Below are 112,713 nucleotides of genomic sequence, written 5' to 3'. Positions count from 1 at the left end.
CCGAGGAGGTGGGCGCCGGGGACTGGGACTGGCTGGCCGGGGTGCTGGACCACATGAGCCGGGTCAGCGGGGCCGCGCTCACCGCGGGCGCGGCGGCCGCCCGCCCCCGGGACGTCGGGGCCGCGGCCCGCCTCAGCGGCGAGGTGCGCGAGGTGGCGGCCGTCTTCGGCCGCGAGCCCGGGCTCTACCGGCTCCAGGACGTCCTGCTCGAATACCAGCTGACCCGCCCCGGCCCCGCCCGCGCCGAACTCGCCGCCCTGCTCGCCCCCTTGGCGGGACAGCACGGCCTCCTGGACACCCTGCGCACCCACTTCGCCTGCGCGCTGAACCGCCGGGCGACCGCGGCCCGGCTCCAGGTCCACCCGAACACCGTCGACTACCGGCTCCGCAAGATCGCCGCCCTGACCGGCCTGGACACCAGCACCGCCGCCGACCTGCCCCGGATCAGCGCGGCCCTCGCCGCCCTGGACGCGAGCGGAGGCGGGGTGGAGGGTACGGGACCGGGGACCGCTGCGGGCCCGGGGACCGCCGCGGGGGCGGGGACTCCGGGGGTCACGGGAGCCACGGGGGTCGCGGGAGCCACGGGGGTCAACGGCGCGGGTGGCGTCACCGGGGCGCCCGGCTCCGGGAGGACCGAGGGCTGAGCCGCCGGTCCTCAACTCCGGTGCCTGCCGGGGCCCTTGAGCGCGTACGCCCACCGCAGGCCGCCCTCGGCCGCGAGCACCAGACCGGCCGCGGCCCAACCACCGTTCCTGCGGGCGGCGCCCCAGACCAACAGGGGCAGTCCGAGGGCCAGTTGAGCCGGGCCGAGGAGACGTGCGGGCCGGCCGCCAAGGGGCGGTACGGGGCCGTCCTCACGCCCGGTCCCCCGCGCGGCGCCGAGTCCGGCGCGCGCCTCCGGGTACCCGGCGGGCCGCGGGGCCTCACCGTGTTCACCGCGCGGCGCCTCGCGCCTGTTCCGCCCGCCCCGCTGCTCGATCTGCTGGGCCTCCGGCTGCACCCGGGCCACCTCGCGCAGCCGGTCCGCGGTGTCGCCGGGCGCCAGTCCGGCGGGCAGGGCCAGACCGGCGTGCCCGAGCACCCGCACCAGTGCGGCGAGGCGGGCCCTGGCGTCGGCCGCCGGGTCGGGGCGGGTCAGCGCGCGGAGGGCGGCGCGGACGGGGTCGTCGCCGGAGGAGGTGGAGGGATCGGAGGACGTGGCGGCCGGGGCGGGTTCTTGGCGCACGGGTTCCTGGCGCACGGGTTCTTGGTGCGCGGGTTCTTGGTGCGCGGGTTCTTGGTGCACGGGTTCCTGGCGCACGGGTTCCTGGCGCGCGGGCTCCTGCCGCGCGGGTTCGGCGGCCGCGGGCTGGCCGGCCGGGGGGCTGCCGAGGCCGAGGCGGGCGGCGAAGGTCCGCATGGCCTCGTCCTCGCCGACGGGGGTGCCGCCCGCCAGCCATTCGTAGCCGACCGTGCGGCGGAAGCCGGAGGCCAGCGTGTAGCCGCCACGCTCGGTGTCCCACCACAGGGCGAGGACGGGCCAGTCGGCGCCCACGGCCAGCGCGGTGGCCCAGCCGGTGAGCACCCGGTCGACGGCCTCCCCGCCGTGGAGCCAGGGCTTCCCCTCGGGGACGAGCACGCTCCAGCCCTCCCCGGCGGGCACCAGGAGCATGCGTTCGCCGAGCAGCCGCGCGAGCGGTGCCACCTGCGCGGGCGCCGCCCGGCACAGGAGCAGCGCACCGGCGGCGCTCGCGGAGGTCTGCGGGGCCGCGGACGCGGCGGGTACCTGGGAGGACATGCCGTCACCGTAAGCCAGTTCGCACGGGTCGGTACCGGGCAATTGGGCCGTACCGGGCACGAGGCCCGCGCTCCCGCACCCTCGCGAACTCGGCCCTTGACTTTCCGTGACCGAGATATATCGTGTGACCCGAGACGCGATAGTGCGCGTCATGCCCCGGGTCGGTCGAGGAGGTCAGCACCCATGTCCGAGTGGTCAGTCGCGGAGCCGCAGAGGCTCTCCTTCGACGCTCCCGTGACGGCAGTGCAGGTACGCATCGTCAACGGAACGGTCAACGTCGTCGGCACCGAGGAGAGTTCCGCCCGCCTGGAGGTCTCCCGGATCGAGGGCCCGCCGCTGCGGGTGACCGAGCAGGACGGCACCCTGACCGTCGCCTACGAGGACCTGCCCTGGAAGGGATTCCTCAAGTGGCTGGACCCGCGGGGCTGGCGGCGGCACGCGGTCGTCTCCCTGACGGTCCCGGCCGACACCGGGGTCGAGGTCGGCGTGGTGGGCGCGACGGCGGTGATCTCGGGCATCCGCGGCGAGACCGCGGTCCGGGGGGTCAGCGGCGAGACCACCCTGGTCGGCCTCCGCGCGGCGGTCCGCGCCGAGACGGTCTCCGGGGACGTCGAGGCCCAGGGCGTCACCGGCGAGCTGACCTTCCACTCCGTCTCCGGCGACCTCACCCTCCTCGAAGGCGCGGGCGCCGTGCAGGCCGTCTCGGTGAGCGGCTCGCTGACCGTGGACCACGAGCGCGCGGACCCGCCCGCCCGTATGGAGCTGAGCACGGTCTCCGGCCGGATCGCGGTGCGGCTCCCCCACCAGGCGGACGCGGAGGTCGAGGCCGGCACCACCTCCGGCGCGGTCTCCAACGCCTTCGAGGATCTGCGGGTCGGTCCGGCCTGGGGGCCCCGGGGCATCAGCGGCAGACTCGGCCGGGGCAGAGGCAGGCTCCGGGCCACCAGCGTCTCCGGCCCGATCGCCCTACTGCGCCGGGCCCCGGAAGAAGAGCCCGAGGCCCCGGCCGCCGCCAGCGGGAAGAAGGTGCTCTGAGATGGCCCCCGTCTTCGCCCACGGCCGCCTGCGCCTGTATCTGCTCAAACTCCTCGACGAGGCCCCCCGCCATGGCTACGAGGTGATCCGCCTCCTGGAGGAGCGCTTCCAGGGCCTATACGCCCCCTCCGCCGGCACCGTCTACCCGCGGCTGGCCAAGCTGGAGGCCGAGGGCCTGGTCACCCACACCACCGAGGGCGGCCGCAAGGTCTACGCGATCACCGAGGCGGGCCGCGCCGAACTGGCCGAGCGCAGCGGCGAACTCGCCGAACTGGAGCTGGAGATCCGGGAGTCGGTCGCCGAACTCGCCGCCGAGATCCGCGACAACGTCCGCGGCGCCGCCGGTGACCTGCGCCGCGATATGCGCGCCGCGGCCAAGGAGGCCCGGGTCAAGAGCGGCGGCCAGGGCGGCGGGGCCAAGCCGGGCGGCTTCCCCGAGGCCTCGGACTTCCTGGACGGCAGCTGGGGCGACAAGGAGGCCTGGCGCGAGGCCAAGGAGGAGTTCAAGCGCGCCAAGCAGGAGTGGAAGGAGCAGGCCCGCCGCGCCAAGGACGAGAGCCGCCGCGCTCGCGAGGAGGCGGAGCAGGCCCGTCGCCAGGCCAAGGAGGCCCGGGAGGAGGCCCAGGCCCAGGCTCAGCGGGATGTCCAGCGGCTCGCCCGGCAGGTACAGGAGCAGGTGCAGGACCACTTCGCCCGCGGCGACTGGCCCACCGGCATACGCGAGGGGCTCTCCGAACTCGCCCGGGAATTCGGCGACTTCGGCAAGGGCCTCGGCAAGGAATTCGGCTTCGGCACCCCCGGCTCCGACCCCGCCGCCTCCGACCCCGCCGCCTCGGAGCCCGGCCCCGCCGCCGGAGCGAAGGACCGGCCGACCGCACCGCCGGTCCCCGAGCCCGTCATCACCCCGGGCAGCGACGCCGACTTCCGCCTCGGGTACGAACCGGCCTGGGCCCATGAACCCCTGGGCGAGGATCCGGCCCGCGCCCTGGACCGCCTGCTCGACCGCTTCCGGGACGACATCCGCGACGCGGCCCGCGACCACGGGGTGACGGAGGAACAGTTCCGGGAGACCAGAAGGCAGTTGTCGACCGCGGCGGGCCATATCGCGGCCATGCTCCGGGCGCCGTACAGCCGGAAGGAGTGAGGGGGCCGGGGGCTCGGGGGCAGTCGGCACCGAGGGAGCGCCTGTCCGGGGAGGCGGGCGAGGACCGAAGGCCATCGGCGCCGAGGCCGCTCGGCCGAGCAGGCGAATCGGCTGGGCAGACAGGTCGCACCCCGCCGCTCCCGACAGGCGGACCTCAGCCCGCCTCAGCCCGCGCGGACCTCACCTCAGCCGACCTCCGTCTCAACCGGCCTCCGCCTCAACGGGCTTCCGTCTCAATTGGCCCCCGTCTCAACCGGCCTTCACCTCAGCCCGCCTTCGCCTGCCCCCGGTCCTCCCCCTCGCCGTAGAGGATCCGCTCCACGGAGGCGTGGGTGACGCCGTGGTCGGCGAGGGCCTCGGCGACGGCGCCCGGGTGGGTGGTGAGGGCGAGGAGCAGGTGTTCGTCCCCGATCCGCCGCTCGCCGCGTGCGGTGACGATACGCAGCGAGCGCGTGAGGACGTCCTTGGCCTCCTTGCCGAAGGGGCGCCGGGGACCGAAGAGGGAACGCGGCCTGGGGCGGTCGGCCAGGGCCCCTTCCCCGTGGACGTCCTCGACGCGCGAGACCACGGCCTCCACATCGATGCCGAGTTCCGCGAGGGCACGGCTGTCGGCACCCGAGAGCCCGGCCCGCCGACGGGACAGGTCGAGGGCCCGTTCCAGCGAAGCCCGCCGCTCCGGAACCCCCAGCGCCACCAGGACGAAGGCACCGCGGCTGCCCTCCCCGTCGAGGAGCGCACGCAGCAGATGCGCGCTCTCCACCCGGCGGGAACCGGCCCGGTCGGCGTGGTCCAGGGCTCCCTTCACCACGTCCTCCGCGCTCCGGGTGAACCTCTCGAACATCACTGCCTCCCGTACTTCTTGTGCACGGCCTGCCTGCTGACGCCGAGTTCGGCGGCGATCTCCTGCCAGGACCAGCCCTGGTTGCGCGCGCTGCGCACCTGGACGGCCTCCAACTGCTCCAGGAGCCGCCGGAGCGCCGCCACGGCACGCAGGCCGATCCGCGGGTCCCGGTCGCCCGCCCGCTCGGCGAGATCCGTTGCTTCGGTCATGGCGTCAATGATGGTTGACAAGAGAACGCCTGTCAATCGAAGTTGACAAGCGGGGGAGGCGCACCGGCGACTCCGCCCACCCGTCCGTCCATCCCTCCGCCAACCTCCGACCTTCGACCGCCAATCGCGCATCACCCTTGACCTCAAGCAAAGTTCAGGTCCTAGCGTCGAGCGCACAGCGATCAGCCCAGCACGGCGATCAGCACAGCGGCGGCCCGGCAGCAGAGGGCGCGGAAGGCAGGGGAAGATGCGGTTCTCACACAGCGACACGGAGCTCGTCCAGCAGCCGATCGGCTACTGGAGCTGGGCCGCGCACAAGGCCGTCGTGACCCATATCCGCACCGGGCTCGCGGCGCACGGCCTCAGCCAGCCGCAGTGGTGGATCCTCGCCCAGGTAGCCAGGAGCGAGGCGCCCCTGACCGGCGCGGAGGTCGTCGCGGTCCTGGAGGGCTACCTCGACGTCGGGTCCTCGCCGCTCATCGCCGACCTGCGCACCCTGCGCACCCGGGGCCTGCTCACCACCACTCCGCCGGAGGCGGAACCGGACGAAGCCCTCCTAGCCGCCCCACTCGCCCTGACCGAGGCGGGCGCCGAGACCTTCGCGGCCTGCGCGGCCCTCCAGACCAGGATGCGGGCCGAGATCCACGAGGGCATCGGCGACGAGGAGTACCTCCGCACCCTGAAGGTCCTGCAGCGCATGATCCACAACACCGGCGGCCAGGCCTGGCACCACTGAGCACGAGGCCCGCGCCCCTCCGCCAGACCGCGCCGGCCGCTCCCCTCGAACAGCGCGGACCCCGCCGCCACCAGCCTCAGACCGTGAACACGATCTTCCCGAACAGGTCCCCGGCGGCGAGGCGTTCGAGGCCCTCGCGGGTGCGGTCCAGCGGCAGGGTGTCCTCGATGATCGGGCGCAGGCCGGTGTTGGCGCAGAAGGCGAGCAGGTCCTCCAGCTCCTCCTTGGTGCCCATGGTCGAACCGATGACCCTGAGTTCGTGGAAGAAGATCCGGGTGAGCTCGGCGTGCGAGGGGCGGTCGCCGCTGGTGGCGCCCGTGATGACGACGGTGCCGCCGGGCCGCAGGCTCTTGATGGAGTGCGACCAGGTCGCCGCGCCCACCGACTCGATGACCGCGTCCACCCGGTGCGGCAGCCGCGCGCCCGACTCCAGGGCCTCCACGGCGCCGAGTTCGAGGGCGCGCCGCCGCTTCGACTCGTCCCGGCTGGTGGCGAAGACCTTGAGCCCCGCCGCCTTGCCGAGGGCGATCGCCGCGGTGGCCACCCCGCCGCCCGCGCCCTGGACCAGGATCGAATCGCCCGGCCGCACACCGGCGTTGGTGAAGATCATGCGGTACGCGGTGAGCCAGGCGGTGGGCAGGCAGGTGGCCTCGGCGAAGCTGAAGCCCTTGGGCTTGGGGAGGACGTTCCAGGTCGGGACGGTGACCTGCTCGGCGAAGGTGCCCTGGTAGCGCTCGGTCAGCAGGGAGCGCGGCTCGTCGGGGCCGACGCCGTGCCCGGTCTGGCCGATGACGGAGTGCAGGACGACCTCGTTGCCGTCCGCGTCGACGCCCGCGGCGTCGCAGCCCAGGATCATCGGGAGCCGGTCCTCGGTGATCCCCACCCCGCGCAGCGTCCACAGGTCGTGGTGGTTGAGGGAGGCCGCTCTGACGTCGACGGTGGTCCACCCGGGACGGGACTCGGGGGCGGGCCGCTCCCCCAACTCAAGGCCGCTCAGCGGCTGGTCACGGTCGATGCGGGCGGCGTAGGCAGCGAACATGGACCTGACGATAGATCCGGCGCCGCCGTGAAGGAACGCCCACCCGGTGTGACACGCGCCGCGCCCCCGCACTCTCGGCCACGCACCCGGCACGGCACGGCCGGCCACCCCCGCCGGACGGCCGACCGTCCCCGCCGTGCCACGGCGGGCTCCCGGCCCAAAGCCCCCCGTACTCCGCCGAGTTGCCCCCGAACGCGCCGGGAGGGCCCCGCCACCGGCAGGACCCTCCCGTACAGCACACCCCCCGAAGTGCGGCTCCGGAGTCAGCGGCGCGCCACGCCCTCCGCCCGGGCCGCGGCCGCGACGGCGGCGGTGACGGCGGGGGCGACCCGCTCGTCGAAGGGCGAGGGGATGACGTAGTCGGCGGAGAGTTCGTCGCCGACGACGGAGGCGAGCGCCTCGGCGGCGGCGATCTTCATCGCCTCCGTGATGCGGCTGGCGCGCACCTGGAGGGCACCGGCGAAGATGCCCGGGAAGGCGAGCACGTTGTTGATCTGGTTCGGGAAGTCCGAACGGCCCGTGGCGACGACCGCCGCGTACTTGTGGGCGATGTCCGGGTGGACCTCCGGGTTCGGGTTGGCCATGGCGAAGATGAAGGAGTCCTTCGCCATGCTGGCCACCGCGGCCTCGGGGACCGTACCGCCGGAGACGCCGATGAAGACGTCGGCACCGGCGAGGGCGTCCGCGAGGGTGCCGCTCAGTCCGGCCTTGTTGGTGATCGCGGCGAGTTCCTGCTTGACCGGGGTGAGGTCGCCGCGGTCGGCGCTGACCACGCCCTTGCTGTCCGCGACGGTGACATCGCCGATGCCCGCCTCGAGCAGGAACTTGGCGATCGCGACACCGGCGGCGCCGGAACCGGAGATGACCGCGCGCAGGTCGCCGAGCGAGCGGCCGGTGAGCCGGACCGCGTTGCGCAGGGCGGCGAGGGTCACGATCGCGGTGCCGTGCTGGTCGTCGTGGAAGACCGGGATGTCGAGGCGCTCCTCGAGCTTGCGCTCGATCTCGAAGCAGCGGGGCGCCGAGATGTCCTCCAGGTTGATCCCGCCGAAGGAGGGCGCGAGCCGGGCCACCGTGTCGATGATCTCGTCGGTGTCCTTGGTGTCGAGCGCGATCGGCACCGCGTCCACACCGCCGAACTGCTTGAAGAGGATGGCCTTGCCCTCCATCACGGGGAGGGAGGCCTCCGGCCCGATGTCCCCGAGGCCGAGCACCGCGGTGCCGTCCGTGACCACGGCGACGACCTGCGACTTCCAGGTGTAGTCGTGGACCAGTTCCGGCTTCTCGGCGATCGCGGTGCACACCTTCGCGACGCCGGGCGTATAGGCGAGGGACAGGTCGTCCCGGTCGCGCACGGGAACGGTGGCCTGGACGGCCATCTTGCCGCCGCGGTGCAGGGCGAACGCCGGATCGAAGTCATCGAGAGGCTCGGCGGCACCTGCCTGGGCCGTACTGCTGTCGCTGCGAGGATTGACGATCTCCGCTGCCACTGGTGTTACCCCTTAAATCTGCATGGTTGAGGGTGACCACTCCTGGTTGAGGAGCGGGCGGGCACCGCGCTGGACCCTGATGCAGTGGTGTACAGGTCCGTGCGCGACGGGCGCGCCGCACACGCGCCCTGAGCCCCGGGTGAGGGGTGTAAGGAACCTTCTTACCGGACGGAGGGCTCCTTGTACGAGTCCATGGTGACTCGGTGACATGACTCATAGTCGAATATCCGCCTGCCCGGCGGGATACGCGCGGCGACGCCCCGCGGCGGCGCGGAAGGCCAGAGCGATTCGCCCGCATCGTGAGATAAGCCGGAGATCTTCCGGTGGAGTCGCACGCTTTCCGTAGATGGTCCGGCCTCTACGCGCGCAGCGGACGAGCTTACGAGCTCGCCCGTTATCCGATTTTGACATCGCTGGGCGGCTGAATGACTCCGTCCGAATGGCAGGATGCCGTCATCACACGCGGTCGCCGCGCGCAGAGGCGCGCGCGGGCCTGACCGCACGGCTACTGCCTCACCCCGCCGGAGGACCCACGATGACCGCAGGCATCACCCGTCGCACGACCGCGAAGTCCGCGCAGACCCGGATCACCGCGATCAGTGCGCTCGCGGTCGCAGGCGCGCTCCTGCTCGCCGGCTGCGGCGACCAGACGAACAGCGCCGACGAAGGCGACTCCAACGAGTCCTCCTCCGCGCCGCTCGCCGGGAAACTCCCCGCGAGCATCCGTTCCGAGGGCGTCATCAAGGTCGGTTCGGACATCGCGTACGCACCGGTGGAATTCAAGGACGAGTCCGGCAAGACCGTCGGCTTCGACCCGGATCTCGCGGCCGCGATGGGCGAGAAACTGGGCGTGGAGTTCAAATTCGAGAACGGCACCTTCGACAACCTCATCGGCGGTCTGCGCTCCAAGCGCTATGACATCGCGATGTCGGCGATGACCGACACCAAGGACCGCCAGGAGGGCGTCGACTCGGAGACCGGCAAGAAGGTCGGCACGGGCGTCGACTTCGTCGACTACTTCTCCGCCGGTGTCTCGATCTATACGAACAAGGGCAAGACCCAGGGGATCAAGACCTGGTCCGACCTGTGCGGCAAGAAGATCGTCGTCCAGCGCGGCACCGTCTCGCACGACCTGGCCAAGGCCGAGTCGAAGAAGTGCGGCGGCAAGAAGATCGCCATCGAGTCCTTCGACAACGACCAGCAGGCCCAGACCCGGCTGCGCTCCGGCGGCGCCGACGCGGGCTCCTCGGACTTCCCGGTCGCGGCCTACGCGGTGAAGACCTCCGGCGGCGGCAAGGACTTCGAGCTGGTCGGCGAGCAGGTGGAGGCGGCGCCGTACGGCATCGCGGTCGCCAAGGGGAACGAGGAGCTGCGGGACGCCCTGGTGGCCGCGCTGGACGCGGTGATCAAGGACAAGACGTACGAGAAGATCATCAAGAAGTGGGGCGTCCAGGCGGGCGCTGTCACGGCGGCCACCGTCAACGGCGGCAAGTGACCCTCGCAAGCAATCCGTCACCGAGCCGTTGAAAGGCCATTTCCGTGACTGACCTCGACAAGAAGGGGCCGCAGGACGCCCCGCCACCCGCCGCGCATCCGGAGGCCATCAAGGCCATCCCGGTCCGCCACTACGGCCGGTACGTCTCCGCCGTGATAGCCCTCGCCGTGCTCGCCGCGCTGGTCTGGGCCTTCGCCAAGGGCGACATCAACTGGGGCGCCATCCCGGACTACTTCTTCAACGACCGCATCCTGCGCGGTGTGCGCGAGACGCTGATCCTGACCTTCGTCTCGATGGCGATCGGTATCGCGGGCGGTGTGCTGCTGGCCGTGATGCGCCTCTCGCGCAACCCGGTGACCTCCTCGATCGCCTGGTTCTACATCTGGTTCTTCCGCGGCACCCCGGTGCTGGTCCAGCTCTTCGTCTGGTTCAACCTCGGCTTCGTCTTCGACTACATCAACCTCGGTCCGGTCTACAAGGACGAGTGGTCGGACTTCATGACGCCGTTCCTGACGGCGCTGCTCGGCCTCGGCCTCAACGAGGCCGCGTACATGGCGGAGATCTGCCGGGCCGGACTGCTCTCGGTGGACGAGGGCCAGACCGAGGCCTCACACGCGCTGGGCATGAGCCACGGCAAGACCCTGCGCCGGGTGATCATCCCGCAGGCGATGCGGGTGATCGTGCCGCCCACCGGCAACGAGGTCATCAACATGCTCAAGACGACCTCCCTGGTGGCGGCCGTCCAGTATTACGAGCTGCTGAAATACGCCCAGGACATCGGGCAGACCTCCGGCGCCACGGTGGAGGTCCTCTTCCTCGCCGCCGCCTGGTACCTGATCATGACCTCGATCCTGAGCGTCGGCCAGTACTACCTGGAGCGCTACTACGCCCGCGGTTCCTCCCGTGCGCTGCCGCCGACCGTCCTCCAGCGGATCAAGGCGAACATGCTCTCCCTCTCCAACCGCCCGTCGGGAGGTGTCTCCGCATGACCGCCATGGTGAAGGCCGAGGGCGTCCACAAGTCCTTCGGAAACGTCCAGGTGCTCAAGGGCATCGACCTGGAGGTGGCCACCGGCGAGGTCTTCTGCCTCATCGGCCCCTCCGGCTCCGGGAAGTCGACCTTCCTGCGCTGTATCAACCACCTGGAGAAGATCAACGCGGGCCGCCTCTACGTGGACGGCGAACTCGTCGGCTACCGGCAGAAGGGCCAGAAGCTCTACGAGCTGCGCGACACCGAGGTCGCCCGCCAGCGCCGCGACATCGGCATGGTCTTCCAGCGCTTCAACCTCTTTCCGCACATGACGGCCCTGGAGAACGTCACGGAGGCGCCGGTCCAGGTCAAGGGCGAGTCCAAGGCCACCGCCCGGGAGCGCGCCGGGCAGCTCCTGGAGCGGGTGGGCCTCGGCGACAAGGCGAAGAGCTACCCCTCCCAGCTCTCCGGCGGCCAGCAGCAGCGGGTGGCCATCGCCCGCGCGCTCGCCATGGAGCCGAAGCTGATGCTCTTCGACGAGCCCACCTCCGCGCTCGACCCGGAACTGGTCGGCGACGTCCTGGACGTGATGCGCGACCTCGCCGAGTCCGGGATGACGATGATCGTGGTCACCCACGAGATGGGCTTCGCCCGCGAGGTCGGCGACTCCCTGGTCTTCATGGACGAGGGCGTGGTCGTCGAGTCCGGCCACCCGCGCGAGGTGCTGACCGACCCCCGGCACGAGCGGACCAAGTCCTTCCTGTCCAAGGTGCTCTGAGGGCGCAGGACCGGCCGGGATGACCGAGGGGGCGGTACGCGTGCGGCGTACCGCCCCCTCGCGCCTTCCCCCGGCCGGACCCGGGGCGCGGCCCTTACCGGAGCCCGAGGACCAGGCTGTCCGAGGGCGAGCACCAGACGGGCCTGGCCTCCGCGAAGCCCTTCTCGCGCAGGGTGCGGGCATGCCACTCGGCCGAGGGCGTGTCCCCGTCGGCGTGCTCGCCGTAGAGCGCGAAGCGCCGGGCGGTGGGCTCCGCGAGCACCGGGTCCGCGGCGGCCAGCTCCCACCAGGCGCGCCAGTCCAGGGCGCCCGCGGTCTTGGCCCGGTCCATGGCGGCGTGCCGGTGCGCGCGCTCGGCGGCGTTGATGCGCGGGGTGTCCTCGGAGGGCATGTGGTCGGCGTTCATGAAGACACCGCCCTCCCGCACCAGCGGGGCGAGCTGCCCGTAGAGCGCGGCGAGCTGACCGCTGTGCAGCCAGTGCAGCGCGGTCGCGGTCAGCACGGCGTCGTACGAGGAGTACGGCAGCGCGGCCGTCCACTGCGGGTCCTTCAGGTCGGCGGTCACGAAGGTGACGCGCTCGTCGCCCGCGAAGGTGCCCTCGGCGATCGCGAGCAGCGCGGGGTCCAGGTCGACCCCGGTGCTGACCGCTTCGGGGAACCTCTTCAGGAGGCGGTCCGTGATGCTTCCCGTACCGCAGGCCAGGTCGAGCACCCGGGGCGCGGGGCCGACCAGCGCCTCGACCATGTCCAGCATCACCCGGAACCGCTCCTCGCGGTCCGGCAGGTACCACTCCTGCTGCCGGTCCCAGCTCTCCTGCCAGGCCCGCCAGTCGGCCGCCGTCGCCGCCCCGCTCGTCTCCGTCACGGGAAATCCCTCCCTCACGTAATACCCTGGTTGCAAGTGCACCCATTACTCACTCACGGCACGACCTTAGACCGCCCTCGTAAGGACTACAAGTGGAACTGGCCTCTTACTCGGATTACGCCGTGCGTCTCGTCAACAGCGAGGAACCGGCCCGGGGCACGGACACCCTGACCTCGGTGGACGCGGTGCGCGCCCTCTTCGGCCGGAACGCCTCCGCCGCCCGCCGCGCGACGGACGCCGACCTGACCCGCTTCCGCTCGATCCGCGCCCGGCTGCGGTCCGTCTTCGAGGCCGCCGACTCCGGCGAGGAGACCCTCGCGGTCGACCTGCTCAACTCACTGCTCCTGGAGTTCCCGGTCAGCCCGCAGATCTCCGGCCACGACTACCGCGACGACGAGGGCAACCCGCTGTGGCACATGCACCTCGCCGACCACCCGTCCAACGCCACCGCCGGGTACGCGGCCATCGCCGCCATGGGGCTCGCCATACACCTGACCGAGCACGGGGTCGACCGCCTCGGCATCTGCGAGGCCGTCCCCTGCCGCAACGCCTATCTGGACACCTCGACCAACCGCTCCCGCCGCTACTGCTCCGATAGGTGCGCCACCCGCGCCAACGTCGCCGCCTACCGCGCCCGCAAGCGCCTGGAGGCCGAGCGGTCGGCGAACACCGGCCGCACCGAGGAGAGCAGCCAGGAGACCAGCCCCGGCCGCTGAGGCCCGGGCGCCCCCCGCGGGCGGTAGCGCCCGAGGACCCGGCCGAGCACGAACTCCGCGGGCACCGCCCCGTAGTCCGTGCTGTCCGCCCCGGCCCCCGGATTGTCCGCGAGCACCCACCAGCCGCCCTCACGACGGCCGACCGCCCGCTTGACGATGAGCAGGTTCTGCTGGAGCGGATGACGCAGGATCACCACCTGACCGGGGCGCACCCGTGCGCCGTAGCGGACCAGCACCTGGTCCCCCTGGTACAGGGTCGGCACCATCGACGGGCCCTCCACCTCGGCGAGCCCGAACAGCGCCCGGACCTCGTGCCCTTCCGCTGTCTGCGGCATCAGAAATCCTCCCGGTCCCTTCGTACGCCCCGTCGGCTCCTCCCGGACCCAGGGCTCCAGTGTCACCGACTTTGGTCCTAAGCCCGCGGGGGTGGCCGCGAAATCCCGCCTGCCACGGAGTAATGTCCCACCTGAGAAGACGATCACGAGGAAGGACAGCTCCATGCTCTCCCGCCTATTCGCCCCCAAGGTCAAGGTCAGCGCACACTGCGACCTCCCGTGCGGTGTGTACGACCCGGCCCAGGCCCGCATCGAGGCGGAGTCCGTCAAGGCCGTCCAGGAAAAGATGGCCGGCAACGACGACCCGCACTTCCAGGCGCGTGCCACGGTCATCAAGGAGCAGCGCGCCGAACTCGCCAAGCACCACGTCTCGGTGCTGTGGAGCGACTACTTCAAGCCGCCGCACTTCGAGAAGTACCCGGAGCTGCACCAGCTGGTCAACGAGACCCTGAAGGCCCTCTCCACGGCCAAGGGCTCCACCGACCCGGCCACCGGCCAGAAGGCGCTGGACTACATCGCCCAGATCGACAAGATCTTCTGGGAGACCAAGAAGGGCTGACCGGCCCTTCCCTGACCTTCGGTCACACCCGACCCGCGCTCTCTTTCCGCGCGCGGCGTCGCTTCGCCCGCACCCGGTCCGCGGGGCGCCGAGCACGGCGTTCCTGACGGACCGGGTGCGGGCTTTTCGGGGCCTGCTCACGGGGCGTACGGGGCGTACGGGAGATCCGCGGCGCGCGGTGCGGGGCGGCTCCAACTCACTTGCCGCCGAGGGCAGTTGCACGGGACCACTGCAACTCGTCCGTCACCGAGGGCAGTTGCTCGGGGGTCACTTCAACTCGTTCGCCATCAGCGGCAGTTGACAGCGCCCTGCCCCCACAGCACCGGCACCGCCGCCCCGCTCAGACGACGATGACCCGGCGCCCCCGCGTATGCCCGGCCCGGCTGTCGCGGTGGGCCGCCGCGGCCTCCGTGAGGGCGTACGACCTCTCGACCGGGATGTGCAGCCTGCCCCGCGCGATGAGGTCGGCGGCCTCGGTGAGGGCGTCCGGCACGCTCCCGGCGACGCCGGAGAACCGTACGCCCAGCTCCGGTGCGCCGAGGTCGGCGATGGAGACCACCCTGTGCGGGTCCCCGGTCAGCTCGACGAGTTCGCGGATCACGCCCGCGCCGGCCAGGTCGAGCGCCCCGTCCACCGGGCCCCACCACCGCACCCGCTCCACCCAGCCCTCCCCGTACGTCGTGGCCCGGGCGCCGAGGCCGCGCAGATAGTCCTGGTTGGCGGGCCCCGCGGTGCCGATCACCGCGATGCCGCGCTCCCGGGCGATCTGCAGCACCGCCGATCCGACACCCCCGGCCGCCCCGCTGACCAGCAGCGTCTGCCCGGGCCGCACCCCGACCTGGCCGAGGACGCGCAGCGCGGTCTCCACCACCGAGGGGTACCCGGCGGCCTCCTCGAAGCTCAGGCCCTCGGGCATCCGGGCCCAGGCCGTCAGCACCGCGAACTCGGCGTAGGTGGCGGCCCCTTCACCGAAGACGGGGTCGCCGACCGCCACCCCCTCGACGCCCGCACCGACCTCGTCCACCACCCCGGCGGCGTCCTGCCCGACCCCGGCGGGCAGCTCGACCGGATGGGCCCCGAGGCGCTGGCCCTCCCGGAGCCGCCAGTCGACGGGGTTCACGCCCGCCGCCCGGACGGCGATACGTATCCGGCCGGGGCCCGCGTGGGGCTCCTCGGCGTCCACCAGGCGCAGCACATCGGGGCCGCCGAACTCGGCGTAGCTCACTCTCTTCATGCGCCGCACCATAACACTAACCGTTAGCTTTTCGAATCCGTTACTGTTTCCTACCTGGTAGCGTCAAGCGCATGACCGTGCCGACCGGACGCCGCGAACGCAAGAAGGCCGCGACCCGCCAGAAGATCGCCGACACCGCCCTGCGGCTCTTCCTGGAGCGCGGATACGAGGCGGTGGGCATCCGCGAGGTGGCCGCCGAGGCCGATATCGCCGTCACCACGCTCTTCTCCCACTTCGCCTCGAAAGAGGCCCTGGTGTTCGAGCAGGACGCGGACTTCGAGCGGGCCCTCACCCGCGCGGTCACCGAGCGGGCACCCGGGGAGCCGCTCGTCCCCGCGCTGCGCCGCGAGATCCACGCACTGGTCCGGCACTGCACGGCCGAGGGAGCCGCCCCGGTCCAGCACATGATCGACGAGTCACCCGCCCTGCGCAGATACGAGGAGTCGATGCGGCTGCGCCACGCGGAGTCCCTGGCCACGGCCCTCCTCGCGGACCCGGCCCGCACGGCGACCCCCCTGGCCTGCCGCACCCTCGCCCGCTTCACCGTCGACGCCTACGCACTGGCCCGCGAGGCACCGGAGCCGGAGGCCGCGGTGGACGAGATCTTCCGGATGATCGAGGGGGCTTGGGGGGTCGCGGCCGGCGCGGGGACGGGGTCCGGGGCGACGGGGTCCTAGACACGGAAGAGTCCTGGGCAGCGCGCACAACAGGCGACGGGCAGCCGGAGAGGGCTGCCCGTCGATGCGGTGGGGGTGTGCGGACGGTTCGGTGAGGTGTGCGCGGGGCGGTGGCGACCGCCCGCTTCCTCACCCCGGCAGCCACCTCCGCGGGCTCCGTGCCGTGGCCACCAGTTCCGGGACCGTGGCGAGTTTGACGCGGGGGCGGCCGGTGCGCAGGCCCGTGGTGTGTTCGGCGCGGTGGATGGCGGCGAGGCCGCGGGCGTCGACCAGGTGGCGGTTGCGGCGGCGGGCGAGGCGGGCGAAGGACTTGGCGTCGTGGGCGGGGGCGGGGAGGGCGCCGTCCACCGCGTCGGCGAGGAGGGTGCCGACGGTCTCGGCGGCGCAGGTGCGGTTGGCGCCGATGCCGCCGGAGGGGCCGCGTTTGATCCAGCCCACGACGTAGGTGCCGGGGTGGCCGGCGACCCTGCCGTTCTCGTGCGGAACGGTGCCGGTGGCCTCGTCGAAGGGGAGCCCGGCGACGCCCGTTCCCCGGTAGCCGATGGCGCGCAGCAGCAGGCCGGTGGGGATCTCGGTCTCCCCGGCCGCCCCGGTGACGCGCAGCGCGGCCACCTCCTGCCCGCCCTCGATCGCCACGGGTGAGGAGTGGAAGCGGAAGACGATGCGGCGGTCGCCCGCGGGCGGCGGCGCCGACCAGTCCACGGCGGCGCGCGGGATGCCCCGCAAGGCCGCGGCCTTGTCCCCCTGCCCTGCCGTGTCGACGGCGGCGGCGATGCGCGGGTCGTGGTCGTCGATCAGCAGGCCGACGCCGGGCAGGTGCTTGAGGGCGAGGAGTTCGGAGCGGGTGTACGCGGCCTCCTCGGGGCCCCGGCGGCCGAGCACCACGACCTCGCGCACCTTGCTGGCGCGCAGGGCGGCGAGGGCGTGGTCGGCGATGTCGGTGCCCGCGAGGTCCTCGGGGTCGGCGACCAGGATCCGGGCGACGTCGAGGGCGACATTGCCGTTGCCGATGACGGTGACCCGGGAGGCGGAGAGGTCGATGGCCTCCGGCGCGACCTCCGGGTGGGCGTTGTACCAGGCCACGAAGGTGGTGGCGGAGATGCTGCCGTGCCGGTCCTCGCCGGGGATGCCGAGTCTGCGGTCGGTGGAGGCGCCGACCGCGTAGACGACGGCGTCGTGGTGGGCGGCGAGTTCCCCGGCGGTGAGGTCCCCGCCGACCTCCAGGCCGAGGTGCATCCGTACCCGGGGGTGGGAGTAGAAGCGCGCGAAGGTCTCGCCGACCTTCTTGGTGGCGGGGTGGTCGGGGGCCACCCCGTAGCGGATCAGGCCGCCCGCCACCGGGAGCCGGTCGATCAGGGTGACCTCGGCGTCGGTGTGCAGCAGCAGGTCCTCGGCGGCGTACATGCCCGCCGGTCCGGTGCCGACGACGGCGACCCGCAGCGGGCCGAAGTCGGCGGGCAGGTTCCGCTCGAAGACGGGCTCGCCCCAGGCGTGGAAGTTCGGTGCGGCGGCGGCCGGTTCGGGCTCCGGGGCATCCGCGAAGTAGGCGGCGTTGATCTCCGCGTACTCCTGCTGCGCGCCGGAGAGGCTGTCCACCGGGAAGACGGCGTCGACCGGGCAGGCGTCCGCGCAGGCCCCGCAGTCGATGCAGGACCTGGGGTCGATGTAGAGCATCTCCGTGCTCCCGAAGGCCCGTTCCTCGGGGGTGGGGTGGATGCAGTTGACCGGGCAGACGGCGACGCAGGTGGCGTCGCTGCAGCAGGTCTGGGTGATCGCGTAGGTCATGGCGTCGGCTCGTCCGCTTCGCTTCGCTTCGGTTCGGTTCAGATCGGCTTCGGTGCAGTTCGGGCGTCCGCGCGGACCGGGCGTCGGTCGGATCCGGACCGGGTCGGGTCCGCGCCGGATCAGGACCGGGCCGCCTCAGATCAGGTGCGCGCGCTTGTAGAACTTCAGGGCCGGCTTGGTGAGCAGGCGGGCCGAGGCGAGGAAGTCCATCAGTCCGGAGCAGCTGGAGCGCATCATCGACTTGTGGTGCTGGTTGGCCCTGGCCTCGGCGAGGGCGCGCTCTTGGTCGAGTCCGGCGTTCCGGTAGACCTTCTTGTTCACCATGCTGGTGACGATGACGTACGAGGCGATCGCGATGACGAAGGCGTTGATCTGGCGGCGTACCCAGCCCGCGTTCTCCAGGCGCTTGAGGGTCTCGTCGCGCGCGAACTTCATGTGGCGGGACTCCTCGACCACATGGATGTTGTTGATGGTGCGGACGAAGGGGACCACCCGCTCGTCGCGCATCCAGTCGCGCTGCATGACGTCGAGGACCTCCTCGGCGACCAGGATCGCGGCGTAGGCGGCCTCGCCGAAGGCCAGGGTCTTGAAGGCGCGGCCGAGTTCGACGGCGACGCGGTGCGGGCGGTACGGCGGGGCGCCCAGCTTCTCGGCGCCGCGGGCGAACATGATCGAGTGGCGGCACTCCTCGGCGACCTCGGTCAGCGCCCACTGGAACTTGGGGTCGGTGGGGTCCTTGGCGTAGATGTCCCGGAGCACCATCTGCTGGAGGATCATCTCGAACCAGATGCCGGTGCTGGCGACCGAGGCGGCCTCCTGCCGGGTCAGCTCCTTGCGCTGGGCGTCGGTGAGATCGCTCCAGTAGGCGGTGCCGTAGAGGGTGGACCACTCCGGGCTGGCGCCGTGGAAGTCCTTGTCGAGCGGTGTCTCCCAGTCGACCTCGGTGGCCGGGTCGTAGGAGAGGGTCGCCGCCGAGTCGAGCAGCCGTCCGGCGACGGCGGGCCGACCGGACTGCTCCTGCGTCCTCGACCGCGTCCGCGTCTTCGACCGAGCGGTGATGCGTGCCATGTCGGGCCCCCTGTCTCGCGTGTGTTCTGTCTCGCGTGTGTTCCGCGTTCTCGCTGTCGTGCGGTTCTCGATTTACCTGATACTACGCGGTTACAGTTACTTGAGGTAATACTCAGGCCCCCGGCCCGTGGGGTCAAGTCCTGTCCGCCGGGTGGGCGCCGTGCGCGCCCGCGGGAGTCGCCGGGGCATTCCTCCGTGCGGCGAGTAGGTCAAACGTCCCGGACTCTTGACTCGCTTTCCGGCTGCCGCGATCCTCAAGTGCCGGACGCGGTCTGCACGCCGCCGCCCGCACCGCCTCAACTCCCCCTCCGTACGGGTGAGTTGTGGCAGGTGGCGGGCGGTGGCGCAGGGCCCCGGCGCGCGCACCCGCTCTCTTCGCCGAACCGACCGGAGGAGATGGACCATGACGCGAACGCCCCGCCGCCGGGGACGATTCAGGGCCGCGATGGCGATGCTCGCGGCCGCCGCCACCCTCGGTATCGGCGCGGCCCCCGGCTCCCCGGCCGCCCCGGACACCGACTGGTGGGAGCCCACCGCCCGGCCCGCCGCGGACTCCCGGATCAATGTCACCGGCGAGCCCTTCCGGGGCACCGACGCCGAGGGCAGGGTGCGCGGATTCGTCGACGCGCACAACCACCTGATGTCGAACGAGGGCTTCGGCGGGCGGCTGATCTGCGGGCAGACCTTCTCCGAGCAGGGCGCGGCCGAGGCGCTCAAGGACTGCCCCGAGCACTATCCGGACGGCTCGCTCGCCCTCTTCGAGAATCTCACCGGCGGCGCGGACGGCCACCACGACCCGGTCGGCTGGCCCACCTTCAAGGACTGGCCGGCCCATGACTCACTGAGCCACCAGCAGAACTACTACGCCTGGGTGGAGCGGGCCTGGCGCGGCGGCCAGCGGGTGCTCGTCAACGACCTGGTCACCAACGGGCTGATCTGCACGGTCTACCCCTTCAAGGACCGCGGCTGCGACGAGATGGACTCCATCCGCCTCCAGGCCCGCAAGACGTACGCACTCCAGGACCACATCGACGCGATGTACGGGGGCGCGGGCAAGGGCTGGTTCCGGATCGTCACCGACGCGGGGCAGGCGCGGGAGGTGATCGAGCAGGGCAAGCTCGCCGTGGTCCTCGGTGTGGAGACCTCCGAGCCCTTCGGCTGCAAGCAGGTGCTCGGCGTCGCGAAGTGCCAACAGGCGGACATCGACCGGGGGTTGGACGAGCTGTACGACCTCGGGGTGCGCAGCATGTTCCTCTGCCACAAGTTCGACAACGCGCTCTGCGGGGTCCGCTTCGACTCCGGGGCCACCGGGACCGCCGTCAACATCGGGCAGTTCCTGTCCACCGGCACCTTCTGGACGACCGAGAAGTGCGCCGGGCCCCAGCACGACAACCCGATCGGCAACGCCGCCGCCCCCGCCGAGGTCGCCGCCAAGCTGCCCGCGGGGGTGAAGGTCCCCGCGTATCAGGCCGGTGCACAGTGCAACACCCGGGGCCTGACCCGGCTCGGGGAGTACGCGATGCGGGGCATGATGCGGCGCGGCATGATGCTGGAGATCGACCATATGAGCGTGAAGGCGGCGGGCCGGGCGCTGGACATCCTGGAGGCCGAGCGGTATCCGGGCGTGCTCTCCAGCCACAGCTGGATGGACCTCGACTGGACCGAACGCGTCTACCGGCTCGGCGGTTTCGCCGCGCAGTACATGAACGGCTCCGAGGGCTTCCTGAAGGAGGCCGGGCGCACCGCGGCACTGCGCGAGAAGTACGGCGTGGGGTACGGCTACGGCACCGACATGAACGGCGTCGGCGGCTGGCCCGCCCCGCGCGGCGCGGACGCCCCGGACAAGGTGGAGTACCCCTTCCGCAGCACCGACGGCGGCGCGGTACTGGACCGGCAGGTCACCGGTGAGCGCACCTGGGACGTCAACACCGACGGCGGGGCGCACTACGGCCTGGTGCCGGACTGGATCGAGGACATCCGCAGGGTCGGCGGCGCCGGGGTGGTGGACGAGCTGTTCCACGGCGCCGAGTCCTATCTCGGCACCTGGCAGGCGACCGAGCAGCACCGGCCAGGCACCGACTGGGCGGCCCACGCGGCCACTTCGGCCAGCTCCACCGAGTGGAACCCGCTGCACAGCCACGCCCCGGACAAGGCGGTCGACGGGGACACCGGCACGCGCTGGGCCAGCCGCTGGAGCGACGACGAGTGGCTCCGGCTCGATCTGCGCGCACCCCGCGAGATCGGCCGGGTGACGCTCGACTGGGAGGCGGCCCACGCGAGGAAGTACCGCGTCGAGGTCTCCGAGGACGGCACCGCCTGGCGCACCGTGTGGTCCACCGAGACCGGCGACGGCGGCCTGGACACCGCCCGGTTCGAGCGGACCACGGCCCGCTACGTACGGGTGCAGGGGGTCGAGCGGGGCACCGGGCACGGGTACTCGCTGTACGAAGTGGGCGTGTTCCGCGAGTAGTTGCAGAACCCCAGGCGCTTCTGCCCGGCCTGCGCAGCGCGGGGCACCGCGGCCGTCCGGGCCCCTCCCCGGGCGGCCGCGGTGCCGGGTCAGAGGGCCGGTGACCGCCCGGCCCGCGGGGGCAGTCCGGCGTCCGGCCGAGCGGAGCCGTCGCCCTCGGGCGGGGCGAAGCGGGCGGCCATCAGCGGCAGCAGCAGGACGCACACCAGCGGGACGAGAAACATGGTGCGCTCGCCCCAGGCGTCGGAGACCAGGGCCACCCCGAAGGCCGCGACCAGATATCCCACGTAGTTGGCGATGTTGATCCGGGCGATGGCCCGGTCGCCGTTCTCCGGGTCGAGGCGGGCCGCCGCGACGAAGGAGAGCGGGGAGATCAGCGAGAGGCCGCCGCCGAGGAGCGCGAAGGCGGCGATGACCACCGGCACCGAGGGCGCCGCAACCACCAGTGCCAGCGCGACAGTTGCCAGCACCCCGCTCATCCGTACGGTGGCGGCGGTGCCGAAGCGGGCGATCAGGCGGTCGCCGACCAGGCGGACGAGGAGCAGCACCGCCTGGTAGGCGCCGTAGGCGAGGGGCGCGGTCTCGGCGGCGGTGCCGAGGCCGTCCTGGAGGTAGATGCCGCTCCACACCGAGGTGGCCGAGTCCCCCACCCACATCGCGAAGGTCGGCACGGCGACCAGCAGGAAGGGCCACCAGGGCAGCCGGGCGGCGAGCCGGGATCCGGGGGCGGGTGAGCCTCCGGAGGCGGGTGAATTCCCGGCGGGGACTTGTAAGTTCGGCGCGGAGGACGATGAATTCCCTTCAAGAGCACGGGAGTTCGGCGTGAAGGATGGTGAATTCTCCTGCATGGCCGTGGAGTTCGGTGCGAGGGCGGTCGGGGTGGCGGCGGCGAGGTCCGTACCGGCGGCCGGGGCGGCTCCCGCATCGCGCCCCAACCCCTCCGCTGTACCGAGGAGTTGGTGCCCGGTGGCGGCGTTGAGGGCGAGGCCGGCCAGGCAGACCAGGCCGAGGGAGAGCGGCAGCGGCCAGCCGAGGCCGATGGTCAGCGAGGCGAGGCCCGCCCCGGCCACCGCGGCGGCGCTCCACATCGCGTGGAAGCCCGAGATGACGCTGCGGCCGTAGCGGTCCTGGACGGCGACGCCCTGCATGTTCAGCGCCGGGTCGACGGCGCCGACGAAGAAGCCGTAGACGCAGGTGGTGAGCACGAGGGCGGGCACCGATCCGGCGAAGCCGGGGAGCACGGCGCCGAGCGAGACCCCGGTGAGCCCGGCGCGCAGGGTCAGCGCGCTGCCGCGGCGCCTGGCCAGCGAGCCCGCGGCGAGGCTGCCGAGCGCCGAGGTGACCGAGACCGCCGCGAGCAGCCCGAGGATGTCGAGGTCGCTGAGATCGAAGTCGTCCTTGATTCGGGCCAGTTGGGTCATGATCGAGGCGAAGGTGAGCCCCTGGACCGCGAAGGCGGTGAAGACGGCCCGGCGGGCGCTGCGGGACCGCGCGTCGGGGGCGGTCATCCGCCAGTCCTTCCGGCCTCGGCGCCGACCCGGCCGAGCACCCGGTCGAGGTAGGGGTTGGCGAAGAGTCCGCCCGGGTCGACCTCCTGGCGCAGGGCGAGGAAATCGGTGAACCGCGGGTAGCGCGCGGCGAGTTCGGGGGCGGCGAGGCGGTGCATCTTGCCCCAGTGCGGGCGCCCGCCGACCGCGCCGAGCACGTCCTCGCAGATGCCGAACCACCGCTGGTGCGGCATCCGGTGGTACTGGTGGAAGGCCACATAGGCGACGTCGCGTTCATGGGCGGGCGAGAGCCAGATGTCGTCGGCGCGCACGAAGCGCACCTCGAAGGGGAAGGACACCTTCTCGTCGTGGGTGCGCAGCCAGCGCTGCAACTCCCGCAGTACGGGGACGAGTTCGGCGCGGGGTACGGCGTACTCGCCCTCGCGGAAGCGGACATCGCGGTCCGAGGCGAAGACGCGGGGCGCGAGGTCGGTGAAGTCCCGGTCGCCGATGCTCCGGGAGACGAGGCGGGTGATCCCGGGGACCAGGGCGGGCAGCCGGGTGCCGAGGCGCAGCAGGGCCTCGAAGCCGATATTGGTGACGATCTTCTCGTCGACGGCGCGGGTGAGGGCGCTCATCGGGCGCAGCGCGGTGGTGGCGGGCAGCCGGGTGAAGCGGCGGGTGAGCGCGGTCTCGGTGTGCGGGAACCAGAAGAACTCGAAGTGGTCGTTCTCCTCGGCGAGTCGGTGCACCTCGTCGAGGACGCGGTCCAGCGGCTGCTTGCTGTCCACGGCGCGCAGCGCGTAGAGCGGTACGCACTGGAGGGTGACCTTGGTGAGCACACCGAGCGCGCCGAGGCCGAGGCGGGCCGCCGCGAAGAGCTCCGGCCGCTCCTTCGCGGAACAGGTCACCACGCTGCCGTCGGCGAGGACCAGTTCCAGGGCGCGGATCTGGGTGGAGATGCTGCCGAAGCCGGTGCCGCTGCCGTGGGTGCCGGTGGAGACGGCGCCCGCGACGGTCTGCCGGTCGATGTCGCCGAGGATCTCCAGGGCCAGGCCCCGCTCGGCGAGCAGCGGATTGAGCCGGTGCAGCGGCATGCCCGCGCCGACGGTGACCAGGCCGGTCTCCGGGTCGGCCGCGTGCAGGGCGGCGAGGCCCTCGGGCCGCAGTTGCACACCGGGGGCGAGGGCCGCGCCGGTGAAGGAGTGCCCGGAGCCGATCGCCTTGACCGCGAGTCCCTCGGCGGCGGCCGCACGCACCGCCGCGGCGACCTCCTCCGGGGAGCCGGGGGCCACCGCCCGGACGGGTGTGACCTGCTCGGTTCCGGCCCAGTTGCGCCACGGCTTCGCCCGCCGGTCGTTCTCGCGCCGCTGCCTCGTCATCCGCCGCCTCCTCGGGCCGCCTCGTGAACGCACTCAGCATGGGGCCGGACCTTGAGTAGGTCAATTGTCCCGGACACTTGAACCGAAGCAATTTCTCGGTCATCCTCAGCCCATGCCCGACCTCTCCGCACCCCGGCGCCGCCGCACCTCCTTCGGCGAACTGACCACCGCGACCGCGGGCCTGCCGGCCCCCTGTGCCGCGCTCGACCTGGCCGCGCTGCGCACCAACGCCGCCGACCTGCTGCGCCGGGCGGCCGGCAAACCGATCCGGATCGCCAGCAAGTCGGTGCGCTCCCGGGCCGTGCTGCACGGCGCCCTCGCCCTGGACGGCATGGCCGGGGTGCTCGCGTACACGCTGCCCGAGGCGCTGTGGCTGGCCGGCGAGATCGAGGACGTCCTGCTCGGCTACCCGACCGCGGACGAGCAGGCGCTCGCCGCCCTCGCCGCCGACGAGCAGCTCGCCGCCCGGGTGACCCTGATGATCGACTCCGCGGACCAGCTGGAGTTCACCGCTGCCGCGCTCGGCTCCCCGGGCGGCCCGCCGATCCGGGTCTGCCTGGAACTCGACGCCTCGCTGCGGCTCGCCGCCGGGCGCCTGCACGTCGGCAGCCGCCGCTCCCCCGCGCACAGCCCCGAGGCCGTCGCCCGGCTCGCCCGCGCGGTCACCCGGCACCCGCGCTTCACGCTGGTCGGCCTGATGGCGTACGAGGGGCAGATCGCGGGCATCGGCGACAACCAGCCGGGCTCCCCGGTGACCCGCCTCGGCGTCCGCGCCATGCAGCGCGCCTCGGCGGCCGAACTGCACGAGCGGCGGGCGGCGGCGGTGGCCGCGGTGCGCGCGGTGGCACCCCTTGAGTTCGTCAACGGCGGCGGCACCGGCAGCCTCGAACTGACCTCCGCCGAGGAGGCGGTGACCGAAGTGGCCGCCGGATCGGGCCTGTTCGCGCCCGCCCTCTTCGACCACTACACCCGCTTCCACCCGCTGCCCGCGGCCCACTTCGCGCTCCCGGTCGTCCGGCGGCCCTCGCCCCGGCACGCCACGGTGCTCGGCGGCGGCTGGATCGCCTCCGGGCCGCCCGGCCGGGACCGGCTGCCGGTGCCGGTCTGGCCGCGCGGGCTGCGGCTGCTCGCCACCGAGGGCGCGGGCGAGGTGCAGACCCCGCTCGGCGGTCCGGGGGCGGCCGGGCTGCGGATCGGCGACCGGGTCTGGTTCCGGCACGCCAAGGCGGGCGAACTGTGCGAGCACGTGGACGAACTGCACCTGGTGGACGAGGGCCGCCTCACCGGCAGCGCGCCCACGTACCGGGGCGAGGGCAGGACCTTCCTCTGAGGGATCCGGGGCCCGGCCCCGCCGGGTCCGAAAGCCCCGCGGGTCCCGCGGGGCCGGGCTCCGGGACTCCGGGGCTCCGGGGCTCCGGGCCGCACGTACGGGAGCCCGCCCCCGGGCGTCCAGGTCAAGCGTCCCGGACGGATAGGCTGGCGCGGCGCCCGCGACGAGGCGGGCGGTATCCGAGGAGGCGTACGGAGATGGCGAGGATGCCCTCGGCCGAGCGGCGCGTACAGCTGGTCGAGGCCGCGATCCGGGCGATGACCCGGGACGGCGTGGCCAAGACGACGACCCGCTCGATCTGCGCGGAGGCCGGGGTCTCGCTCAGCGTCTTCCACTACTGCTTCGACTCCAAGCAGGCTCTCCTGGAAGCCGTGATCGAGACGATCACCGAGCACTCGGTCTCCCGGGTGCGGGAGGCCGTCGAGCCCCGCCCCAGCCTGCGGGAGACCGTCCGCGGGGCCCTCCAGGCGTACTGGGACCATGTGGTCGCCAACCCCGGCGAGCACATGCTGACCTACGAGCTGACCCAGTACGCCCTGCGCCAGCCGGGGTTCGAGCAGCTGGCCCGGCGCCAGTACGAGCAGTACACCGCCTCCAACACCGCCGTGATCCGGCAGCTGGCCGAGGTCACCGGCTTCGAGCCGCGGGTGCCGATCGAGGTCCTGGCCCGCTATCTGACGGTGATGACCGACGGCCTCACCCTCAACTTCCTCGTCCTCGGCGACGAGGAGGGCGCCGCGGAGGTCCTGGACACCACGGCCGACCACGTCCTCGCCCTGGTCCGGGTCCCCGAGTAGCCCCGCCTGGCCGGAACACCTCCCGACGGGAACGGAGGGATGGATTCCGCCACCCGTCGGCACGCTTCCGGCCGGATTCCCGCCCGCTCCAGGTCGACCGACCCAGACCCTTGACCTGCATCAGAGGGGCTCGCCATCCTCGTCCGAGGAACCGAGACCGGCCGAAGGACGCACCCCAAGGACGCGTGCCGGAGCAGTCGGCACCCGCGAGCGAAGGCGGTACCCGTGACCCCCACCGACCCGATGCCCCGCTTTCCCGACGGTTTCGCCTGGGGCGTGGGCGCCGCGAGCTTCCAGACCGAGGGCGCCGTGGACGAGGACGGCCGCGGCCCGAGCATCTGGGACACCTTCTGCGCACAGCCCGGCCGGATCGCGAACGGCGACGCCGCCCTGGTGGCCACCGACTTCTACCGCCGCTACCGCGAGGACATCGCGCTGGTACGGGAGTTGGGGGTGGACGTCTACCGGATCTCGGTCGCCTGGCCCCGCGTCGTCCCGGACGGCACCGGGCCCGTCAACCCCAAGGGCCTGGACTTCTACGACCGGGTGGTGGACGCCCTGTGCGCGGCCGGACTCGACCCCGCGCTCACCCTCTACCACTGGGATCTGCCGCAGCCCCTGGAGGACGCGGGCGGCTGGCTGACGAGGGAGACCGCCGAGCACTTCGCCCGGTACGCCGAGGCGGTCGCCGAACGCCTCGCCGACCGGGTCGCGTACTGGATCCCGCTCAACGAACCGGTCGTGCAGACCATGCTGGGCTACGCGATCGGCGAGCACGCGCCCGGCCGGAGCCTGCTCTTCGAGGCGCTGCCCACCGCCCACCACCAGCTGCTCGCCCACGGTCTCGGGGTCGGGGCGCTGCGCGCCGCGGGCGCCCGGCGCATCGGCACCGCCAATCCGCACGCCCCGCAGCGCCCGGCCTCCGCCCTGCCGGAGGACCTCGCGGCGGCCGAACTCAGCGACGCGCTGTGGAACCGGCTCTGGTCCGATCCGATCCTCACCGGCCGCTACCCCGAGGGCTACGCGGCCGCCATGCCGGGCCCGGTCGAGCGGGACCTCGCCACCATCTCGGCGCCGCTGGACTTCTACGGGCTCAACTACTACAGCCCCACCACGGTCGGCGCCCCGATGCCCGGCCGCTCCCGCGAGATGAACGGCTACCGGCTCCCCGAGGACGCCCCCTTCGTCACCGTCGACTCCGGGCTGCCCCGCACCGGCCTCGGCGGCGACGCCGACCCGAGCGGCCTCTACGAGACCCTGCTCACCCTCACCAAGCGCTACGGCGAGCTGCTGCCCCCGCTGATCGTGACCGAGAACGGCACCTCCCAGCGGCCCGGCACCGAGGAGCCCGGCCCGGACGGCCGCATCCACGACCGCGGCCGGATCGCCTATCTGGACGCCCATGTCCGCGCCCTGCACGCGGCCCTGCGCGAGGGCGCCGACGTCCGCGGCTACTGGCACTGGTCCCCCACCGACAACTTCGAGTGGAGCCACGGCTTCGCCCAGCGCTTCGGCCTGGTGCACGTCGACTACGAGAGCCTGGCCCGCACCCCGAAGGACTCGTACTACTGGTACCGGCGCCTGGTGAAGGGGGAGTTGGCGTCCTGACCCGGGGTTCGGCGGCTCGCGTACGGTGGTTCCCCGGCGGTGCTCCGGGGCAGCCGCCCCCGTACGGGCCGGAGAGACCGGTTCCGGTATCGCCCTGGAGGACGCATGTCCGCAGTCAGCCCCCGCCGCCGCCTTGCGCCGAACTCCCGTACGGGGCCGGTGACTTCACCGGTGGGCGGCGGGCACGGGAGGTCCCGGGCGCGGACCGTCGCCGGGGTGTCCGCCGGGGTCTCGGCCGCCGTCGCCGGAGCGGTGGCCGTCGCGGGCTCCTTCCGGCGGCGGGAGATCGCCCTGCCCGGCTCGCCCTTCGACTTCGCGCTGCCGCCCGCCCCGGGCGTGGACGTCTCGGTGAGCGTCGCCGAGACCGGGGTGATGCGGTCCAACGCCGTCTTCGCCTACCGGGGCGGCGGCTTCGAGCAGCTGGTCTTCGGGATGGACAGCCTGGTGGTACGGCACCCGGAGCGCACCCTGCTCGTCGACACCGGCTTCGGGCGGCGGCTGCGGGAGCACACCCGGACCGTCCCGCGCCTGATGCGCGCCGTCTCCGCGATCGAACTCGACGTGGCGCTCGCCGACCGGCTCGCCGCGGGCGGACTCGGCGCCGGGGACGTCTCGGTGGTCCTCACCCACGCGCATTGGGACCACGTCAGCGGCCTGGAGGACCTCCCCGGCGTCCCCGTCCACGTCAACGCCGCCGAACGCGACTTCATCCGTACGGGCGGTCGGCCCACGGAACTGATCCGCGGCTTCGGGGAGTTGAACTATCAGCTCTACGACTTCGACAACGGCCCCTACGCGGGCTTCCCGGAGAGCCACGACCTGCTCGGCGACGGCAGCGTGGTGCTCGTCCCGGTCGGCGGCCACACCCCCGGCTCCGTCCTGGTCTTCGTGCGCACCCCGGGCCGGGACCTGTGCCTGATCGGCGACCAGGCCTGGCAGCGCGAGGGCGTGGACCTCCCGGCGGAGCGCCCGTGGGTCTCCTGCTGCCTCGTCGACCACGACGCAGCCCGGGTCCGCGCCAACCTCGGCCTGCTGCACCGGCTCCAGGAGGCCAACCCGGAGCTGCTCCTCGTCCCGGCCCACGACCGGGGGCCCCGGGCCGCCTTGCCCCGCTTCGCCTGAGGCGACGGAAGCGACGGGACCGCCGGGACCGGCAGCGGCAGCCGCCCGCCGCCGGTCAGCCGGTGCCGCCCGGGCCCTCGCGCCCGGCCCGCTCCTCCGGTGCCGGGATCGCGACCCCGGCCGGGGCGTCGCTGCGCCCGTAGTGGTGGGTGGTGAACATGTAGAGCAGCCCGGCGCCGAAGACCACCGCCCCGCACAGGAGCACGATGTAGTTGTCGTACCAGGCCACTTCGGGGGTGCGCGCCCAGCAGATGTTGACGATGGCGAAGATGCCGTAGGCCAGCGCGCCCGCGTTCACCAGGAGTCCCCAGCGGCCGAGGGTGAACTCCCCGGCCGGGCGCCAGCCCTTGAGGCGGGCGCGCAGCGCGGCGAGGACGACCATCTGGAAGGCGGCGTAGATGCCGAGGATCGCGAAGGAGACGATCTTGGTGAGGGCGTCGGTCGAGATGAGCGAGCCGAAGGCGATGGCGGCCGGGATGACCGCCGAGACCAGCAGGGCGTAGCCCGGGACGGCGCGGGCGTGCGCGAACTTCCGCAGGAACCGGTGCCCGACGATCATCCCGTCCCGGCCGTAGGAGTAGATCAGCCGCCCCGCCGCGGCCTGCAGGCTGACCGTGCAGGAGAGGAAGGAGATCAGCACCACGGCCATCACCAGGCGCGCGCCGGTCTCGCCCATCGCGTCGTAGAGCACCTTGACCACCGGGTCGGTGTCCTCGCCGGAGATGACCGCCTGGTAGTCGACGACCGAGAGCAGCAGCGTCAGGCAGGTGAAGGTGGCCGCGGCGCCGCCGACGTAGATGGTGCGGCGCATCGCCTTGGGGATGACCTTGCCCGGGTGGGCGACCTCCTCGGCGGTGTCCCCGCAGGCCTCGAAGCCGTAGTACTGGTAGAAGCCGATGATCGCCGCGCCCAGGAAGACCGGCAGATAGGAGCCGTCGCCCTGGGTGTCGTAGGTGTCGAAGAGGACGCCGAGGTTGTGGTGGCGGTGGGTGGAGAGCAGGTAGACGCCGACGACCAGGGCGCCGATCAGCTCGGCGCCGAAGCCGATGACGGCGGCCCAGGAGAGCACCCGGGTACCGGCGTAGTTGATCAGGACGGCCACCACGATGAGCACCACCGTGCACAGCACCGTGGTGTGCACGGTGGGGTCGAAGCCGAAGAGGATGGCGATATAGGGCCCGGCGCCGTAGGCGACCGAGGTGATGGTCACCAGCAGCGCCCACATGTAGACCCAGCCGGTCATCCACGCCCAGCGCTTGCCCCACAGCCTGCGCGCCCAGGGGTAGACCCCGCCCGCGATCGGGTACTGCGCGACGATCTCGCCGAAGACCAGCGCCACCAGGAACTGCCCGGCGCCCGCGAGGACGAAGGCCCAGATCATCGGCGGCCCGCCGTCGGCGAGCGCGGTGCCGAAGAGGGTGTACGTGCTCACCACCGGCGAGAGGTAGGTGAAGCCGAGGGCGAAGTTGGCCCAGGGGCCCATGTCCTTGCGGAACTCCGAGCCCTGCGCGTCCTGGCCCGGCGCGCCCGCGGCCGGGCTCGCCCCGGCCATCAGCGCTCACCGCCCGGGCGGGCGCCGGCCCGGGCGCCCCGGATGAGGTCGGCGGCGCGCTCGGCGGCGAGCAGCACGGTCACCATCGGGTTGACGGTGGGCATGGTCGGGAAGAGCGAGGCGTCGACCACCCGCAGCCCCTCCTGGCCGCGCACCCGCAACTGCGGGTCGAGCACCGCCATCGGATCGTCGGCCGCGCCCATCCGGCAGGTGCCTGCGGGGTGGTAGACGGTGTGCGCCGCCTTCCGCCCGTACGCGGAAAGTTCGGCGTCGGTGCGCACCTCCGGGCCCGGGGCCACCTCGCGGACCAGCCAGTCGCGCAGCGGGGCGGTGGCGGCGACCTCGCGGGCGATCTTCAGGCCCTCCACCAGGGTGCGCTCGTCGTGGCCGCCGGGATCGGTGAAGTACCGGAAGTCCAGGGCCGGTTTCTCCTCGGGGTCGGCGCTGCGCAGCCACATCCGGCCGACCGAGCGGGCCCGCGGCACGTTCGGCGTCATGCACACCCCGTGCTCCACCGGCGGGTAGCCGAGACGCTCGGTGTTGACCGTGAAGGGCACCTGGTAGAAGTGGAACATCAGGTCGGGCCGGGGCCCGTCGGTGTCACGCTGCAGGAAGAGCCCGGCGTCGGAGTCCATCGCGGAGTTCGGCGGCAGCGGCCCCGCGGTCTCCCAGACGATCACCGACTCCGGGTGGTCGAGCAGGTTCTCGCCGACCCCCGGCAGGTCCGCCCGTACCGCGATGCCCAGTTCGCGCAGCTGCTCGGCGGGGCCGATACCGGAGAGCATGAGCAGCCGGGGGGTGTCCACGGCGCCCGCGCACAGCAGCATCTCGCGCTCCGCCCGCAGCACCGTCCCGGTGCCGTCCGCGCCCCGCACCCGCACCCGGGTCAGCCGCCCCGCCTCGTCCGGGAGCAGCTCGTACGCCCAGGTCTCCAGGCGCAGGGTCAGATTGGGGCGGTCGAGCACCGGGTGGAGGTAGGCCACCGAGGCCGAGGACCGCTGATTGCCCTCCGGTTCGTAGGCGAGCGAGAAGAAGCCCGCGCCCTCGGCGAAGGGGCGGGCGTTGAAGTCCTCGACCACCGGGACACCGAGCGCGGCGGCGGCCGCGGTGACGAAGTCCCGGGCGATCGGGTTCCGGTCCTGCTCGGCGACGGGGACGATGTTGTTCCGCAGCCGGTCCCGGTACGGCAGGATCGTCTCCGGGTCCCAGCCCTCGCAGCCCGCGGCCACCCACTCGTCCAGGTCCTCGGGCAGCGGCAGGAAGCTGATCAGGGTGTTGTGCGAGGAGCAGCCGCCGAGGACCCGGGCCCGGGAGTGCAGGATGTGCGAGTTGCCGCGCGGCTGCTCGACGGTGGTGTAGCCGTAGTCGAACTCCGAGCCCAGCAGGTTGATCCAGTTGCGCAGCTTCAGGATCCGGTCGTCGCCGACGTCGCTGGGGCCGCCCTCGACCACGCAGACGCGCACCTCGGGGTCCTCGGTCAGCCGGGCCGCGAGCACGCAGCCCGCCGTGCCGCCGCCGACGATGACGTAGTCGTAGGCGGGCTCACTGCTTCCGCTTGTCTGCTGCTCGTTCATCGCGCGTCTGCTCCCTCGCGTCACGTCGGCTCTGCTGTCGTCCGGCCTGCTTGCGGCCCGGCGGGGCGCTCAGCCCTTGAACCAGCCGGAGGGCGCCGGGTGGAGGTTCTGGTAGATGTGCTTGGCCTCCTGGTACTCGCGCAGCCCGGTCGGGCCCAGCTCGCGGCCCACCCCCGAGCGGCCGAAGCCGCCCCACTCGGCCTGCGGGAGGTACGGGTGGAAGTCGTTGATCCAGACCGTGCCGTGCCGCAGGCGGTTCGCGACCCGCTGGGCGCGGCTGGCCTCGCTGGTCCACACGCCGCCCGCGAGTCCGTACCGGGTGTCGTTGGCCAGCGCGACCGCCTCGTCCTCGTCGTGGAAGCGCTCGACGGTCACCACCGGGCCGAAGACCTCCTCCTGCACGATCCGCATCGAGCGCTCGCAGTCCGCGTAGACGGTGGGCCGCAGGAAGAAGCCGCGGGCCAGGGCCGGATCGTCCGGGCGGCCGCCGCCGGTGACCAGGCGCGCACCGTCCTCGCGGGCGATCGCGAAGTAGGCCTCCACCTTGTCCCGGTGCTCGGCGGAGCTGAGCGGCCCGCTCTCGGTGGCCGGGTCCAGGCCGTCGCCGAGCCGGATCGCGGCGGCCCGTTCGGCGAGCGCCTCGACGAAGCGGTCGTGCAGGGTGTCCTGGACGAGCAGCCGGGAACCGGCCGAGCAGACCTGGCCCGAGTGCAGGAAGGAGGCGTCCAGGGCGAAGCCGAGGGCGGCGTCGAAGTCGGCGTCCGCGAAGACCAGGTTCGGGTTCTTGCCGCCGAGTTCCAGGGCGATGTTCTTCACGCCCTCCGCGGCGCTCGCCATGATCCGCCGCCCGGTGGCCAGGCCGCCGGTGAAGGAGATCAGGTCCACGTCCGGGTGGGCGGTCAGCGCGGCGCCGACGGTGGCCCCGGAGCCGAGGACCAGGTTGGCGACCCCGCGCGGGGCCCCGGCCTCCTCGATCAGGCGGATCAGGGCGAGGGTGCTCAGCGGGGTGGTCTCGCTCGGCTTAAGGATGAAGGTGTTGCCCGCCGCGAGCGCCGGTGCCACCTTCCAGGAGGCTTGCAGGAGCGGGTAGTTCCAGGGGGCGATGAGCGCGCAGACGCCGATCGGCTCGTAGACGACCCGGCTCAGCACCCCGGGGCCGACGTCGACCACCCGGCCGCCGTCCTTGCCCGCGGTCTCGGCGAAGTAGCGGAAGGCCGCGGCCACGTCCTCGACGTCGATCCTCGCCTCGGTGAGCGTCTTGCCGGTGTCGAGCGTCTCGGTACGGGCGATCTCCTCCACGTCCCGCCGCAGCAGCTCGCTCACCCGGAACAGCACATCGGCCCGGCGCCGGACCGGAGCCCTGGCCCAGTCCTCCTCGCGGAAGGCGCGCGCGGCGGCCCGCACCGCGCGGTCGACGTCGGCGGCGTCCGCCTCGTCCACGGACCGGACGACCGAGGCGTCGAAAGGATTCACCACATCCCGTCGGCCGCCCGCCGCTGCCGGAACCCACTCGCCGTCGATGTACAGCTCAGCCATGCGCCGCTCTCCTCACTCCCTCCCCCGCGCGGACCCCACGGGGAACGGAGACATCGTTCAGTCCCCGGGCCCCCGCACCCGGGGACGCACCGAAGAAGGGGCCCGGGCGCGGGGGAACGCAACCCCGTCGGGCTAGTCGCCGGGGGGCGGGGCGGCGTGCGGGGCGGAGGGGGTCGTGGCTGGCGGGGGGGGCGCGGGTGGGAGGTCAGGCGTGCCGCGTGCGGGGCTCAGGTGTCCCCAGGTACGGGGCTCAGGCGCCCGGCGGCGGATCGGTGTCGCGCGGCTCCTCGGCGGCGCGCGGCTCGTCCGCGGCGCGCGGCTCCTCGGTCGCGGGGTCGGTGTGCGGCACGGGTGCCTCGGCCCCGGACGGTCCGTGGGCCTCGCGCAGGCGGCGGGCGCGGGTGTGGAGGTAGCGCTTCTCCGGCAGGCTCAGGGTGGTCCCGGCCGCGCGCTCGTAGGCCGCGCAGGCCGCCCGCCAGTCGCCGGCCTCTTCGAGCAGATGCGCCCGTACCGCGTCCGGTCGGTGGCTGCCCGCCAACTCCCCGGCCACCGCGTCGACTTCGGCGAGCCCGGCGCGCGGACCGTGCACCTTGGCCACCGCGACCGCCCGGTTCAGGCGCTCCACCGGGCCCGGCACCATCAGCACCAGGATCTCGTACAGCTCCAGGATCTCCCGCCAGTCCGTCTCCTCGGGGCCCGGCGCCTCGTCGTGCAGCGCGGCGATGGCGGCGCGCAGCTGGTACGGGCCCGGGTGGCGCCGCGAGAGCGCCTCGGTGACCAGGGCGACGCCCTCGTCGATCGCGGGCCGGTCCCAGCTGCCGCGGTCCTGCTCGTCCAGCGGGATCAGTTCGCCGCCGGGACCGCTGCGCGCGGCCCGGCGCGCGTCGGTGAGCAGCATCAGCGCGAGCAGACCGGCCACCTCGCCGTCCTCGGGCAGCAGCCGGTGCACGGTACGGGTCAGCCGGATCGCCTCCCCGGCCAGCTCGGCGCGTTGCAGCCCCGCGCCGGAGGAGGCCGTGTACCCCTCGTTGAAGATCAGGTAGAGGATCTTCAGTACGGCGGGCAGCCGCAGCCGCCAGCGGTCCGGGCGCCCGAAGCGCTGGCCGCGGAGCCGCTTCTTCGCCCTGCTGATCCGCTGGGCCACGGTGGCCTCGGGCACCAGCATCGCCCGGGCGATCTCGGCGGTGCTCAGTCCGCCGACCGCGCGCAGGGTGAGCGCGATCTGCGCGGGCGGGGGCAACTCCGGGTGGCAGCAGAGGAAGAGCAGGGTGAGGGTGTCGTCCTCGGCGGCCACCCGGCTCAGCCCCGGCTCGGGCGCGGTGGACTCCTCGCGCGGGGTGAGGGCCGCCGCCCTCTCCTCGCGCAGCCGCCGGGACTGCTCGGCCCGCAGCATGTCGACAAGGCGACGCGAGGCCACCCGGATCAGCCAGCCCCGCGGATTCTCCGGCACCCCCTGCGACGGCCACTGCCCCGCCGCCGCGAGCAGCGCCTCCTGCACCGCGTCCTCGGCCGAGTCGAAGTGCCCGTACCGCCGCACCAGCGCGCCGAGCACCTGCGGCGCGTGCCGCCGGAGCAGCTCCTCGGTACGGGGCTCCGCCACGGCCCGCCGCCCCGGCCCGGCCTGCGCGGCGGACTGCCGGGCGGCGCCGGCTTCCTTGGCGGGGGCGGGAGTTCCGGGGGCGGGGGTCCCGGGCGCGGGCGTTCCGGGCGCGGTTCTTCCGAGTGCCGGTCTTCCGGGTGCGGAAGCCTCCGGTGCGGGCGTTCCGGGCTCGGGGCCCTCCGGTGCGGGCGTAGCGAGTGCGGGATTGCCCGGTACGGGTGTTGCGGGCGCGGGCGTTCCAGGTGCGGGACTCCCCGGTACGGCGGCGGGTGCCGCGGCGTCCTGCCGCGCCGCGGCATCCCTCGCGTACCGCTCAGGCGGCACTGTCGCCGGGGCCGGAGTCGATCGGCCTGATGTGCACCGGCGGGTTGGGGGCGCCCTCCGGCTGCGGGCAGTCGAGGACCCGGGCCGCGATCTCGGTCACCCGCTCGTAGCTCGCGCAGTCCAGGACCCAGTACCCGGCGAGCACCTCCTTCGTCTCGCCGTACGGTCCGTCGGTCACCACCAGCTCGCCGTTCTCGTCCTTGCCCACGGTGCGGGCGCGGGCGGGCTCGGTCAGGCCCTGGGCGTCGACGAGTTCGCCGGACTCGGCCAGCTCGTCGTTGAGCCGGCCCATGAAGGCGAACATCTCCTGCACCTGCTCTTCGTTCCACTCCGGGCTCGCGGCGGAACCCTTGCCCGCCATGGCCTCGTAGTCCGCCTGCGTGCCCCGGACCATCACCAGGTACTTCATGATTCGCTCCTTCGTCCGGTCCGCCCCTTCCGGGCGGCTCTCACAGGGGACGTCGGAGCCGGTCCCGGTTCCTCGACAACCCCCGGCGACTTTCTCGCGGAATTTTCCGGCGGGCCGGATTCCGGGGGTGCCGCGTCCTCTGTTCCAGGGGCGCCGCGTCCTCCGCGCCGCCGGAATGCCGCCTCCGGTCGCCCGCGGCGGGCAGGCGGGGCGGGTGCCGTACGGCCGGTGTTCAAGGTGCCGGGGCCTCCGGGTCCTGGCCGCGCGGCCTCCCCTCGGCGCCTCCCGCGGCGGCGGTGCCGGAACCCTCCGCGGGAGGGGGCTTCGGGCCGCGGGAGCCCGGGCGGTGGGCTGCGGGGCCGAGGTGCTCCGGGGCCTGCGTGCGATGCGGGCGGTGGTACGTCTCCGGGGGCTCCGCCGCGGGCGCCTCGGGATCCGCACAGGCGCGGCACTCGGGGTTGCGGCAGGGCCCCGGTCCCCAGACCGGCACATAGGCGCCGAGGGTCTTGCGGCGGTGCACGGCACTCTCCACCGGGTCCCCGCAGGCGGGGCAGACCCGCTGCTCCCGCGGCTCACCGGCGGCACTGCTCCCTCTGCCGACCATGCCCTCAGGATAGGTCTGCCCCGGCTGCCCGGCATCGGGGAGCGGACCCCGCGGCACCAGCGGGATCTCACCCCGCTACGACTCCAGGGGTGCCGTGCCGCCGCGCGGCTCGCGCCACATGGGCCACATGGGCGGGCCCTCGGGCAGATCGACGGTGCGGCCCCGGAAGGCGAAGCCGAGGCGTTCGTAGAGTCCGCGGCTGCGGGCGCTGCTGGCCTCCAGATAGGCGGGCAGTCCCTCGCGGTCGCAGCGTTCGAGGACCTGCTGGATCAGGGCGGTGCCGAGTCCCTCGCCCTGGCGCTGCGGGGAGACCGCGATGAGCATCAGGTACTCGTGCGGGCGCTCGCTCGGGTGGGCGGCGGCCGTGAGGCGGCCGACCGCCTCGACGCGTTCGTTGTCCGGGTCCACGGCCTGGCGCATCAGCGCGGGCCCGTCGTCCGGCTCCTCCGGCTCCCCCGCCGGTACCGAGAGCCACAGCGCGGCGGCGGAGCCGTCCTCGGCCAGGTCGACGTAGCCCTCGCTCAGCGCGACGTCCAGGAAGGCGCCCATGAGCAAGGGGTGCTTGACGAGCCGTGCCTCCCGGCCGGGGAAGACCCAGCTGCTCACCGGGTCGTCCCGGAAGGCCTCGTCGAGGAGGCGGGTGACGGCCTCCCTGTCGGCTTCCCGTGCCCGCCGGATCGCCACACCCATGCCGCCGTCCTTCCGCCCAACCGACCGTATCTGTCCGCGCGTTGGCAGCCTAGGCGATGGTCACCGCCGCGTGGCAGCCGCCTGCGGACAGTGACCGGGACGCCCATGGCCGAAGGCACCGCGCCTCCGGGGTCGCCGGTGGTGCGGTGCCTTCGACAGTGGGCGCCTGCGGTGGTGGAGTCAGGCGGCCGTCTTCACCGCGGCGGGCCCGGCGTCCTCCCCGGCGGCACGCTCCGCGCGGCGCTCCGCGATCCGGCCCCACAGGCTGATCAGCGCGCCGACCAGGCACAGGGCGGCGGCGGCGAGCACCGCGTCGTTGGCCCCGAGGGCGGTGGCCTCCGCCGGGCCCTCGGAGGAGGAGGCCTGTGCCACCAGGGTCACGGTGAGGGCCACGCCCAGCGAGGAACCGAGGTAGCGGGCGGTGTTGTTGGCGCCCGAGCCCATCGAGCCGCGGTGTGCGGGCACGCTGGCCACCGCGAGGCGGGCCAGGGCGGCGTTGAGCACACCGCTGCCGATGCCCGCGATCGCGAGTCCGGGCACCAGGCGCGCCCAGGAGTCCCCCTCGTGCATGCCGTAGAGGGCCGCCTCGCCGATGCCGCACACCAGCAGGGAGGCCGCGACCTGGCTGATGGCGGAGACCCGGGTCGCCAGCCGCCGGGCCTGGAGCGCGGCGACGAAGGAGAGCCCGGACCAGATCGCGAGGATGCCGCTGGCCGCCAGCGGTGACTGCCCGAGGGACTTCTGCAGCACGGTGGGCAGGTAGCTCATCAGGCCGACGATGGACAGGCCGGTGAAGAGGGCCCCGCTGCACGAGACCACGAAGCCGGGGCTGCGCAGCAGCGCGAGGTCCAGCATCGGCTCGGGGATCCGGGACTCGACCACGACGAAGGCCGCCAGCAGCAGGACCCCGGCCACCAGGAGCGAGACCACCATCGTGCGGCCCCAGCCGTAACGGCCCTCCGCGAGGCCCGCGATGAGGCAGGAGGCACCCGCGCCCAGGGTGAGCACGCCGAGCGGGTCGAGCTTGCGCGGGCGCTCGTTGCGCGACTCCTCCACACCGAAGACGGTGAGGAGCAGGACCACGGCGGACAGCAGGGCGAGGACCCAGTAGACCGCGCGCCACCCGGCGGCCTTCTCCAGCAGCGCCGCATACACCGGGCCGATGGCGATGCCGAGGCCGACCGCGGCGCCCCAGACGCCGGTCGCCCGGATGCGGGCCGGGCCCGTCGGGAAGGCGTGGCCGACCAGGCCGAGGCTCGGGGCGAGCAGGGCCGCGCCCGCGCAGCCCTGGAGGACCCGGCCGGTCAGGAAGATCCCCGTGTTGGGGGCGGCCGCGGAGAGCGCGGTCGACAACAGCATCAGGACGGCGCCCGCGCCGAAGACGCGCTTGCGACCGAAGTCGTCGGCCGCGCTCCCCATGGTCAGCAGCAGCGCGGCCAGGCCGAGGAGGGTGCCGGTGAGGGTCCAGGTCTGCGCGGTGAGTCCGGCGCCCAGGGAGGCGGCGGTGGGGGTCAGCGTGGTCAGCGGCGAGGTGTAGTCGACGAGTACCAGCAGCGTCCCGAAACTGGCGGTCAGCAGCGTCAGACGCGCGCTGCGCGCCGACGGCTCCGAGGACCGCGGCGCGGCGACTCCGGACATGCACTCCCCCTAGGTCTCTTCAATGAACCCGGGGAGGTTAGCACATGGATCTGGTGACCGCACTCGTTGCTAAGGTGGGCGCCATGGCGCTGGGAACCGACTACGCACAGCAGGACTGTTCGCTCGCGCGCGCCCTGGAAGTGGTCGGGGAGCGGTGGAGCCTGCTCATCGTCCGCGACGCCTTCTACGGCGTGCGCCGGTTCAACGACTTCCTGGCCCACCTCGACATCCCCCGCGCCGTGCTGACCTCCCGGCTGCGCTCGCTGGTCGCCGCCGGAGTCCTGCGCAAGGAGACCTACCAGTCCAGCCCCACCCGCTACGGCTACGTCCTGACCGAGACCGGCCGGGAGCTGTGGCTGCCGCTGTACGGGCTCGCGCAGTGGGGCGAGCGGCACGTCTCCGAGCGGGGCGCGCGGACCCTGTTCAGCCACGCGGACTGCGGCACCCGGCTCGACCGCCACGGAAGCTGCCCGCAGTGCCTGCGGCCCGTCCCGCCCGAGGACGTGATGATGCGCCCCGGCACCCCGGACCAGCCCCGGGAGGACCCGGTCTCCCGCGCGCTCGGCGGGCCGCATCGGCTGCTCACCCCGATCACCGTGGACGGGACCGGCCGGGCCGGCTGAGCCGCGGCCGGGCGGCCCGCCCCGAACCCCCGTGCGGCGGGGCCCGGTCGACCGCACACCGACCCCTGGCCGGCGGACCGCTACGTACCGGCGGACGCCGCCTGGCGCGGGCGCACGCTGCGCAGGACCGTCCCGGCCGCGGCGAGGAAGCCCAGAGCGACCAGCGCCAGGCAGGCCCGCAGGCCGGTGGCGCGGCCCGCGTCCTCCAGGAGCAGGCCGAAGAGGGCGATGCCGAGGGCGCCGCCCACCTGCCGGAAGGCGTTGAGCGCGCCGGAGGCGAGACCCGAGTGGTGGGAGGGGAGTTCGCCGAGGACGACGGTCGGCAGGCTCGGGCCCATGAGCCCGGCGCCCAGGCCGAGCAGACAGCTTCCGGCCGTGAAGATCCCCCAGGAGGCCGAGTTCCCGAGGGGGAGCAGGGCGGCGGCGCCCGCGGCGGCCGCCAGCGCCCCGCCGGCGAGGAGCGGCCTGGGGCCGGTACGGCTCACCGCGCGGGCCAGGACGAAGGAGGCGAAGGTCCACATGCTCGCGAAGGGGACGAAGGCGAGCCCCGCCCCGAGGGCGCCGAGGCCCCAGGCGTTCTGCAGGTGCAGCGAGAGCGCGAACTGCGCCCCGTAGGCGCCGAACTGGAAGAGTGCGCCGATCACGAGCCCCGCGGTGAAGCGGGTGCGCCCGAGCAGGGCCGGCGGCAGCAGGGGGTGCCGCACGGCGCGCTCCACCAGGGCGAAGGCGAGCAGCGCGGCGCCGGTGACCGCGAGCAGGATCCAGGGCACGGGCGAGCGCCAGCCCTTCTCGCCGCCTTCGATCAGGGCGCCCACACCGCAGGCGAAGAGCGCCACCGCCAGGGCCTGTCCGGCCGGGTCGAAGGCCCGGTGGTGCACCGGGGAGCGGGCCACCCGCCACTGGGTGAGGGCCATCGCGAGCAGTCCGATCGGCACATTGATCAGGAAGACCGCGCGCCAGCTCACCGCGGCCGTCAGGGCACCGCCGACCACCGGTCCGAGCACCAGGGCGAGGGAGCTGACGCCGCCCCAGACGGTCAGCGCCCTGGACCGGGCGGCCGGGTCCGGATAGCCGTGGGCGATCACCGCGAGCGAGGCGGGCAGCAGGCCTCCGGCCGCGACACCCTGGGCCACCCGGGCCGCGACGAGCCAGCCGAGGCCCGGGCTCAGCGCGCAGGCGGCGGAGGCCAGGACGAACAGGAGCAGCGCGTACTGGAAGACCCGGCGGGCGCCCCAGCGGTCGGCGATGGCGCCCCCGCTCAGCAGGGAGGCGGCCATCGGGATCGTGTAGCCGTTGACGGTCCACTCCAGGCGGGACAGGGTGCCCGCGAACTCGCTTCTGATCTCGGGCAGCGCCACGTTCAGCGCGCTGGTGTCCATCAGGACCATGAAGAAGCCCAGGCACACGGCCAGCAGGGCGAGTCCTCCGGCAGCCGGGGCACCGGCTCGGGCATCGGGGGCCTTCGCCCCGGCGGGACGCAGCGCGCCCACCTCTTCACCACTCACGCTCAGCCCATCCGCGCGCAGACGTACGGTCGCGCTCTCGAAGCCACACGGTCTAAAGTGTTCGACGGAGGTCGATCACCATGACTGTACGTCCCGCGCCGAACAGCGAGTCAAGCCCACCACCGGCGGGCGGCGCCGGATCCGGCGCCGCCCACGCGTCCCAGCGCGCCCGCAGTCTGACGCACCACCACCCCCGCGAAGTCGCCCTGCACGACGCCCTGCGGGCGCTCGCCGACCCCGTACGCCGGACCATCGTCAGCGTGCTGGCCGCCTCGCCGGACTGGGACCGGGCCTGCGGGACCTTCGGCCTGCCCGTGGGCAAGGCGACGCGCAGTCATCACTTCGAGGTACTGCGGCACGCGGGGCTCATCGAGCAGCGGGACGTCGGCTCCCGCCGCCTCAACCGGCTGCGCCGCGAGGAGTTCGACGCGCGCTTCCCGGGCCTGCTCGACCTGGTCCTCAGCGAGGAGCCCGAGGAGCCGGCCGGGGGGCGGGCGGGACGATGAGGGCCGCCCCGAGCGCCCCGAAGCCTCGATTTCACGCCGAGAGCGGCTCCACGTGACGGGCGCCGCCGAGGAGTTGGCCACCCCGGTACCCATGGATGATTGCTGGTTGACACCCTGGGTCATAAGATGGTCAAGATATTTCCGTCCGGCCGGTCGGTACTTTACGGCCACTCCAGGTCCGACGGTCTCTCCGTCCCCCGGACTCCCCCTCTCCGCCGGGTCCTGCCGTCCTCCGGCCGGACTGGGTACGAGAGGCTGTCCGGCGCGGCCGGAAGCGGACACAGGGACCCCTTTGCACGAGACACGCAGAAAATCCTTCGGCTGGAAGCGGGCTGGCGATGGCGACGGTCAAGCAGCCCGAGTTCGGGCGGCGGTTGAAGCAGTTGCGGCTGGACAGGGGCGTCAAGCAGACGGAGCTGGCCGGCCGTCAGGTCAGCGCCAGCTACGTCTCACGGCTCGAAGCAGGCAACCGGCTGCCGTCCGCCCAGGCCCTGCACCACCTGGCCAGCCGACTGGGCACCACGGTCGAGGAGCTGATCGGCGACGACGGCGCCGCGGACGCGGAGCGCCAGGATTTCGAGGCGGCTATCTGCGGCCTGCTGGCCCAGGCCGCCACCGCGCTGCGCGAAGGTGACCACCACCGCGTCGTCGAGATGCTGGAACCCCACGCCGTCCCGCACGAGGGGGACGGCTCCGTGTGGCGCTGGCACCTGCTGTGGACACTCGCCGATGCGTACGGGCGGATGCGGGCGCTGCCCGAACGCGTGCGCACGCTGCGGCAGTTGCTCTCGGTCATAGCGCACTGGGACGAGGACTCGGTGCACGCGACCGTGCTCACCCAGCTCTCCCGCGACGAGCGCGCCCTCGGCCGCATCGACGCCGCCCTGGAGGCAGGCGAGCAGGCCGTGGTGGCGGCCCGGCAGGCGCCCGCCCCGGTGCGGGCGCGCGCCTTGATGGCGCTGATCGCCGCCGAGACGGAGGCCGGGGCGACCGCCAGGGCCGGGGAGCGTGTGCCCGGACTGCTGGGCCTCACCGACGCCATCGCCGCGAAGACGGCCGCCCAGGCCTACTGGACCTGCGCGGGGGTCCGGGTCCGGCAGGGCAGGGCGGACGAGGGCGACCAGCTCATGCAGCGGGCGCTCGCCACCCTGGACAGCCACGACGACCTGGCGGAGTGGGCGCGGCTGCGGATGGCGGCCGGGGCCCTGCGGCTGCGCTGCGGGCGCAGCGACGGGGTACAGGAGTGGATCGACGAGGCCGCCACGGCGCTGCGGCTGGTCGGCGGGCCCGCGCAACTGGCGTCCCTGCTCGCCCTCACCGCCCGGCTGCACGGGGCCGAGGGGCGCTTCGAGGAGGCCCGCAGGGCCGCGGCGGAGGCGGAGGAGACCGGCCTGCTCTCCTTCCAGGACCTGCTGCGCACCCGGTTGCTGCGCGCGCAGTACCTCTCCCGCCTCGGGGAGCCCGTCGTGGCGCGGCACCTGATGCACGGGGTCGCCGTCGAGGCGGAGGAGGCCGGCTGTCTCGACCTCGCCGCCGAGGCGTGGAAGTCGCTCGCGACGGCGCTCGGCGAAACGGACCCCGCCACCTCGTGAGCCCCGGCGGGCGGCGGAGTTCCCCGGCGCCCGCGCACGGCCCCTGCCGGTCCCCGCGGCTGCCGCGGCCGCCAACCTGGTCACCCTCCGGACCCCTTCCCCCGTCTGCCTCACGCCGGTGCGCCCCGTCCCCGGGCGGTCCAACTCCCTTGGCAACTCCGTAAGTTCAGTCAACAGCCTTGACTCACGATAGGCCAGGGTCGAGTGATCTGACTAGATATGACAGACGCAGAGCATCACTTGACCATACGTGACAGATATCGGTAGCGTGACGGCGCCTTCACAGAAGGTACGCATGTCGCCGTGCCAGCCCGAGAACCGACTGCGCCACCGCACTTCCTGCCACCTCCCACCACCGCGGACGGCACCGACGCCTGCCCGCTCCTGCCCCGGCACCTCCGCACGCGCTCAGCGCCGCGGCGGTCCCGGCGGCCGGAGCGCCCCGCACCCGCGCACCCCCGCACCCCGAGCCCCTGCGGCGCTCCGGCATGCCTGCGCCCGCCCGGGCCCCGGAGCGCCCCAGCGACAGCACCACGGAAGGGACCTGCACCCATGGCCGTCCACAGTGCGCACGAGGCCCGCACACCGGAGCTGAACGCCCCACGCGACACCGACGTACGCGAATCGCTCCGCGTCCTGCCGGGCTTCCTGCAGATGCCTCTGACACTGATGACGGGCAAAGCCCTGGCGGGGCAGCGCGCCCTGCCGATGTCCCCCGGCTTCCATCTGGGCGCGGCCTGGACGAGCATGCTCGCCGGTCTCGCGATCAGCACCACCGGGTACGCGCTCGGCGCCTGGTACCTGCTGCTCCTCCTGCCGGGCTGGGCGATGACGCTGCACGGCATGCGCAACCTGCGGATGATGATCTTCCACCAGTGCTCGCACCGGAACATGTATGCCCGGCGCGGCCTGGACACGGCGATCGGCTACTCCGTCTCCAGCCTGCTGGTCATCCAGAACTTCGCCCGGTACAGCAAGGAGCATGTGAGCGACCACCACGCGGTCCACCACATGACCCTGCGCGACCCCACCGTCCAGGCCTTCCTGATCAGCCTCGATCTGCACCCGGGGATGACCCGCGGACAGATGTGGCGCCGGGTGCTCGGCAAGATGTCCTCGCCGCGCTTCCACCTCGCGTTCGCGATCGCCCGCGTCCGCTCCTTCGCCCAGAAGTCGGCCCCCGCGGAGAAGGCCACGGCCCTGGTGCTGTACGGCGGCACCGCGCTCGCGGCGAGCCTGCTCGGGCTGTGGCCGGCCCTGCTCCTGGTCTGGTTCGTCCCGCTGGTCCCGCTCTACCAGATGAGCAACACCCTGCGGCTGTGCGTCAAGCACACCTTCCCGGCGCCGGACACGACCGTGCGCAGGGGCAAGGAGTACTTCGCCGGGCTCACCAACGCCATCTTCCTCGGGGAGCGCGCGCCCGACCCCGCACTCCCCCTGCCGCGCCGGGCACTGGCCTGGCTGCGCTGGAGCGCACGCATGGCCTGCCTGCACTTCCCGAGCCGCTACCTGGTGCTCACCGGCGACACCGTTGTCCACGACTACCACCACCGCTACCCCGCGAGCCGGCAGTGGCACAACTACCTCTTCGTGCGGCAGCAGGACCTGGAGAGCGGTCACCGGGGCTGGCCCGCGTACACGGCGGAGTGGGGACTGGTCGCCGCCGTCAACCGGGTCTTCGACTCGCTCTCCATCGCCGACCCCGAAGAGTTCGACGTGCACCAGATCACCTCGGTCAGCAAGCGCGAACTGTTCGCCGCCTTCGACGACTGACCGCCTCCGGCCCCGGCCCTCCCGCCCCTGCGAGAAAGGCACTCCGCCATGACGATGTCCTCCGCCCCCGCCTCCCGGGTGGTGATCCTCGGGGTCGCCGCCAGTGACAGCCACGCCGTGGCCAACCAGCTCATCGCGCACGCCCTGCGCGCCCGGGGCTACCTGGTGATCAACCTGGGGACCTGCACCGAGGTGGCGGAGTTCGCCGAGGCCTGCGGTCGGCACCCGGACGCCCTGGCGGTGCTCATCGGCAGCCTCAACGGGCACATCCACGCGGACCTGCACGACCTCCCCGCGGCCAGGGCGGCCGAGCTGATCCGCTGCCCGGTCGTGGTGGGCGGCAACCTCTCCGTCGGCAGCGTCAAGCACGACTCGGACCTCGAACGCCTCTACCGACTCGGGGTGGACCACATCCTGGAGCGCCCCGAGGAACTCTTCCCGCTCCTCGACGGGCTGGCCCGCAGGGCAGCGGACCCGGCCGGCCGTACCGGCGTACCGGCCGCGGCCTCCTCATGACGCTGCCGCGCCTGCCGCACCGGTCCGGGGAGCCCTCCGGGCCTGGACTCCCCTCGCGCGAGGAGTCCGTGGCCCCTGTGCGGGGGCTCGGCAAGCCGAACGCCGCGGACGTGCTCGCCCGCGCCCGCGACAGCGGCCGGATGCTCCGGGACGACATCGACCGCTTACCCCGGCCGTTCGGGGAGGTCCGGTGAACGTCCGCACACCCAGTGAACCGAACCGACGTGGAGGGAACCCACCAGTGCAGTACGGCCGTTCGTCCATCCGTGTGGGAATCGTGGGCGCGGGCCCGCGCGGCATCGTGGCCCTTGAGCGCCTGTGTGTGAACGCTCCGCTGCTCGCCCCCGGGGTGCCCGTGGAGGTGCACCTGGTGGACCCGTACCCCGCCGGGGCGGGCCGGGTGTGGCAGCGGGACCAGAACCGCCTCCTCCTGATGAACACCGTCGCCTCCGACGTGACGGTGTACACCGACAAGACGGTGCCCTGCGAGGGGCCGATCGTCCCCGGACCGACCCAGTACCAGTGGGCGCGCAAGGTGAACGAGGGCAGCGTCACCGCGGTGAGCGAGGAGGACGCCGAGGAGGCCTCCCGTATGAAACCGTGGTCCTACGGCAGCCGCGCCTTCCAGGGCGCCTATCTGAGCTGGGCCCTCGACGAGGTCATCCGCACCGCGCCGAAGGAGATCAGCGTCACCGTCCACCGGGACCGGGCGATCGGGCTCAGTGACATCGAAGGCGGGCGGCAGGAGCTGCGACTCGAGCACCTGGACGCGCCGCTGACCTGCGACGCGGTCATCCTCGCCCAGGGCCACTTCGATGTCGCGCCGACCGGTGCCCAGCAGCGGCTGGCCGCCTTCGCCGCCGACCGCGGCCTCGTCTACGTGCCGCCCTCCAGCCCGGTCGAGGCCGACCTGTCGGTGATCCGCCCGGGCCAAGCCGTCGCCCTGCGCGGCCTCGGCCTCAACTTCTTCGACTACGTCACCCTGCTGACCCAGGGCCGCGGCGGCACCTTCCTGCGCGACGGGGACGGCCGGCTGCGCTACCGGCCCTCCGGCCGCGAGCCCGTCCTGTACGCGGGGTCGGGGCGCGGCGTGCCCTACACCGCGCGCGCCGAGGTCGAGCTGGAGATCGTCCCGCGCTACCAGCCGCGCTTCCTGACCGCCGAGGTCATCGCCGAACTGCGCCGCGACGCGGGCCGCGGCGCGACCGACTTCATGCGCCACCTGTGGCCGTACGTGGCCAAGGAGGTGGGCTACGTCTACTACGGCAGCCTGCTGCGGGAGGGGGACCCGGCCGTCCGCGAGGAGTTCCTCGACCGCTACTGCCGACTGGAGTGGGACAGCGAGCCGATGCGCGAACTCCTGTGCACCCGGTTCCCCGACCCCTCCCTGCACTGGGACTGGCAGAAGGTGGACCGCCCGGCCGCGGACCGGCAGTTCGCCGACCGCGCGGAGTTCCAGCGCTGGATCGGCGAGCGGCTGCGCTGGGACCTGGAGCAGTCCGCGGCGGGACCGGCCGCCAGCGCCTTCAAGGCGACCGCGGCCATCATGCGGGACCTGCGGGACGAGATACGCCAGGTCATCTCGCACCAGGGCATCCGCGGACTCTCCTACCGGGACCACGTCGACCGCTGGTTCAGCGGGCTCAACAACTACATCGCCAGCGGGCCGCCGGTCACCCGGATCGAGGAGATGGAGGCGCTCGTCGCCGCGGACGTGGTCCGCATGGTCGGCCCCCGGACGACGGTGACCGCCGACGAGGAGGACGGCCGCTTCCTGGTCTCCTCGCCGGGTGTCGCCGAGGAGCCGGTGCCGGTCACCGCGCTGGTCGAGGCCCACCTGCCGCTCACCGACATCCGGCGCACCACCGACCCGCTGCTGCGCCGGCTGCTCGACGCGGGGGCCTGCCGTCCGCACGTCATCCCCGAGACCGGCGGCCCCGGCTACGAGACCGGCGGCCTGGACGTGACCGAGGGCAGCTTCCGGCTCCTCGACTCCTCCGGGACGGCCCACCGCGGCCGGTTCTCCTACGGGCCGCCGGTCGAGTCCGTCCAGTGGGTCACCGCCATCGGCGCCCGCCCGCACGTCGGCTCCCGGACCCTCCTGCAGGGCGACGCCATCGCCCGGGCCTGCCTGAAGACCGGTGTCGAGAACCGGCAGCAGCCCGATCTCGCCGTCGCCTGAGCCACCCGAACCGCCGTCCCGCCACGTCTTCCGAGGAGCGCACGACCATGACCGAGACCTCCGCCTCGCGCAGGCTCATGGAACTCACCGTCGGCTACTGGGCCTCCCAGGCCGTGCACACCGCCGCCGAACTGGAACTCGCCGACCACCTCGCCGAGGGACCGCTGACCGCCGCGGAACTCACCGCCCGCACCGGCACCCACGGCCCCTCCCTGCACCGGCTGCTGCGCTTCCTCACCGAACTCGGCATCCTGCGGACCGACGCGCAGGGCGCCTACCTCACCACCGAGACCGGCGACCTGCTGCGCACCCGGGAGCACGGCTCGATGCGCGACCTCGCCCTGCTCTACGGCGAGGAGTTCTACAGCGGCTGGGGCGCCCTCACCCACACGGTGCGCACCGGGGAGCGCGGCTTCGACTCCGTACACGGGGCGGCCATGTACCCGTACTTCGGCCGGAGTCCGGAGCTGACCCGGAAGTTCGACCGGGCCATGGCGGCGGGATCGGAGTTCTTCACGCAGATACCGGCCCTGTACGACTTCGGCTCCGCCCGCACCGTGGTGGACATCGCGGGCGGCAACGGCGTGCTCCTGGCCGAGGTGCTGCGCAGCAGCCCCCAGGCCCGCGGCGTCCTCTTCGACACCGCGCACGTCATCGACGCCGCGCGCCGGGGCCTCGCCGGCTCCGATGTCGCCGACCGCCTCGACTTCGCCTCCGGCGACTACTACGAGAAAGTCCCGGCCGGCGGCGACGTCTACCTCCTCTCCAGGATCCTGCACGGCCGCGACGACGAGAAGTGCGTGGAGGTGCTCACCCGGATCCGCGAGTCCATCCGGGAGGACGGGGCGCTGCTCATCGTCGAACGCGTCATCCCGGATGACGGCGCCCCCTCGCTCGCCGTCTGGTTCGACGTCCACATGCTGACCATCGCCGCGGGCGAGGAGCGCACCCGCTCCGAGTACACGGCCCTTCTGGAACGCAGCGGCTTCACGCTCTCCGAGACGCACGAACTGCCCCTGGACACCGCGCTCCTGGTCGCCGTCCCCAAGGCGGAGACCGGAAGCTGACCGCGGCGGCCCCGAGGCCCTGTCGTCACACTCCCCTCTGCGTCGCGACCCTCCGGGCGACGAGGGGAGTGTGACGACAGGCCCGAAGGAGCCGGGGGCCTCAGGCCGTCCTTCGCGTCACGAACTCCGCGAGGGCCAGCAGGCCCCCGGCCGCGACCGGGTCCGGGACCGCCCGGGCCAGGTGGTCCACCGCACGCGACATGTGCTCGGCGGCCTGCTGCTGTGCCCAGTCCCGGCCGCCCGCGCGCTCCACCGCCGCGACGGTCCGCTCCAGGTCGGCGCGGTCGGGCGGGCGGGCGTACAGCTCCGCGAGCTCCTCGGCGGCCGGGGTGCCCGAGGTGAGCGCGGCCACGACCGGCAGCGACTTCTTGCGCACCAGGAGGTCGGCCCCGGCGGGCTTGCCGGTGCGGCGCGGGTCGCCCCAGATGCCGATCACATCGTCGATCAGCTGGAAGGCGAGGCCCGCCTCCCGCCCGAACGCGTCGAGCGCCTCGACGACTTCACCGTCCGCGCCCGCGTAGAGCGCGCCGAGGGCGCAGGAGCAGCCGAGCAGCGCCCCGGTCTTGGACTCCGCCGTCTCCAGGCACTCGGTCAGGCTCACCTCGCGCGGCGGGCGGCTCTCCAGGGCGGTGTCGAGGTGTTGCCCCTCGCAGAGTTCGACCACACTGGCCGCGAGCCGCGCCGCGGCGGCCGCCGCGGCCGGATGCCGGTCCTCGGTCAGCAGCAGCTGGGCCTGGGCGTGGAGGGCGTCCCCGGCGAGGATGGCGTCCGCGTCGCCGAAGACCGTCCAGGCCGTGGCCCGGTGCCTGCGGGTGCGGTCGCGGTCCATCACATCGTCGTGGAGCAGGGTGAAGTTGTGCGTCAACTCCACGGCCACGGCCGGTCGCAGGGCGGCACCCCGCGGTGCCCGCAGCGCCTCGGCGGCGGTGAGCACCAGCGCGGGACGCACCGCCTTGCCCGCGTTGCCCGCCGCCGGGGTGCCGTCCGCGTGCTCCCAGCCGAAGTGGTACCGGGCGACACGGCACATCGCCCCCGGCAGGGCGTCCACCGCCCGGCGCAGCCCCGGGTCGACGCTCCGGCGGGCGCGCTCCAGGATCACCGCGGCCTCCTGGGTCCCACCGGGCGCCTCGTGGCGGGCGGAGCCGCGGCTCGGCGGTATCTGTTCGTCGGCGGGCCGGCCCGGTTGCGGGATGCCCGGCGAGGCGGCGTCCCGGTCGGCCTTCCCGCCGCGCCACCCGAAGCGCCGGGACTGCCCGGTGGGCCACGGCCCCTGCTGGTTCTGGTTCTGGGCTCGTACGGCCTTGCTCATGGGCCCTCTCACTCGCTGCTCGACTTCCCCGCCCCGGCGGCCGTTCGGTACCGGCGGCCGGGGGTGCGGGCGGTCGCCGCCCGGTGCCGCGCCCCATGGGACGAGAGGCGGCACCGGGCGGCGGAGACCCACTGCTACCAGCGGCCGATCTCGACGTTCTCCAGGACGCCGAGGGCGTCCGGCACCAGGACGGCCGCCGAGTAGTAGGCCGTCACCAGGTAGGACATGACCGCGGACTCGTTGATGCCCATGAAGCGCACCGACAGGCTGGGCTCGATCTCGTCCGGGATGCCCGACTGCTGGAGGCCGATCACGCCCTGCTCGGCCTCGCCGGTACGCATGCAGATGATCGAGGTGGTCCGGGCCTCGCTCACCGGGATCTTGTTGCACGGGAAGATCGGCACCCCGCGCCAGGTGGGGATCCGGCTGCCGCCCAGGTCGACGGTCTCGGGCACCAGGCCCCGCTTGTTGCACTCGCGGCCGAAGGCGGCGATGGCCCGCGGATGCGCGAGGAAGAGCTTGGAACCGCGCCGGCGGCTCAGCAGCTCGTCCATGTCGTCCGGGGTGGGCGCGCCGTCGTGCGGCTGGAGCCGCTGCTCGTACTCGCAGTTGTTGAGCAGCCCGAACTCGCGGTTGTTGATCAGCTCGTGCTCCTGGCGCTCCTTCAGGGCCTCGACGGTCAGCCGCAGCTGCTGCTCCGTCTGGTTCATGGGCTGGTTGTAGAGGTCGGCCACCCTGGTGTGGATCCGCAGGACGGTCTGCGCGACGCTCAGTTCGTACTCCCGGGGGGCGGCCTCGTAGTCGACGAAGGTGCCCGGCAGCTCCGCCTCCCCGGTGTGGCCCGCGGAGAGGTCGATCTGCTTCTCGCCGTACTTGTTGGTGCGCTGCGCCGGGATGGAGCGCAGCCGCTGGAGGTGGGTGCGCAGCGACTCCGCGCGCTCGGCGACCTGTTCGAGGTCCCGGCGCGGCAGCGTGAGCACGGTGCACGCGGTGACCGCCCTGGTCGTGTACTCCCAGATGGCGTCCGGGTCGAGCAGGGCGTGCTCGCCGAAGTAGGCGCCGTCGGCGAGGACGCCGAGGACCGCGTCGTCGCCGTAGGGACCGGTGCCGATCTTCTCCACCCTGCCGTGCGCGAGGAGGAAGACCTCGTCGGCCGGGCTGCCGAACGAGGAGAGGACCTCCCCCGCCGCGAACTCGCGCTGCCGGCAGCGCTGCGCGAGCCTCGCCAGCACCTCCTGGTCCTCGAAGCCCCGCAGCAGCGGGAGTTCGCCCAGTTCCGCGGGGACGACCTCCACCTGGTCCGCGGTCTTCACAAAGGTCACCCGGCCGTCGCCGACCGAGTAACTCAGTCGCCGGTTCACGCGATACGTACCGCCCTGCACGTTCACCCACGGCAGCGTGTGCAGCAGCCAGCGTGAGCTGATCTCCTGCATCTGCGGCGCGGACTTCGTGGTGGTGGCCAGATTCCGCGCGGCCGCTGTACCGAGACTCTGCTGCGGCTTGGTCTGTTCCGCGCGGACCTCTTCGCCTACCGACATGTAAATTGCCCTCCCGATCATGCGCTGACCTGCAGGGGCAACCCTTCCACCACGGAACGTACCGGCGCCATTACACAAAAGAGCGGGATTGAATCAACCGCGACACGGGCATCATGGGTTTCCGTTCCGCAACAGTGCGGCCGCCGCCGGGCCCGCGCGCCGCCCCCGCGCCCCCGGCGCGACAATGGGCGGGTGCTCCCCCTCGACACCGCCCCGCGCCCCCGGCTCCCCTCCCCGCTGGTGGCCGCGGAGGACGAGCGCTTCGCCCGGCACGGTGTACGGCTGCTGCTCAAGCGGGACGACCTGGTCCACCCCGCGCTCGTGGGCAATAAGTGGCGCAAACTCGCCCCCAATCTGCGGGCCGCGGCCGGCCGCCCCCTGCTCACCTTCGGCGGCGCCTACTCCCACCATCTGCGCGCCACCGCCACCGCGGGACGGCTGCTCGGCCTCGCCACCACCGGGGTGGTACGGGGCCACGAACTCGCCGGGCGCCCGCTCAACGACACGCTGCGCGCCTGCGCGGCCGACGGGATGCGGCTGCACTTCGTCGACAGAGCGACGTATCGGCACAAGAACGAACCGGAGACGCTCGCCCGCATCCTGCGCGAGACCGGCGGCGAGGGCGCCTACCTCGTCCCGGAGGGCGGCAGCAACGCGCTCGCGGTACGCGGCTGCCGGGACCTCGGCGCCGAACTGGCGGGCGCGGCCGAGGTGGTGGCGGTGGCCTGCGGGACCGGCGGCACCCTCGCGGGCCTCGCCGCGGGGCTGGCGCCGGGGCAGCGCGCGCTGGGCATCCCGGTGGTCGGCGGCGGCTTCCTGGAGGGCGAGATCGAGACACTCCAGCGGTCCGCCTTCGGGGGCCGCCGCGGGAGCTGGACCCTCGACGACCGCTTCCACTTCGGCGGCTACGCGCGCACCCCGCCCGAACTCCTGGCCTTCGCCGAGGACTTCGGCGCCCGGCACGGCCTGCCGGTGGAAACCCTCTATGTCGCCAAGATGCTCTACGGACTCCTGGCGCTGACCGAGGAGGGCGCCTTCGCCCCGGGCACCACCCTCGCGGCGGTGATCACCGGCCGCCCGCCGAACGCACCCCCGCCGGGAGCCATGCCCCAGTCCTCGGCCCAGTCCTCGGCCCAGCCCTCGCCCTAGTCCTCGGCCTCCCGGTAGGCGGCCGCCTCCTCCAGGTCCAGGCGCCGCAGCAGGGTGCGCAGCATCTCGTCGTCGATGTAGCGGCCGTCGCGCAGCTTCACGAAGACCTCGCGCTCGGACTCGATCATGGCGCGGGCCAGGCGCCGGTAGGTCTCGTCCGCGCTCTCGCCGGTCACCGGGTTCACCGCGCCGAGCCGCTCCCAGACGGCGTTGCGGCGGCGCTCCAGGACGGTGCGCAGGCGCTCCGCGAGCGGGGCGGGCAGCTGGTTGCGCTCGTCCGCGAGGAGGGCGTCGAGCCGCTGCTCCGCCGCCCTGGACGCCTGGGCCTGGGCCTGCGCCTCGGCCAGCGTCTCCTGGCGCCGGTCCCGGCCGGGCAGTCGCAGCAGCCGGATCAGCGCGGGCAGGCTCAGCCCCTGGACGACCAGGGTGCCGATGACGGTGGTGAAGGTGAGGAAGAGCACCAGATTGCGGGCCGGGAAGTCCTCGCCGTCGTCCAGGGTCAGCGGGACGGAGAAGGCGATGGCGAGCGAGACCACGCCGCGCATCCCGGCCCAGGCGATCACGAAGGCGCCCTGCGGGGTGGGGTCCTCCTCGCGTTCCCGCACCCGCCGGGACAGGCGCGGCAGATAGGCCGCCGGATAGACCCAGACGAAGCGCGCCGCCACGACCACCAGGAAGAGCGCGAGCGCGTACCAGAGGGCCTCCCCGGCCCCGTACGCCCCCAAGTCCTTGAGTACGAACGGGAGTTGGAGGCCGATGAGGGCGAAGACGGAGGACTCCAGGATGAAGGCGACCATCTTCCAGACCGCGGCCTCCTGGAGCCGGGTCGCGAAGTCGACCTGCCAGGCGCGGTGGCCGAGGTAGAGGGCGACGACGACCACCGCGAGCACCCCCGAGGCGTGCACCCGCTCGGCGACCGCGTAGGCCACGAAGGGGATGAGCAGCGAGAGGGTGTTCTGCAGCAGGGCCTCGGTCAGCCGGGTGCGCAGCCAGTGCAGCGGGACCATCAGGAGCAGCCCGATCCCGACGCCGCCGACCGCGGCGAGCAGGAACTCGCCGATGCCGCCGGCCCAGCTGGCCCCCTCGCCGACCGCCGCGGCGAGGGCGACCTTGAAGGCGGTGATCGCGGTGGCGTCGTTCACCAGCGACTCACCCTGGAGGATCGTGGTGATCCGCGAGGGCAGCCCGGCCCGGCGGGCGACCGCGGTGGCGGCGACCGCGTCCGGCGGCGCCACCACCGCGCCGAGGACCAGCGCCGCGGTGAGCGGCAGATCCGGTACGAGGAGGTAGGCGGCCCAGCCCACGACCAGCGTCGCGAAGAGCACGTAGCCGACCGAGAGCAGGGCCACCGGCCGCAGTTGGGCCCGCAGGTCGAGATAGGAGCTGTCGCTCGCCGCGGTGTACAGCAGCGGCGGCAGCACCAGCGGCAGGATCACCTCCGGGTCGAGGGTGTACTCCGGGACGCCGGGCAGGTACGAGACGGCGAGCCCGGCCGCGACGAGCACCAGCGGCGCGGAGACGCGGGTGCGGCGGGCGGCCCCGGCCACCGCGGCGCTGCCCGCGACCAGGAAGAGGACTGGCAGGGCGTCCATGGCTGTTGACCGGCTCCTCTCGGCGGGGCGTCGTACGGTGGACATCATGAACGAGTGCTCGCACATCGACGCGCTGCCGCACCCCGAACCGGAGGCGCTGGGCGAAACCTGCCGGGAGTGCGCCGAGACGGGCACCCACCCGGTCCAACTGCGCAAGTGCCTCTCCTGCGGGCACATCGGCTGCTGCGACTCCTCACCGCTGCGGCACGCCTCCGCGCACGCCCGCGAGAGCGGCCACCCGGTGATGCGCAGCTTCGAGAAGGGCGAGGACTGGCGCTGGTGCTTTACGGACAACGTCCTCGTCTGAAGCGGCCTGAACCGTCCGGTGGGGGCGCGTGAAGATTCACCGCGCCGTGGTGTGGGTACGTCAATCCGGCGCATGCGCTTCGTATTTGGCCCCGCACACCCCTAGCCACTGTGTGTACTCATTGACTTACCATGAGTGACAGAACGGGCCGGGGTCCGCGGGACAGAGCAGTCGGGATCGCGATAGCGTCACCGCTGCACCACGTATCGCATCAGCCGGGAGGAGACTCCCGGTCCCCGGATGATCTTGTACCACCTTGGAGGTGAGGGTGTCCCAGATCGCAGGCGAGCCCGCGACCCAGGACTTCGTCGAAGTCCGGCTGCCGGCTGAGGGTGCCTACCTGTCGGTGCTGCGGACGGCGACCGCCGGCCTCGCAGCGCGTTTGGACTTCACCCTCGACGAGATCGAGGACCTGCGTATCGCCGTGGACGAGGCCTGCGCGATCCTGCTCCAGCAGGCCGTGGAGGGTTCGGTCCTCAGCTGCGTCTTCCGGCTCGTGGACGACTCGCTCGAAGTCACCGTCTCCGCGCCGACCACCGACGGACGGGCCCCGGAGCGGGACACCTTCGCCTGGACCGTGCTCTCGGCACTGGCGGGCAAGGTCGACTCCTCGGTGGCGGAGGACAACACCGTTTCGATCAGCCTCTACAAACAGCGCGGCGCGGGAGTCGCACCGGCGTGAGGAACGGGGACGGGCCTGTGCGCGACGACGAGCACGGCACACGAGGGCAGCCCGCGGGCGGCCACGGCGGCCAGGACGGGACCGAGGGCCGCGGCGGGACGCGGCGCGGTCCGCGCGGCATCCCCGAGCAGCAGGCCCGGCCGCACCCGGAGGGCCACTCCCCGGAGGCGACCGGGGAGCTGCGGGAGGGACAGGGCGGCACGGGCGGGTCGGCCCCCGGCAAGGCGACGGGGGCGCCTCCCGGCGACGGCCGGGAAAGGGCGGGAAGCATGAACGAGCACGAGCGGCGCGGCGGCCGGTCGCCCCAGCAGGGCCGGACGGCGCACGATCCGCACGACCGCAGCGGTGCGCGGGATCTGTTCATAGAGCTGCGCACGCTCTCCGACACCACCCCCGAGTACGCGGAACTGCGCAACCGCCTGGTGCGCATGCACCTGCCGCTGGTGGAGCATCTCGCCCGCCGCTTCCGCAACCGCGGCGAGCCGCTCGACGATCTGACCCAGGTCGCCACCATCGGCCTGATCAAGTCCGTGGACCGCTTCGACCCGGAGCGCGGGGTGGAGTTCTCCACCTACGCGACCCCGACGGTGGTCGGCGAGATCAAGCGGCACTTCCGCGACAAGGGCTGGGCGGTACGCGTCCCGAGGCGGCTCCAGGAGCTGCGGCTCTCGCTGACCACGGCCACCGCGGAGCTGTCCCAGAGGCACGGCCGCTCCCCCACCGTGCACGAGCTGGCGGAGAAGCTCGCCATCTCCGAGGAGGAGGTCCTGGAGGGGCTCGAATCGGCCAACGCCTATTCGACGCTCTCCCTGGACGTGCCCGACACCGACGACGAGTCGCCCGCGGTGGCGGACACCCTAGGCGCGGAGGACGAGGCGCTGGAGGGCGTCGAGTACCGCGAGTCCCTCAAGCCGCTCCTGGAGGACCTGCCGCCCCGCGAGAAGCGCATCCTGCTGCTGCGGTTCTTCGGCAACATGACCCAGTCGCAGATCGCCCAGGAGGTCGGCATCTCGCAGATGCACGTCTCCCGGCTGCTCGCCCGCACCCTCGCGCAGCTGCGGGAGAAGCTCCTCGTCGAGGAGTAGCCGCGCGGCACGCCGCGCAACCGTTTCGGCCCGGGCCCCGCACCGCGGGAACCCGGGCCGAGTCGTGTCCGCCCGGCTCAGCCGCCGTCGCGCTTCCCGGCCTCGTCCCCGGGGGCCCGGCCCGGGCCCCGGATGCCGAGGGCGCGGGTGGTGTCGGCGTGCACGAGCAGCACGAGCACGGCGACCGCGGCCACCGCGAGCGCGATACCGCCGGGGATCGTCGCGCTGTCCGCCTGGAGCAGCGTCCAGGCCACCGGCAGCGCCATGATCTGGGTGATGATCGCCGGGCCCCGGCTCCAACTGCGCTGCCGCAGCAGCCCCCGGGCCGCGATCAGCGGCAGCAGGGCGAGCACGATCAGGGTGACGCCGCCGGTGGCCGCCTGGGAGCGGTCCTCGGGGTCGCCGGTCAGTCCGCGGACGAGCAGATAGACGCCGCCGACGAGGAGCGCGAGCCCCTCCAGGGCGGCGAGCACGGCGGCGGCCGTCAGGCGGCCGGGACGGGGCCCCTCGGCCCCGGTGTCCGGCGTGCCCTCCGCCGCGCTGCCAGCCGGGGCATCCGCGTCCCGCGGCGCGGGCACGGCGCTCTTCGCGTCCGCGGCTTTCGCGGCGCTCCTCGCGTTCGTAGCTTTCGCGGCGCTCTTCGCGGCCGTCGCGCCGGTCGCCTTCGTGGCGCTCTTCGGGCCCTGCGCCGCCTTCGCGGTGCCCTTCGGGCCCGGCGCGCTCCGCTCCTGCCGCGTGCGCTTCGCGGCCGGCGCGGCGGCGGGTTTCGCGGCGGGGCGGGCGGCGGGTTTCGGCTTCTTGCTCACCCCAGCAGGGTAACCGCGGCCCTCCTCCGGGCCCCACCTCGGTGCAGAGCGGGTACCCCCGAGTAGGTACGCTGCATGACATGCGTGCCCTTCTCGTCGCCAACCCGGCAGCCACCACCACGAGTGCGCGCACCCGTGACGTCCTCATCCACGCGCTGGCGAGCGAGATGAAGCTCGACGCCGTCACCACCGAGTACCGCGGCCACGCCTGGGATCTCGGGCGGCAGGCGGCGGAGGGCGGCGAGGTCGACCTGGTGGTCGCGCTCGGCGGCGACGGCACCGTCAACGAGGTCGTCAACGGACTGCTCCACGAGGGCCCCGACCCGGAGCGGCTGCCCCGGCTCGCGGTGGTGCCCGGCGGTTCCACCAACGTCTTCGCACGGGCGCTCGGCCTGCCCAACGACGCGGTCGAGTCCACCGGGGCGCTGCTCCAGGCCCTGCGCGAGGGCAGCGAGCGCACGGTCGGACTCGGCCTCGCCGCCGGTACGCCCGGCACCGCCGACGAGTCGGTCCCGGCCCGGTGGTTCACCTTCTGCGCGGGCTTCGGTTTCGACGCGGGGGTCATCGGCCGGGTCGAACAGCAGCGCGAGCGCGGCCGGAAGTCGACCCACGCGCTCTACCTCCGCCAGGCGCTGCGGCAGTTCTTCGACGACGAGCACCGCCGCAACGGCACCATCACCCTGGAGCGGCCCGGCGAGGACCCGGTGGCGGACCTGGCGATGTCCATCGTCTGCAACACCTCACCCTGGACTTTCCTGGGCAACCGCCCGGTCTACGCGCTGCCCGGGGCCTCCTTCGACGACGCCCTGGACGTCCTCGGCCTGCGCAGACTCTCCACCGTGGGCGTGACCCGCCTTGCCACGCAATTGCTCACTTCGTCCCCCGAGCGCGGGCCGCACGGAAAGCAGGTCGTCTCGGCCCGCGATCTGACGGCCTTCACCTTGCATTCGAAGGTGCCGCTGCCCCTTCAGATGGACGGAGACCACCTGGGGCTGCGAACCAGCGTGACGTTCACAGGCGTACGCCGTGCACTGCGTGTGATTGTGTGACTGGAAGAGACCAAACTCCTTTCAGTCGAACGTTTAGGCCAGGATCCACCCCATAGAAGTACGGCTGTGACTGAGCCGACACCGAGGAATCAAAAAAAACTTTCCGGAAGGGGTTGTATCCGCCGCCGAGGTTTGCGAATCTCTACATGGCGCTCGGGACGGCCCGCAACATCGGCCCCACAGAGAGCCGGAACCCCTCCTCAAAACACAGGACCCCACCGGTTCATCCGGCGGTCGGCCCTTCCCTTGTCGAGGGATTCGTGAAAGCGTTCACATTCACAAGCAACCCGCACGTAATACCAAGAGAGGTAGCAGCCATGGACTGGCGTCACAACGCCGTTTGCCGCGAGGAAGACCCCGAGCTGTTCTTCCCCATCGGCAACACCGGTCCTGCGCTGCTGCAGATCGAGGAAGCCAAGGCCGTCTGCCGTCGCTGCCCGGTTGTGGAGCAGTGTCTGCAGTGGGCGCTCGAGTCCGGCCAGGACTCCGGCGTCTGGGGTGGCCTCAGCGAGGACGAGCGCCGCGCAATGAAGCGTCGCGCCGCCCGCAACCGGGCGCGCCAGGCCAGCGCCTGACGCCCACGCCCCTACGAGCCCGGGCCAGGCGACGCGTACAGCGAGTACGCCTCATCCGCCCCCGAGTCGCAGCGCGCAGAACCTCCGATGCGCCCTTTGGCAATCGCCCGGCGATGCCGTAGAGCACTAGGCACAGCGAGCCCCGGACCAGATCTGGTCCGGGGCTCGCTGTCGTCTGCGCACTCCCCCGCGGCGCCCCGCCAGGCGGCCCGGCCCCGTCAACTGCCGTCCCCCGTAAGGGAGAAGACCGGCCCGGATCTCTGTGCGTGTTCACCCGGCGACCGGGTGTCCGGTTCCTCTCCGGCCGGGCCGGCGCCTGAGCCGATGCGTTCGGCCCGGGTGAATTCCCCGAACCCTCGTGCACTTTCTGTGAACGTCTCTGTGTATTCCGTGCAACTCCCGTACGGGGAAATGGTGTTCGGTACCGGGAGCGGCCAATCCCGCGCTGGAGCAGAGGAATAGAAGAGTGGTCTCGCTCACGCGCTACTTGGTGGCGGGAACGGGGATGTCGAGGATGACCTGTGTTCCCCGCCCGGGTGCGTTCACCATGTCGAAGGAGCCGCCGAGTTCGCCCTCCACCAGGGTGCGGACGATCTGCAGGCCGAGGTTGCCCGCGCTGTGCGGGTCGAAGCCCTCGGGCAGGCCCACCCCGTCGTCCTGCACGGTCACCAGGAGGCGGGCCGGGCTCCGGCCGCCGGGGGACTCGGTGGCGGGCACGGGGGCGCTGCGGACCGCGGAGACCTCCACGGTGCCCTGCTCGCCCGGGCCGTAGCCGTGCTCCAGGGCGTTCTGCAGGATCTCGGTGAGCACCATGGAGAGCGGGGTGGCCACCTCGGCGTCCAGGATGCCGAAGCGCCCGGTGCGGCGGCCGGTGACCTTGCCGGGGGCGATCTCGGCCACCATCGCGAGCACCCGGTCGGCGATGTCGTCGAACTCGACGCGCTCGTCGAGGTTCTGCGAGAGGGTCTCGTGGACGATGGCGATGGAGCCCACCCGGCGCACCGCCTCGTTCAGCGCCTCCCGGCCCTGCGCGGAGTCCATCCGCCGGGACTGGAGCCGCAGCAGCGCGGCCACGGTCTGGAGGTTGTTCTTCACCCGGTGGTGGATCTCCCGGATGGTGGCGTCCTTGGTGATCAACTCCCGTTCGCGGCGGCGCAGTTCGGTGACATCGCGCAGCAGTACGAGGGAGCCGATCCGGGGGCCCTTGGGCTTGAGCGGGATGGCGCGCAGCTGGATGACGCCCTCGTCCCCCTCGATCTCGAACTCGCGCGGCGCCCAGCCGCTGGCCACCTTGGACAGGGCCTCGTCCACCGGGCCGCGCGAGGGCGCCAACTCGGCGGAGGTGGTGCCGAGATGGTGCCCGACCAGGTCGGCGGCGAGGCCGAGCCGGTGGTAGGCGGAGAGGGCGTTCGGGGAGGCGTACTGGACGTAGCCGTCCGCGTCCAGGCGGATCAGTCCGTCGCCGACCCGGGGCGCGGCGTCCATGTCGACCTGCTGACCCGGGAAGGGGAACGATCCTGCGGCGATCATCTGCGCGAGGTCGGAGGCGCTCTGCAGATAGGTCAGTTCGAGCCGGGAGGGGGTGCGCACGGTGAGGAGGTTGGTGTTGCGGGCGATCACGCCGAGCACCCGGCCCTCCCGGCGCACCGGGATCGACTCGACCCGTACCGGGACCTCCTCGCGCCACTCCGGATCGCCCTCGCGCACGATGCGCCCCTCGTCCAGGGCGGCGTCCAGCATCGGCCGCCGGCCGCGCGGCACCAGGTGGCCGACCATGTCGTCCTGGTAGGAGGTGGGGCCGGTGTTGGGCCGCATCTGCGCGACGGAGACGAAGCGGGTGTCGTCCCGGGTGGGGATCCACAGCACCAGGTCGGCGAAGGAGAGGTCGGACAGCAGCTGCCACTCCGAGACCAGCAGGTGCAGCCACTCGAGGTCGGCGCCGTCGAGCGAGGAGTGCTGGCGTACGAGGTCGTTCAAGGAGGGCACAGGGGGAGCGTACCCGCAGGTGGCGGTGGAGCAGTCGCCGTACGGGCCCCGGAAACACCCGCGGGCCGCGGCGCCTGAGAGGGACCCTCAGCCCTCCCGGCACCGCAGCCCGGAGTTGCATCGGCGCGCGGATGTGCGGTCCGGGCCGAATGAGGAGCCGGGCAGTCAGGGCAGAGAGACCGGTTCCCCAACCGTCCTTCTGTGCGGGAAGGACGGAGACTTTACCTGAGCATTGTGGACTAGACCACTAGGCGCTGTCCACGGGTCTGCAGCTGTTTGTCGTTTTCTCTCCGGCGGTCTCCGCAGCCGCTCCCGGGGCGGACCCAGGATCTCGACTCTGTACGACCGCCGCGCGCGGCACCCGGAGGCGCGCGCTCCGCCGCAACTCTAGCGCTCCCGCGCCGGAAATAGGGGTGGTACGGCTCTTTGATCCGTGCAAGGGACGCCCCGCCCGGGCCGCGGCGGCGCCCCGCGATCCGGAGGCTGTCCGGCGCCGGACCCCTCTGCTAGATTGGTATTGGTCTATACCACAACGCTCCGCCCGACGCCCGTACCGCGGCTACCGCGACCTCACAGAACGGCAGGCCCCGCGTGGAAGTTGTCATCGTCCCCGACGCCGCCGCGGGCGGCGAGCTGATCGCCGGGGCCATCGCCGGGCTCCTGGCCCGCAAACCGGAGGCCCTGCTCGGCGTCGCCACCGGGTCCACCCCGCTCCCCGTCTACCGGGCGCTCGCCGCCCGGGTCGCGAGCGGGGCGGTGGACGCCTCCCGGGCCCGGATATGCCAGCTCGACGAGTACGTGGGGCTGCCCGCGGGGCACCCGGAGTCGTACCACGCGGTGCTGCTGCGCCAGGTGCTCGAACCGCTCGGCATCGACGAGTCCTCCTTCATGGGCCCGGACGGCTCCGCCGAGGACGTGGCCGCGGCCTGCCGGGCCTACGACGCGGCGCTCACCGCGGCGGGCGGGGTCGACCTGCAGCTGCTCGGCATCGGCACCGACGGGCACATCGGCTTCAACGAGCCCTGCTCCTCGCTGGCCTCGCGCACCCGGATCAAGACCCTCACCGAGCAGACCCGCCTGGACAACGCCCGCTTCTTCGGGGACGACATCGAGCAGGTCCCGCACCACGTCATCACCCAGGGCATCGGCACCATCCTGGACGCCCGCCACCTGGTGCTGCTCGCCACCGGCGAGGGCAAGGCCGAGGCCGTCGCGCAGACCGTGGAGGGGCCACTCGCCGCGGTCGTCCCCGCCTCGGCGCTGCAACTGCACCCGCACGCCACGGTGGTGGTCGACGAGGCGGCGGCCTCGAAGCTGAAGCACGCGGACTACTTCCGGCATACCTACGCCGAGAAGCCCTCCTGGCAAGGGATCTGACCCCCGGGCGGCTACGCCGGAGGCCGCGCTCCCCGCTCGGGGGCGCGGCCTCCGGCGTACCCGGCGCCCCCGCTCAGTCCCGCACCCCGGCGAGGACCTCGGCCGCCGCGCGGGCGCAGACCCGGGCCGCCCCGTGGGTGGCCAGGTGCAGGGCGCCCCGCGGCGGCGACTGCGGTACGCCCATCTCCACCACGACGGCCTCCGGGCGCACCGCGAGGAGCCGGTCCAGGACCTCGGTCATCCACCCGTGCCGGTGCGCGTCGCGGACCACCACGACCAGGGGCCGCTCCCCCGCCGCGGCCAGGATCTCCCCGGCGAGGGCGGCGGGTTCGCCCTGGGCGGCGCCGTAGCTGCCGCTGCGGGTGCCCGGCAGCAGGGCGCGCAGTTCGGCCGCCGGGCCCCAGGGGGTCTCCTCGCCCACCGCGAAGTTGACCGCGACGGTGAGCGAGGCCACGTAGGGCGGGCCGCTCAGCGGGGTGACCGGCTTGTCCGGGGTCGCGCGCAGCGCGCGGCGGGCGGCGCGCAGGCCGGTCCTGGTGTACGCCTCGGCGGCAGCGGGCTCCTCGGCGCCTCCCGGTGTCCCCGCGGCGCCGGGGCCCCCGGCGGCGTGGGCCGCGGTCCAGGCGGCCAGTTCGCGCACCCGCCCGGCCGCCTCGGCGAGCCGCTCCTCGGGCAGGGTGCCCTCGCGTACCGCGGCGGTGAGGGCGTCCCGCAGCCGGAGCACGGTGGCCTCGTCGGCGAGGCCGCCGCCCACGCAGACCGCGTCGGCCCCGGCGGCGAGGGCGAGCACGGCGCCCCGCTCGATGCCGTAGGTGTCGGCGATGGCGCCCATCTCGATGCCGTCGGTCACCACCAGGCCCCGGTAGCCGAGTTCCTCGCGGAGCAGGCCGGTGAGGATGCGGGGCGAGAGGGTCGCCGGGTTCTCCGGGTCGAGGGCGGGCACCAGGAGGTGGGCGCTCATCACGGCGCGGGTGCCGGCCTCGATCGCGGCGCGGAAGGGCACCAGTTCGCGGGCGTGCAGGAGGGCCTCGTCGGCGTCCACGCGGGGCAGCGCGAGGTGCGAGTCGACCGAGGTGTCCCCGTGCCCCGGGAAGTGCTTGGTGCAGGCGGCGACCCCGGCGGACTGGAGCCCCTCGACGTAGGCGGCGGTGTGCCGGGCGGCCAGTTCGGTGCCGGAGCCGAAGGAGCGGACCCCGATGACCGGGTTGCGGGGATCGGAGTTGACGTCGGCGCAGGGCGCCCAGTTCAGGTTGACGCCGCAGGCGGCGAGGCGGGCGCCGAGGGCGTGGGCCACCTCGCGGGTGAGGGCGGTGTCGTCCACCGCGCCGAGCGCCAGATTGCCCGGGAAGGCGGAGCCCTCGCGCACGTCGAGGCGGGTGACGTCGCCGCCCTCCTCGTCGACCGCGACCAGCAGCTCCGGCCGCTCGGCGCGCAACTGGGCGGTCAGCGCGGCCAGTTGACGGTCATCGGTGATGTTGCGCCCGAAGAGGCCGACCGAGACCAGGCCCTCGCCCAGCCGGCGCCGCAGCCAGTCCGGCGCGGTGGTGCCGGTGAAACCGGGCTGGAGGACGGCGAGCGCGTCGCGGTGCAGGGCGTCCGGGCGGGCCGCTTCCGTGGAGTTCATGTACGCGATGTTCCCTTCAGGGGTGCCGCTGCGGACGGCGCGGCGCCCCGGCCTCGGCTGACCTCACCACCCGGCCGGATGACCCGCGGCCGGACCATGGCGAGTGATCTGCCTCATGGTGTAGACCAGTTTGTGACTCTGGCCTGGACTTTTGGGGGTGTCAAGGGTGTATAAGAAGGCTCGCGGTACGTAATCGGGCCGCGGACGGCACGCGCGGCCCGCGCAGGGGGCCGTGTCACGATGTCCGGCACAGGCGGCGGGCACCGTGAGGGCGGAGCGTACGTCGACAGCAGGCGGCCGGAGAGGGCGGACGATGAGCACGGAGGCGGAGAGCGCGGGGCCCGAGGCGGCCCCGCACGCTGCGGCGGAGCCGTCCGGTACGGGACGTACCGCGCGCGTGCCCAAGTACTACCGGCTGAAGCGGCACTTGCTCGACATGACCGAGACCATGCCGCCGGGCACCCCGGTGCCGCCGGAGCGCACCCTGGCCGCCGAGTTCGACACCTCGCGGACCACCGTGCGCCAGGCGCTCCAGGAGCTGGTGGTCGAGGGGCGCCTGGAGCGCATCCAGGGCAAGGGCACCTTCGTCGCCAAGCCGAAGGTCTCCCAGACCCTCCAGCTCACCTCGTACACCGAGGACATGCGCGCCCGCGGCCTGGAGCCGACCTCGCAGCTCCTGGACGTCGGCTACATCACCGCCGACGAGCGGCTCGCGGGCCTGCTCGACATCACCGCGGGCGGGCGGGTGCTGCGGATCGAGCGGCTGCGCCTGGCCAACGGCGAGCCGATGGCGATCGAGACCACCCACCTCTCGGCCAAGCGCTTCCCCGCCCTGCGCCGCTCCCTGGTCAAGTACGCCTCCCTGTACACCGCCCTCGACGAGGTGTACGGGGTGCAGCTGGCCGAGGCCGAGGAGACCATCGAGACCTCGCTGGCCACCCCGCGCGAGGCCGGGCTGCTCGGCACCGACGTGGGCCTGCCGATGCTGATGCTCTCCCGGCACTCCCTCGACGAGGAGCAGCGGCCGGTGGAGTGGGTGCGCTCGGTCTACCGCGGCGACCGCTACAAGTTCGTGGCCCGCCTCCAGCGCCCCAACGAGTGAAGAGCGCCCCGCGCGGCTGACGGCTCCGGCGGCCGCCGGGCCCGCGGGGGCGGCGCCGACACCGAACCGTTACGCCCGGCATCCGGACCAGGGGTTTCGTATCGCGGGATGCGTCCCCTACATTTCGTCCGATCATTGGCCAGTGATGGGGACGGAGCCGACGTATGCCAGACGCACCCGAAGTGAGAGACCCGGTGGTGACACCGGCGCGCGTGGTGATCGCCGTATGCCTGTGCGCGCCGTTCGTGGCCCTGCTGTGGGTCGGCTCCTACGCCAAGACCGACCCGGCCTTCATCGGGATCCCGTTCTTCTACTGGTACCAGATGGGCTGGGTGGTCCTGTCGACCCTGCTCACCATGATCGCGTACCAGCTCTGGCAGCGTGACCAGCGCGGGCGCAAGGCCGCGGCCGCCGCCCGGCGCGGTGCCGAGGGAGGCGCGAAGTGAACGACGGCGTCAACGGCGTGGCACTCGCCGTCTTCTGCTTCTTCTTCGTGGCCGTCACGGCCATGGGCTTCATGGCCGCCCGCTGGCGCAAGGCCGAGAACGAGAACAGCCTCGACGAATGGGGCCTGGGCGGGCGCTCGTTCGGCACCTGGGTGACCTGGTTCCTGCTCGGCGGCGACCTCTACACCGCCTACACCTTCGTGGCCGTGCCCGCGGCGATCTACGCGGCCGGCGCCTCCGGCTTCTTCGCGGTGCCGTACACGATCCTGGTCTACCCGCTGATCTTCACCTTCCTGCCGCGGCTCTGGTCGGTCTCGCACAAGCACGGCTACGTCACCACCTCCGACTTCGTGCGCGGACGCTTCGGCTCCAAGGGGCTCTCGCTGGCGGTCGCGGTCACCGGCATCCTCGCGACCATGCCGTACATCGCGCTCCAACTGGTCGGCATCCAGGCCGTCCTGGACGTGATGGGCATCGGCGGCGGCGAGGACACCAACTGGTTCATCAAGGACCTGCCGCTGCTCATCGCCTTCGGTGTGCTCGCCGCGTACACCTACTCCTCCGGGCTGCGCGCCCCGGCGCTGATCGCCTTCGTCAAGGACACCCTGATCTACCTGGTGATCCTGGTGGCGATCATCTACATCCCGTACAAGCTGGGCGGCTTCGACGACATCTTCGCCAAGGCGGGGGACGCCCTCTCGCAGGTCAACCCGGCGACGGACAAGCCGCGCGGCTCGCTCGCCCCGGCCGAGGCGGGCCAGTGGACCTACGCCACGCTCGCCCTGGGCTCGGCCCTCGCGCTCTTCATGTACCCGCACTCGATCACGGCGACGCTCTCCTCGCGCAGCCGCGAGGTGATCCGCCGCAACACCACGATCCTGCCGCTGTACTCGCTGATGCTGGGGCTGCTCGCGCTGCTCGGCTTCATGGCGATCGCGGCGGGCGTGAAGGTGGACAACGGCCAGCTGGCCATCCCGCAGCTCTTCGAGGACATGTTCCCGGACTGGTTCACCGGCGTCGCCTTCGCGGCCATCGGCATCGGCGCGCTGGTCCCGGCGGCCATCATGTCGATCGCGGCGGCGAACCTGTTCACCCGCAACATCTACAAGGACTTCATCAAGCCGGACGCGACACCGGCGCAGGAGACCAAGGTCTCCAAGCTGGTCTCGCTGCTCGTGAAGGTCGGCGCGCTGATCTTCGTGCTCGGCATGGACAAGACGGTCGCCATCAACTTCCAGCTCCTGGGCGGCATCTGGATCCTGCAGACCTTCCCGGCCCTGGTCGGCGGCCTGTTCACCCGCTGGTTCCACCGCTGGGCGCTGCTCGCGGGCTGGGCGGTCGGCATGGCCTACGGCACCATCGCCGCGTACGGGGTCGCGAGCCCCACGCAGAAGCACTTCGGCGGCTCGGCCAAGGAGATCCCGGGCATCGGTGAGATCGGCTACATCGGTCTGACCGCCTTCGTCCTGAACCTCGTCGTCACCGTGGTCCTCACCTTCGTCCTGAAGGCCGTGAAGGCCCCCGAGGGCGTCGACGAGACCACCGCCGGGGACTACACGGCGGACGCCGGGGACCCGGGCGTACAGGAGGAACTGCCGCCCGCCACCGCGGGTTCCGCGCACTGAGCGGAGCCCCGCGGCAAGCGGGCCGACGGGCCGCCGGGATCGTCCGGCGGCCCGTTGTCGTACCCCTCGTGCACACTGCGGAGCATGGACATCCTGATCAGACCCGCCCGCCCGGCGGAGTACGAGGAGATCGGTGAACTCACCGCCCGGGCCTATCTGGCGGACGGCCTGCTGCTCTCCGGCGCGGACGACCCCTACCTGCCGGTGCTGCGCGACGTGGCCCGGCGGGCGGCCGAGGCCGAGGTGCTCGTCGCCGAGGAGGACGGGCGGATACGCGGCGCCGTGACCTTCGCCGCACAGGGGCCGTACGCGGAGCTCGCGGGCGCCGGGGAGGCCGAGTTCCGGATGCTCGCGGTCTCGGCCGCGGCGCGCGGCAGGGGCGCCGGAGAGGCCCTGGTGCGCGCCTGCGTCGAGCGGGCCCGCGCGCTGCCGGACTGCCGCGCCCTGGTGCTCTCCACCCAGCCCGCGATGCGCTCCGCCCACCGGCTCTACGAGCGGCTCGGCTTCACCCGGGCCCCCGAGCGGGACTGGGAACCGGTACCCGCACTGACGCTGCTCGCGTACGCGCTGACGCTCTGAGCCGCCGCGCCGGTGCTCCGAGCCGCCTGCGCGAGGGCTGCGAGGCGCCGCGGGCGCCGGAATTCCGGTGCGTCCATGCGACACAACGCACCACAAGATGTGGGGTGTTCCTTCGCGGGACGGCACCACATGTATGCTCGTGCTCGCTGTCGCCGCAGGGGAATCCGGTGGAAGTCCGGAACTGTCCCGCAACGGTGAACGGGCAGTCTCTGCCTGCCCCGTGAGTCCGAAGACCTGTCGACGGCGACCCGGTACGTCCGTCCCGGGTCCAGACGTCCGGAGCCCCGCGGAAGGGTGGTGGACGCGGCCTGCCGTGCCATCCGGCAGACGTGTGCCCTCCCCTGCGCGGTTCCGTCCAGCGAGGGAGAGTGACACGTGACCATCGCGCCCGCCCAAGAGGCGACTGCGACTCACCCCGAGGCCGAGGGACCCGGTGCCGCCCTGCTGCGCACCCTGACCCGGCTCACCGCCGACCTCCCCGACGCGGACTCCGGACGGGTCGCCGCGGCCGCCCTGCGCGGGCTTTCGGCCGCCGCCGACGAGGCCGAACTGCGCGGACTGGCAACGGAGTCGGCCGCCGGACTGATCTCGGAGGACCCGGCGTACTCCCGGCTCGCCGCGCGGCTGCTCACCCTCACCATCCGGGACGAGGCCGCGAGCCAGGGCGTGCGCGGCTTCTCCGGCTCGGTCGCCACCGGGCACCGCGAGGGGCTGATCGCCGACCGCACCGCCGAGTTCGTCACCGCGCACGCGGCCCGGCTCGACGCGATGATCGACACCGAGGCGGACGACCGCTTCGGCTACTTCGGGCTGCGCACCCTGCACAGCCGCTATCTGCTGCGCCACCCGCTGACCCGTCAGGTCATCGAGACGCCCCAGCACTTCCTGCTGCGGGTGGCCTGCGGCCTCGCCAAGGACGCGAGCCCCGCCGCGGTCGAGGAGGTGGCCTCGCTCTACCGGCTGATGAGCCGTCTGGAGTACCTGCCCTCCTCCCCCACGCTCTTCAACTCCGGTACCCGCCACCCCCAGATGTCCTCCTGCTACCTCCTCGACTCCCCGCAGGACGAGCTGGACTCCATCTACGACCGCTACCACCAGGTCGCCCGCCTCTCCAAGCACGCCGGGGGCATCGGCCTGTCCTACTCCCGCATCCGCGCCCGCGGTTCGCTGATCCGGGGCACCAACGGCCACTCCGGCGGCATCGTGCCCTTCCTCAAGACGCTGGACGCCTCGGTGGCCGCGGTCAACCAGGGCGGCCGCCGCAAGGGCGCCGCCGCGGTCTACCTGGAGACCTGGCACGCGGACATCGAGGAGTTCCTCGAACTGCGCGACAACACCGGCGAGGACCAGCGCCGCACCCACAACCTCAACCTCGCGCACTGGATCCCCGACGAGTTCATGCGCCGCGTCGAGGCGGACGCCGACTGGTCGCTGTTCTCCCCGGCCGACACCCCCGAGCTGGTCGACCTGTGGGGCGAGGAGTTCGACGCCGCCTACCGCAGGGCCGAGGCCGCGGGGCTCGCCGACCGGACCATCCCGGCCCGCGAGCTGTACGGCCGGATGATGCGCACCCTCGCGCAGACCGGCAACGGCTGGATCACCTTCAAGGACGCCTCCAACCGCACCGCCAACCAGACCGCCGAGCCGGGCCACACCGTGCACTCCTCCAATCTGTGCACGGAGATCCTGGAGGTCACCGACGACGGCGAGACGGCCGTCTGCAACCTCGGCTCGGTCAACCTCGGCGCGCTGGTGGACGGCGAGGGCATCGACTGGGAGCGCCTGGACGCCACCGTGCGCACCGCGGTGACCTTCCTGGACCGGGTCATCGACATCAACTTCTACCCGACCGAGCAGGCGGGCCGCTCCAACTCCCGCTGGCGCCCGGTGGGTCTGGGCGTGATGGGCCTGCAGGACGTCTTCTTCAAGCTGCGGCTGCCCTTCGACTCCGCCGAGGCCCGGGAGCTGTCCACCCGGATCGCCGAGCGCATCATGCTCGCCGCCTACGAGACCTCCGCCGAGCTGGCCGAGCGGGAGGGCCCGCTGCCGGCCTGGGAGCAGACCCGCGCGGCCCGCGGCGTGCTGCACCCGGACCACTACGACACCACGGCGGCCTGGCCGGAGCGCTGGTCCGCGCTGCGCGCCCGGATCGCCCGTACCGGCATGCGCAACGCGCTGCTCCTCGCGATCGCGCCGACCGCGACCATCGCCTCCATCGCGGGCGTCTACGAGTGCATCGAGCCGCAGGTCTCCAACCTCTTCAAACGCGAGACGCTCAGCGGGGAGTTCCTCCAGGTCAACTCCTACCTGGTGGACGAGCTGAAGGCGCTCGGCGTCTGGGACGCCCGCAGCCGGGAGGCGCTGCGCGAGGCGGGCGGCTCGGTGCAGGGCTTCGCCTGGATCCCCGCCGAGGTGCGGGCGCTGTACCGCACGGCCTGGGAGATCCCGCAGCGCGGACTCGTCGACATGGCCGCCGCGCGCACCCCGTATCTGGACCAGTCGCAGTCGCTGAACCTCTTCCTGGAGACGCCGACCATCGGCAAGCTCTCCTCGATGTACGCCTACGCCTGGAAGCAGGGGCTGAAGACCACGTACTACCTGCGCTCGCGACCGGCGACCCGGATCGCGCGCGCCGCCCAGGGCACCGGTCGGGCCGCCGAGCCCGCCGCGCTGCCCGCGCAGGTGACCGACGAGAGCGCCGTCGCCTGCTCCCTGGAGAACCCCGAGTCCTGCGAGGCCTGCCAGTAATGACCGCCGTACACCCCGACGCCGAAGCCCGGGCGGCCGCGAAGCAGCCGCGCAATCTGCTCGACCCCGGTTTCGAGCTGACCCTGCGGCCGATGCGCTACCCCGACTTCTACGAGCGCTACCGGGACGCGATCAAGAACACCTGGACCGTCGAGGAGGTGGACCTCCACTCGGACGTCGCCGACCTGGCGAAGCTGTCCGCGGGCGAGCGCCACATGATCGGCCGCCTGGTGGCCTTCTTCGCCACCGGTGACTCGATCGTCGCCAACAACCTGGTCCTGACGCTCTACAAGCACATCAACTCCCCCGAGGCGCGGCTGTATCTGAGCCGCCAGCTCTTCGAGGAGGCCGTGCACGTCCAGTTCTATCTGACGCTGCTCGACACCTATCTGCCCGATCCCGAGGACCGGGCGGACGCCTTCGCCGCGGTGGAGAACATCCCGTCCATCCGCGAGAAGGCCTCCTTCTGCTTCCGGTGGATGGACTCGGTGGAGAAGATCGAGAGCCTGCAGACCCGCGCCGACCGGCGCCGCTTCCTGCTCAACCTGATCTGCTTCGCCGCCTGCATCGAGGGGCTCTTCTTCTACGGGGCCTTCGCCTACGTCTACTGGTTCCGCTCCCGCGGGCTGCTGCACGGCCTCGCCACCGGCACCAACTGGGTCTTCCGCGACGAGACGATGCACATGTCCTTCGCCTTCGAGGTGGTGGACACCGTCCGCAAGGAGGAGCCGGACCTCTTCGACGAGGAGCTGACGCGGCAGGTCACCGACATGCTGAAGGAGGCCGTCGAGGCGGAGCTGCAGTTCGCGCGCGATCTGTGCGGGGACGGGCTGCCCGGGATGAACACCGAGTCGATGCGGCAGTACCTGGAGTGCGTGGCCGACCAGCGCCTCCAGCGGCTCGGCTTCGCGCCGGTGTACGGCTCGGAGAACCCCTTCTCCTTCATGGAGTTGCAGGGCGTCCAGGAGCTGACCAACTTCTTCGAGCGCCGCCCCTCCGCGTACCAGGTGGCGGTCGAGGGCTCGGTCTCCTTCGACGACGACTTCTGATCCGGCCGCCGGTGCCCCCGTCCCCTCGCACGCGTACGGGGCCGGGGGCACCGGTGCGTCTCAGCGCCGCTCGGCGCGAAGCAGCAGGCGCTTGGGGTGCAGGGTGATGCCGATCCGGGTCCTCGGGTCGGTGCCCTCCACCGGGGTCAGCCGCCAGCGGGGTACCACGGTGGCCAGGATCAGCGCGAGTTCGGTCATGCTGAAGTGATCGCCCGGGCACTTTCTGTTGCCCACACTGAAGGGCATCATCGCGAACTGCGGTACCTCCGAGGCGCGTTCGGGAAGCCAGCGGTCCGGATCGAATGCGAGATGCTGTGCGAAGGATCGCGGATCGCGTTGCATTGCATACACGCTGTAGACGACGTCCGCTCCGGCCGGAATGGCATACCCGCCCAGTGAGGTCTCGGCCACGGAACGTCGCGTGAAAATCCACGCGGCGGGGCGTATGCGCATCGCCTCGGTGATGACATTCCGGGTGTGCACCAGCTTCTTCAGGTCCGCGAATGCCGGCCGCCCTTCCGGTGCGACGGATTCCACTTCCTCGACCAACCGGCTTTCCTGCACCGGATGTTGTGTCAGCAACCAGAATGTCCAGGACAGAGTGGAGGCGACATTCTCCGCTCCCGCGACGACGAGCGAGACCACATGGTCGTGGATCTCGGCGTGGCTGAGCGGGGCGCCGGATTCGTCGGTGGCGTCCAGCAATACGGCGAGCAGGTCCTGGTGGCCGGAGCCCGCGGCGCGGCGCTCCTCGATGATCTCGTCGACCAGGGCGTGCAGATCGGCCAGGGCCCCGGCGAAGCGGCGGTTGGCGGGGGTGGGCACCCGGTGCAGCGGGCCCGCGGAGAGCACCATCCGCCGGTAGAGGCCCTCGAAGACGGTGTGCAGCGACTCGCTGATCCGGTCGGCCTTCTCGCCGATGGAGTCCACTTCGAGCAGCGAGCGGGAGACGATCCGCACCGCGGTCCGGAACATCTCGGCGCCCACGTCGACGGTGCCGCCGTCCTCCCAGCGCGCGGCGGTCGCCCGGGCCTCCTCGGCCATCACGGCGGCGTAGTCGGCGATGCGCTCGGGCCGGAAGGCGGGCTGCATCATGCGCCGCTGGCGCCGGTGCGGCTGCCCGTTGCTGGTGGCGACGCCCTTGCCGAGCAGGACTTCGAGGGTCTCCCAGAGCGGGCCGCCCACCTCGTAGTCGGGGCTCTTGAGGAGCGCGCCGACCAGCTCGGGCGCGGTCACCGCGTACGCCGTCCTGGGGCCGAGCCGCAGCCGGACCACCTCGCCGTGGTCGCGCAGCCGGCTCAGGAAGTCGAGCGGGTCGCGGACCAGGTTCCAGGCGTGGCCGAGCAGCGGGGCGCCGCCGGGGACGAGCGGGGGCGGGGGCAGTTGCTCCCGGGGGGCCGACCCGGACCTGAGGGCGGATTCGACGCTCATTTCCCACCTGCCGATTCACTGAGGTACGGGGGCGTGGAACTGTCCTCCCAGTTCTCCACGCGATAACGGCCGGATTCATGGTGGAACCAGTAGACGGAGGAGAACCAGTTCCGCATGTTGAAAAGACAGGCCCGTACTCCGGCGCCGATCTCCCGGGCCCGCGGATTGTTCTGCACGGTCAATTCCCGCGCGTAGCGGATAACTTCGCCCTCGGCCACCAGAAATTCCGCGATGCAGATGCGAACACGCCTGCGCACTTCCGTCACCGCTTCTTCGAGCGATAATCCCTCGTGGTGGATGAGGCTGATTCCGAGATTGTGCACCTCGTCGCCCGCGAGTTCCTTGGGCAGCGAGCAGAGGTCGTTGTACCAGGCGGAGAAATCCTGTGAGGCGAGCGCCGCCCGCCGAAATGCCGGGTGGGTGCGCACGGATTCGGGGAGTTCGCAGACGGCGGCCTGTTCGAGGAGGTCCAGCCATATCCAGTGGGCGAAGGTGTGGCGGCGCAGCTCCACATAGTCCTCGACCCCGGGCACGGTGCCGGTGCGCCGGTTGCCGAACTCCCGGTCGTAGGCGTCGATCACCGCGTGGAAGTGCCGGGCGAAGCGGGCGTTCCAGGCCTCGCTCATCGGCGCGAAGAGCCGCAGCAGGCACTCGGCGAAGGCCGCCACCAGGGGATCACCGTGCCGCAGGTGTCGCCCGGGGGCGTCCAGGGCCGCGTGCAGGTGCCGGTGCAGGCGCTGCCAGGCGAAGGTGCGCCCGTGCACCGCGTCCCGGTCGTGCCGGTCGTCCCAGACGAAGAACCAGGTGCTGAAGTCCCCGATGGCGCCGAGGACTTGGTCGGGGGCGCCGACGTAGTACCCGGCCACCAGGTCGGTGTAGCAGAGGCTGTCGGCGAACAGCTCCACCTTCGCGGGCGACATCAGCCGCCTTTCGAGCAGCCAGGCGCGGGAGTTCTCCTGGAGGTGCGGCCAATACGGATGCATATGCCGCGGAAATGCTTCCTCGATCACCCTCAGGCGAAGGGCGGACGGCACCTCCGCCGCCTGCCGCCGTTCCTCGCGTTCCGTGGCGTGTGGATAAGCAGCCATGAAGAAACCCCTCTCGCCGCTTGAAGGCGCGCGTACGACCCCGCCGTACCCGAGTGCGCGCCGTTGCGTACCCGCGCTTTCTATTCAGCACCACAACCGCCCCCGCTGGGAACACATTCGCGCCACTCACCACCCCCACTGCCGAGAACGTCCCCTTACGTGACAGGACGGGATCGCGGTACCGGCGGCAGGGACGCACCGCGGCCCGGCCGGGGAAGTCCCGGGCCGGGCCGCAAGGGGTACGGAAAAAGGTTCAACTGCCTTTGATCGCGGGGAAGTCGAACCGATCGGTAGGAGGTTGTCCGCGGGCCGAGGGGGCCTCAGGCGTTGGCCACCACCGGGTAGCGGGGCGTGCCCTCCGCCATCTGCCGCAGCGCCTCCTTGCGTTCCCGCTTGGAGAGCCGGTCGATGTAGAGCGAGCCGTAGAGGTGGTCGGTCTCGTGCTGGAGGCAGCGGGCGAAGTACCCCGTACCGCGTACCCGGATCGGGTTGCCCTTCTCGTCCTGGCCGGTCACCTCGGCGTAGTCGGGCCGGGCCAGCGCGGCGTAGGCGGTCGGCACCGACAGGCAGCCCTCGCTGGAGTCGTCGAGGCGGCGGCGCTCGGCGGGGATCTCCTGGACCCGCGGATTGCAGACCACGCCCACGTGCCGTACGCCCTCGTCGTCGGGGCAGTCGTAGACGAAGACCTTCAGGCCGACCCCGATCTGGTTGGCCGCGAGGCCGACGCCCTCGGCGGTGCGCTGGCTGGCGAACATGTCGTCGACCAGCCGGGCCAGCTCCTCGCCGAACTCGGTGACGTCCGCGCACTCCCGGTGCAGCACCGGGTTGCCGACGACGGTGATCGGGCGGGAGGTACCGCGCTCGCGATAGGCGCTCTCGCGCTCCTCGCACTCCTCGCTGTCCACGACGTAGCCCTCGTCGTCCACGGGCAGCACCCCCGCGGCCCGCGTCTGCTCCTGCTCAGTGTCCTGCTGCGCCATCTTGGCCGTACGCCTTCCTGGAAATCCGCGGCACGGCTGCCTGCAATGCCGGGGTACAGCCTACGGCGCGCTCAGCAGACCTCTTCGAGATCCCGCCAGTTCCGGGAGTCCGGGCTGTCCGCGACCCAGCCGTCGAGCAGCCCGCGGACCAGACCGGCGGGCGCGGCTATGCCGCACTCGCGCTCCGGCACCCAGAGCTGGCCGTCCGTACGGTGCCCGAGGGGGCCCGGGTGGCCCGGCTCGCTGTGGTCGTGCGGGTCGAGGTGCTCGCCGTCGCCCTCGTCGCTCGGCATCCGGCTCTCCGAGCACATCCGGCAGAGCAGCCGCACCGAGGACGACCAGTCCTCGGCGGCGTATCCGGCGTCCGCGGCGAGCTGCTCCAGGGCGTCCCGGTCCTCCTCGGTGGCCGCCTCCAGGAGCACCACCCAGGTCGGCACCGGGGAGGGCGCCCACAGCTCGATCTCGTCGAAGACGGGGAAGGCGCCCTGGGCGGTGGTGGTCCGCTCGCCGTGCGGGACGCCGTCGTGCAGCACCACCTCGCCCCAGCGGCGCCCGGAGGAGGGCAGCGGGATCGACAGGACCTCGATACGGGCCGGGTCGAGCCGGCGGCCCCAGACCACCTCGGCCTCGCCCTCGGGCGAGAGCCGCACCGCGGCGCTGCCCAGCTCCATGCCCACCGGCCGGCCCGCGGCGGTGGTCTCGCCGGGGACCTTCAGCCCGTAGGCCTGCCAGGCGCGGCGGGCCAGCGGCCAGTCCTGCAGGGCGGTGGCCGCGATGCCGACGTTCCACCAGTCGGGGGCGCCGGCGGCCCGGTCGAGCAGCGCGACGGCCCGCAGCCCGGCGGCGCGGGCCTGCTCCCAGTCGTGCCGGAACTTGTGCAGCAGCGCCAGGTTGAACCAGGACTCGGAGAGCCAGGGCTCCAGATCGGCCGCCCTGGTCAGGAGCGCGCCCGCGTCCTCGTACCGCCCGTCCCCGATGAGCGTGAACGCGCGGTCGGTGGCCTGCCGCCACGAGGCGGAGGGCCGGTGCCGTCCCTTGCCGAAGATCCTCACGATTCCCGCCTGCCGGTACTCAAGGCATGCCCCCCGCTCACCTTGCTTCGTTCTTCGCATCCAACCACGGACGGTCGAGCCGCCGCTCATTACCCATGGGTTACCCAGCTCGGGGCAGGATCAGGCCACCCACCGGCGCCCGTCCTGCGCGGGCGGGGCGCGGCGGGCCGTCCCGCACGGGGGATCCGGCCGCCCGCGGGGCCGGACGGCCGCCGCTCAGGCGGGCAGGCCACCGGTTCCCGGTGCCTCCCGGGCGAGCACCCGGGCCAGGCACTCCACGACCTCGGGCTGGTAGTCGCGGCCGGTGCCGAGCCGCAGCCGTTCCAGTGCGGTGAGCGCTCCCGCGGGTCCTTCTGCCCGGGTGATCTCGTCGTACGCGTTCGCCACCCGCACGATCCGGGCCGCCAGCGGCTGCTCCCGGTACGGCTCCGCCTGCCGTTCGACCACCAGGGCGACCTCGGCCGCGCCGCCGGTCTGGCGGACCACTGCACCGCCGAGCAGGGCGATGCGCCGCTGCTGCTCCGCGGCGAGGAAGGCGGTGGCCCCGGCGGGCACCGGGTCCACCAGGGAGAGCTGGCCGATGTCGTGCATCAGCGCCGCGTGCTCCAGGACGGTCAGCTCGCGTGCGGCGAGGCCGAGTTCCCGGCCGACCGCGCGGGCCAGCTCGGCGACCCGGCGGGCGTGCCCGGCCGGGGTGTACCCGGCGATCTCGGTGGCGCGGGCCAGTGAGGTGATGGTCTGCCGGTAGGTGGTGCGCACCGCCGCGTACCGGCGGAAGGCGAGCTGGGTCAGGAGCAGCGGCAGGCAGAACACCGGCAGCGCCCACAGCGCGGCCACCGCCACCCCGAGCGCCATCACCGCGCCGGTGGCGCCGACCGCCGAGCCGATCCCGGTGAGCGCCCGCAGCTCGTCGCGGAGCAGCGGTCCGAAGGGCCAGTCGGTACGGGCCCGGGCCAGCGCCGCCGCGAGCACCGCGTCGCACAGCGCGGTGAGCACCAGGATCGCCACCACCGCGAGCGCGTACGAGGCGCCGCGGGCCGGGCCCTGCCCCGGGGCGAGGGCGGAGTGCAGCGGGTGGAAGCAGACCGCGGCGAAGGCGGTGCCGAGCAGCCGCCGGGAGAGGTGGTCGGCCCAGGGCCCCGCGCCCCGGGCCACATGCGGGGCACCGCCCGCCAGGGTGGCCGCGAGCACCACGGCGAGCACTTCGAGCACCCCGTGCCGCACCGGGCGCCCGCCGACCTCGCCGAGCAGCGCGTACGCGAGGGCGCCCGCGGCGCCCAGGGGGGCGGGTTCCCGGGCGGGGCGCGCCCCCTGCTCGCCCCAGCGCATGAACTCGCCGAGGGCGATGAGCACCCCGAAGGCCAGCGCGATACCGCGTTCCGCGAGGCCGTCGTGGAGGGTCGCGGCCAGCGCCACCAGGGCGAGCGCGGCGGCCGCGGTGTGCACGACCGCGGGCAGCGGCCGGTGCAGGGGGCCGCGGGGCGGGGCGCCGAGGGGAGTGCTCCGCCGGTGGCGGCGGTGCCGGGCGGGCGGCTCGGGGCGGCGGAGCCTCTCGGAACGCGGGGGCTTCCCGGGCAGCGGGGCGCTCTCGGACCGCGAGACCGCCTCGGGCCGCTGGACCGCCTCGGACCGCGAGGCTTTCCCGGAACGCGGGGCACTCTCGGACCGCTGGGCAGCTTCGGACCGCGAGGCCGCCTCAGACCGTCTCGCCGCCCGCGGTCCCGGCGCCGCCGCCGGCCGCCTCGCCGACTCCGCCCCCCGCGCCGCTTCCGCCCCCCGCGCCGCCTCCGGCCCCCGCCCCGCCTCGCCGCTCACCGGTCGGACTCGCCGGGGCGGCCCGAACCGTACGCCTGGAAGCGGACGTCCTTCGCGGCCCGGACGCGGGCCTCGTCGGTGGCCCGGGCGGATACCCCGTCCGCGGCCCGGACGCGGGCCTCGTCCCGGGCCTGGCCGCCGACCTCGTCCCCGGCCCGGACGCGTACCCCGCTCTGTACCTGGGCGCGCACCCCGTCCTCGGCCGGGACGCGCACCCCCTCCTCGGCCGGAGCCGAAGCCCCCTCGCCGGGCACGCCCCGGGCCGCAGGCACGTTTGTGCGCGGCTCGGGGCCGTCGGCGGTGACCGCCGGGTGCCAGCCGTGGCGTTCCAGGGCGCGGATCAGGGCGTGCACCATCCGCGGGTCGAACTGCGAGCCGGAGCAGCGCCGCAGCTCCGCGAGGGCGACCTCGACCGGGCGGGCCCGGCTGTAGGAGCGGGTGGAGGTCATCGCGTCGAAGGCGTCCGCCACCGCGACCACCCGGGCGGACTCGGGGATGCGCAGCCCGGACAGGCCGTAGGGGTAGCCGCTGCCGTCCAGGCGCTCGTGGTGGTGGAGCACCGCGGCCCTGGCCTCGCCGAGGAAGCCGATGCCGCGCACCATCTCGTGGCCGTACTCGGGGTGCAGTTGGATGACCTCGCGTTCCTGCTCGGTGAGCTTGCCCTCCTTGCGCAGCAGCCGGGTCGGGACGCCGAGCTTGCCTACGTCGTGCAGGATCCCGGCGAAGCGCAGCACCTCCACGCGCTCGTCGTCCAGGCCGAGTTCGCGGGCGATGAGCTGGGAGGCCCGGCCGACGCGTTCGCTGTGGCCGCGGGTGTAGCCGTCCTTGATGTCGACGGCCTGGACCAGGGCGCGGATGGTGGCCTGGTGCGCGGCGCGTTCGCGGTGGTACTGGGCAAAGACCCACACCGAGATGTGCATGGGCAGCAGCACGAGCAGCGCGGCGAGCGGCCCGTACAGGCTGCGCCAGAGCACCGCCATCATCAGCCCGGCGAGCCCGTGCACGGCCACCGGGGCGAGGGTGCGCGGGAAGAGCCCGCGCCAGGCGGCCCGCGGGGGCAGCCGTTCGGCCGCCGCGCGGATCGTCCCGTCGAGCAGCGCGAGCACCGCGCAGAAGACCAGTACCGCGGCCCCGGCGGGCAGCAGCGCGCAGGGGAAGTCGGCCGCCGCGACGGTCCGGCCGCCGCCGAGCGCGCCGTGTGCCCCGGCCGCCGCCCAGGTGCCGAGGGCGAGGGAGGCGGTCCGCCAGATCCGGCGCGGCAGCCGGGGCCGCTGCTCCACCGGGTCCAGGAGGGCGCCGGGCACCGCGACCAGGGCGGCCGCGGCGGGCGGCAGCAGGAAGACCCCGGCGAGCAGGACGGGGTGGAAGGTGCCGGGCGGGCCGGTCCTGGTGGGGGCGGGGTGCTCGGCGCGGGCGGCGCGGTGGCGGCCCGGGGCGTGGCGGCGGCTCGGCGGCCCGGCGTGGGCGGCAGGACCGGCGTGACCGGCGGGGTCCGCGGGATCCGTGAGGCCGGTGGGACCGCCGCCGGGTGCCGACGCGGGTGCCGCGGCGCGGGCGGCGCGCAGCCGCAGGGCCTGTTCGCTGCCCGCGTGCAGGACGGCGAGGAGCGAGAGCGCGGCCCAGGGGGTGCCGGTGTCCAGGGCGGGTGCGGCGGCGGCCAGGGCACCCAGGGCCGTGGCGAGGACGCAGAGTCGCGCTGCCGGCACAAGGGTCCTCAATGCCGCCCTCCTCCGCGCGCCCTGGATGGTGGGCGACCGGGCAACTGGCGGCCCGGGCAAGCCCGTTCAGGCTCCGGAGAATAGGGCGGAGAGGGCCCAAAGGGGGCGGCATCGCCGCATTGTCCGGGCCCCGTGGGCCCGGATTCGCACCTTCGGGTGACAGCGCGCCGAGGGCCTGTTCAGCGCCCCGGCTTCGTGCTGGGGGCGGGGCCGTGGGGCGCGGCGGGCCCGCGCGGGGCCCGCCCTCGGGCTCGCGGGGTCAGCCCTCCTGGGCGGCCGCGGGCCGGTCACCGGGCGGGGGCCCGGTGAGGTCGTGGTCCGGAACGGCCTGCCCCGACCGGATCAGGTCGAGCCGGCCGAGGACCTTGTCGCGCAGGTCGGCGGGGACGTCGTCATGTCCGCAGCACCGCTTGACCAGCTTCTTCACGGCCTGTTCGAGACCGTACTTCTCCAGGCACGGAGAGCACTCCTCGAAGTGCGTCTCGAACTTGGTGCAGTCGGAGTCGGGCATCTCCCGGTCGAGGAACTCGTAGAGATGGTCCAGAACTTCACTGCAGTCCGTCTCGTGCGGCTCTCCGCAGCTCATGAGCCCGAGCCTTTCCTTGCGTCGGAGTCCGAAGCGCCCGCGGTGGACAGCCCGCGCTCGCGCGCGTAGTCCTCCAGCATGCCGCGCAGCTGACGGCGGCCCCGGTGCAGCCGGGACATGACCGTGCCGATGGGTGTGCCCATGATGTCGGCGATCTCCTTGTACGCGAAGCCCTCGACGTCGGCGAGGTACACGGCGATGCGGAACTCCTCGGGGATCGACTGGAGGGCTTCCTTCACGTCCGAGTCGGGCAGGTGGTCGAGCGCCTGCGACTCGGCGGAGCGCAGACCCGTCGACATGTGCGACTCGGCGCGCGCCAGCTGCCAGTCCTCGATCTCCTCGGCCGCGCTGCGCTGCGGCTCGCGCTGCTTCTTGCGGTAGGAGTTGATGAAGGTGTTCGTCAGGATCCGGTAGAGCCAGGCCTTCAGGTTGGTGCCCTCGCGGAACTGGTGGAACGAGGCGTACGCCTTCGCGTACGTCTCCTGCACCAGGTCCTCGGCGTCGGCGGGGTTGCGCGTCATGCGCAACGCGGCCGAGTACATCTGGTCGAGGTAGGTCAGCGCGTCACGTTCGAAGCGTGCGTTGCGCTCTGCGGCCGTCTCCGCGGGCTGCTGTGCCTGCTCCTCGGACTCTGCGCGATCGTTCCCCGCATCGGTCCCGGTGACCGCACCCACCTCCTCAAGCGATGTGGCGGGACCCCTTCCGGTCACGCCCGTCTCGGAGGATAGACGACCGGTCCCCGTCTCCGTCGCTGCCGAGGCCCGCGCGGGGGAGGTCCGCGGGGCGTGCAGCACCGACCATTCGAGGTCGCTCATGCTGCGTTCCCGGCTCGGGCAGAAGGTGGAACCCATGCGGTGGACCCCTTACTCGTACGACACGTGGCTTCCGTCTGTCCGGCACAACAGTGCCCGGCGGTGTCGCATTCCCCGGGCGCGGGTCAGCCGGGCAGAAGTGACAGGGCCCACCGGGTGACGGCGTCCGTGAGCAGTCGCATCGCCTCGGGCTCGCCGAGTTCCGCCCGCTTGGGGAGGGCGAAGCCGTGGTCGCCGTACGGGATCTCGACGAGCTCGTGGTCCCCGGCCGGGAACTCGGCGGGCCGTCCGAAGGGGTCGTTGCCGCCCTGGACGACCAGGGTGGGCAGGCCCGCCCCGAGCAGTTCCGGGGCCCGCGACTTCTCCGGCCTGCCGGGCGGGTGCAGCGGGAAGCTCAGCGCGAGCACGCCCGCGGCGCCGAGTCCGGCGGCGGTACGGCAGGCCACCCGGGCCCCGGCGCTGCGGCCGCCCGCGACCACCGGGAGGCCGGGCGCGGCCAGGGCGGGCCACACCCCGCGCCAGCCGGTGTCCAGGGTCCGCGGCGCGGGGGCGACCTTCTTCCCGGCGACCCGCCAGGGCTGTTCGACCAGGGCCACGCTCACCCCGTGCTCCGGCAGGGCGGCGGCCAGCGCCCGGAGGTCGCGGGCCTCGATGCCGCCGCCCGCGCCGTGGCTCGCGGCGAGGACCAGGCGCGGGCGCCGCGCCGGATACCAGTGGACGCGGGCCTCGCCGGTCTCGGTGGCGACCTGCTCGGTACGGATCTTCTCGGTGCTCGTCACGCGGCCATCCTGCCCCGGGACCATGACGACACCCCTACAGGCCGAGCAGCCAGCGCCCGCCGCCGAGCAGGGCGCACAGCGAGACCACATGGAAGAGCAGGAACCAGACCGCGGGCGGCACCTGGGTCAGCCGGGCGAGCTGGTCGGCGTCGGAGTCCGCGGCGCCCTGGCGGCGGCGCTTGGCCTGAAGTTCGAAGGCCGGGCGCACCCCGCCGAGCAGCAGGAACCAGACGGCCAGATACGCGAAGGCCGCCTGCACCTGGGGTCCGGTGGTCCAGGAGACGAGGACGAAGAGGCCGCCGGTGACCAGGACGGAGAGGGCGCCGTAGGCGTTGCGGATCATCACGAGCACGGCGAGCAGCAGCCCGGTGGCGAGCCAGAGCAGCGCGGTGATGTGGTGCGCGGCGAGCAGGGCGGCGCCGCCGAGCCCGAGCAGCGGCGGGGCGGTGTACCCGGCCGCCGCGGTGAAGACCATGCCGGGGCCGGTCGGTCTGCCGCGGCTGACGGTCAGTCCGCTGGTGTCCGAGTGCAGGCGTATCCCGTCCAGGCGGCGCCCCATGAGCAGGGCCACCAGTCCGTGGCCGCCCTCGTGGGCGATGGTGATCGCGTTGCGGGTCAGCCGCCAGGCGCGCGGCGAGGCGACGGCGCCGAGCGCGAGCAGTCCGGTGGCGAGGACGACCCACAGGTCCGGCTCGGGCTGGCTGCCGAAGACGCGGTCCCACAGGCCGGTCAGGGAGGTCAGGTCGATGAGGTCCATGGGCGGGGGCGGGCTCCTCGGGTGGGTCTTGGCGGGGTGGTCGGGGCGGTGGCCCGGCGACGGGGCGAAGTGGCAGTGTGGCACTCATGTGCGGACGGTATGCGGCCAGCCGGAGCCCCGAGGACCTCACCGGCATCTTCGGGATCGAGAAGTGGGAACCCGAGGAGACCATGGAGGCGGACTGGAATGTCGCCCCCACCAAGGAGGTCTGGGCGGTGCTCGACCGTCCGGTGAAAGACGCCGAGAGCCGCGCTCCGGTTCGCCAGCTGCGCAAACTGCGGTGGGGACTGGTGCCCTCCTGGGCGAAGACCCCCGAGGGCGCCGCCCGGATGATCAACGCCCGCGCGGAGACCGTGCACGAGAAGCCCTCCTACCGCCGCGCCTTCGCCGCCCGCCGCTGTCTGCTGCCCGCCGACGGCTACTACGAGTGGGTCACCGGCGGCGAGGAGCGCGAGCTGGAGGTCGCCGGCCGCAAGAAGCGGGCCCGCAAGCAGCCGTACTTCGTCACCCCCGCCGACGGCTCGGTCTTCGCGATGGCCGGTCTCTACGAGTTCTGGCGCGACGGCACCCTGCCCGAGGGGCACCCCGGCGCCTGGTGGGTGACCTGCGCGGTGATCACCACGGAGGCGGAGACCGCACCGCTGGCGGCGGGACCCGAGGAGGGGCCGGGCGCGCTCGCCGACATCCACCCGCGGATGCCGCTGATGCTCACCCCCGACCGCTGGGACGACTGGCTCGACCCCGGCCACACCGAACCGGAGCACCTGCGCGCCCTCCTGGAGCCGCCGCCCACCGGTCTGATGCGCGCCTACCCGGTCTCCACCGCGGTCAGCAACGTCCGCAACAACGGCCCCGAACTCCTGAAGGAACTGGCGGCACCGGAGGAGAGCACCCTTTTCTGAGCCCCCTTCCCGATCCCTGTCCCGAGCCCGCTTCCGCGTCCTGCGGCCTGCTGCCGGACCGGTCCCCCGCAGGGTCCGGCCCTCACGGAGTCCCCCCGAAATCGTCCCCTATCTCCCCTTTCCTCTCGGCTCTTCGCCCTCGTCCTGGTGATCGTGCCGGGCATTAAGCTGAGGCCATGACCGCGAACCTCGCCTCACAGGACCTCTGGCCCGCGCCGTCCGCGAACGGTGCCGTCGACGCGACCGTGCAGGTGCCGGGTTCCAAGTCGGTCACCAACCGCGCCCTGGTGCTGGCCGCCCTCGCCGCCGAGCCGGGCTGGCTGCGCCGCCCGCTGCGCTCGCGGGACTCGCTCCTGATGGCCGCCGCGCTGCGCTCCCTCGGCGTCGGCATCGAGGAGGGCGTGGGCCCGGACGGCTCCGGCGAGGCCTGGCGGGTCATCCCGCCGGACCGGCTGCGCGGCGGCTCCACGGTGGACGTCGGCAACGCCGGCACCGTGATGCGCTTCCTGCCGCCGGTCGCGACCCTGGCGGACGGCCCGGTCCGCTTCGACGGCGACCCGCGCGCGTACGAACGCCCGCTGCACGGGGTGATCGACGCCCTGCGCGCACTCGGCGCCCGGATCGACGACGACGGGCGCGGCGCCCTGCCGATGACCGTGCGCGGCGGCGGCGCCCTGGAGGGCGGCAAGGTCGCCGTGGACGCCTCCTCCTCGTCCCAGTTCGTCTCCGCGCTGCTGCTCTCCGGGCCGCGCTTCAACCAGGGCGTCGAGGTCCGGCACACCGGCCGTACGCTGCCCTCGATGCCGCACATCCGGATGACGGTCGAGATGCTGCGCGCGGCCGGGGTGCAGGTGGACACCCCCGACTCCGGCGGCGAGCCGAACGTCTGGCGGGTCTCCCCCGGCGCCCTGCTCGGCCGGGACCTCACGGTCGAGCCGGACCTCTCCAACGCCCAGCCCTTCCTCGCCGCCGCCCTGGTGACCGGCGGCCGGGTCGTCGTCCCGGACTGGCCGGCCCGCACCACCCAGCCCGGCGACGCGCTGCGCGAGCTGTTCACCGCGATGGGCGGCAGCTGCGAACTCACCGGCCAGGGCCTGGTGTTCACCGGCAGCGGCCGGATCCACGGCATCGAGGCCGACCTCGGCGAGGTGGGCGAGCTGACCCCCGGCATCGCGGCCGTCGCCGCGCTCGCCGACTCCCCCTCCACCCTCAGCGGAGTGGCCCATCTGCGGCTGCACGAGACGGACCGCCTGGCCGCCCTCACCCGCGAGATCAACGCGCTCGGCGGCGAGGTCACCGAGACCGCGGACGGACTGCACATCCGCCCCCGCCCGCTGCACGGCGGCACCTTCCACACCTATGACGACCACCGGATGGCGACCGCGGGCGCGGTCATCGGCCTGGCGGTGGACGGCGTACGGATCGAGAATGTGGCCACCACCGCGAAGACCCTTCCGGACTTCCCCGAGATGTGGACCGGGATGCTCGGGAACTGACGGGCGGATCCGATCATGCGCCGCTACGGCAAGCACACCGACGAGGACGACGTCCGCGTCCGCCCCAACCGCAAGGGCAACCGCCCGCGTACCAGCATCCGGCCCAAGCACGAGGACGCCGCCGAGGGCATGGTCCTCACCGTGGACCGCGGGCGCCTGACGGTGCTCGTCGGGGACCGCGTGGTGACCGCGATGAAGGCCCGCGAGCTGGGCCGCAAGGCCGCGGTCGTCGGCGACCAGGTCGCGCTGGTGGGCGACCTCTCCGGAAAGAAGGACACCCTCGCGCGGATCGTACGGATCGGCGCGCGCTCCTCGGTACTGCGCCGGACGGCCGATGACGACGACCCGTACGAGCGGGTCGTGGTCGCCAACGCCGACCAGCTCGCGATCGTCACCGCCCTCGCCGACCCGGAGCCCCGGCCCCGGCTGATCGACCGCTGCCTGGTCGCCGCCTTCGACGGCGGGCTGACCCCGCTGCTCGTCCTCACCAAGTCCGACCTCGCCCCGGCCACGGAACTCCTGCGCACCTACGACTCGCTCGGGGTGCCCCATGTGGTGACCTCCCGCGAGGAGCTGGCGCACGGCGGTGCCGAGCGGGTGCGGGAGCTGCTCGCCGGGCAGATCACCGCCTTCGTCGGGCACTCCGGGGTGGGCAAGACCACCCTGGTCAACGCGCTGGTCCCGGAGGACCGCCGCCGCAGCACCGGCCATGTCAACGCGGTCACCGGGCGCGGCAGGCACACCACCACCTCGGCCCTCGCGCTGCCGCTGGGCGGTCCCGAGGCGGGCTGGGTGGTCGACACCCCGGGCGTACGGTCCTTCGGGCTCGCGCATGTCGACCCGTCCCGGGTGATCAACGCCTTCCCCGAACTGGTACCCGGCACCGAGGGCTGCCCGCGGGCCTGCAGCCACGACGAACCGGACTGCGCCCTGGACGACTGGGTGGCCGAGGGCCACGCCGACCCCGCGCGGCTGTACTCGCTGCGGCGGCTGCTCTCCACCCGGGAGCGGCACGAGGGCGACTGAGGCGGGCCGAGCGGGCGGGCGGTGACGGATCCTCAGGGAGTTTGCGCCGCGCCCGCAAAGGTAAGGGCATAATCGCACCAAGCACGAGGCAAACACCGATGGTGCGGTCACGGACCTGGTACGCGGGAGGCAAGAACATGGCGTGGCTGCTGGTCATCGTCGCCGGACTGCTCGAAACCGGTTTCGCGGTCTGCCTCAAGCTCTCGCACGGCTTCACCCGCCTCTGGCCGACCGTCGCCTTCTGCGCCTTCGCGCTGGGCAGCTTCGGCCTGCTCACCCTCTCCCTGAAGAAGCTCGACGTCGGCCCGGCCTACGCGGTCTGGACCGGCATCGGCGCCGCGGGCACCGCCATCTACGGCATGGTCTTCCTCGGCGACCTGGTCTCCACGCTGAAGATCGTCTCGATCAGCTTCGTCATCATCGGCGTCATCGGGCTCCAGCTCTCGGGCTCGGCGCACTGAGCTACTGCGGCAAGTCGCCGTCCGGCCGGGGCTGTTGAGCGCGGCGTCCGCCGACTCCCCTTCCCCGCGGCCCGGTTGGGCCACTCCCCCGCCCGCTGCTCAGACCGTCCTGGCGAGCAGCGGGTCAAGGGCCTCCCGGACCAGCCGCCCGGCGCCGTCCCGCGCGGACGGGGCCTGGACGCAGGAGAGCGCGAGCCGCATCCCCACCTCGCAGGCGAGCAGCAGGAGTTCGGGGTGCACACCGCTCGCGCCGGGTGCGCACAGGGCGGCCAGGCAGCGGTCGCGGACCAGGGCGAGGAGGTCGGCGGGGGCGGGCAGCGGGGCATCGGCGCGGCGCTGGGCCGGCACCGGGCTGCCCGAGTCGGCCGCGCCCGGCACCGGTCTCGGCAGCCGCTCGCTCCAGCAGCCGGTGAGCAGGGCGCGCAGCAGCGCACTGCGGCGGGCGGCGGCCACCGTCCACTCGGCGGCCGCGGTCAGCCGCTCGGCCGGGTCGCCCTCGGCGGCGAGCGCCCGGTCGATCCCGGCGAGGTAGGCGTCGGCCTCCCGCCGGACCAGGGCGCGGCCGAGCCCCTCCTTCGTACCGAACTCGTTGTAGAGGGTCTGCCGGGAGAGACCGGACATCGCCGCCACGTCGACCATCCGCACCCGGGGCCAGGGCCGGCGCGCGAGGACGGCGGACGCGGCGTCCAGCAGGGCTTCGCGTGCTGCGGGCATCCTCGCCTCCCGGGCCGCCGCACAGGCGGCTGCCGTCAGAGTTGACGCAGCCCGGCAAGGTGTCAAGGGTCCGCGGGCGGTACGGGCGGTACGGGCGCCGACCCGCCCGGGTGCGGCCTGGCCGATCGCTCCCCCCGCTGGATACTGTTCGTCCATGCCCGACTATCTCGATGACCTGCGGCTGGCCCATGTGCTCGCCGACGCCGCCGACGCCGGGACCATGGACCGGTTCAAGGCGCTCGACCTGAAAGTCGAGACGAAGCCGGACATGACCCCGGTGACCGAGGCCGACAAGGCCGCCGAGGAGCTCATCCGCGGGCAGCTGCACCGCGCCCGCCCGCGCGACGCGGTTCTCGGCGAGGAGTTCGGCATCGAGGGCACCGGCCCCCGGCGCTGGGTGGTCGACCCGATCGACGGCACCAAGAACTACGTACGCGGCGTGCCGGTCTGGGCGACCCTGATCTCCCTGATGGAGGCGGGCGAGAACGGCTTCCAGCCGGTGGTCGGCCTGGTCTCGGCCCCGGCGCTCAACCGCCGCTGGTGGGCCGCCCGGGGCCACGGCGCCTTCACCGGCCGCAGCCTCTCCGCCGCCTCCCGGCTGAAGGTCTCCGCGGTCTCCCGCCTCCAGGACGCCTCCTTCGCGTACTCCAGCCTCAGCGGCTGGGAGGAGCAGGGGCGGCTCGACGGCTTCCTCGACCTCAGCCGCAAGGTCTGGCGCACCCGTGGCTACGGGGACTTCTGGCCGTACATGATGGTCGCCGAGGGCTCGGTGGACCTGTGCGCGGAGCCCGAGCTGTCGCTGTGGGACATGGCGGCGAACGCGATCATCGTGACCGAGGCGGGCGGCAGCTTCACCGGGCTCGACGGACGCCCGGGGCCGCACAGCGAGAACGCCGCCGCCTCCAACGGCCTCCTCCACGACGAACTGCTCGACCACCTCAAGTCCCGCCGCTGAGCGGCCTGTTGCCCTTGGGCCGCGGCAGCCCCGTACCACCCCTTGCCGGTTTGCCCACTCTTTGCGACTCTGAGAGTCCCTCCACTTGTGAACTTGTGAATCGTTTCTCGAAGGCCGCACAGCACGGGCCGCGGGGCACGGAACGCGGGTTCCGGTGGTCCCTCAAGGAGGTGGCACACGCCCATGCTCGTCCGCGACGCCATGAGTACGGTGGTTCTCACCATCGGCCCCGACCACACTTTGCGGCAGGCGGCCCGGCTGATGTCCGCGCGCCGCATCGGTGCGGCGGTGGTGCTCGATCCGGAGACCAGCGGTATCGGCATCCTCACCGAGCGCGACGTCCTCAACTCCCTCGGCACCGGCGAGGACCCGGACAGCGAACGCGCCGGGGCGCACACCACGACCGATGTCGTCTTCGCCGCCCCGGACTGGACGCTGGAGGAGGCCGCCGCCGCGATGGCGCACGGCGGCTTCCGGCATCTGATCGTCCTCGACGAGAACGAGCCGAGCGGCATCGTCTCGGTACGGGACATCATCCGCTGCTGGGCCTCCCAGCCCAGCCGCCCCACGGCCCTGACCGGCTGATCCGCCGAGCGGCGTCCCCGGCCGTCCCCGGGTGACCGGCCGGCCGGGGAGCGGCCGGTCCCGGCCCGGCCAGCCGTGACCGTGGTCAGCCGTGGCCGCGGTCGACCCCGGCCTCGTGCCGGGCCCCGGCCTCGCGCCGCGGTCGACCCCAGCCTCGCGCCGGGCCCCGGCCTCGACCGGGGCCGTGCCCGGGCCCGGCCCCGGTCAGCCCTCGCGCAGGGCCCGCACCGCGGCCTCCAGGCGCTTGCCGAGATCGCCGTCCGCCCGGCGGAAGTTGTGGACGGCGCGCTCGGCGATGTCCTCGCGGGAGACCTCCGCGATGCTGCCCGCCAGATTGTCGATCAGGCGCTGCCGCGCGTCCTCGGACATCAGCCGGTAGAGGTCACCGGCCTGCACGAAGTCGTCGTCCTCGGCATGGCGCGGGGCCTCGTGGCCGCCGGTCGCCCCGCCGACCGGCAGCGGCTGCCAGAGCGGCCGGCCGGTCTGGTGCGGGCCGCCGAAGCTGTTCGGCTCGTAGTTCTTCGCGCCCCGGTGGCGGCCGTCGTAGAGGAGGCCGTCCCGGGAGTGGGTGCGCGCCTCGGTGGCGCGCGGGCGGTTGACCGGCAGGTGGTCGGCGTTGACGCCGACGCGGTAGCGGTGCGCGTCCCCGTAGGCGAAGAGGCGGCCCTGGAGCATCTTGTCCGGGGAGGGGCCGATGCCCGGCACGAAGTGGGCGGGCGAGAAGACCGACTGCTCCACCTCGGCGAAGATGTTCTGCGGATTGCGGTTCAGTTCGAGCCTGCCGATCTCGATCGGCGGGTAGTCCCCGTGCGGCCAGACCTTGGTCAGGTCGAAGGGATTGAAGCGGTAACCGGCCGCCTCGGCCGCGGGCATGATCTGCACCTGCACGGTCCAACTCGGGTACGCACCGCGCTCGATGGCCTCCCGCAGGTCCCGCTGATGGCTGTCGGGGTCCCGGCCCGCGAGGGCCGCGGCCTCCTCGGCGGTGAGGTTCTCGATCCCCTGGTCGGTCTTGAAGTGGTACTTGACCCAGAAGACCTCGCCCGCCTCGTTGTTCCACTGGTAGGTGTGCGAGCCGTAGCCGTTCATATGGCGGTAGCCGGCCGGGATGCCGCGGTCGCCGAAGAGCCAGGTGACCTGGTGGGTCGACTCGGGGCTCAGCCCCCAGAAGTCCCAGACGTTGTCCGCCTCCTGGCTGCCGGTGTACGGATCGCGCTTCTGGGTGTGGATGAAGTCCGGGAACTTGACGGCGTCCTTGACGAAGAACACCGGGGTGTTGTTGCCGACGAGGTCGTAATTGCCCTCCTCGGTATAGAACTTCAGCGCGAAGCCGCGCGGATCGCGCACCGCGTCCGGCGCCCCGAGATTGCCCGCCACGGTGGAGAACCGCAGGAAGGTCTCGGTCTGCTTGCCGACCTCGGAGAGGAAGGCCGCCCGCGTCCACCGCGAGACGTCCCGGGTCAGCGTGAAGGTGCCGTACGCGCCGGCGCCCCGGGCGTGCACCACCCGCTCCGGGATCCGCTCGCGGTTGAAGTGCGCGAGCTTCTCCAGGAGCGACTGGTCCTGGACGAGCACCGGACCGCCGGCGCCCGCCGTCTCGCTGTTCTGGTTGTCGGCGACCGGCGCCCCGGCCTCGGTGGTGAGCGGTCCCTGGGTCACGTACGCCTCCTGCGTCCTCGCGCCGACCGCGCCTCGGCCGGATGAGACCCGACCCTACATTGGACTTTGTCTAAGTCAAGCAGAGGTCCAAAGACATACATGTTCGGGTTCGAGACCTCGGCTGTTAAGCTGGCCCGCATGAGTGACCTGTTGGAACGGCTGCGCGAGCGCGGCTGGCGCATGACCGCCCAGCGGCGCGTCGTGGCGGAGGTCCTCGACGGCGATCACGTCCACCTGACGGCCGACGAGGTTCACGCCAGGGCGGTGACCAGGCTGCCCGAGATCTCCCGGGCGACCGTCTACAACACCCTCGGCGAGCTGGTCTCGCTGGGCGAGGTGCTCGAAGTCGCCACCGACAAACGCGCCAAGCGCTACGACCCCAACGCCCACCAGGCGCACCAGCACCTGGTCTGCGCGCGGTGCGGCACCATCAGGGACGTCCACCCGACCGGCGATCCGCTCGCCACCCTCCCCGACGGCGAGCGCTTCGGCTTCAGCCTGACCGGCGCCGAGGTCACCTTCCGGGGCGTCTGCCCGGACTGCCGCTGAGCCACCGGGCGCCCCGCCCTACGCGGGTAGCCGGACCCTCTGCCGTACGAACGCGGCGGGCCGCTCGCCGCACAGAGCCGGACAAGCGCCCCCTGCCGTACGGATCCCCCGCGGCCCGCACGCGGCGGCTCAGGAGCCGGGAGCGGCCTCCTCCAGCCAGGTGTGCAGCGCCCACCACCAGCGCATGGTCTGCAATACGGCCGGGCGCACGCCGCCCGCCGGGAGGTCCAGCGGGGCCCCGGTGATCTCGCTCAGGCGGCTGAGCCGGTAGCGCACCGTATTGGGGTGCACATGCAGCGCCACGGCGGCCTGGTCCACCCGGTGGCCGTGGTCCAGATAGGCCAGCGCGGTGGTCGCCAGCTGCCGGTGGAACTCGTCACCGGGCCGCAGCCGCCCGAGCAGGCTGCCCACCAGGAGTTCGGCCAGCGCCGGCTGCGCGAACAGCGCGGTCTCACCGGCCAGTTCGGTCAGCGGGTACAGCCCGCGCAGCCCGAGCCTGATGCCCGCCTGGAGCGCGGAGAGCACCAGCGGGTGCAGTTCGCCGGCCCTGCCGAGCGGGACGGCCGGGCTCGCCACCATCAGGGCGGTGCCGACCGCCTCCGGGGCGGGCAGCCGGGGGGTGAGCCCGGAGAGCCTGCCGTCCACCAGTCCGTACACCCCCGAGTCGCCGACGAAGCGCTGCTCCAGGGAGCGCGCCTGCGACAGCTCGGTCACATCGGAGAGCACGCAGTGGTAGAGCCCCTCCGACTGGAGTCCGGCCCGGACGATCTCCTCGTTCGCCAGCTCCGCGGTCCGGCCGTGCAGGAGGTGCCGCAGCACCTGCTGCCGGGAGTCGCGGGCGGTCCAGGCGAGTTCGAGTTCCGCGGCGTGGTAGCCGCTGATCACATGCCGCTCCAGCATGCCCGCGTACCGGTTCACGGCGACCAGCGCCTCCAGGATCAGATCGGCGGGCACCCCGGCCTCGCGGGCCCGCTCGATGGCGATCTCGGTGATGCGCCCGCGCCCGGCGTGCACGGCGCGCAGCAGGGCGGTGATCGAGATGCCCTGCGCCGCCCGGAGCGCCCCGAGGCGGGAGGCGGGCCCGAAGTCCCCTTCCTCCAGGGTGACTTCACCGGCGAGGGCGGCGAGGCCCGCGCTGATCAGGAGGGTCACATGGCGGCGGTTCTCCTCCACCGTCAGGCGGGCCACGTCCGGCGAGTGGTGCCGGGCCTCGTGGACGATCTCCTGGATGATCGCCTCGTCACCGGCCATCTCCCGCAGGACCCGGGCGAGCACCTCCCGCCCCTCGTCCTGGGCGCGGAGCGCTGCTGCGGTACGAGTCCGCTCGGGGGCCGGGTCGTGCTCCGCACGGAGCGCGGCACGCGGCGGCAACTCCCGCCCGGTGGAGGTCTCCTCGTGTGCGGCGGACGTACGCCCACCGGCCTTCGCGGCGCCCATGTTCGCCTCCCCCCGGCTGCCTGCCGTCTGCCACGGCGCCGGTGCGGAGTCCGGCGCCGGCACCCGCCGCACGGACGGGCCGGGGCACGTCCGCACGGTCCGAGCTGCCACCTCGGTTGCTTGCGGGCTACCGCAAAGTAACATCTGGGCGCGCGCCACAACAGCCCCCTTCGGCCCCCTTGTACGGCCTTTGCACCCCTGTGCACCCCCTGCTCACCAGGGAAGACCCGCGCCCGGAACACACCGAAGGCCCGGTACCAGTGTCGGTACCGGGCCTTCGGCCTTGAGTAGCGGGGACAGGATTTGAACCTGCGACCTCTGGGTTATGAGCCCAGCGAGCTACCGAGCTGCTCCACCCCGCGTCGGTGAACACCACACTACGTTGACCTCACGCAGCAGCGCAAATCGCTTTACGGTCCGGGCTCCCGCCGCAATCCCGCTGGTCGGGGCGGTGCCCCACCGCCGGGCGAGCGGGCCGGGCGCCACCGGGTGGGACACGTCACAGCACCCGCCACCGGGAACGGTCACGCACCGTCCAGGGAAAACGGCCGCGGGCGGGACGGAAGGCTCCGTCCCGCCCGCGGCCGGGCTCGCGGCTCGGCCCCGCACCGCGCGCTCAGGCCGTCATCTCCTGCCGCAGCGCCTCGGAGAGCCGGCCCGCGCGGCGGGCGACCTCCGCCGGGCCGAGTTCGACCGCGAGGGCGCTCCAGCGCTGGGCCTCGCCCAGTTCCCCGCGCCGCGCGTAGAGCAGCGCCAGCCGCAGCGCCGCCCTGCCGTGCCCGGCCTCGGCGGCCCGGGTCCACCACAGCGCCGCCTCCGGCTCGCTGCCCTCCCGGGCGAGCAGCAGGCCGAGGTTGAAGGCGCCGTTGCGGCTGCCCGCCTCGGCGGCCAGGCGGTACCAGCGGGCCGACTCGACCACCTCACCGCGGGCGGCGGCGAGCATGCCGACCCGCACCTGGGCGCGCCGGTGGCCCTGCTCGGCGGCCCGCTCGTACCACTCCTCGTACTCGGAGCGCTCGGTGGTGCTCTCGCCCAGCTCGTGGGTGGGCAGCGGCGGGCGCCGGGCCTCCAGGACGGCGGCGAGCCGGTAGGCGGCCTCGGCGCTGCCGCCCCCGGCGGCGCTGCGCAGCAGCCGCTCGGCCGCGGGCTCGTCGCCGTCCCGCAGCTTGGCGATGCCGACCTGGAAGGCCGCCTCGGTGTGCCCGGCCTCGGCCGCCCGCTCGTACCAGCGCAGCGCGCTCGCCGCCTCGCCCCGCCCCGCGTGCAGGATGCCGAGGTTGAAGGCCGCGTCCACGCTGCCGGACTCGGCCGCCTTGGAGAACCAGGGCTCGGCGCCCGCGGTGTCCCCGGCCTGGAGCAGCAGCACGGCCAGGGCGTTGGCGGCCTCGCGGTGACCGGCGTAGGCGGCCCGGCGGTACCACTGCTCGGCCTGGACCTTGCGGTGCTGGCCCGCGCAGAGCAGCCCGAGGTTGTACGCGCCGTTGACGTCGCCCGCGTCCATGGCGGCCCGGTACCAGCGCTCGGCGGTCTGGGGCTCGCCGCGCTGCGCGTGCAGGGCGCCGAGGGCGTTGGCCGCGTTGCCGTCGCCGTCCTGGGCGGCCCGCAGCCACCACACGGCGGCGCTCTCCTCGTCGCCCGCGTCGCGCAGCAGGAAGCCGAGGGCGCAGGCGGCACGCGCCTCGCCGTCGCGGGCCGAGGTCAGGTACCAGAGCCCGGCCTCCTTCAGCTCACCGCGCGCCTCCAGGAGGGTGCCCAGGTGCAGGGCGGCCCGGCGGTGGCCGCGGGCGGCGGCCTGCCGGTACCACTGCTCGGCCTCGGCGGCGAGCGCCTCCTGCTCGCCGTCCGCGGTCTTCGCCGCGCGCGCCGGGGCACCCGGGAAGCCGCGCCCGCCCGGGCCCTCCGGCTCGGGGCGGCGGCCCAGGGCGCGCGCGAGGCGGTACGAGGCCTCCCGGTGCCCGTGCTCGGCGGCGGCGCGCATCCACTTCTCGGCCTCGCCGTCGCCGCGGTGCTCCAGGAGGTCGGCGAGGGCGTAGGCGCCGAGGGCGTGGCCCTGCTCGGCGGACTGGCGCAGCCAGTACTCGGCGGCGGGCTCGTCGCCGCGCTCGCGGTGGTGGCGGCCGAGGGCGTGCGCGGCGGCGGCCGAGCCCGCGACGGCGGCGGTGCGCCACCAGCCGGCCGCCTCCTCCGCGTAGCCGCGCTGGTGGAGCAGGACGCCGAGGTTGTTGGCGGCCGCGCGGTCGCCCGCGGCGGTGGCCGCGCGCAGGTGGGGCTCGGCCCCGTCGAGGTCGCCGCGGCGCAGGAGAAGGGCGCCGAGGACGCTCATCGCCTCGGGGTCGCCCGAGGCGGCGGCGTGCCGGTGGCGCGCCTCCTCCGCGGCCGTACCGGTCTCGTCCCGGTCGGTCGGCTGCACAAATCGCCCTGTTTCCAACAGAGTTGCCTTGTCCCCCATAACGTCCATCGTCGCACCACCCGCAACCTTGGTACATCTGGTATACCGCAGCAGTGAGGTCACTTCAGCGTTTTGTCGACATGCCCACAGAGAGATAAGCCAAACGCGTCGAACTGAACAATCGTCAAGAGACCTGAACTCAGGTCAAGGAAAACGCTCTTGGCGGCCTTCCGCACGCCGGACCGGGTCTTCGGCCGGTCCTGCGAAGGACACCTGAGCGAATCAACTGCCGCACGACGAAGGCCCGGATCCTGGTTTCCAGGATCCGGGCCTCCAACTGCAGTAGCGGGGACAGGATTTGAACCTGCGACCTCTGGGTTATGAGCCCAGCGAGCTACCGAGCTGCTCCACCCCGCGTCGGTAGGACGACCCTAGCACGACGCGGGACGGAGCCTGTCCTCGGCGGTCCTCAGGGGGAGTTGCCCTTGGCGGCGTCCTCGCCCGCGTCGGGCTTCGTGCCGCCCTCCGGCTGCTTGTGGGGGACGCTGGGCTTGGCGGGCTTGCCGTCGCCCGCCTCGCGCTTCTCCACGTCGGCCTGCGCCTCGGCGGCCCGCTTCAGCGCCTCCTCCAGCTTCTTCTGGGCCTTGCCGTACGCCTCCCAGTCGCCCTTCCTGAAGGCCTCCTGGCCGTCGTCGAAGGCCTGCTGCACATCGTCCAGGGCCTCCTGCACGGTCGGGTCCTCCGAGGCTGGCGGCTTCTCGCCCTCCGGGGGCTTCTCACCCTCCGGCGGCTTCTCGGTGTCGCCCTTGGCGTCGAAGACCTTGTCCAGGGCCTGCCCGAGGGTGTCCTCGAAGGCGGTGGCCCCGCCGTAGGTGACCAGGACCTTGCGCAGCAGCGGATACTTCAGGCCGCCGCCGCGGACGTAGACCGGCTCCACGTAGAGCAGCCCGCCGTCGAGCGGCACCGTGAGCAGGTTTCCGTACTCCACCTCGGAGTCGCCGCCTCTGAGCAGCCTGATCGACTCGGCGATGGTCTGCTCCGAGTTGAACTGGCTCTGCACCTGCTTGGGCCCGTCGACGGTTCTGCTGGACGGGAGCTTCAGGACGCTGATCTTGCCGTAGTCCTTGGTGCCCGCCTCGGCGTTGACCGCCATGAAGGCGCTGAGGTTGTCCCGGCCGTTGGGGGTGAAGGTCGTCGTCAGCGAGAAGGACTGCGACTTCTCCTTGGGCAGCTGCATGCTCAGGTAGTACGGCGGTACCGCGTCGCCCGTCTTGTTGGTCGGGTCGTCCGGCACCTGCCAGACCTCGCTGCCGCTGAGGAAGGTGGTGGCGTCCTTCACGTGGTAGCGGGTGAGCAGCTCGCGCTGGACCTTGAAGAGGTCCTGCGGGTAGCGCATGTGGTCCATGAGCGTCTTGGAGATCTTGCTCTTGGGCTCCACGGTGCCCGGGAAGGCCTTCTTCCAGGTCTTGAGCACCGGGTCCTCGGTGTCCCACTCGTAGAGCTTGACCTTGCCGTCGTAGGCGTCGACGGTGGCCTTCACCGAGTTGCGGATGTAGTTGACCTGGTTCTCCTGGGCCACCACCGCGCGCTGGTTGTTCGCCGCGGTCAGCGAGTCCGCGGTGGTGTCGCCGAGCGTGGTGCGCGAGGCGTAGGGATAGCCGTTGGTGGTGGTGTAGGCGTCGACGATCCACTGGATGCGGCCGTCGATCACCGCCGGGTAGGCGTCGCCGTCGATGGTCAGCCAGGGGGCGACCGCCTCGACGCGCTCCTTGGGCGTGCGGTTGTACAGGATCCGCGAACCCTCGCCGATCGCCCCGGAGTAGAGGATCTGCGGCTCGCCGAAGGCCACCGCGTAGGCGGCGCGGTTCATCGGGTTGGAGAGGTTGACACCGCTCTTGCCCTTGAAGCTGGTGGTCTTCTCCCCGCTGTCGTCGGAGTAGTCGATCTCCTTCTGGGGACCGCCGACGATCGAGTACTGGGTGGTCTTCTCGCCGTAGTACACCCGCTGCTGGTACTCGCCGAGGCTGCCCTTGGACGGCAGGTCGGACTCGGTGAAGACCGGCCGCCCGTCCTGGTCGGCGGTGGTGCCCTTGGCGGAGACCACCCCGTAGCCGTGGGTGTAGCGGAAGTGGTCGTTGATCCAGTTGTTCTTCGGGATGCCGCCGAGGTTCAGCTCGCGCAGGCCGATGACGGTGTCCTGCTCCTTGGCGTCGGCGCCCTTGCCCGAGGTGTAGCGGTCCACGTCGAGGTTGGAGGGGAAGGCGTAGTAGTTCTTCATCTGCTGGAGCTGCTGGAAGGTCGGCGAGACGACGTTCGGGTCGAGCAGCCTGAGGCTCGCGACGCTGTCCGCGTCGTCGCGCAGCTTCGTCTTGTCCTCGGTCGCGCTCTTGCCCTGGTACTCCTGCACCTCGGTGCCGTTGATCCCGTACGCCTCACGGGTGGCCTTGAGGTTCTTCTCGACGTACGGCGCCTCCTTGGCCTGCTCGTTCGGCTGGACCTGGAACTTCTGCACGATGGCCGGGTACAGGCCGCCGATCAGCACCGCCGAGAGCACCATCAGGCCGAAGCCGATGACCGGCAGCTGCCAGGTGCGCCGCCACAGGGTGGCGAAGAAGAGCACCGCGCAGATGACCGCGATGCAGAAGAGGATGGTCTTCGCCGGGAGGTAGGCGTTGGCGTCGGTGTAGCGCAGGCCGGTCCAGTTCCCGGTGGCCTTGAAGTCGCTGGACTTCACCGCGAGTCCGTAGCGGTCCAGCCAGTAGGCCACCGCCTTGAGCGTCACGAAGACGCCGAGCAGGACCGAGAGGTGGCCGGTGGCCGAGGAAGTCGCCCGGGCGCCGGGGCTGGTGATGCGCAGCCCGCCGTAGAGGTAGTGCGTGACGGTGGCCGCGATCAGGCCGAGCACGGTGGCGGCGAAGCCGAAGCCGAGCAGGAAGCGGTACCAGGGCAGGTCGAAGGCGTAGAAGGAGACGTCGAGATGGAACTGCGGGTCCTTCTGGCCGAAGTCGACGCCGTTCACCCACATCAGCCAGGTGCGCCACTGCCCGGCCGCCGAGGCACCGGAGACCAGGCCGACCAGCGCGGTGACCCCGAGCAGGATCCACTTCTTGTACGGGGCGATGCCCATCCGGTAGCGGTCGAGGTTCTGCTGCTCCGCGGACATCGCGGACAGCGGGGGCCGCAGCCGGTGCGCGAGCCAGATGTTGACCCCGACCGCCACCGCCATCAGCAGCCCGAAGACGAAGAAGAGCCCGATCTTCGTCCACAGGGTGGTGGTGAACACGGACGAGTACCCCACGGAGCGGTACCAGAGCCAGTCCGTCCAGAAGCCCGCGAACATCACGAAGACCATGGCGAGCACGGCCAGGACGCCGAGCGTCATGAGAAGCGTGCGGACACGCCGGGAGGGCCGGCCCACGGAGATTCTCCGTGGACCCGTCGGGCCTCCGCCGCGGTCCGGCATCTGGAAAGCCAAGGTGACACCTCGAAGTCGCTGTCGCTGTTGCTCTGTCGGTCCGGCGCCGCCGTACGGAACCGGCCACGCGGATACTGCTGCGGAACGGCCCGCCGGGGGCCCTCCCTCCGGCCCGCCGGCGACGGCCCGGGAGGTGGAACGGCACTGCTGGGTCGGCCCCGTGATGGTAGGGCCCACTGGTGCAACTTACGGAAGCTTTACTCAGTTCCCGCTCAGGGCCCCGAACCGGGCTCGGTTCCCGGTCCGCCCCCTGAACCAGGCAGGATATTGGCCATGTCCAACCACACCCCCGCGGGCCCCCCGATGACGGCGAGCCCGCTGACCCGTGCCGTGCTCGAAATCGACGACTACGTCTCCGGCCTCGGCTGGGACCGCCCGGCCCTGCTCTTCGCGCTCGTCGACACCGAGAAGCTGCGTACCGAGGAGCCCGGCCTCGCCGAGCGCCTCGGCCTCGGCGAGGAGACGGCGGCCGGTTCCCTCACCCCGATCGAACAGGAGGAGCTTCCGGCGGGCAGTCCGCTGGACGAGTTCCTCGGCACCATCGCCTGGCCGGACGCGGTCGCCGGCTGCGCGCTGACGGTGGAGCGCCTGATGCTGCCGCCCTCCGCGGAGCAGTCGGTGCCCGAGGGCCTCGACGAGGCGCAGCTCGCCCGGTGGGTGGCCGCCCACCCCGAGCGCCAGGAGGTCCGTATGACGGTGGGGGTGCTGCGGGACGGCACCCGGGAGTCGGCGCTCAGGCTGCGCGAGAAGGACGCGCCGACCGAGGTGCTGACCGGCGCCGGACTCGTACCGGGCCTCGCGGAGGCGCTGGCGGCGACCTTCGCCGAGTAGCGGCGGACGCGCCCGGGCGGGGCGGCGGAACCGGTCACGCACCGGTCCTGCCGCCCCGCCCGGGCGCGGAGGTCAGTTCTCGGTGCAGGAGGGCAGGTCCGAGGTCCGGTCCGCGCGGATGTCCCGCAGGGAGTCGACGGCGTCCGCGATGGTCTCCACCTTGACCAGGGTCAGCCCGTCCGGCACGTCCTTCGCGGCGGCGGCGCAGTTGTCCTTCGGGGTGAGGAAGAACTCGGCCCCCTTGTCGCGCGCGCCGACCGTCTTCATGCCGATGCCGCCGATGGGGCCGACGGTTCCGTCGTCCTCGATGGTGCCGGTGCCCGCGACGAACTTGCCGCCGGTGAGGTTCTCCCGGGTCAGCTTGTCGACGATGCCGAGGGCGAACATCAGGCCCGCGCTCGGGCCGCCCACGTCGGCCAGCTTGATGTCGATGTCGAACGGGAAGATGTGGTCGGCCCCGGTCTCGATGCCGACGACGGCCTCCCCGTCCTCGTTCGCCCGGGTCTTCACGGTGACCTGCTCGGTGTGCTTCGACTCCTTGCGCGCCTTCTTGGCGGCGGCCGCCTCCTTGGCGGGGACGAGGGTGAACTCGACCTTCTCGCCGGGCTTGCGCGCGGTCACCAGCTTCCGCACGTCGTCGGTGTCGGACACCGGCTTCCCGTCGACGCTGCGGATCACATCGCCGACGTGCAGGGAACCCCGGGCCATGCTGTCCTTCGCGACCTTGGCGACGAGCACCCGGGCCTGCACCGGGATCTTCAGCTCCCGGAGCGCGGCGGCCTTGGCGTTCTCCTGGGAGCCGCTGAACTCCACGGCGTTCTCCTGGGAGGACTGCTCCTCCGTCTTGCCGTTCGGGTACAGCGTCTCGTGCGGCACCACGACCCGGTCGTGCGAGAGCCAGCCGACGACGGCCTCGGGGAGGTTCATCGTGTAGTCGGCGCCGGTGACCCGCACGGTGGTCATGTTGAGGTGCCCGCTGGTGCCGTAGGTCTTGCGGCCGGAGATCTGCAGGACCGGTTCGCCGCCGTGGTCCCCGAGGGTGTTCACGGTGGGACCGGGCGACATCTCCGAGTACGGCACCTTGATGAAGACGCCCGCGCACAGCAGCGCGATCAGCATCAGGGTGGAGGCGAGCATCGTCGAGGTGCGGCGTGGCATGGCACGACAGTACGGGAAACGTCCGCGCGCACGCCGGTCGGGCCCGTTCATCTGTGCCCCTGGTGCCCCGTGCGCGGCGGCCCGGGGCTCAGAGGGTGCCGGAACCCGAGTGCGACTTCTCCATGGCCTCGCGGAAGCGGGCGTAGCCGGCGAGTTCGGGACCGTCGCCGACATGGCGGCGCCGGGCGATCCAGCTGCCCCAGGCTCCGGCCCCGACCGCGGCGGCAAACGGAATGAGCAGCCAGGTGAGTGCCCCCATGGCGACCTCCCAACCGAGACGAGCGAAGACAACTGACTGATCAGCAGATTAGCGATCCGCACGATCAACGCTCACGGCAGGGTGCCGGTTACGCAAGCGGAACGACTTTCGGGAAGTCATCCCGGCGTACGGGTGAGGGCACGGCCGGAGGCCGGACCGGAGACGACGGGCGGCGGGCCCGGCTCAGCAGGCGCCGACCCACTCCTCGGTGCCGTCCGAGAAGCGCTGGTGCTTCCAGATCGGCACCTCCCGCTTCAGATCGTCGATCAGCCGGCGGCAGGCCTCGAAGGCCTCCCCGCGGTGCGCGCAGGAGACCGCGACGACCACCGCGAGATCGCCCACGACCAGGTCACCGGTGCGGTGCACGGCCGCGAGCGCGCGCACCGGGAAGTCGGCCACCACCTTCTCCGCGACCTTGCGCAGCTCCGCCTCGGCCGAGGGGTGCGCGGAGTACGAGAGGGCGTCGACGTCCGCCCCGCCGTCGTGGTCCCGGACGGTCCCGACGAACAGGGCGGTGCCGCCCGCCGCCGAGTCCCCGACGGCCCGGTGGACCTCGTCGACGGAGAGCGGGGTGGCCCGCAGTTCCAGCAGCCGGATGGGTTCCTCGGCCCCCTGTTCACCGGGGTGCGCGGAGGACGCGTGCACGGAGGTCATGGCCCCATGGTGCCGTACGGGGGCGTGCGGAGGTGGTCCGGCCCCGGTCCGCCGGGCGCCCCGCGGACCGGTCGCGGGGCCGCCGGATCAGATCCGCCGCCGCGCCTTGCGGGCCCTGCGCACCACGGCCGCGGCGCCCAGCAGCGCCACCGTGGCACCGGCCGCGCCCGCCGCCGTCGCGTCCTTGCGGCCGAGCCGCCGCCCGGCGACCGTGTGCCGCCCGGCGACCTCCTCCAGGAGCTCGGTCAGGACCTCCTCGTTGGTCCACTGCGGCCGCCACCCCGCGTCGTGCAGCCTGCCGACGCTGACCACCCACGGATACATCGTGTACGCGAGGTCCCCGGCCGGTGACGGGGTGAGGCCGATCCGGTGCAGCCGGGCCGCGGCGCCCAGCGCCACCGCGGAGGGCAGCTCCATGCGCCGGATGCCGGTCAGCTCCTCGACCTCCTCCTGCTCCAGCCAGCCCTCGCAGCCCACCGCGAGCTCGCCCTCGGCCAGACCGAGCACCGCGTACTCCAGGGCGCTGCACAGGTCCTCGACGTGGCAGAACTGCCAGGCCGGCCGCGAACCGGCGACGACCAGCAGCCGCGGGGACTCGAAGTAGCGGGTCAGCGCGGTGTCGGTGCCGCCGACCAGGGTGGCGGGGCGGACCACGGTGACATTGAGTCCGGGGTGGGCGCGCGGGGCGCGGCGGGCCAGGTGCTCCACCTCCAGGAGGTCGCCCACGCCGGTGGCCTCGGCGGTGGCCCGCAGCTCGGCGTCCTCGGAGAGCGGCAGCTCGTTGTCGGGCAGGGCGCCGTAGACCATCGCCGAGGTGCACAGGACGACCCGGTGCACTCCCGCCGCCGCGGCGGCGGTGAGCACGGTCTGGGTGCCGCGGACGTTGTAGGCGGTACGGGCCGCGGGGTCGCTGTCGAGCCCCAGGTCCAGGGCGAGGTGGACGACGGCATCGGCGCCGCGCAGCTTCTCCGCGATGGCGGGGTCGCGCACGTCCAGGACGTGCCACTGGGCCGCCGCGCACTCCCCGCGGCGCTCGTCGAAGGCCAGGACCTGCTTGATCTCCTCGCTGGCCGCGAGCCGCTCCACGAGTACCGCGCCGACGCCCCCCGCGGCTCCGGTGACGGCGACGGTGAGCCTGCGGCCTGCCTCGCCCGTCGCGATGTTTCGCGCTGCGCGAACCTGCGGATCTGGGGAACTCAACGGGCCTCTCCAGCGGTTGTCTTCAGTACGTACCCGAAGAAGACGTACGTACCAGGTGGCATCCATCCTGCCGCAGGCCGCGAGTCGGCGGAGCACCGAGCCCACAACCGGCGCGGTGTCTACGCTGGAGGTGATGTCGGGCAGCCGCCGCCGGAACCGACCGGCGGCCCTACGAGCCGAGGAATCCCGTGAGTGACACCCCATTCGGATTCGGCCTTCCGCCGGAGGAGCCGGAGAACGGCGACGAGGGCAGGAAGAAGGACCAGCAGGGCGGCGGTCAGGGACCGGCGAACCCCTTCGGCTTCGGATTCGGGGGCCTGCCCGGCGCGGGCGGCCCGGGCGGCGGTGACAACCCCTTCGCGGCGATGTTCGGCTCCATGAACCCGGGCGACCTCGGCGCCGCCTTCCAGCAGCTCGGGCAGATGCTCTCCTACGAGGGCGGCCCGGTGAACTGGGAGATGGCCCAGCAGATCGCCCGCCAGACCGTCGCCCAGGGCACCCAGGACGGCGTGAAGGACTCCAGCGTGGGCCCGGCGGAGCGCTCCGCCGTCCAGGAGGCCGTGCGCCTCGCGGACCTCTGGCTGGACGATGTGACCTCGCTGCCCTCGGGCTCGGGCTCGGCGGTGGCCTGGAGCCGCGCGGAGTGGGTGGAGGCGACCCTGCCCGTCTGGAAGGACCTGGTCGACCCGGTCGCCGAGCGGGTGGGCGCGGCGATGGGCGATGTGCTGCCCGAGGAGATGCAGGCCATGGCGGGCCCGCTGATCGGCATGATGCGCCAGATGGGCGGCGCCATGTTCGGTACGCAGATCGGGCAGGCCGTCGGGGTGCTCGCGGGCGAGGTGGTCGGCTCCACCGATGTCGGCCTGCCGCTCGGCAAGCCCGGCCAGGCCGCCCTGCTGCCGGTGAACGTCGAGGCCTTCGGCAAGGACCTGAGCGTGCCGATGGACGAGGTGCGGCTCTACCTCGCCCTGCGCGAGGCCGCCCACCAGCGGCTCTTCGCGCATGTGCCCTGGCTGCGCTCGCATCTGTTCGGCGCGGTGGAGGGGTACGCCCGCGGGATCAAGGTGGACACCGCCAAGCTCGAAGACGTGGTGGGCCAGTTCGACCCGCAGAATCCGGAGCAGCTGCAGGACGCGTTGCAGCAGGGCATGTTCCAGCCCGAGAACACCCCCGAGCAGCAGACCGCGCTCGCCCGCCTGGAGACCGCGCTCGCGCTGGTCGAGGGCTGGGTGGACGCGGTGGTGCACGCGGCGGCCAAGCCGCGGCTCTCCTCGGCGGACGCCCTGCGCGAGACGCTGCGCCGCCGCCGCGCCTCCGGCGGTCCGGCCGAGCAGACCTTCGCCACCCTGATCGGCCTCGAACTGCGCCCGCGCCGCCTCCGGGACGCCGCCCGGCTGTGGGCCTCGCTCACCGACGCCCGCGGGGTCGAGGGCCGCGACGGCCTCTGGTCGCACCCGGACATGCTGCCCACCGCGGCCGACCTGGACGACCCGGACGGCTTCGTCCACCACGAGCAGCTCGACTTCTCCGAGCTGGACAAGATGCTCGGCGAGGCCGCGGGCAAGGGCCCGGACCTGCACAAGGACGAGAAGGGCACGAGCGGCGGGGGCGACGCGAGCGGCCCGGGTACGGACAAGGGCTCCGCGGCGGACGGCGGCACCGAGGCGAGCGGGGAGCACGGCGAGGGCGGCAGGCCCGGCGGCGAGGGTGACGAGGGCAGGTGAGCCTCCACGAGGACGCGGTCCGCGTACTGACGGAGTACCCGGCCCAGCCCGCGCTGCGCGAGGAGTACCTGGAGCATCTGGCCGCCCACCCCGACGGGGTCTTCAAGGCCTGCGGCTCCGGGCATCTCACCGCCAGCGCCCTGGTGATCGACCCGGAGCGGGAGCGGGTGCTGCTCACCCTCCACCGCAAGCTGCGGATGTGGCTCCAGATGGGCGGCCACTGCGAGCCCGGTGACGGCTCCCTGGCCGAGGCCGCCCTGCGGGAGGCCGGCGAGGAGTCCGGCATCGGCGGGCTGCGGCTGCTGCCGGGCGGCCCGGTCCGCCTGGACCGGCACCGCATTCCGCCGCCCTGCCACTGGCACTTCGACGTGCAGTACGCGGCGCTCGCCCCGGCGGGCGCCGTGCAGGCGATCAGCGAGGAGTCCCTGGACCTGCGCTGGTTCGGCTACGCGGAGGTCGCCGCCGTCGCCGACGACTCGGTCCTCCGCCTCCTGGCAGCCGTACGGGAACGGCTCTCACCCCAGGCCTCGCACCCGTAGCGCGGGGCACCCGGAACGCAGGGGACGGCCGGGGCTGCGGCGGGGAGGCGACTGCCCGGCCCGAGGCGCACCCGGCGAAGGGGCGATCGGCATCGCGGGCCGCCCCTTCGCCGTGCCGCTGTCCGGGGCCGTGGGGCGCTGTCCGCAGCGGTGACGCGATCCGGCCGCGCTCAGCTCCAGACGTTGCCCTGGTTCTGGCCGCGGGCGCCCTGCTGGCCCATGCCGTACTGGGCGCGGACCCCCTGGCCGATCTGCGCGCCCTGCGGGGGCAGGAGCTCGCTGGGCTGGACGAGGGCGTAGCCGGTGCCCATGAAGCTCAGCTCCCAGCCCTCGCCGGTGCTGCCGCGCCTGCGCCAGACCCCGGAGGAGTGCGTCTGCGCCTGCATCTGGACGCGCAGCCCGTTGGACCAGGCCACGATCGCGTCCGCGTCCGCGTTGACGTACCGGTCCGGGGTGACCTGGAGCATCAGCGGCTGGCCGGAGGTCATCAGGGCGACCTTGCCGGTGCCGGTGATGACGATCTGGTACTTGCCGGAGCCGGAGATCCCGTACTGGCTGTCCACGGCGACGACCTCGTAGTGCAGCGAGGAGTCCAGGGCGAGGACATAGCTGCTGTCCACGGTCAGGCCCTCGTGGCCGACGTCGACGACGTGGATGTACTGGGCGAGGTTGGCGAAGTAGACCGTGCCCTGCCCGTGGCAGCGCATCAGGTCGAGTCCCTCGCCGGTGTGCGCGCGGGCGCGGCGCTGCCCCGCGGACTGGATCTCCGCGTCGAACTCCAGGAGCCCCTGGTAGGCGACCATGGCGCCCTTGCGGGCGAGGACGTCGTCGTGTCCCTGGAGGCTGACCCGCAGCAACTGCGGGTTCTGCAGGGCGTAGCGCTCCTGCGTCTGCTGCTCGGCGAAGCCGAAAAGCGGGCTCTGCATGATGTCTTCGCTCCCCCTCAGCCCCGCGCCCGCAGGCGGTCGGTGCTGTCCTCGCTCGGCTGGACGACGACGATCCCCTGCCCGGAGAACGCCATCTGGTAGGCCTCGCCGCTGCCCCGCCCGATCAGTGAGGAGGCCTTGAAGCTGCGCTTGCCCTTCACCTTCAGATTCGGCGACCAGGCGACCAGCGCGTCCGGGTCCACATAGGTCTCGTCCTCGCCGCTGCCGCAGTCGACGACGATCGGCGTGCCCCGCGAGGTCAGCGCGACCCAGCCCTGGCCGGAGATCTTGATGTTCCACAGCCCCTGGCCGGCGAACTTGGCGAGCCCCTTGACCCGCTCCACGCCCCACTGGAGGTGGGCGTCGAAGGCGAGCAGATTGGTGCCGTTGACCGAGAGGGAGTCGCCGCCGAGGTTGATGACGACGACATCCGCCCCGTAGTCGGCGAGGTAGAGGAGGCCGTCGCCGGAGCACTTCATCAGGGGCGCGCCCTCGCCGGTGATCCAGTCGCGGGCGATCTGGCGTACCGCCGGCGGGTTGGGCTCGTACTGCACGAAGCCCTCGTAGGCGACCATCGAGCCGACCCGGGCGAGCAGGTCCTGCCCGCTCTGCATGGCGACCTTGAGCATGTGCTCGCCGTGGTTCTCCATACGGGCCCCGACGGGTGCGGGTGCGTGGCCCGCGAACTGCTGCTGATTCATGACGGGCTCCCTCAGACCTCGTACGGCTGGACGACGATGAAATTGCCCGGGGCGCCGCGGAACTGGAGGTTCACGCTCTCGCCGGTGTGCCCCGGGTAGGCGTTGCGGCGCATCCGGACCTGGCTGGAGACGATGACCTGGGAGGCCGCGGACCAGGCGACGACGGCATTGCAGTCGGCGAAGGTCGTCGGCGTCACCGGCAGCACCACCGGTATGCCGTGGGTGCGGACGATGATCGTGCCGGTGCCCTGGAACTGCATGGTGAACAGCGCGCCGCCCGGGATGCCGTGCCCCTCGACCCGGCGGACCTCGTACTGGAGGCTCTCGTCGAAGGCGAGGACGTTCTCCGCGGAGACGCAGATGGCGTCGCCCTGGAGCTCGATCGGATGCAGATGGGTGGCCTCCTCCGCGAGGAAGACCTGACCGCGGCCCGAGGCGCGCATCAGCTGCATCTCCTGGCCGGTGGCGTTGCCCACGATGCGGCCCGCGAACCCGGCGCCCTTGTACCCGAATTCGACCTTGCCCTGGTAGAGCACCATGCTGCCCTGGCGGGCGAGCACCGGCTGGCCGCCGACGCCCAGGTCGACGCGGACCAGCTTGGCGTTCTGCTGGGTCCAGCGCTGGCCGGTCGGCGCCTCCTTGTACAGCGAGAAGGCGGCGGCCACCCCCGGGGACTGCGCCTGCTGGGGTGCTGCTCCGGGTGCCTGCTGACCGCCGAACTGGCCGGGCGGCTGGGCGTATCCGGGCGGTGGAGTGGGCGCCGCCGGTGCGCCCTGCTGACCGTATCCGGGCGGCGGGACGGGTGCGCCGGGCTGGCCGCCGTAGCCGGGCGGCAGCGGGGCGCTGGGCCGGCCCTGGCCGGGAGGCGCGGGGGGCTGGCCGTATCCCGGGGGCGCGGTGGGCGCTCCGGGCTGGGCGCCGTAGCCGGGTGGCAGGGGCGCGCTGGGTGCGGGCGCGCCGGGGCCCGGCTGGCCGAGCGGGGCGGCGATGGTGGGCGCCGCGTGCACCGGCGGTGCGGCCGGGGCCGGCTCGGGCGGAGCCTGCTGGGGCGGGATGTGCTGCGCGGGGGCGGGACCCGCGGGCGCGCCGAAGGCGGGCGGCGCCGCGGACTGCGCGGGCGGCGCGAAACCGGGGCTCTGGCCGCCGCCGGGGGGCGGGGCGAAGCCGGGCGTGCCGCCGGAGGGCGCCGGGGCCGGCTCCTCCTCGGCGACCTCGCCGCCGAAGTTGCGCAGCAGCGCGTCGAGTCCGCCGTCGAAGCCCTGGCCGACCGCGGCGAACCGCCAGACGTCCTTGAGGTAGATGTCCCCGAGCATGACCGCGCGCTCGGTGCTGAACTCCGCCCCGCTGAAGGAGTAGCGGGCCACTTCCTCGCCGCCCGCGACGATGCGCAGATAGCCCGGGGCGACCTGCGACATCTGCCCGGCGCCGTCGAGCGCGGCGGTGAAGGACAGCCTCTGGATGTGGGAGGGGATCTTGTCGAGGGTGACGCGGAAGGACTCGGTGTCACCGGCCTGTGCGCCGAGCAGCTGGAGTGACTCCTCGGGCGACTTGGGCTGGTTGAAGAAGACGAAATAGCGGTCGTCGGAGAGCTGCTCCGCGGCGTCGAGCCCGAAGCAGCTGATGTCGAATGTCAGCCCCGGGCCGGCGATCTGCACGCCCACGTACAGGTCCGTCCCCGCGGTGAGGTCACTGATCTTGGCCTTGTGGCCGCGTTGGAATTCCCTGGCCATGCGTAACGACCGTCCCCCATCCCGAATGTGTGTCTGTGTCGCGCAAGGCTAACGGCTCCCGCCGACAGTGCGGCGTGCCGATACAGACCCGGTACACAGTCACCGAGGCGACGATACGAAAAGTAGTCCGGCAACTACCGCGAGCGCGCGCCGGGAAGATGCGGCAGCCGGTCCGCCGCGACGACCCCCTCCAGGTATCCGCGGGCGCGCTCGGTTCGCGGATAGGCCTCCAGGAGCCGCCAGAAATCGGGGCCGTGGCCGGGCACGAGGAGATGGGCCAGTTCATGCAGGAGGACGTAGTCCACCACGTACTCGGGCATGCCCTGAAGGCGGTGCGAGAGGCGGATGCTGCCCTCGGCCGGAGTGCACGAACCCCAGCGGGTGTTCTGGTTGGTGACCCAGCGCACCGAACGCGGCTTCGCGCGGCCCTCGAAATACTGGCCGGACAGGCGCGCGGCGCGCTCGGCGAGTTCGGCGTCGCCGAGAACGCGGCGGCTTTCCTGTGCGGCCAGTTTGTCGAGCATGACGCCCACCCAGCGCTCTTCCTCCGCCTCGGACATCCGGGCCGGAATGAGGACCACGGTGCGGTCGCCCTCCCGGTACGCGGAGACCGTTCTGCGCCTGCGGCTGCTCCGCCGCACCTCGACCTGACTCGACCGGGATCCGCGCGGCGGCGGGCTCGTCGTGCTGCGCGGGGGCTTTCCGGCGCTGTGCAGGGGATCGGCGGGCACGCCACGACGTTACCCGCTGCGCCCGCCGGAAGTCCCGCCTCCGGCCCGGTTCGGCACCGAACCACCAGACCGCAGCAAATTAGTACGACCAATTCCCCTTGCCTGTGGACAACTTCGGCCGCTCTTTCCGGCTCCCGTGCATTCTGGATTCCCTCGCGGGCGGCCGGCTCGGGGACGGCCGAGGGGAATCACCGCGGCGGATTCCCCGTCCGGGGCGCCGCCCCGCGGATATCGCCCGCACCCGCCGACCGAGTCCCTGCCGCTCATGTCTCCTCCCGATCACGCCCCGCGCCGATCAAGGCGCGGCCCACCGAAAGAAGTCCGCACCACTCTCCCGGCTACTCACCCGGCAGCCACTCCCGCGGAAACCGCTCCCACGAATCCCGCGGCGCGCGGAAACCGCTCCGCGACCGCCAATCCCAAGTGACGTACGGAGGAACCAGAATGCATCCACTTCTCAAACCGTCGCTCCGGCCCGGCTGGCACGACCTCAACACCGTGCAATTCGGGGTGGCACCGGCGCACGCCGTGGTCCTCTCCCCCGTCGACACGGCGAGCGGCAGCTTCCTCTCGCTCCTCGACGGCACCCGCGGGCTGCCCCTGCTCCGCGAGGAGGCCGCCCGGATGGGCATGGACGAGGGGTACGTGGACCGGCTGGTCGCCCGCCTCGCCGGGGCGGGCCTGATCGACGAGGCCCAGCCGGCCGACCCACGGGCCCGTGCCCTGCGCCGACGCCCCGCCGCGCTCCGGCGCCTCGGCCCCGACCTGGCCTCCCTGTCCGTCACCCAGCGCGATCCGGACGCCCCGCTGCTCCGCCTGACGGCCCGCCGGGACATGCGGGTCCAGGTCCGGGGCGCGGGACGGGTGGGCGCCGTGCTCGCCTCCGTGCTCTCCGCCGCGGGGGTGGGGCAGGTCGACGTGATGGACGGCGGCTGCGTGGAGCCCGGGGACGTCAGCCCCGGCGGAGTCGCCGAGGCCCAGGCCGGCCGCAGACGCTCCGACGCCGCCCGCCAGGCGGTGCGCCGCGCCGCGGCCGACCGCCCGCGGCGGACCCGCGCGGCGCACCGGGACGGCACCGAGCCCCCGCTGTCCCTGGTCGTCCTCGCACCCCGGGACGGTCTGCGCGCCTACTTCCCCGACGAGGCGGAGGCCGAGCAGTTCCTCACCACCGGGACCCCGCATCTGTACGCCGGTGTCCTGGAGGCGACCGGTTTCGCGGGCCCGCTGGTGCTGCCCGGCAGCACGCCCTGCGCCGGATGTGTCCTCCGTCACCGCACCGACCGTGATCCCCGCTGGCCCCGGCTGCTGGCCCAGTGGCACTCCGGCGGCCGGCGCCGGGCCCAGGCCTGCGACCTCGCTCTGGCCACGACCGTTGCGGGGCTTGCCGCGGCGCGGGCCCTGGCCTTCCTCGACGGGCACGCCCCGGACTCCCCCGGCGTCCGCTGGGAGACCTCGCTGCCCGCGCTGAACTGGCACGCACGGCAACTGTGGGCGCACCCAGCGTGTCCCTGCGGCGCCGGAAGCGAGGCCCCCGCGGAAGGTATGGGGGAACACACTTCGAAGCAGGCCCCCTTGCACGCGACAATGGCCGGGTAACCGCCGTACGCGGCGCAGCAGTCTGGGTTTTGGAGGGGCGTATGTCTGATCTTCCCCGGAAGGTGGTCACCCGGACCGCCAAGCTGGCCGCCTTGCCCCTGGGCTTCGCGGGCCGGGCCACCTGGGGGCTCGGCAAGCGGATCGGCGGCATGTCCGCCGAGCTCGTGGGGCGCGAGCTGCAACAGCGCACCGCGGACCAGCTGTTCAAGGTGCTGGGCGAGCTCAAGGGCGGGGCCATGAAGTTCGGGCAGGCCCTGTCCGTCTTCGAATCGGCGCTTCCGGAGGAGGTCGCGGGCCCGTACCGCGCCGCGCTGACCAAGCTGCAGGAAGCCGCGCCGCCGATGCCGACGCGCACGGTTCACACCGTGCTCACCGAGCAGCTCGGCGAGGACTGGCGGGAGCTCTTCCTCGAATTCGAGGACCAGCCCTCCGCGGCGGCCTCCATCGGGCAGGTGCACCGCGCCGTCTGGCAGGACGGACGCGAGGTCGCCGTCAAGGTGCAGTACCCGGGAGCGGGCGATGCCCTGCTCTCCGACCTGAACCAGCTGAGCCGCTTCTCCCGGCTCCTCGGCCCGCTGATCCCGGGCATGGACATCAAGCCCCTCATCGCCGAACTGCGGGACCGGGTCTCGGAGGAACTCGACTACGGCCTGGAGGCCCAGGCCCAGCAGGCACACGCGGAGGAGTTCGCGGGCGACCCGGATGTCCTCGTCCCGGCGGTGGTGCGGCAGAGCGACCAGGTGCTGGTCACCGAATGGATCGACGGCACCCCCCTGTCGGAGATCATCGCGGAGGGGACACCGGAGCAGCGGGACAGGGCGGGCCAGCTGCTGACCCGCTTCCTCTTCTCGGGACCGGCCCGCACCGGTCTGCTGCACGCCGACCCCCACCCCGGCAACTTCCGGCTGCTCCCCGACGGCGAGGGGAGCTGGATACTCGGCGTCCTCGACTTCGGCACCGTCGACCGCCTCCCGGGCGGGCTGCCGACCCCCATCGGCGACTGTCTGCGCATGGCCCTGGAGAGCGAAGCGGGCGCGGTGTACGAGCTGCTCCGCGAGGAGGGCTTCGTCAAGGAAGAGATCGAGCTGGAGCCCGACGCGGTGCTCGACTATCTGGTGCCGATCATCGAACCGGCCAGGGCCCCGGAGTTCGAGTTCACCCGCAGCTGGATGCGCAACCAGGCGGCCCGGATAGCCGATCCCCGCTCCCCCGCACACCAGTTGGGCAGGCAGCTGAACCTCCCGCCCTCCTATCTGCTGATCCACCGGGTCACCCTGAGCACCATCGGTGTCCTGTGCCAGCTCGGCGCGAGGGTGCGGATGCGGGAGGAGATGGAGGCCTGGGTGCCGGGCTTCGCCGCCGCCCACGACGTCTACGAGGAGGGCCCGGAGGAATTCGGCGAGGAGGCCTCGGCCTCGGAGGCCGAGGACGCGTATGCCGGGGAGGAAGAGGAGGCGGAGAGCCAGGAGACCGCGCTCCCGGCGGACGAAGTCCAGCCGACCTCGGAGGACGAGCCCGCCGAGGAGGTCTCGTCGGCCGAGGCAGCCGCCGTCGCCGAGAAGCCCGTGCCGAAGCAGGGCGGCAAGCGCAAGCGCGCCCCGCGTCCGGCCGCGAAGGCACCCGGAGCGAAGGACGAGGAGACCGCCGCCGAGGCCTGACCGGAGCGCCTCGCCCGCTGGTCCCTGGGGCGGGGCCTCGCGGGCGCCCGCCCGGAAGGCCCGGGGCGCCCGGAAGGGCCCGGGCGGCTCACCAACCGGGGCGGCTCACCACCAGTGCGAGTCGAGTCGCCCTTCGATGTCCCGGATATGGGCCCGTGCGCAGGAGTCGCAGAAGTAGCGCCGGGTTCCGTTCTCGACCGAACAGGTCCAGGTGACCTGCCCGCTCTCGGCTTGAGCGCCGCACTGGGCGCAGACGAGGTGCTCGGCTTCCGGCTCTTGCGCCGTTCCGTGTTGTCGCCGCTCCATGGTGTGACGATATCTCCGGACAACCGGCATCGCCCGGCACCACACTCCCGCTCCTCATCCTCCCGCTTCTCGCGGCCGGCCCAGCCTCCCTCGGCCGGGTGACGAGGTACCGCTCGGCGCTTCTCCTCCGCGATCAGCGCCGGGTCGGCACCGGTCCCGATCAGCGCGCCGGCGAGGAGAGGTCCGGATGGGGCGCCGGGTTCCGCTCGCTCCGGGGGCTCGGGACCGTCGGCAGATCCCGGGACCGGCGGATCGGCGAGAAGAGCAGGACGAGCGCGGCGAGCGGTACGCCCGCCGCCGTGATCCACATGGCGGTGCGCAGGTCGAAGACGGTCCCGAGCCATCCGCCGAGCAGGGCTCCCAAGGGGATCGTGCCGAAGTTGAGGACGGCTGTACTCGCGGTCAGGCGCCCGAGGAGCCGGGGCGGGCAGTAGCGCTGCTGAAAGCTCGCCTTGAGGACGTTTCCGCCCACCACCCCCGCCGATACGCAGAACCCGCCCGCGACGAACAGGAGGAGTCCAGGCCCGGCGAAGGCGGCCGGGATGAGCAGGGCGAACATCGCGAAACCGAGCTCGAAGAGCAGCATCGCGCGGGCCGTACCGATCCGGCGGGAGACCCTGCGCGCCAGCAGCGCCCCGGCGACACCACCGGTGCCGGATACGGCGATGACGCCGCCGACCGCTCCGGGCGCCAGGCCGACGACCTGTACGAGAAAGACCACCTGGATCGACTGGTAGCCCATGAGAGCCAGGTTCGACGTGGCTCCGAAC

At 73.0% G+C, this 112,713-nt stretch carries 99 protein-coding genes, 2 tRNA genes, 1 pseudogene and 1 riboswitch (2 of these 103 only partly in view); of the genes and pseudogenes, 48 read left to right on the top strand and 54 right to left on the bottom strand.

Annotated features, from left to right (window positions below):
- A protein-coding gene (locus HFV08_RS32040) for a PucR family transcriptional regulator (protein WP_210429720.1) crosses the window boundary here: on the top strand, positions 1-644 show its 3' end. It extends 814 nt beyond the left edge of the window; only the last 644 of its 1,458 coding nucleotides appear in the window; its start codon lies off the left edge, out of view; the stop codon is at positions 642-644.
- Positions 645-1,369: 725 nt separating this feature from the next.
- On the opposite strand, the pseudogene HFV08_RS02580 reads toward HFV08_RS32040, so the two are convergent.
- Positions 1,370-1,777 (bottom strand): annotated as a pseudogene (locus HFV08_RS02580) (hypothetical protein); the annotation flags it as partial.
- 183 nt (positions 1,778-1,960) lie between these two features.
- Between HFV08_RS02580 and HFV08_RS02575 the strand changes: the two are divergent.
- Positions 1,961-2,812 (top strand): DUF4097 family beta strand repeat-containing protein, encoded by an 852-nt coding sequence (locus HFV08_RS02575; protein ID WP_168535345.1) that lies wholly within the window; start codon positions 1,961-1,963, stop codon positions 2,810-2,812.
- A 1-nt stretch (position 2,813) separates the two neighbouring features.
- Positions 2,814-3,956 (top strand): PadR family transcriptional regulator, encoded by a 1,143-nt coding sequence (locus HFV08_RS02570; RefSeq protein ID WP_168535343.1) that lies wholly within the window; start codon positions 2,814-2,816, stop codon positions 3,954-3,956.
- Positions 3,957-4,221: 265 nt separating this feature from the next.
- Here the strand turns inward: HFV08_RS02570 and HFV08_RS02565 are convergent, their stop codons facing one another.
- Both HFV08_RS02565 and HFV08_RS02560 read right to left on the bottom strand, forming a co-directional pair.
- Complete coding sequence (locus HFV08_RS02565) at positions 4,222-4,797, bottom strand: Clp protease N-terminal domain-containing protein (RefSeq protein WP_168535341.1); 576 nt, start codon at positions 4,795-4,797, stop codon at positions 4,222-4,224.
- Positions 4,797-5,006: a helix-turn-helix domain-containing protein gene (locus HFV08_RS02560; RefSeq protein ID WP_040248424.1), complete on the bottom strand. Its 210-nt coding sequence runs from the start codon at positions 5,004-5,006 to the stop codon at positions 4,797-4,799. The genes HFV08_RS02565 and HFV08_RS02560 overlap by 1 nt, the downstream gene beginning before the upstream one ends.
- A 247-nt stretch (positions 5,007-5,253) precedes the next feature.
- On the opposite strand from HFV08_RS02560, the gene HFV08_RS02555 reads away from it, so the two are divergent.
- Positions 5,254-5,742 (top strand): winged helix DNA-binding protein, encoded by a 489-nt coding sequence (locus HFV08_RS02555; protein WP_168535339.1) that lies wholly within the window; start codon positions 5,254-5,256, stop codon positions 5,740-5,742.
- Positions 5,743-5,818: 76 nt separating this feature from the next.
- Here the strand turns inward: HFV08_RS02555 and HFV08_RS02550 are convergent, their stop codons facing one another.
- Entirely contained in the window at positions 5,819-6,781 is a 963-nt protein-coding gene (locus HFV08_RS02550; protein WP_168535337.1) for a zinc-binding dehydrogenase, read from the bottom strand.
- A 263-nt stretch (positions 6,782-7,044) separates the two neighbouring features.
- Positions 7,045-8,268 carry an NAD(P)-dependent malic enzyme gene (locus HFV08_RS02545; protein ID WP_168535335.1) on the bottom strand — a complete coding sequence of 408 codons (1,224 nt, stop codon included), beginning with the start codon at positions 8,266-8,268 and terminating at the stop codon, positions 7,045-7,047.
- Between the two features lie 535 nt (positions 8,269-8,803).
- On the opposite strand from HFV08_RS02545, the gene HFV08_RS02540 reads away from it, so the two are divergent.
- The 3 genes from HFV08_RS02540 to HFV08_RS02530 are packed head-to-tail and all read left to right on the top strand — an operon-like array spanning position 8,804 to position 11,510.
- Positions 8,804-9,763 carry an ABC transporter substrate-binding protein gene (locus tag HFV08_RS02540; RefSeq protein WP_168535333.1) on the top strand — a complete coding sequence of 320 codons (960 nt, stop codon included), beginning with the start codon at positions 8,804-8,806 and terminating at the stop codon, positions 9,761-9,763.
- Between the two features lie 44 nt (positions 9,764-9,807).
- A complete protein-coding gene (locus HFV08_RS02535; protein ID WP_168535331.1) occupies positions 9,808-10,752 on the top strand; it encodes an amino acid ABC transporter permease in 945 nt (314 codons plus the stop codon).
- The gene (locus HFV08_RS02530; protein WP_168535329.1) at positions 10,749-11,510 is read left to right on the top strand and encodes an amino acid ABC transporter ATP-binding protein; all 762 of its coding nucleotides are present in this window, start codon (positions 10,749-10,751) and stop codon (positions 11,508-11,510) included. Before HFV08_RS02535 ends, HFV08_RS02530 begins: the two co-directional genes overlap by 4 nt.
- A gap of 94 nt (positions 11,511-11,604) precedes the next feature.
- Here HFV08_RS02530 and HFV08_RS02525 read toward each other — a convergent pair whose 3' ends face one another.
- Positions 11,605-12,375: a class I SAM-dependent methyltransferase gene (locus tag HFV08_RS02525; protein ID WP_168535327.1), complete on the bottom strand. Its 771-nt coding sequence runs from the start codon at positions 12,373-12,375 to the stop codon at positions 11,605-11,607.
- Positions 12,376-12,467: 92 nt separating this feature from the next.
- Here HFV08_RS02525 and HFV08_RS02520 point away from each other — a divergent pair, with 92 nt between their 5' ends.
- A complete protein-coding gene (locus tag HFV08_RS02520; RefSeq protein WP_168535325.1) occupies positions 12,468-13,091 on the top strand; it encodes a CGNR zinc finger domain-containing protein in 624 nt (207 codons plus the stop codon).
- On the opposite strand, the gene sodX is transcribed toward HFV08_RS02520, so the two are convergent.
- Entirely contained in the window at positions 13,001-13,426 is a 426-nt protein-coding gene (gene sodX, locus HFV08_RS02515) for a nickel-type superoxide dismutase maturation protease (protein WP_040248440.1), read from the bottom strand. The two genes, HFV08_RS02520 and sodX, sit on opposite strands and share 91 nt — an antisense overlap.
- A gap of 163 nt (positions 13,427-13,589) precedes the next feature.
- Between sodX and sodN the strand changes: the two genes are divergently transcribed.
- Positions 13,590-13,985 (top strand): superoxide dismutase, Ni, encoded by a 396-nt coding sequence (sodN, locus tag HFV08_RS02510; protein ID WP_040248442.1) that lies wholly within the window; start codon positions 13,590-13,592, stop codon positions 13,983-13,985.
- A gap of 340 nt (positions 13,986-14,325) precedes the next feature.
- Here the strand turns inward: sodN and HFV08_RS02505 are convergent, their stop codons facing one another.
- A complete protein-coding gene (locus HFV08_RS02505; RefSeq protein ID WP_168535323.1) occupies positions 14,326-15,219 on the bottom strand; it encodes an NADP-dependent oxidoreductase in 894 nt (297 codons plus the stop codon).
- 71 nt (positions 15,220-15,290) lie between these two features.
- On the opposite strand from HFV08_RS02505, the gene HFV08_RS02500 reads away from it, so the two are divergent.
- Positions 15,291-15,896 (top strand): TetR/AcrR family transcriptional regulator, encoded by a 606-nt coding sequence (locus HFV08_RS02500; RefSeq protein WP_168535321.1) that lies wholly within the window; start codon positions 15,291-15,293, stop codon positions 15,894-15,896.
- Positions 15,897-16,025: 129 nt separating this feature from the next.
- Here the strand turns inward: HFV08_RS02500 and HFV08_RS02495 are convergent, their stop codons facing one another.
- Together HFV08_RS02495 and HFV08_RS02490 are read right to left on the bottom strand one after the other, a co-directional pair.
- Complete coding sequence (locus tag HFV08_RS02495) at positions 16,026-17,681, bottom strand: FAD-dependent oxidoreductase (protein WP_168535319.1); 1,656 nt, start codon at positions 17,679-17,681, stop codon at positions 16,026-16,028.
- Between the two features lie 135 nt (positions 17,682-17,816).
- Positions 17,817-18,749 carry an AurF N-oxygenase family protein gene (locus tag HFV08_RS02490; protein WP_168535317.1) on the bottom strand — a complete coding sequence of 311 codons (933 nt, stop codon included), beginning with the start codon at positions 18,747-18,749 and terminating at the stop codon, positions 17,817-17,819.
- A 445-nt stretch (positions 18,750-19,194) separates the two neighbouring features.
- Here HFV08_RS02490 and HFV08_RS02485 point away from each other — a divergent pair, with 445 nt between their 5' ends.
- On the top strand, positions 19,195-21,219 hold the full coding sequence (locus HFV08_RS02485) for a discoidin domain-containing protein (RefSeq protein ID WP_376770552.1): 2,025 nt from the start codon (positions 19,195-19,197) through the stop codon (positions 21,217-21,219).
- Positions 21,220-21,308: 89 nt separating this feature from the next.
- Here HFV08_RS02485 and HFV08_RS02480 read toward each other — a convergent pair whose 3' ends face one another.
- Positions 21,309-22,727 (bottom strand): MFS transporter, encoded by a 1,419-nt coding sequence (locus HFV08_RS02480; protein WP_168535313.1) that lies wholly within the window; start codon positions 22,725-22,727, stop codon positions 21,309-21,311.
- Positions 22,724-24,088, bottom strand: coding sequence for a D-arabinono-1,4-lactone oxidase (locus HFV08_RS02475; protein WP_168535311.1), 1,365 nt, complete (start codon positions 24,086-24,088; stop codon positions 22,724-22,726). The genes HFV08_RS02480 and HFV08_RS02475 overlap by 4 nt, the downstream gene beginning before the upstream one ends.
- A 112-nt stretch (positions 24,089-24,200) precedes the next feature.
- Between HFV08_RS02475 and HFV08_RS02470 the strand changes: the two genes are divergently transcribed.
- The 4 genes from HFV08_RS02470 to HFV08_RS02455 all read left to right on the top strand — a co-directional run bounded on the left by HFV08_RS02470 (position 24,201) and on the right by HFV08_RS02455 (position 28,945).
- Positions 24,201-25,418: an amino acid deaminase/aldolase gene (locus tag HFV08_RS02470; RefSeq protein ID WP_168535309.1), complete on the top strand. Its 1,218-nt coding sequence runs from the start codon at positions 24,201-24,203 to the stop codon at positions 25,416-25,418.
- Between the two features lie 197 nt (positions 25,419-25,615).
- The gene (locus tag HFV08_RS02465) at positions 25,616-26,215 is read left to right on the top strand and encodes a TetR/AcrR family transcriptional regulator (protein ID WP_168535307.1); all 600 of its coding nucleotides are present in this window, start codon (positions 25,616-25,618) and stop codon (positions 26,213-26,215) included.
- Between the two features lie 243 nt (positions 26,216-26,458).
- Complete coding sequence (locus HFV08_RS02460; protein ID WP_168535678.1) at positions 26,459-27,823, top strand: GH1 family beta-glucosidase; 1,365 nt, start codon at positions 26,459-26,461, stop codon at positions 27,821-27,823.
- A 105-nt stretch (positions 27,824-27,928) separates the two neighbouring features.
- Complete coding sequence (locus HFV08_RS02455) at positions 27,929-28,945, top strand: MBL fold metallo-hydrolase (RefSeq protein WP_168535305.1); 1,017 nt, start codon at positions 27,929-27,931, stop codon at positions 28,943-28,945.
- 55 nt (positions 28,946-29,000) lie between these two features.
- On the opposite strand, the gene HFV08_RS02450 is transcribed toward HFV08_RS02455, so the two are convergent.
- From HFV08_RS02450 to HFV08_RS02415, 8 genes are all read right to left on the bottom strand, one after another.
- Positions 29,001-30,497 carry an APC family permease gene (locus HFV08_RS02450; protein WP_168535303.1) on the bottom strand — a complete coding sequence of 499 codons (1,497 nt, stop codon included), beginning with the start codon at positions 30,495-30,497 and terminating at the stop codon, positions 29,001-29,003.
- The gene (locus HFV08_RS02445; protein ID WP_168535301.1) at positions 30,497-32,071 is read right to left on the bottom strand and encodes a GMC family oxidoreductase; all 1,575 of its coding nucleotides are present in this window, start codon (positions 32,069-32,071) and stop codon (positions 30,497-30,499) included. The genes HFV08_RS02450 and HFV08_RS02445 overlap by 1 nt, the downstream gene beginning before the upstream one ends.
- Before the next feature lie 69 nt (positions 32,072-32,140).
- Positions 32,141-33,607 carry an aldehyde dehydrogenase family protein gene (locus HFV08_RS02440; protein WP_168535299.1) on the bottom strand — a complete coding sequence of 489 codons (1,467 nt, stop codon included), beginning with the start codon at positions 33,605-33,607 and terminating at the stop codon, positions 32,141-32,143.
- Between the two features lie 250 nt (positions 33,608-33,857).
- Positions 33,858-35,207, bottom strand: a complete 1,350-nt coding sequence (locus HFV08_RS02435; protein ID WP_168535297.1) for an RNA polymerase sigma factor — start codon at positions 35,205-35,207, stop codon at positions 33,858-33,860.
- 313 nt (positions 35,208-35,520) lie between these two features.
- Positions 35,521-35,940, bottom strand: a complete 420-nt coding sequence (locus tag HFV08_RS02430) for a YciI family protein (protein WP_168535295.1) — start codon at positions 35,938-35,940, stop codon at positions 35,521-35,523.
- A gap of 232 nt (positions 35,941-36,172) precedes the next feature.
- A complete protein-coding gene (locus HFV08_RS02425; protein WP_168535293.1) occupies positions 36,173-36,544 on the bottom strand; it encodes a hypothetical protein in 372 nt (123 codons plus the stop codon).
- Positions 36,545-36,619: 75 nt separating this feature from the next.
- Positions 36,620-37,234, bottom strand: coding sequence for a GNAT family N-acetyltransferase (locus tag HFV08_RS02420; RefSeq protein ID WP_168535291.1), 615 nt, complete (start codon positions 37,232-37,234; stop codon positions 36,620-36,622).
- A 180-nt stretch (positions 37,235-37,414) separates the two neighbouring features.
- The gene (locus tag HFV08_RS02415; RefSeq protein ID WP_168535289.1) at positions 37,415-38,872 is read right to left on the bottom strand and encodes an MFS transporter; all 1,458 of its coding nucleotides are present in this window, start codon (positions 38,870-38,872) and stop codon (positions 37,415-37,417) included.
- An 83-nt stretch (positions 38,873-38,955) separates the two neighbouring features.
- Between HFV08_RS02415 and HFV08_RS02410 the strand changes: the two genes are divergently transcribed.
- On the top strand, positions 38,956-39,495 hold the full coding sequence (locus tag HFV08_RS02410) for a winged helix-turn-helix transcriptional regulator (protein WP_168535287.1): 540 nt from the start codon (positions 38,956-38,958) through the stop codon (positions 39,493-39,495).
- Between the two features lie 80 nt (positions 39,496-39,575).
- On the opposite strand, the gene HFV08_RS02405 is transcribed toward HFV08_RS02410, so the two are convergent.
- Positions 39,576-41,000 (bottom strand): MFS transporter, encoded by a 1,425-nt coding sequence (locus HFV08_RS02405; protein ID WP_168535285.1) that lies wholly within the window; start codon positions 40,998-41,000, stop codon positions 39,576-39,578.
- Between the two features lie 80 nt (positions 41,001-41,080).
- Here HFV08_RS02405 and HFV08_RS02400 point away from each other — a divergent pair, with 80 nt between their 5' ends.
- The 7 genes from HFV08_RS02400 to HFV08_RS02375 all read left to right on the top strand — a co-directional run bounded on the left by HFV08_RS02400 (position 41,081) and on the right by HFV08_RS02375 (position 48,636).
- The gene (locus tag HFV08_RS02400) at positions 41,081-41,506 is read left to right on the top strand and encodes an ArsR/SmtB family transcription factor (protein ID WP_168535283.1); all 426 of its coding nucleotides are present in this window, start codon (positions 41,081-41,083) and stop codon (positions 41,504-41,506) included.
- A 338-nt stretch (positions 41,507-41,844) separates the two neighbouring features.
- Positions 41,845-43,098, top strand: a complete 1,254-nt coding sequence (locus tag HFV08_RS02395; protein WP_168535281.1) for a helix-turn-helix domain-containing protein — start codon at positions 41,845-41,847, stop codon at positions 43,096-43,098.
- Between the two features lie 552 nt (positions 43,099-43,650).
- The gene (locus HFV08_RS02390) at positions 43,651-44,871 is read left to right on the top strand and encodes a fatty acid desaturase family protein (protein WP_168535279.1); all 1,221 of its coding nucleotides are present in this window, start codon (positions 43,651-43,653) and stop codon (positions 44,869-44,871) included.
- Between the two features lie 48 nt (positions 44,872-44,919).
- A complete protein-coding gene (locus HFV08_RS02385; protein ID WP_210429719.1) occupies positions 44,920-45,387 on the top strand; it encodes a cobalamin-dependent protein in 468 nt (155 codons plus the stop codon).
- 68 nt (positions 45,388-45,455) lie between these two features.
- Positions 45,456-45,581: a hypothetical protein gene (locus HFV08_RS32035; RefSeq protein WP_281373197.1), complete on the top strand. Its 126-nt coding sequence runs from the start codon at positions 45,456-45,458 to the stop codon at positions 45,579-45,581.
- 47 nt (positions 45,582-45,628) lie between these two features.
- Positions 45,629-47,569 (top strand): FAD/NAD(P)-binding protein, encoded by a 1,941-nt coding sequence (locus HFV08_RS02380; protein ID WP_312885303.1) that lies wholly within the window; start codon positions 45,629-45,631, stop codon positions 47,567-47,569.
- Between the two features lie 47 nt (positions 47,570-47,616).
- Positions 47,617-48,636 (top strand): methyltransferase, encoded by a 1,020-nt coding sequence (locus tag HFV08_RS02375; protein WP_168535275.1) that lies wholly within the window; start codon positions 47,617-47,619, stop codon positions 48,634-48,636.
- 100 nt (positions 48,637-48,736) lie between these two features.
- On the opposite strand, the gene HFV08_RS02370 is transcribed toward HFV08_RS02375, so the two are convergent.
- Complete coding sequence (locus tag HFV08_RS02370; RefSeq protein WP_168535273.1) at positions 48,737-49,945, bottom strand: family 2 encapsulin nanocompartment cargo protein polyprenyl transferase; 1,209 nt, start codon at positions 49,943-49,945, stop codon at positions 48,737-48,739.
- Between the two features lie 134 nt (positions 49,946-50,079).
- Positions 50,080-51,483 carry a family 2B encapsulin nanocompartment shell protein gene (locus HFV08_RS02365; protein WP_168535271.1) on the bottom strand — a complete coding sequence of 468 codons (1,404 nt, stop codon included), beginning with the start codon at positions 51,481-51,483 and terminating at the stop codon, positions 50,080-50,082.
- A gap of 192 nt (positions 51,484-51,675) precedes the next feature.
- Here HFV08_RS02365 and HFV08_RS02360 point away from each other — a divergent pair, with 192 nt between their 5' ends.
- Positions 51,676-52,632 carry a 1-aminocyclopropane-1-carboxylate deaminase/D-cysteine desulfhydrase gene (locus tag HFV08_RS02360; RefSeq protein ID WP_168535269.1) on the top strand — a complete coding sequence of 319 codons (957 nt, stop codon included), beginning with the start codon at positions 51,676-51,678 and terminating at the stop codon, positions 52,630-52,632.
- On the opposite strand, the gene HFV08_RS02355 is transcribed toward HFV08_RS02360, so the two are convergent.
- A complete protein-coding gene (locus tag HFV08_RS02355; protein WP_168535267.1) occupies positions 52,629-54,224 on the bottom strand; it encodes a Na+/H+ antiporter in 1,596 nt (531 codons plus the stop codon). The genes HFV08_RS02360 and HFV08_RS02355 overlap by 4 nt on opposite strands.
- 46 nt (positions 54,225-54,270) lie before the next feature.
- Between HFV08_RS02355 and HFV08_RS02350 the strand changes: the two genes are divergently transcribed.
- The 3 genes from HFV08_RS02350 (at position 54,271) to HFV08_RS02340 (ending at position 56,298) form a co-directional block, all read left to right on the top strand.
- A complete protein-coding gene (locus HFV08_RS02350) occupies positions 54,271-54,531 on the top strand; it encodes a UBP-type zinc finger domain-containing protein (protein ID WP_168535674.1) in 261 nt (86 codons plus the stop codon).
- A 268-nt stretch (positions 54,532-54,799) separates the two neighbouring features.
- The gene (locus HFV08_RS02345; RefSeq protein WP_040256602.1) at positions 54,800-55,213 is read left to right on the top strand and encodes an ATP-binding protein; all 414 of its coding nucleotides are present in this window, start codon (positions 54,800-54,802) and stop codon (positions 55,211-55,213) included.
- Positions 55,214-55,230: 17 nt separating this feature from the next.
- Positions 55,231-56,298 carry an RNA polymerase sigma factor SigF gene (locus tag HFV08_RS02340; RefSeq protein ID WP_376770546.1) on the top strand — a complete coding sequence of 356 codons (1,068 nt, stop codon included), beginning with the start codon at positions 55,231-55,233 and terminating at the stop codon, positions 56,296-56,298.
- Positions 56,299-56,375: 77 nt separating this feature from the next.
- Here HFV08_RS02340 and HFV08_RS02335 read toward each other — a convergent pair whose 3' ends face one another.
- Positions 56,376-56,876: a hypothetical protein gene (locus HFV08_RS02335; RefSeq protein WP_168535672.1), complete on the bottom strand. Its 501-nt coding sequence runs from the start codon at positions 56,874-56,876 to the stop codon at positions 56,376-56,378.
- Positions 56,877-57,184: 308 nt separating this feature from the next.
- On the opposite strand from HFV08_RS02335, the gene HFV08_RS02330 reads away from it, so the two are divergent.
- The gene (locus tag HFV08_RS02330) at positions 57,185-58,153 is read left to right on the top strand and encodes a diacylglycerol/lipid kinase family protein (protein WP_168535263.1); all 969 of its coding nucleotides are present in this window, start codon (positions 57,185-57,187) and stop codon (positions 58,151-58,153) included.
- Positions 58,154-58,470: 317 nt separating this feature from the next.
- Positions 58,471-58,728 carry a WhiB family transcriptional regulator gene (locus HFV08_RS02325; RefSeq protein WP_040248489.1) on the top strand — a complete coding sequence of 86 codons (258 nt, stop codon included), beginning with the start codon at positions 58,471-58,473 and terminating at the stop codon, positions 58,726-58,728.
- A gap of 483 nt (positions 58,729-59,211) precedes the next feature.
- Here the strand turns inward: HFV08_RS02325 and HFV08_RS02320 are convergent, their stop codons facing one another.
- Entirely contained in the window at positions 59,212-60,705 is a 1,494-nt protein-coding gene (locus HFV08_RS02320; protein WP_168535670.1) for a sensor histidine kinase, read from the bottom strand.
- A gap of 600 nt (positions 60,706-61,305) precedes the next feature.
- On the opposite strand from HFV08_RS02320, the gene nagB reads away from it, so the two are divergent.
- Complete coding sequence (nagB, locus tag HFV08_RS02315) at positions 61,306-62,091, top strand: glucosamine-6-phosphate deaminase (protein WP_168535261.1); 786 nt, start codon at positions 61,306-61,308, stop codon at positions 62,089-62,091.
- A gap of 73 nt (positions 62,092-62,164) precedes the next feature.
- Here the strand turns inward: nagB and HFV08_RS02310 are convergent, their stop codons facing one another.
- A complete protein-coding gene (locus HFV08_RS02310; protein ID WP_168535259.1) occupies positions 62,165-63,715 on the bottom strand; it encodes a glycoside hydrolase family 3 protein in 1,551 nt (516 codons plus the stop codon).
- A gap of 313 nt (positions 63,716-64,028) precedes the next feature.
- On the opposite strand from HFV08_RS02310, the gene HFV08_RS02305 reads away from it, so the two are divergent.
- From HFV08_RS02305 to HFV08_RS02280, 6 genes are all read left to right on the top strand, one after another.
- A complete protein-coding gene (locus tag HFV08_RS02305) occupies positions 64,029-64,817 on the top strand; it encodes a GntR family transcriptional regulator (protein ID WP_040248494.1) in 789 nt (262 codons plus the stop codon).
- Between the two features lie 164 nt (positions 64,818-64,981).
- Positions 64,982-65,263, top strand: a complete 282-nt coding sequence (locus tag HFV08_RS02300) for a DUF3311 domain-containing protein (protein ID WP_168535257.1) — start codon at positions 64,982-64,984, stop codon at positions 65,261-65,263.
- Positions 65,260-66,888 (top strand): monocarboxylate uptake permease MctP, encoded by a 1,629-nt coding sequence (gene mctP / locus HFV08_RS02295; RefSeq protein WP_168535255.1) that lies wholly within the window; start codon positions 65,260-65,262, stop codon positions 66,886-66,888. The genes HFV08_RS02300 and mctP overlap by 4 nt, the downstream gene beginning before the upstream one ends.
- 84 nt (positions 66,889-66,972) lie before the next feature.
- Positions 66,973-67,467: a GNAT family N-acetyltransferase gene (locus HFV08_RS02290; protein ID WP_168535253.1), complete on the top strand. Its 495-nt coding sequence runs from the start codon at positions 66,973-66,975 to the stop codon at positions 67,465-67,467.
- A 133-nt stretch (positions 67,468-67,600) separates the two neighbouring features.
- Positions 67,601-67,723, top strand: a riboswitch (cobalamin riboswitch).
- A gap of 119 nt (positions 67,724-67,842) precedes the next feature.
- Positions 67,843-70,215, top strand: coding sequence for a ribonucleoside-diphosphate reductase subunit alpha (locus tag HFV08_RS02285; protein WP_168535251.1), 2,373 nt, complete (start codon positions 67,843-67,845; stop codon positions 70,213-70,215).
- Positions 70,215-71,264, top strand: a complete 1,050-nt coding sequence (locus tag HFV08_RS02280) for a ribonucleotide-diphosphate reductase subunit beta (RefSeq protein WP_168535249.1) — start codon at positions 70,215-70,217, stop codon at positions 71,262-71,264. The genes HFV08_RS02285 and HFV08_RS02280 overlap by 1 nt, the downstream gene beginning before the upstream one ends.
- 60 nt (positions 71,265-71,324) lie before the next feature.
- On the opposite strand, the gene HFV08_RS02275 is transcribed toward HFV08_RS02280, so the two are convergent.
- From HFV08_RS02275 to HFV08_RS02230, 10 genes are all read right to left on the bottom strand, one after another.
- A complete protein-coding gene (locus HFV08_RS02275; protein WP_168535247.1) occupies positions 71,325-72,695 on the bottom strand; it encodes a bifunctional albaflavenone monooxygenase/terpene synthase in 1,371 nt (456 codons plus the stop codon).
- The gene (locus HFV08_RS02270) at positions 72,692-73,783 is read right to left on the bottom strand and encodes a terpene synthase family protein (protein WP_210429717.1); all 1,092 of its coding nucleotides are present in this window, start codon (positions 73,781-73,783) and stop codon (positions 72,692-72,694) included. The genes HFV08_RS02275 and HFV08_RS02270 overlap by 4 nt, the downstream gene beginning before the upstream one ends.
- A 320-nt stretch (positions 73,784-74,103) precedes the next feature.
- Positions 74,104-74,763, bottom strand: coding sequence for a peptide deformylase (gene def, locus HFV08_RS02265; protein WP_040248503.1), 660 nt, complete (start codon positions 74,761-74,763; stop codon positions 74,104-74,106).
- Between the two features lie 71 nt (positions 74,764-74,834).
- Positions 74,835-75,815 (bottom strand): tetratricopeptide repeat protein, encoded by a 981-nt coding sequence (locus HFV08_RS02260; protein ID WP_168535245.1) that lies wholly within the window; start codon positions 75,813-75,815, stop codon positions 74,835-74,837.
- A gap of 216 nt (positions 75,816-76,031) precedes the next feature.
- Positions 76,032-77,261: an HD-GYP domain-containing protein gene (locus HFV08_RS02255; protein WP_312885302.1), complete on the bottom strand. Its 1,230-nt coding sequence runs from the start codon at positions 77,259-77,261 to the stop codon at positions 76,032-76,034.
- Between the two features lie 365 nt (positions 77,262-77,626).
- On the bottom strand, positions 77,627-79,336 hold the full coding sequence (locus tag HFV08_RS02250) for an HD-GYP domain-containing protein (protein ID WP_312885301.1): 1,710 nt from the start codon (positions 79,334-79,336) through the stop codon (positions 77,627-77,629).
- A gap of 271 nt (positions 79,337-79,607) precedes the next feature.
- Positions 79,608-79,934 (bottom strand): mycothiol system anti-sigma-R factor, encoded by a 327-nt coding sequence (gene rsrA, locus HFV08_RS02245; protein ID WP_168535241.1) that lies wholly within the window; start codon positions 79,932-79,934, stop codon positions 79,608-79,610.
- Positions 79,931-80,608 (bottom strand): sigma-70 family RNA polymerase sigma factor, encoded by a 678-nt coding sequence (locus HFV08_RS02240; RefSeq protein WP_040248506.1) that lies wholly within the window; start codon positions 80,606-80,608, stop codon positions 79,931-79,933. The genes rsrA and HFV08_RS02240 overlap by 4 nt, the downstream gene beginning before the upstream one ends.
- 263 nt (positions 80,609-80,871) lie before the next feature.
- Positions 80,872-81,525, bottom strand: coding sequence for an alpha/beta hydrolase family protein (locus HFV08_RS02235; RefSeq protein WP_312885300.1), 654 nt, complete (start codon positions 81,523-81,525; stop codon positions 80,872-80,874).
- 34 nt (positions 81,526-81,559) lie between these two features.
- Positions 81,560-82,282: a M50 family metallopeptidase gene (locus HFV08_RS02230; RefSeq protein WP_040248507.1), complete on the bottom strand. Its 723-nt coding sequence runs from the start codon at positions 82,280-82,282 to the stop codon at positions 81,560-81,562.
- Positions 82,283-82,368: 86 nt separating this feature from the next.
- On the opposite strand from HFV08_RS02230, the gene HFV08_RS02225 reads away from it, so the two are divergent.
- The 4 genes from HFV08_RS02225 (at position 82,369) to HFV08_RS02210 (ending at position 86,167) form a co-directional block, all read left to right on the top strand.
- Positions 82,369-83,184 (top strand): SOS response-associated peptidase, encoded by an 816-nt coding sequence (locus HFV08_RS02225; RefSeq protein ID WP_168535237.1) that lies wholly within the window; start codon positions 82,369-82,371, stop codon positions 83,182-83,184.
- A gap of 176 nt (positions 83,185-83,360) precedes the next feature.
- A complete protein-coding gene (aroA, locus tag HFV08_RS02220; RefSeq protein WP_168535235.1) occupies positions 83,361-84,680 on the top strand; it encodes a 3-phosphoshikimate 1-carboxyvinyltransferase in 1,320 nt (439 codons plus the stop codon).
- 15 nt (positions 84,681-84,695) lie between these two features.
- Positions 84,696-85,706 carry a ribosome small subunit-dependent GTPase A gene (gene rsgA, locus HFV08_RS02215; protein ID WP_168535233.1) on the top strand — a complete coding sequence of 337 codons (1,011 nt, stop codon included), beginning with the start codon at positions 84,696-84,698 and terminating at the stop codon, positions 85,704-85,706.
- 137 nt (positions 85,707-85,843) lie between these two features.
- The gene (locus HFV08_RS02210) at positions 85,844-86,167 is read left to right on the top strand and encodes a DMT family transporter (RefSeq protein WP_040256608.1); all 324 of its coding nucleotides are present in this window, start codon (positions 85,844-85,846) and stop codon (positions 86,165-86,167) included.
- Positions 86,168-86,266: 99 nt separating this feature from the next.
- On the opposite strand, the gene HFV08_RS02205 is transcribed toward HFV08_RS02210, so the two are convergent.
- On the bottom strand, positions 86,267-86,881 hold the full coding sequence (locus HFV08_RS02205) for a TetR/AcrR family transcriptional regulator (protein WP_168535228.1): 615 nt from the start codon (positions 86,879-86,881) through the stop codon (positions 86,267-86,269).
- Positions 86,882-87,035: 154 nt separating this feature from the next.
- Between HFV08_RS02205 and hisN the strand changes: the two genes are divergently transcribed.
- Together hisN and HFV08_RS02195 are read left to right on the top strand one after the other, a co-directional pair.
- Positions 87,036-87,836, top strand: coding sequence for a histidinol-phosphatase (hisN, locus tag HFV08_RS02200; RefSeq protein WP_040248513.1), 801 nt, complete (start codon positions 87,036-87,038; stop codon positions 87,834-87,836).
- A gap of 183 nt (positions 87,837-88,019) precedes the next feature.
- Positions 88,020-88,421 carry a CBS domain-containing protein gene (locus tag HFV08_RS02195; RefSeq protein WP_168535226.1) on the top strand — a complete coding sequence of 134 codons (402 nt, stop codon included), beginning with the start codon at positions 88,020-88,022 and terminating at the stop codon, positions 88,419-88,421.
- A 204-nt stretch (positions 88,422-88,625) separates the two neighbouring features.
- On the opposite strand, the gene HFV08_RS02190 is transcribed toward HFV08_RS02195, so the two are convergent.
- Positions 88,626-90,080, bottom strand: a complete 1,455-nt coding sequence (locus HFV08_RS02190; RefSeq protein WP_168535224.1) for a catalase — start codon at positions 90,078-90,080, stop codon at positions 88,626-88,628.
- Positions 90,081-90,218: 138 nt separating this feature from the next.
- On the opposite strand from HFV08_RS02190, the gene HFV08_RS02185 reads away from it, so the two are divergent.
- Positions 90,219-90,629 (top strand): Fur family transcriptional regulator, encoded by a 411-nt coding sequence (locus tag HFV08_RS02185; protein ID WP_168535222.1) that lies wholly within the window; start codon positions 90,219-90,221, stop codon positions 90,627-90,629.
- A gap of 129 nt (positions 90,630-90,758) precedes the next feature.
- On the opposite strand, the gene HFV08_RS02180 is transcribed toward HFV08_RS02185, so the two are convergent.
- The 5 genes from HFV08_RS02180 to HFV08_RS02160 form a co-directional block, all read right to left on the bottom strand.
- On the bottom strand, positions 90,759-92,066 hold the full coding sequence (locus tag HFV08_RS02180; protein WP_210429715.1) for a PucR family transcriptional regulator: 1,308 nt from the start codon (positions 92,064-92,066) through the stop codon (positions 90,759-90,761).
- Between the two features lie 288 nt (positions 92,067-92,354).
- Positions 92,355-92,428 (bottom strand) — tRNA-Met (locus tag HFV08_RS02175).
- Positions 92,429-92,682: 254 nt separating this feature from the next.
- The gene (locus tag HFV08_RS02170; protein ID WP_168535220.1) at positions 92,683-94,524 is read right to left on the bottom strand and encodes a tetratricopeptide repeat protein; all 1,842 of its coding nucleotides are present in this window, start codon (positions 94,522-94,524) and stop codon (positions 92,683-92,685) included.
- A gap of 274 nt (positions 94,525-94,798) precedes the next feature.
- Positions 94,799-94,872, bottom strand: a tRNA-Met gene (locus tag HFV08_RS02165).
- Between the two features lie 52 nt (positions 94,873-94,924).
- The gene (locus tag HFV08_RS02160; protein WP_168535659.1) at positions 94,925-97,918 is read right to left on the bottom strand and encodes a UPF0182 family protein; all 2,994 of its coding nucleotides are present in this window, start codon (positions 97,916-97,918) and stop codon (positions 94,925-94,927) included.
- 285 nt (positions 97,919-98,203) lie between these two features.
- Between HFV08_RS02160 and HFV08_RS02155 the strand changes: the two genes are divergently transcribed.
- Positions 98,204-98,761 carry a PPA1309 family protein gene (locus HFV08_RS02155; protein WP_168535218.1) on the top strand — a complete coding sequence of 186 codons (558 nt, stop codon included), beginning with the start codon at positions 98,204-98,206 and terminating at the stop codon, positions 98,759-98,761.
- 72 nt (positions 98,762-98,833) lie between these two features.
- Here the strand turns inward: HFV08_RS02155 and HFV08_RS02150 are convergent, their stop codons facing one another.
- The 4 genes from HFV08_RS02150 to HFV08_RS02135 all read right to left on the bottom strand — a co-directional run bounded on the left by HFV08_RS02150 (position 98,834) and on the right by HFV08_RS02135 (position 102,032).
- Positions 98,834-99,919, bottom strand: coding sequence for a YlbL family protein (locus tag HFV08_RS02150; RefSeq protein ID WP_168535216.1), 1,086 nt, complete (start codon positions 99,917-99,919; stop codon positions 98,834-98,836).
- 88 nt (positions 99,920-100,007) lie between these two features.
- Positions 100,008-100,178, bottom strand: coding sequence for a hypothetical protein (locus tag HFV08_RS02145; protein ID WP_168535214.1), 171 nt, complete (start codon positions 100,176-100,178; stop codon positions 100,008-100,010).
- 183 nt (positions 100,179-100,361) lie between these two features.
- On the bottom strand, positions 100,362-100,832 hold the full coding sequence (locus HFV08_RS02140) for a molybdenum cofactor biosynthesis protein MoaE (protein WP_168535212.1): 471 nt from the start codon (positions 100,830-100,832) through the stop codon (positions 100,362-100,364).
- A gap of 87 nt (positions 100,833-100,919) precedes the next feature.
- The gene (locus tag HFV08_RS02135) at positions 100,920-102,032 is read right to left on the bottom strand and encodes an SDR family oxidoreductase (protein ID WP_168535210.1); all 1,113 of its coding nucleotides are present in this window, start codon (positions 102,030-102,032) and stop codon (positions 100,920-100,922) included.
- Positions 102,033-102,220: 188 nt separating this feature from the next.
- On the opposite strand from HFV08_RS02135, the gene HFV08_RS02130 reads away from it, so the two are divergent.
- Entirely contained in the window at positions 102,221-103,756 is a 1,536-nt protein-coding gene (locus HFV08_RS02130) for a zinc-dependent metalloprotease (protein ID WP_168535208.1), read from the top strand.
- Positions 103,753-104,295, top strand: a complete 543-nt coding sequence (locus HFV08_RS02125) for an NUDIX hydrolase (RefSeq protein WP_168535206.1) — start codon at positions 103,753-103,755, stop codon at positions 104,293-104,295. Before HFV08_RS02130 ends, HFV08_RS02125 begins: the two co-directional genes overlap by 4 nt.
- Before the next feature lie 170 nt (positions 104,296-104,465).
- Here HFV08_RS02125 and HFV08_RS02120 read toward each other — a convergent pair whose 3' ends face one another.
- The 4 genes from HFV08_RS02120 to HFV08_RS02105 all read right to left on the bottom strand — a co-directional run bounded on the left by HFV08_RS02120 (position 104,466) and on the right by HFV08_RS02105 (position 108,383).
- A complete protein-coding gene (locus HFV08_RS02120; protein WP_168535204.1) occupies positions 104,466-105,221 on the bottom strand; it encodes an AIM24 family protein in 756 nt (251 codons plus the stop codon).
- 17 nt (positions 105,222-105,238) lie between these two features.
- Positions 105,239-105,922, bottom strand: a complete 684-nt coding sequence (locus tag HFV08_RS02115) for an AIM24 family protein (RefSeq protein WP_040248530.1) — start codon at positions 105,920-105,922, stop codon at positions 105,239-105,241.
- A gap of 11 nt (positions 105,923-105,933) precedes the next feature.
- Entirely contained in the window at positions 105,934-107,652 is a 1,719-nt protein-coding gene (locus HFV08_RS02110; RefSeq protein WP_168535202.1) for a TerD family protein, read from the bottom strand.
- A gap of 134 nt (positions 107,653-107,786) precedes the next feature.
- Positions 107,787-108,383: a M48 metallopeptidase family protein gene (locus HFV08_RS02105; protein WP_168535200.1), complete on the bottom strand. Its 597-nt coding sequence runs from the start codon at positions 108,381-108,383 to the stop codon at positions 107,787-107,789.
- Between the two features lie 444 nt (positions 108,384-108,827).
- On the opposite strand from HFV08_RS02105, the gene HFV08_RS02100 reads away from it, so the two are divergent.
- Both HFV08_RS02100 and HFV08_RS02095 read left to right on the top strand, forming a co-directional pair.
- On the top strand, positions 108,828-109,979 hold the full coding sequence (locus HFV08_RS02100) for a ThiF family adenylyltransferase (protein WP_168535198.1): 1,152 nt from the start codon (positions 108,828-108,830) through the stop codon (positions 109,977-109,979).
- Positions 109,980-110,020: 41 nt separating this feature from the next.
- Positions 110,021-111,637: an ABC1 kinase family protein gene (locus tag HFV08_RS02095; RefSeq protein WP_210429714.1), complete on the top strand. Its 1,617-nt coding sequence runs from the start codon at positions 110,021-110,023 to the stop codon at positions 111,635-111,637.
- A 105-nt stretch (positions 111,638-111,742) separates the two neighbouring features.
- Here the strand turns inward: HFV08_RS02095 and HFV08_RS02090 are convergent, their stop codons facing one another.
- Together HFV08_RS02090 and HFV08_RS02085 are read right to left on the bottom strand one after the other, a co-directional pair.
- Complete coding sequence (locus tag HFV08_RS02090; RefSeq protein ID WP_168535197.1) at positions 111,743-111,943, bottom strand: hypothetical protein; 201 nt, start codon at positions 111,941-111,943, stop codon at positions 111,743-111,745.
- Positions 111,944-112,103: 160 nt separating this feature from the next.
- A protein-coding gene (locus tag HFV08_RS02085) for an MFS transporter (RefSeq protein WP_168535196.1) crosses the window boundary here: on the bottom strand, positions 112,104-112,713 show its final stretch. Its footprint extends 695 nt past the window's final position; 610 of the gene's 1,305 nt are visible here — the last part of the coding sequence; its start codon lies off the right edge, out of view; it ends in the stop codon at positions 112,104-112,106.

It is taken from the genome of Streptomyces physcomitrii (genome assembly GCF_012273655.1).
Lineage (GTDB): Bacteria > Actinomycetota > Actinomycetes > Streptomycetales > Streptomycetaceae > Streptomyces > Streptomyces physcomitrii.
This window is presented reverse-complemented; position numbering and strand designations above follow the sequence as displayed.

Excerpts from the sequence above, each read along its gene's own strand:
- HFV08_RS02485 (WP_376770552.1), top strand. The coding sequence starts at position 19,195 with ATGGCGATGCTCGCGGCCGCCGCCACCCTCGGTATCGGCGCGGCCCCC.
- HFV08_RS02225 (WP_168535237.1), top strand. The coding sequence starts at position 82,369 with ATGTGCGGACGGTATGCGGCCAGCCGGAGCCCCGAGGACCTCACCGGC.
- HFV08_RS02390 (WP_168535279.1), top strand. The coding sequence starts at position 43,651 with ATGGCCGTCCACAGTGCGCACGAGGCCCGCACACCGGAGCTGAACGCC.
- HFV08_RS02350 (WP_168535674.1), top strand. The coding sequence starts at position 54,271 with ATGAACGAGTGCTCGCACATCGACGCGCTGCCGCACCCCGAACCGGAG.
- HFV08_RS02370 (WP_168535273.1), bottom strand. The coding sequence starts at position 49,945 with ATGAGCAAGGCCGTACGAGCCCAGAACCAGAACCAGCAGGGGCCGTGG.
- aroA (WP_168535235.1), top strand. The coding sequence starts at position 83,361 with ATGACCGCGAACCTCGCCTCACAGGACCTCTGGCCCGCGCCGTCCGCG.
- HFV08_RS02140 (WP_168535212.1), bottom strand. The coding sequence starts at position 100,832 with ATGACCTCCGTGCACGCGTCCTCCGCGCACCCCGGTGAACAGGGGGCC.
- HFV08_RS02230 (WP_040248507.1), bottom strand. The coding sequence starts at position 82,282 with ATGGACCTCATCGACCTGACCTCCCTGACCGGCCTGTGGGACCGCGTC.
- HFV08_RS02550 (WP_168535337.1), bottom strand. The coding sequence starts at position 6,781 with ATGTTCGCTGCCTACGCCGCCCGCATCGACCGTGACCAGCCGCTGAGC.
- HFV08_RS02480 (WP_168535313.1), bottom strand. The coding sequence starts at position 22,727 with ATGACCGCCCCCGACGCGCGGTCCCGCAGCGCCCGCCGGGCCGTCTTC.
- HFV08_RS02560 (WP_040248424.1), bottom strand. The coding sequence starts at position 5,006 with ATGACCGAAGCAACGGATCTCGCCGAGCGGGCGGGCGACCGGGACCCG.
- HFV08_RS02455 (WP_168535305.1), top strand. The coding sequence starts at position 27,929 with ATGTCCGCAGTCAGCCCCCGCCGCCGCCTTGCGCCGAACTCCCGTACG.
- sodX (WP_040248440.1), bottom strand. The coding sequence starts at position 13,426 with ATGCCGCAGACAGCGGAAGGGCACGAGGTCCGGGCGCTGTTCGGGCTC.
- HFV08_RS02365 (WP_168535271.1), bottom strand. The coding sequence starts at position 51,483 with ATGTCGGTAGGCGAAGAGGTCCGCGCGGAACAGACCAAGCCGCAGCAG.
- HFV08_RS02280 (WP_168535249.1), top strand. The coding sequence starts at position 70,215 with ATGACCGCCGTACACCCCGACGCCGAAGCCCGGGCGGCCGCGAAGCAG.
- HFV08_RS02310 (WP_168535259.1), bottom strand. The coding sequence starts at position 63,715 with ATGAACTCCACGGAAGCGGCCCGCCCGGACGCCCTGCACCGCGACGCG.
- HFV08_RS02325 (WP_040248489.1), top strand. The coding sequence starts at position 58,471 with ATGGACTGGCGTCACAACGCCGTTTGCCGCGAGGAAGACCCCGAGCTG.
- HFV08_RS02475 (WP_168535311.1), bottom strand. The coding sequence starts at position 24,088 with ATGACGAGGCAGCGGCGCGAGAACGACCGGCGGGCGAAGCCGTGGCGC.
- HFV08_RS02290 (WP_168535253.1), top strand. The coding sequence starts at position 66,973 with ATGGACATCCTGATCAGACCCGCCCGCCCGGCGGAGTACGAGGAGATC.
- HFV08_RS02170 (WP_168535220.1), bottom strand. The coding sequence starts at position 94,524 with ATGGACGTTATGGGGGACAAGGCAACTCTGTTGGAAACAGGGCGATTT.
- HFV08_RS02400 (WP_168535283.1), top strand. The coding sequence starts at position 41,081 with ATGACTGTACGTCCCGCGCCGAACAGCGAGTCAAGCCCACCACCGGCG.
- HFV08_RS02540 (WP_168535333.1), top strand. The coding sequence starts at position 8,804 with ATGACCGCAGGCATCACCCGTCGCACGACCGCGAAGTCCGCGCAGACC.
- rsrA (WP_168535241.1), bottom strand. The coding sequence starts at position 79,934 with ATGAGCTGCGGAGAGCCGCACGAGACGGACTGCAGTGAAGTTCTGGAC.
- HFV08_RS02095 (WP_210429714.1), top strand. The coding sequence starts at position 110,021 with ATGTCTGATCTTCCCCGGAAGGTGGTCACCCGGACCGCCAAGCTGGCC.
- HFV08_RS02150 (WP_168535216.1), bottom strand. The coding sequence starts at position 99,919 with ATGCCACGCCGCACCTCGACGATGCTCGCCTCCACCCTGATGCTGATC.
- HFV08_RS02575 (WP_168535345.1), top strand. The coding sequence starts at position 1,961 with ATGTCCGAGTGGTCAGTCGCGGAGCCGCAGAGGCTCTCCTTCGACGCT.
- HFV08_RS02410 (WP_168535287.1), top strand. The coding sequence starts at position 38,956 with ATGGCGCTGGGAACCGACTACGCACAGCAGGACTGTTCGCTCGCGCGC.
- HFV08_RS02270 (WP_210429717.1), bottom strand. The coding sequence starts at position 73,783 with ATGGCTGCTTATCCACACGCCACGGAACGCGAGGAACGGCGGCAGGCG.
- HFV08_RS02555 (WP_168535339.1), top strand. The coding sequence starts at position 5,254 with ATGCGGTTCTCACACAGCGACACGGAGCTCGTCCAGCAGCCGATCGGC.
- HFV08_RS02570 (WP_168535343.1), top strand. The coding sequence starts at position 2,814 with ATGGCCCCCGTCTTCGCCCACGGCCGCCTGCGCCTGTATCTGCTCAAA.
- HFV08_RS02155 (WP_168535218.1), top strand. The coding sequence starts at position 98,204 with ATGTCCAACCACACCCCCGCGGGCCCCCCGATGACGGCGAGCCCGCTG.
- HFV08_RS02505 (WP_168535323.1), bottom strand. The coding sequence starts at position 15,219 with ATGAAGAGAGTGAGCTACGCCGAGTTCGGCGGCCCCGATGTGCTGCGC.
- HFV08_RS02530 (WP_168535329.1), top strand. The coding sequence starts at position 10,749 with ATGACCGCCATGGTGAAGGCCGAGGGCGTCCACAAGTCCTTCGGAAAC.
- HFV08_RS02330 (WP_168535263.1), top strand. The coding sequence starts at position 57,185 with ATGCGTGCCCTTCTCGTCGCCAACCCGGCAGCCACCACCACGAGTGCG.
- HFV08_RS02470 (WP_168535309.1), top strand. The coding sequence starts at position 24,201 with ATGCCCGACCTCTCCGCACCCCGGCGCCGCCGCACCTCCTTCGGCGAA.
- HFV08_RS02430 (WP_168535295.1), bottom strand. The coding sequence starts at position 35,940 with ATGAAGTACCTGGTGATGGTCCGGGGCACGCAGGCGGACTACGAGGCC.
- HFV08_RS02415 (WP_168535289.1), bottom strand. The coding sequence starts at position 38,872 with ATGTCCGGAGTCGCCGCGCCGCGGTCCTCGGAGCCGTCGGCGCGCAGC.
- HFV08_RS02375 (WP_168535275.1), top strand. The coding sequence starts at position 47,617 with ATGACCGAGACCTCCGCCTCGCGCAGGCTCATGGAACTCACCGTCGGC.
- def (WP_040248503.1), bottom strand. The coding sequence starts at position 74,763 with ATGGCGCAGCAGGACACTGAGCAGGAGCAGACGCGGGCCGCGGGGGTG.
- HFV08_RS02500 (WP_168535321.1), top strand. The coding sequence starts at position 15,291 with ATGACCGTGCCGACCGGACGCCGCGAACGCAAGAAGGCCGCGACCCGC.
- HFV08_RS02180 (WP_210429715.1), bottom strand. The coding sequence starts at position 92,066 with ATGGGCGCCGCGAAGGCCGGTGGGCGTACGTCCGCCGCACACGAGGAG.
- HFV08_RS02300 (WP_168535257.1), top strand. The coding sequence starts at position 64,982 with ATGCCAGACGCACCCGAAGTGAGAGACCCGGTGGTGACACCGGCGCGC.
- HFV08_RS02210 (WP_040256608.1), top strand. The coding sequence starts at position 85,844 with ATGGCGTGGCTGCTGGTCATCGTCGCCGGACTGCTCGAAACCGGTTTC.
- HFV08_RS02160 (WP_168535659.1), bottom strand. The coding sequence starts at position 97,918 with ATGCCGGACCGCGGCGGAGGCCCGACGGGTCCACGGAGAATCTCCGTG.
- HFV08_RS02275 (WP_168535247.1), bottom strand. The coding sequence starts at position 72,695 with ATGAGCGTCGAATCCGCCCTCAGGTCCGGGTCGGCCCCCCGGGAGCAA.
- HFV08_RS02120 (WP_168535204.1), bottom strand. The coding sequence starts at position 105,221 with ATGCAGAGCCCGCTTTTCGGCTTCGCCGAGCAGCAGACGCAGGAGCGC.
- HFV08_RS02090 (WP_168535197.1), bottom strand. The coding sequence starts at position 111,943 with ATGGAGCGGCGACAACACGGAACGGCGCAAGAGCCGGAAGCCGAGCAC.
- sodN (WP_040248442.1), top strand. The coding sequence starts at position 13,590 with ATGCTCTCCCGCCTATTCGCCCCCAAGGTCAAGGTCAGCGCACACTGC.
- HFV08_RS02100 (WP_168535198.1), top strand. The coding sequence starts at position 108,828 with ATGCATCCACTTCTCAAACCGTCGCTCCGGCCCGGCTGGCACGACCTC.
- HFV08_RS02450 (WP_168535303.1), bottom strand. The coding sequence starts at position 30,497 with ATGGCCGGGGCGAGCCCGGCCGCGGGCGCGCCGGGCCAGGACGCGCAG.
- HFV08_RS02355 (WP_168535267.1), bottom strand. The coding sequence starts at position 54,224 with ATGGACGCCCTGCCAGTCCTCTTCCTGGTCGCGGGCAGCGCCGCGGTG.
- hisN (WP_040248513.1), top strand. The coding sequence starts at position 87,036 with ATGCCCGACTATCTCGATGACCTGCGGCTGGCCCATGTGCTCGCCGAC.
- HFV08_RS02440 (WP_168535299.1), bottom strand. The coding sequence starts at position 33,607 with ATGGCTGAGCTGTACATCGACGGCGAGTGGGTTCCGGCAGCGGCGGGC.
- HFV08_RS02305 (WP_040248494.1), top strand. The coding sequence starts at position 64,029 with ATGAGCACGGAGGCGGAGAGCGCGGGGCCCGAGGCGGCCCCGCACGCT.
- HFV08_RS02385 (WP_210429719.1), top strand. The coding sequence starts at position 44,920 with ATGACGATGTCCTCCGCCCCCGCCTCCCGGGTGGTGATCCTCGGGGTC.
- HFV08_RS02395 (WP_168535281.1), top strand. The coding sequence starts at position 41,845 with ATGGCGACGGTCAAGCAGCCCGAGTTCGGGCGGCGGTTGAAGCAGTTG.
- HFV08_RS02445 (WP_168535301.1), bottom strand. The coding sequence starts at position 32,071 with ATGAACGAGCAGCAGACAAGCGGAAGCAGTGAGCCCGCCTACGACTAC.
- HFV08_RS02145 (WP_168535214.1), bottom strand. The coding sequence starts at position 100,178 with ATGGGGGCACTCACCTGGCTGCTCATTCCGTTTGCCGCCGCGGTCGGG.
- HFV08_RS02420 (WP_168535291.1), bottom strand. The coding sequence starts at position 37,234 with ATGGGTGTGGCGATCCGGCGGGCACGGGAAGCCGACAGGGAGGCCGTC.
- HFV08_RS02460 (WP_168535678.1), top strand. The coding sequence starts at position 26,459 with ATGCCCCGCTTTCCCGACGGTTTCGCCTGGGGCGTGGGCGCCGCGAGC.
- HFV08_RS02425 (WP_168535293.1), bottom strand. The coding sequence starts at position 36,544 with ATGGTCGGCAGAGGGAGCAGTGCCGCCGGTGAGCCGCGGGAGCAGCGG.
- HFV08_RS02195 (WP_168535226.1), top strand. The coding sequence starts at position 88,020 with ATGCTCGTCCGCGACGCCATGAGTACGGTGGTTCTCACCATCGGCCCC.
- HFV08_RS02115 (WP_040248530.1), bottom strand. The coding sequence starts at position 105,922 with ATGAATCAGCAGCAGTTCGCGGGCCACGCACCCGCACCCGTCGGGGCC.
- HFV08_RS02565 (WP_168535341.1), bottom strand. The coding sequence starts at position 4,797 with ATGTTCGAGAGGTTCACCCGGAGCGCGGAGGACGTGGTGAAGGGAGCC.
- HFV08_RS02185 (WP_168535222.1), top strand. The coding sequence starts at position 90,219 with ATGAGTGACCTGTTGGAACGGCTGCGCGAGCGCGGCTGGCGCATGACC.
- rsgA (WP_168535233.1), top strand. The coding sequence starts at position 84,696 with ATGCGCCGCTACGGCAAGCACACCGACGAGGACGACGTCCGCGTCCGC.
- HFV08_RS02465 (WP_168535307.1), top strand. The coding sequence starts at position 25,616 with ATGGCGAGGATGCCCTCGGCCGAGCGGCGCGTACAGCTGGTCGAGGCC.
- HFV08_RS02110 (WP_168535202.1), bottom strand. The coding sequence starts at position 107,652 with ATGGCCAGGGAATTCCAACGCGGCCACAAGGCCAAGATCAGTGACCTC.
- HFV08_RS02205 (WP_168535228.1), bottom strand. The coding sequence starts at position 86,881 with ATGCCCGCAGCACGCGAAGCCCTGCTGGACGCCGCGTCCGCCGTCCTC.
- HFV08_RS02490 (WP_168535317.1), bottom strand. The coding sequence starts at position 18,749 with ATGGCACGCATCACCGCTCGGTCGAAGACGCGGACGCGGTCGAGGACG.
- HFV08_RS02495 (WP_168535319.1), bottom strand. The coding sequence starts at position 17,681 with ATGACCTACGCGATCACCCAGACCTGCTGCAGCGACGCCACCTGCGTC.